General features: G+C 62.1%; 77 protein-coding genes, 1 tRNA gene, 4 pseudogenes and 1 other annotated feature (1 of these 83 running past the window's edge). Of the genes and pseudogenes, 39 read left to right on the top strand and 43 right to left on the bottom strand.

Annotated features, from left to right (window positions below; genetic code table 11):
• Positions 1-236 precede the first annotated feature (236 nt).
• The 3 genes from JNC62_RS14760 (at position 237) to JNC62_RS14750 (ending at position 2864) form a co-directional block, all read left to right on the top strand.
• Positions 237-1436: a hypothetical protein gene (locus JNC62_RS14760; protein WP_374839765.1), complete on the top strand. Its 1200-nt coding sequence runs from the start codon at positions 237-239 to the stop codon at positions 1434-1436.
• Complete coding sequence (locus JNC62_RS14755) at positions 1414-1980, top strand: L,D-transpeptidase (RefSeq protein ID WP_445482866.1); 567 nt, start codon at positions 1414-1416, stop codon at positions 1978-1980. The genes JNC62_RS14760 and JNC62_RS14755 overlap by 23 nt, the downstream gene beginning before the upstream one ends.
• 752 nt (positions 1981-2732) lie before the next feature.
• Entirely contained in the window at positions 2733-2864 is a 132-nt protein-coding gene (locus JNC62_RS14750) for a hypothetical protein (RefSeq protein WP_374839764.1), read from the top strand.
• A 181-nt stretch (positions 2865-3045) separates the two neighbouring features.
• On the opposite strand, the gene JNC62_RS14745 is transcribed toward JNC62_RS14750, so the two are convergent.
• Genes JNC62_RS14745 through JNC62_RS14730 form a run of 4 tightly spaced genes read right to left on the bottom strand, consistent with a single transcriptional unit; the run spans position 3046 to position 5984 of the window.
• On the bottom strand, positions 3046-3771 hold the full coding sequence (locus JNC62_RS14745; protein ID WP_374839763.1) for a HoxN/HupN/NixA family nickel/cobalt transporter: 726 nt from the start codon (positions 3769-3771) through the stop codon (positions 3046-3048).
• Positions 3772-3773: 2 nt separating this feature from the next.
• Positions 3774-4238: a YqaA family protein gene (locus tag JNC62_RS14740; RefSeq protein WP_374839762.1), complete on the bottom strand. Its 465-nt coding sequence runs from the start codon at positions 4236-4238 to the stop codon at positions 3774-3776.
• Positions 4201-5520: an MFS transporter gene (locus tag JNC62_RS14735; protein ID WP_374839761.1), complete on the bottom strand. Its 1320-nt coding sequence runs from the start codon at positions 5518-5520 to the stop codon at positions 4201-4203. The genes JNC62_RS14740 and JNC62_RS14735 overlap by 38 nt, the downstream gene beginning before the upstream one ends.
• The gene (locus JNC62_RS14730) at positions 5520-5984 is read right to left on the bottom strand and encodes a HoxN/HupN/NixA family nickel/cobalt transporter (protein ID WP_374839760.1); all 465 of its coding nucleotides are present in this window, start codon (positions 5982-5984) and stop codon (positions 5520-5522) included. Before JNC62_RS14730 ends, JNC62_RS14735 begins: the two co-directional genes overlap by 1 nt.
• On the opposite strand from JNC62_RS14730, the gene JNC62_RS14725 reads away from it, so the two are divergent.
• A complete protein-coding gene (locus tag JNC62_RS14725; RefSeq protein WP_374839776.1) occupies positions 5878-6255 on the top strand; it encodes a hypothetical protein in 378 nt (125 codons plus the stop codon). The two genes, JNC62_RS14730 and JNC62_RS14725, sit on opposite strands and share 107 nt — an antisense overlap.
• Positions 6256-6349: 94 nt before the next feature.
• Here the strand turns inward: JNC62_RS14725 and JNC62_RS14720 are convergent, their stop codons facing one another.
• The 4 genes and pseudogenes from JNC62_RS14720 to JNC62_RS14705 all read right to left on the bottom strand — a co-directional run bounded on the left by JNC62_RS14720 (position 6350) and on the right by JNC62_RS14705 (position 8824).
• A complete protein-coding gene (locus tag JNC62_RS14720; protein ID WP_374839759.1) occupies positions 6350-6625 on the bottom strand; it encodes a metal-sensing transcriptional repressor in 276 nt (91 codons plus the stop codon).
• A 187-nt stretch (positions 6626-6812) separates the two neighbouring features.
• Positions 6813-7193, bottom strand: a pseudogene (locus JNC62_RS14715) (MFS transporter); the annotation flags it as partial.
• A gap of 135 nt (positions 7194-7328) precedes the next feature.
• Positions 7329-8036, bottom strand: coding sequence for a flavin reductase family protein (locus JNC62_RS14710; protein WP_374839758.1), 708 nt, complete (start codon positions 8034-8036; stop codon positions 7329-7331).
• 2 nt (positions 8037-8038) lie between these two features.
• Positions 8039-8824 carry an aspartate/glutamate racemase family protein gene (locus JNC62_RS14705; RefSeq protein ID WP_374839757.1) on the bottom strand — a complete coding sequence of 262 codons (786 nt, stop codon included), beginning with the start codon at positions 8822-8824 and terminating at the stop codon, positions 8039-8041.
• Between the two features lie 317 nt (positions 8825-9141).
• On the opposite strand from JNC62_RS14705, the gene JNC62_RS14700 reads away from it, so the two are divergent.
• From JNC62_RS14700 to JNC62_RS14680, 5 genes are read left to right on the top strand one after another with little or no spacing between them, the layout of a single operon-like run.
• Positions 9142-10719, top strand: a complete 1578-nt coding sequence (locus JNC62_RS14700; protein WP_374839756.1) for a nickel ABC transporter substrate-binding protein — start codon at positions 9142-9144, stop codon at positions 10717-10719.
• Positions 10720-10731: 12 nt separating this feature from the next.
• Positions 10732-11667: an ABC transporter permease gene (locus JNC62_RS14695; protein ID WP_374839755.1), complete on the top strand. Its 936-nt coding sequence runs from the start codon at positions 10732-10734 to the stop codon at positions 11665-11667.
• Complete coding sequence (locus tag JNC62_RS14690) at positions 11658-12566, top strand: ABC transporter permease (protein ID WP_374839754.1); 909 nt, start codon at positions 11658-11660, stop codon at positions 12564-12566. Before JNC62_RS14695 ends, JNC62_RS14690 begins: the two co-directional genes overlap by 10 nt.
• On the top strand, positions 12559-13554 hold the full coding sequence (locus JNC62_RS14685) for an ABC transporter ATP-binding protein (RefSeq protein ID WP_374839753.1): 996 nt from the start codon (positions 12559-12561) through the stop codon (positions 13552-13554). The genes JNC62_RS14690 and JNC62_RS14685 overlap by 8 nt, the downstream gene beginning before the upstream one ends.
• Positions 13551-14591, top strand: a complete 1041-nt coding sequence (locus tag JNC62_RS14680) for an ABC transporter ATP-binding protein (protein WP_374839752.1) — start codon at positions 13551-13553, stop codon at positions 14589-14591. Before JNC62_RS14685 ends, JNC62_RS14680 begins: the two co-directional genes overlap by 4 nt.
• A gap of 638 nt (positions 14592-15229) precedes the next feature.
• Here the strand turns inward: JNC62_RS14680 and JNC62_RS14675 are convergent.
• The gene (locus JNC62_RS14675; RefSeq protein WP_374839751.1) at positions 15230-16027 is read right to left on the bottom strand and encodes a phytanoyl-CoA dioxygenase family protein; all 798 of its coding nucleotides are present in this window, start codon (positions 16025-16027) and stop codon (positions 15230-15232) included.
• An 83-nt stretch (positions 16028-16110) separates the two neighbouring features.
• Here JNC62_RS14675 and JNC62_RS14670 point away from each other — a divergent pair, with 83 nt between their 5' ends.
• Together JNC62_RS14670 and JNC62_RS14665 are read left to right on the top strand one after the other, a co-directional pair.
• The gene (locus JNC62_RS14670; RefSeq protein ID WP_374839750.1) at positions 16111-17004 is read left to right on the top strand and encodes a LysR family transcriptional regulator; all 894 of its coding nucleotides are present in this window, start codon (positions 16111-16113) and stop codon (positions 17002-17004) included.
• Positions 17005-17162: 158 nt separating this feature from the next.
• Positions 17163-17680, top strand: a pseudogene (locus JNC62_RS14665) (transposase); the annotation flags it as partial.
• Positions 17432-17548: a sequence feature (AL1L pseudoknot), on the top strand. It overlaps the preceding pseudogene by 117 nt.
• Before the next feature lie 5 nt (positions 17681-17685).
• Here JNC62_RS14665 and JNC62_RS14660 read toward each other — a convergent pair.
• Positions 17686-17868 carry an AAA family ATPase gene (locus tag JNC62_RS14660; RefSeq protein ID WP_374839774.1) on the bottom strand — a complete coding sequence of 61 codons (183 nt, stop codon included), beginning with the start codon at positions 17866-17868 and terminating at the stop codon, positions 17686-17688.
• Positions 17869-19764: 1896 nt separating this feature from the next.
• Between JNC62_RS14660 and thyA the strand changes: the two are divergent.
• From thyA to JNC62_RS14625, 7 genes and pseudogenes are all read left to right on the top strand, one after another.
• Positions 19765-20046: pseudogene (gene thyA / locus JNC62_RS14655) on the top strand (thymidylate synthase); the annotation flags it as partial.
• A gap of 28 nt (positions 20047-20074) precedes the next feature.
• Positions 20075-20671 (top strand): glutathione S-transferase family protein, encoded by a 597-nt coding sequence (locus JNC62_RS14650; RefSeq protein WP_374839749.1) that lies wholly within the window; start codon positions 20075-20077, stop codon positions 20669-20671.
• A complete protein-coding gene (locus tag JNC62_RS14645; RefSeq protein ID WP_374839748.1) occupies positions 20672-21193 on the top strand; it encodes a dihydrofolate reductase in 522 nt (173 codons plus the stop codon).
• A gap of 168 nt (positions 21194-21361) precedes the next feature.
• A complete protein-coding gene (hflK, locus tag JNC62_RS14640) occupies positions 21362-22465 on the top strand; it encodes an FtsH protease activity modulator HflK (protein ID WP_374839747.1) in 1104 nt (367 codons plus the stop codon).
• A complete protein-coding gene (gene hflC, locus JNC62_RS14635; RefSeq protein WP_374839746.1) occupies positions 22465-23376 on the top strand; it encodes a protease modulator HflC in 912 nt (303 codons plus the stop codon). Before hflK ends, hflC begins: the two co-directional genes overlap by 1 nt.
• A gap of 10 nt (positions 23377-23386) precedes the next feature.
• Positions 23387-23572, top strand: coding sequence for a DUF2065 domain-containing protein (locus JNC62_RS14630; RefSeq protein ID WP_374839745.1), 186 nt, complete (start codon positions 23387-23389; stop codon positions 23570-23572).
• A 168-nt stretch (positions 23573-23740) separates the two neighbouring features.
• A complete protein-coding gene (locus tag JNC62_RS14625) occupies positions 23741-25291 on the top strand; it encodes a DegQ family serine endoprotease (RefSeq protein ID WP_374839744.1) in 1551 nt (516 codons plus the stop codon).
• A 108-nt stretch (positions 25292-25399) separates the two neighbouring features.
• On the opposite strand, the gene JNC62_RS14620 is transcribed toward JNC62_RS14625, so the two are convergent.
• Positions 25400-25984: a GNAT family N-acetyltransferase gene (locus tag JNC62_RS14620; RefSeq protein ID WP_374839743.1), complete on the bottom strand. Its 585-nt coding sequence runs from the start codon at positions 25982-25984 to the stop codon at positions 25400-25402.
• Positions 25981-26883 (bottom strand): phosphoserine phosphatase SerB, encoded by a 903-nt coding sequence (gene serB, locus JNC62_RS14615; RefSeq protein ID WP_374839742.1) that lies wholly within the window; start codon positions 26881-26883, stop codon positions 25981-25983. The genes JNC62_RS14620 and serB overlap by 4 nt, the downstream gene beginning before the upstream one ends.
• On the opposite strand from serB, the gene miaA reads away from it, so the two are divergent.
• Positions 26882-27790 (top strand): tRNA (adenosine(37)-N6)-dimethylallyltransferase MiaA, encoded by a 909-nt coding sequence (miaA, locus tag JNC62_RS14610; protein WP_374839741.1) that lies wholly within the window; start codon positions 26882-26884, stop codon positions 27788-27790. The two genes, serB and miaA, sit on opposite strands and share 2 nt — an antisense overlap.
• Before the next feature lie 113 nt (positions 27791-27903).
• Here miaA and JNC62_RS14605 read toward each other — a convergent pair whose 3' ends face one another.
• Positions 27904-29970 carry an ATP-binding protein gene (locus tag JNC62_RS14605; protein WP_374839740.1) on the bottom strand — a complete coding sequence of 689 codons (2067 nt, stop codon included), beginning with the start codon at positions 29968-29970 and terminating at the stop codon, positions 27904-27906.
• Positions 29971-30311: 341 nt separating this feature from the next.
• On the opposite strand from JNC62_RS14605, the gene JNC62_RS14600 reads away from it, so the two are divergent.
• Both JNC62_RS14600 and ilvN read left to right on the top strand, forming a co-directional pair.
• Positions 30312-32090, top strand: a complete 1779-nt coding sequence (locus JNC62_RS14600) for an acetolactate synthase 3 large subunit (protein WP_374839739.1) — start codon at positions 30312-30314, stop codon at positions 32088-32090.
• A 22-nt stretch (positions 32091-32112) separates the two neighbouring features.
• Complete coding sequence (gene ilvN, locus JNC62_RS14595) at positions 32113-32685, top strand: acetolactate synthase small subunit (protein WP_374839738.1); 573 nt, start codon at positions 32113-32115, stop codon at positions 32683-32685.
• A 22-nt stretch (positions 32686-32707) separates the two neighbouring features.
• On the opposite strand, the gene JNC62_RS14590 is transcribed toward ilvN, so the two are convergent.
• Positions 32708-33550, bottom strand: a complete 843-nt coding sequence (locus JNC62_RS14590) for an aldo/keto reductase (protein WP_374839737.1) — start codon at positions 33548-33550, stop codon at positions 32708-32710.
• A gap of 119 nt (positions 33551-33669) precedes the next feature.
• On the opposite strand from JNC62_RS14590, the gene JNC62_RS14585 reads away from it, so the two are divergent.
• A complete protein-coding gene (locus JNC62_RS14585; RefSeq protein ID WP_374839736.1) occupies positions 33670-34263 on the top strand; it encodes a LysE family translocator in 594 nt (197 codons plus the stop codon).
• A gap of 18 nt (positions 34264-34281) precedes the next feature.
• On the opposite strand, the gene JNC62_RS14580 is transcribed toward JNC62_RS14585, so the two are convergent.
• The 4 genes from JNC62_RS14580 to JNC62_RS14565 all read right to left on the bottom strand — a co-directional run bounded on the left by JNC62_RS14580 (position 34282) and on the right by JNC62_RS14565 (position 37140).
• Positions 34282-35061, bottom strand: a complete 780-nt coding sequence (locus JNC62_RS14580) for an anti-sigma factor family protein (protein ID WP_374839735.1) — start codon at positions 35059-35061, stop codon at positions 34282-34284.
• On the bottom strand, positions 35058-35636 hold the full coding sequence (locus tag JNC62_RS14575) for an RNA polymerase sigma factor (protein ID WP_374839734.1): 579 nt from the start codon (positions 35634-35636) through the stop codon (positions 35058-35060). Before JNC62_RS14575 ends, JNC62_RS14580 begins: the two co-directional genes overlap by 4 nt.
• Complete coding sequence (locus JNC62_RS14570; protein WP_374839733.1) at positions 35620-35994, bottom strand: COG4315 family predicted lipoprotein; 375 nt, start codon at positions 35992-35994, stop codon at positions 35620-35622. Before JNC62_RS14570 ends, JNC62_RS14575 begins: the two co-directional genes overlap by 17 nt.
• A gap of 123 nt (positions 35995-36117) precedes the next feature.
• Positions 36118-37140, bottom strand: coding sequence for an AbrB family protein (locus JNC62_RS14565; RefSeq protein WP_374839773.1), 1023 nt, complete (start codon positions 37138-37140; stop codon positions 36118-36120).
• 255 nt (positions 37141-37395) lie between these two features.
• Between JNC62_RS14565 and JNC62_RS14560 the strand changes: the two genes are divergently transcribed.
• Positions 37396-38523 (top strand): ATP-dependent DNA helicase, encoded by a 1128-nt coding sequence (locus JNC62_RS14560; RefSeq protein WP_374839732.1) that lies wholly within the window; start codon positions 37396-37398, stop codon positions 38521-38523.
• Between the two features lie 46 nt (positions 38524-38569).
• Here JNC62_RS14560 and JNC62_RS14555 read toward each other — a convergent pair whose 3' ends face one another.
• Together JNC62_RS14555 and JNC62_RS14550 are read right to left on the bottom strand one after the other, a co-directional pair.
• On the bottom strand, positions 38570-39217 hold the full coding sequence (locus JNC62_RS14555; RefSeq protein ID WP_374839731.1) for a MerR family transcriptional regulator: 648 nt from the start codon (positions 39215-39217) through the stop codon (positions 38570-38572).
• Between the two features lie 227 nt (positions 39218-39444).
• Positions 39445-40635, bottom strand: a complete 1191-nt coding sequence (locus JNC62_RS14550; protein WP_374839730.1) for a hypothetical protein — start codon at positions 40633-40635, stop codon at positions 39445-39447.
• A 246-nt stretch (positions 40636-40881) separates the two neighbouring features.
• On the opposite strand from JNC62_RS14550, the gene JNC62_RS14545 reads away from it, so the two are divergent.
• A complete protein-coding gene (locus tag JNC62_RS14545; protein WP_374839729.1) occupies positions 40882-41634 on the top strand; it encodes a pyridoxine 5'-phosphate synthase in 753 nt (250 codons plus the stop codon).
• A 138-nt stretch (positions 41635-41772) separates the two neighbouring features.
• Here the strand turns inward: JNC62_RS14545 and JNC62_RS14540 are convergent, their stop codons facing one another.
• Positions 41773-42495: an aspartate/glutamate racemase family protein gene (locus tag JNC62_RS14540; RefSeq protein WP_374839728.1), complete on the bottom strand. Its 723-nt coding sequence runs from the start codon at positions 42493-42495 to the stop codon at positions 41773-41775.
• Positions 42496-42671: 176 nt separating this feature from the next.
• Here JNC62_RS14540 and JNC62_RS14535 point away from each other — a divergent pair, with 176 nt between their 5' ends.
• On the top strand, positions 42672-43136 hold the full coding sequence (locus JNC62_RS14535) for an Lrp/AsnC family transcriptional regulator (protein WP_374839772.1): 465 nt from the start codon (positions 42672-42674) through the stop codon (positions 43134-43136).
• A 118-nt stretch (positions 43137-43254) separates the two neighbouring features.
• Here the strand turns inward: JNC62_RS14535 and JNC62_RS14530 are convergent, their stop codons facing one another.
• Together JNC62_RS14530 and JNC62_RS14525 are read right to left on the bottom strand one after the other, a co-directional pair.
• Positions 43255-43464 carry a cold-shock protein gene (locus tag JNC62_RS14530; protein ID WP_192245584.1) on the bottom strand — a complete coding sequence of 70 codons (210 nt, stop codon included), beginning with the start codon at positions 43462-43464 and terminating at the stop codon, positions 43255-43257.
• Positions 43465-43726: 262 nt separating this feature from the next.
• Entirely contained in the window at positions 43727-44140 is a 414-nt protein-coding gene (locus JNC62_RS14525; protein ID WP_374839727.1) for a BRA0787 family protein, read from the bottom strand.
• A gap of 563 nt (positions 44141-44703) precedes the next feature.
• Between JNC62_RS14525 and JNC62_RS14520 the strand changes: the two genes are divergently transcribed.
• Entirely contained in the window at positions 44704-45393 is a 690-nt protein-coding gene (locus tag JNC62_RS14520) for a TetR/AcrR family transcriptional regulator C-terminal domain-containing protein (RefSeq protein ID WP_374839726.1), read from the top strand.
• Positions 45394-45438: 45 nt separating this feature from the next.
• Positions 45439-46458: a ketol-acid reductoisomerase gene (gene ilvC / locus JNC62_RS14515; protein ID WP_374839725.1), complete on the top strand. Its 1020-nt coding sequence runs from the start codon at positions 45439-45441 to the stop codon at positions 46456-46458.
• A 612-nt stretch (positions 46459-47070) separates the two neighbouring features.
• On the opposite strand, the gene JNC62_RS14510 is transcribed toward ilvC, so the two are convergent.
• Positions 47071-47871, bottom strand: coding sequence for a DUF2189 domain-containing protein (locus tag JNC62_RS14510; RefSeq protein ID WP_374839724.1), 801 nt, complete (start codon positions 47869-47871; stop codon positions 47071-47073).
• Positions 47872-48028: 157 nt separating this feature from the next.
• Between JNC62_RS14510 and JNC62_RS14505 the strand changes: the two genes are divergently transcribed.
• The 6 genes from JNC62_RS14505 to JNC62_RS14480 all read left to right on the top strand — a co-directional run bounded on the left by JNC62_RS14505 (position 48029) and on the right by JNC62_RS14480 (position 55424).
• Positions 48029-48583, top strand: coding sequence for an RBBP9/YdeN family alpha/beta hydrolase (locus tag JNC62_RS14505; protein WP_374839723.1), 555 nt, complete (start codon positions 48029-48031; stop codon positions 48581-48583).
• 179 nt (positions 48584-48762) lie between these two features.
• Complete coding sequence (locus JNC62_RS14500) at positions 48763-51285, top strand: sensor domain-containing protein (RefSeq protein ID WP_374839722.1); 2523 nt, start codon at positions 48763-48765, stop codon at positions 51283-51285.
• A gap of 142 nt (positions 51286-51427) precedes the next feature.
• The gene (locus tag JNC62_RS14495) at positions 51428-52648 is read left to right on the top strand and encodes an aminotransferase-like domain-containing protein (protein ID WP_374839721.1); all 1221 of its coding nucleotides are present in this window, start codon (positions 51428-51430) and stop codon (positions 52646-52648) included.
• 187 nt (positions 52649-52835) lie between these two features.
• The gene (locus JNC62_RS14490; protein WP_374839720.1) at positions 52836-53939 is read left to right on the top strand and encodes an endonuclease/exonuclease/phosphatase family protein; all 1104 of its coding nucleotides are present in this window, start codon (positions 52836-52838) and stop codon (positions 53937-53939) included.
• Positions 53940-54193: 254 nt separating this feature from the next.
• Positions 54194-55111, top strand: a complete 918-nt coding sequence (locus JNC62_RS14485) for a PhzF family protein (protein ID WP_374839719.1) — start codon at positions 54194-54196, stop codon at positions 55109-55111.
• Positions 55112-55348: 237 nt separating this feature from the next.
• Positions 55349-55424, top strand: a tRNA-Lys gene (locus JNC62_RS14480).
• Between the two features lie 295 nt (positions 55425-55719).
• Here the strand turns inward: JNC62_RS14480 and JNC62_RS14475 are convergent.
• Positions 55720-56051 (bottom strand): annotated as a pseudogene (locus JNC62_RS14475) (CmlA/FloR family chloramphenicol efflux MFS transporter); the annotation flags it as partial.
• A gap of 2 nt (positions 56052-56053) precedes the next feature.
• Positions 56054-57388, bottom strand: a complete 1335-nt coding sequence (locus JNC62_RS14470; protein WP_374839718.1) for a hypothetical protein — start codon at positions 57386-57388, stop codon at positions 56054-56056.
• A 174-nt stretch (positions 57389-57562) separates the two neighbouring features.
• Here JNC62_RS14470 and JNC62_RS14465 point away from each other — a divergent pair, with 174 nt between their 5' ends.
• Entirely contained in the window at positions 57563-57913 is a 351-nt protein-coding gene (locus JNC62_RS14465; RefSeq protein ID WP_374839717.1) for a helix-turn-helix domain-containing protein, read from the top strand.
• 40 nt (positions 57914-57953) lie between these two features.
• Here JNC62_RS14465 and JNC62_RS14460 read toward each other — a convergent pair whose 3' ends face one another.
• The 11 genes from JNC62_RS14460 to JNC62_RS14410 form a co-directional block, all read right to left on the bottom strand.
• Positions 57954-60860: an aminotransferase gene (locus JNC62_RS14460; RefSeq protein ID WP_374839716.1), complete on the bottom strand. Its 2907-nt coding sequence runs from the start codon at positions 60858-60860 to the stop codon at positions 57954-57956.
• Positions 60861-60888: 28 nt separating this feature from the next.
• Positions 60889-61617, bottom strand: a complete 729-nt coding sequence (locus JNC62_RS14455) for a GntR family transcriptional regulator (RefSeq protein WP_374839715.1) — start codon at positions 61615-61617, stop codon at positions 60889-60891.
• A gap of 203 nt (positions 61618-61820) precedes the next feature.
• On the bottom strand, positions 61821-62699 hold the full coding sequence (locus JNC62_RS14450; RefSeq protein ID WP_374839714.1) for a DMT family transporter: 879 nt from the start codon (positions 62697-62699) through the stop codon (positions 61821-61823).
• Positions 62689-63660, bottom strand: a complete 972-nt coding sequence (locus JNC62_RS14445) for an amino acid ABC transporter permease (RefSeq protein ID WP_374839713.1) — start codon at positions 63658-63660, stop codon at positions 62689-62691. Before JNC62_RS14445 ends, JNC62_RS14450 begins: the two co-directional genes overlap by 11 nt.
• 18 nt (positions 63661-63678) lie before the next feature.
• On the bottom strand, positions 63679-64959 hold the full coding sequence (locus JNC62_RS14440; protein ID WP_374839712.1) for an NAD(P)/FAD-dependent oxidoreductase: 1281 nt from the start codon (positions 64957-64959) through the stop codon (positions 63679-63681).
• A 143-nt stretch (positions 64960-65102) separates the two neighbouring features.
• Positions 65103-65930, bottom strand: a complete 828-nt coding sequence (locus tag JNC62_RS14435) for a transporter substrate-binding domain-containing protein (protein WP_374839711.1) — start codon at positions 65928-65930, stop codon at positions 65103-65105.
• Positions 65931-66196: 266 nt separating this feature from the next.
• Entirely contained in the window at positions 66197-67126 is a 930-nt protein-coding gene (locus JNC62_RS14430) for a 2-hydroxyacid dehydrogenase (protein WP_374839710.1), read from the bottom strand.
• 64 nt (positions 67127-67190) lie between these two features.
• Positions 67191-67919 carry an amino acid ABC transporter ATP-binding protein gene (locus tag JNC62_RS14425; RefSeq protein WP_374839771.1) on the bottom strand — a complete coding sequence of 243 codons (729 nt, stop codon included), beginning with the start codon at positions 67917-67919 and terminating at the stop codon, positions 67191-67193.
• An 8-nt stretch (positions 67920-67927) separates the two neighbouring features.
• Positions 67928-68590, bottom strand: a complete 663-nt coding sequence (locus JNC62_RS14420; protein ID WP_374839709.1) for an amino acid ABC transporter permease — start codon at positions 68588-68590, stop codon at positions 67928-67930.
• Positions 68591-68711: 121 nt separating this feature from the next.
• Complete coding sequence (locus JNC62_RS14415) at positions 68712-69461, bottom strand: ABC transporter substrate-binding protein (protein WP_374839708.1); 750 nt, start codon at positions 69459-69461, stop codon at positions 68712-68714.
• 115 nt (positions 69462-69576) lie between these two features.
• On the bottom strand, positions 69577-70923 hold the full coding sequence (locus JNC62_RS14410; protein ID WP_374839707.1) for an NAD(P)/FAD-dependent oxidoreductase: 1347 nt from the start codon (positions 70921-70923) through the stop codon (positions 69577-69579).
• 130 nt (positions 70924-71053) lie between these two features.
• Between JNC62_RS14410 and JNC62_RS14405 the strand changes: the two genes are divergently transcribed.
• Genes JNC62_RS14405 through JNC62_RS14395 form a run of 3 tightly spaced genes read left to right on the top strand, consistent with a single transcriptional unit; the run spans position 71054 to position 73719 of the window.
• A complete protein-coding gene (locus JNC62_RS14405) occupies positions 71054-71665 on the top strand; it encodes a cupin domain-containing protein (RefSeq protein WP_374839706.1) in 612 nt (203 codons plus the stop codon).
• 58 nt (positions 71666-71723) lie between these two features.
• Positions 71724-73019: an NAD(P)/FAD-dependent oxidoreductase gene (locus JNC62_RS14400; RefSeq protein WP_374839705.1), complete on the top strand. Its 1296-nt coding sequence runs from the start codon at positions 71724-71726 to the stop codon at positions 73017-73019.
• Positions 73020-73044: 25 nt separating this feature from the next.
• On the top strand, positions 73045-73719 hold the full coding sequence (locus JNC62_RS14395) for a cupin domain-containing protein (RefSeq protein ID WP_374839704.1): 675 nt from the start codon (positions 73045-73047) through the stop codon (positions 73717-73719).
• 138 nt (positions 73720-73857) lie between these two features.
• Here JNC62_RS14395 and JNC62_RS14390 read toward each other — a convergent pair whose 3' ends face one another.
• Together JNC62_RS14390 and JNC62_RS14385 are read right to left on the bottom strand one after the other, a co-directional pair.
• Positions 73858-75447, bottom strand: a complete 1590-nt coding sequence (locus JNC62_RS14390; protein ID WP_374839703.1) for an ABC transporter substrate-binding protein — start codon at positions 75445-75447, stop codon at positions 73858-73860.
• Between the two features lie 48 nt (positions 75448-75495).
• On the bottom strand, positions 75496-76437 hold the full coding sequence (locus tag JNC62_RS14385) for an alpha/beta hydrolase (RefSeq protein WP_374839702.1): 942 nt from the start codon (positions 76435-76437) through the stop codon (positions 75496-75498).
• 282 nt (positions 76438-76719) lie between these two features.
• On the opposite strand from JNC62_RS14385, the gene JNC62_RS14380 reads away from it, so the two are divergent.
• Positions 76720-77709 carry a GlxA family transcriptional regulator gene (locus JNC62_RS14380; protein WP_374839701.1) on the top strand — a complete coding sequence of 330 codons (990 nt, stop codon included), beginning with the start codon at positions 76720-76722 and terminating at the stop codon, positions 77707-77709.
• A 260-nt stretch (positions 77710-77969) separates the two neighbouring features.
• On the opposite strand, the gene JNC62_RS14375 is transcribed toward JNC62_RS14380, so the two are convergent.
• Together JNC62_RS14375 and JNC62_RS14370 are read right to left on the bottom strand one after the other, a co-directional pair.
• Positions 77970-78440, bottom strand: coding sequence for a hypothetical protein (locus JNC62_RS14375; protein ID WP_374839700.1), 471 nt, complete (start codon positions 78438-78440; stop codon positions 77970-77972).
• Positions 78437-78808, bottom strand: coding sequence for an EF-hand domain-containing protein (locus JNC62_RS14370; RefSeq protein WP_374839699.1), 372 nt, complete (start codon positions 78806-78808; stop codon positions 78437-78439). The genes JNC62_RS14375 and JNC62_RS14370 overlap by 4 nt, the downstream gene beginning before the upstream one ends.
• Positions 78809-79021: 213 nt before the next feature.
• Between JNC62_RS14370 and JNC62_RS14365 the strand changes: the two genes are divergently transcribed.
• Positions 79022-79603, top strand: coding sequence for a BA14K family protein (locus JNC62_RS14365; protein WP_374839770.1), 582 nt, complete (start codon positions 79022-79024; stop codon positions 79601-79603).
• 358 nt (positions 79604-79961) lie between these two features.
• Here the strand turns inward: JNC62_RS14365 and JNC62_RS14360 are convergent, their stop codons facing one another.
• Positions 79962-81164 carry an HPP family protein gene (locus tag JNC62_RS14360; RefSeq protein ID WP_374839698.1) on the bottom strand — a complete coding sequence of 401 codons (1203 nt, stop codon included), beginning with the start codon at positions 81162-81164 and terminating at the stop codon, positions 79962-79964.
• A 187-nt stretch (positions 81165-81351) separates the two neighbouring features.
• Positions 81352-81580: the 3' portion of an NAD-dependent epimerase/dehydratase family protein gene (locus JNC62_RS14355; protein ID WP_374839697.1), read on the bottom strand. The gene runs 668 nt beyond the window's last position; the window shows 229 of its 897 coding nt (coding positions 669-897); the start codon falls outside the window, past its right edge; it ends in the stop codon at positions 81352-81354.

Raw genomic sequence — 81580 nt, 5'->3', positions numbered from 1 at the left:
CTCACACCGCGCCATCTGGCGTATCCAAAACCGCCGAGGCTCTAATCGCCGCCGGATGAAAGTTCAGTGGCAGGTCAAGTCGGCAACATTTCTCTCGTCGGCTGCATGTCGCAGCCTCAGCTATGTCGGGTTACAAAAATATCTTCGTTTCGTATGAAGGCATCCTAGAGGACGTGGAGCCCTGCGAAACGTTAGAGCGTCCAGCATACGGCGCTCGTCAGGAAACTTCGGTACCGATGGACTCAAACGCCCTAGAGGCAGTCTCTCGCTACCCCGAACTCCTGAAACACCAACATTATCCCGTCGACCACACGGCCAGAAAGATAGTCCAGATTCTTAACTCTCAACTGCGCGGGACTGGCCTGATCCGAGGTCGTGCGGGCCGAATCGATCGACAAGTGTTTCGTAAGGCACTGGATATCACTAAGTCTGCGCTAACTTCTTATTTGCAAATCTTTTCTGACTACGAGGACGCCGTTGGCATAAAGGAAGCCAAGGTTGAGCTTCTGATCCCCGCTATGCGAACATGGTTGCAGGACGTCATGTCTGTTGGAACTCTGCAGCTCTGGGATAACAAAGTGAGTCGAGTTCAGCTTTATGAAGCATTCGGTTTGCCAAAATCCAAGACGAACCTGATCCGCTATCCCAGACTTGGAGAGTTAGTCGAGGAGTACGATGCGAAGGTCGCTTCAATAGGTTATCAGCCGCGTGAAGTCTTGGCGAAGGTGGAAGAACTCAAAGCGCTACTGAGCGATCAGCCGCCGCTCGATAAGTCGGGTCGTTCTATCAATAAGGCCGAAATCAAGCGTTTGCTCGGCATCGCGCAGAATCAGATCAATGCTCCACCATACGCACCAATAATCGCGGATGCGCAAAAAAAACTGATCGAGGCCCTGGAGCGCGATCCGTTGATCGCTTTCGCTGGCGGCAGAATGTTTCAGTTCAAGTCTTTGGTGGACGACGGCTGGCCTGCCTCTTATGCGGCACGTGTTGCAAAATCCTTCGAGCGGACATACCGCGCTAAGAGTAAACACGTTGTCAAAACCCACCATGTGCTGCTTCTTGAGCTCCTGTCTTTCCTCGCATCCAACGGATCTCAGATTTGTCGCTCCGTTTTCCACGGACTCGGGAATGGCGTGCCAGTAGCGTCTCTTATCAGTGAGTTTACTAGGGCACTGCAGGAATACCGTGATCACCTCCGCGCTTCATATGATCACGACGTCACCTGCAATCACAAAATTACGTCGACCAACTCCATCCTGAGGGCGTTCAACGCGGACTCGGTTTTACCTAAGGCGCTCCTTCATTCTTGGTGTAGGGGCGATCGCCGTCTCTGGCTTTGCATCGACCGAACCGCCGCCCGTTGTAACCATCGCGGAACCGCCGCCTGCGCCCAAGCCGGTGGTGCCGCCCATGTATTATGCGATGCCGAATGAGCGGTTTCCGATCCCGGAAGTGGATATCAGCCAGCTACCAGCTCAGTTCTGGCGAACCGAGGTGGACTATCCGACGAACGAGAAGCCAGGCACCCTCGTGGTCGATACGCCCGGCAAATATCTCTACCACGTCAAGGCAGATGGGCGCGCGATGCGCTATGGCATCGGCGTTGGGCGTGATGGATTTGCCTGGGCTGGGGAGGCCATCATGGCTTACAGGCGGGAATGGCCGCGCTGGACGCCGCCGGACTCTATGGTCGCAAGAAATTCCGAACTGGAGCCCTACAGCATCGCCAATGGCGGCATGGATCCCGGGATCAAAAATCCCCTTGGCGCTCGCGCCCTCTACATCCATGAAAACGGAAAGGACACGCTCTATCGCATCCACGGTTCTCCAGAAGCCTTCAGCATCGGAAAGGCCGTCTCCTCTGGATGCATCCGGCTCATCAATCAGGACGTGATACACCTTCACGACGAGGTTCGTGATGGCAGCCGGATCGTCGTCATCCCCGATCCGACAATGAAGCATTTGCTCGTGGGTTGAACGTTAAGCAGACCCGCACTGGACTTCATGGGCGGGTCTGCTCAAATTCGAAGCCGTGAATGCCAGCGGTCGGCTCGCCTTGGAGGGGAAGACGTCATCCGACAAGTCACCGCAACCCAGCCATTGCGCTGGCACGGCAATGTCGGCTCTTGGCGGGATCGTGGAAAGTTCGTAGGATTGGCTGCTCATCCGCCCATTTCTGTCTTAGGTGGTTCGAGCATGTTTCTCGCCGGAGTTGCCTGACATCCCATCACCGTTCAATCCTCCTCAAATCGATGCGGCAACTGAATCACGATAGTCAAACGCCGACAACGCCGAGTTTTTCAACAGTGTCGGCGCACACGCGACGTAACGACGCCGCGAACGATGTCCGCTTTCAGGAAGCACGCGAGACGGCTTCTGCGGCCGAGATGCCGGCGCAAAGCAGCCGAGGAGCGAGGTCGCCTTTCGGCCGAATGCGCACATTCAACAGAAAGACCAGAAAGCGATATAATTTTCCATCTTGATCCAGTTGGAGTACCGGTGATGATCCCGATCGTCGCGGCTTTGCTCTTGGGAGGCCACGCGTCACTCAACCTTATCGCGGCATCCGCGTGCAGGTGACGAACGCCAAGGACGCACTCGACCGATTCTGGAAACTTGCCTGCACGAGGCGAGCGTTGATCGCTTGATTGTCATGGCAGTCGAACACGATTGGGAAGCCGTCGTGGAATCAGCCCTCATCTCCATTCACATGGCTACGGGTTTGGTTGGTGGACGAGGCAGAGCCGGGATTGCCGGCTGGCTCCATTGTCGGCACCACCAAAGCGACCTTGCGCGGCAAGCCCGTGCAGACCTGCACGATCATCTTCCCGGAAGTCGACGGCGACGCATTCGGTCGGTAGTTCATGCGGCGCACGGATGCGGAACGGCTCGCCGAGGACGGCGCAGACGGCGGCACGTCCTTCCAACTTTACATCGTCTTGACGTCGGCGCTAAAAAGATCGTGCAGCATTCACCCGGCGAAGTCCGGCCAGCCCACCGTCGTCGCCAGTTCGATCCTTCCGCAAAACTGAAGTGCGATCTTTAGCCGGTCCCAAACTGCAATATGGCGACTGTAACCAGGATCAGGCCGCACAAGGCCTCGATCGTTCTCGGGACCACAACGAAGAGCTGCGGCCACCTGCTGATCAAATTCGCCACCGCTGATCGAAAAAGCGTGGCCGTCAGGGCAACAGAGGCCAAGGTCATGGCGACACCTATCATCATGACCACGGCGAACATCAGCCCAGCTTCGGGCACACCTCGCACGGATGCGAAGGTCATGACGAAAAGGGTAAGCGGGCAGGGTATGAGACCAGCCACCATACCGAACGCTATGTCACTCTTGTCACTGTGACGATGCCCACCGCGACCGAGCGAACGACAGATCATCCAGACGCCAATCAGTCCGAGCAAGGCGCGACTGACGTTTTCAAGGATCGGGGACGAGCCAGGTCCCCCCGACCCGAACATGATAGTCACCAGCGGCAGCGACAGAAGCACGATGACGACCGACATCGAAACATGGGTGAACGATAGGACGACCGCCGTCATAAGCGCCCGCGTAAGCTTAGTTGACGAGCCGGTCAAATAGGTTGCGAGGATCGCCTTACTGTGTCCGGGGGTCAGGGCGTGAACGGCTCCGAAAACGATCCCCATCGGCAAGAACGCTATCAGCGTCGTCCAGCCGCTTCCTAGTGCGAACGCTTTGATGTGTTCAGCCAGCGCGGAATAGATATCCCGCTGGAAGTCGACGATCCAGAGCCACATGGTCATATCCGGGCCAACGTACCAGCCGTCACAACATAGCGACTGACCTTGGCGACGGAAACGAGGAGAATGAACATAGGTAAGGGTTCTCGCAGGATACCCGCCAGCACCGTGATCGGATCGCCGACGACGGGAAACCAGCTCCCGAGCAGGGACCACTTGCCGTAGCGCCGATACCAGTCCCGTGCACGCTCAAGCTTCCGTTCCGAAACCGGAAACCAGGGGCGGCCGCGAAAACGTTCGATCCAGCGGCCGAGACACCAGTTGACGATCGATCCGAGCACGTTTCCCAAACTGGCAATGGCAACCAGAGCTGACACGGGAAGATCACCTTTCAGCAAAAGCAGGACCAGGACAGCTTCAGATTGAGCCGGCAGAAGTGTCGCTGCGGCAAACGCCGAGGCAAACAGGCCCAGATAGGCCGCCAGTTCAGTGCTCACGCGGCCATTTCGGGTGAAACTCGTCAATTACGACCGCATGGGTATGACCGAAACCATTCTGGTCTGTGCCTTCCGTCAAATGCGGATGGTTGTCAGGAAAGTCGGCGTGAACATGGGGTTGTTTATCATCGCCGACGGCCGGCCACAGACGCCACGCGGCAAGGAAGCCTGCGGCGGCCACCACGGCGAGGATGGTCGCCGTGATTGGAAGGCCGACCTTCGCGCCAAGCCATCCCGCCAACGGGTAGGTGATCAACCAGGCCGCGTGCGACAGCGCAAAATGGGCAGCGAACAAGGCCGGACGGTCTTCCGCGTGGGCGGACCGACGCAGGAGTCGCCCTGACGGCGTCTGGGCGATCGAATAGCCGATACCTATCACGAACCATAGCGGGAGCAGGGCCGCGAAGCTTTCAATCGTCGACGCCCCGATGAGGCCGAGGATGAGTAGGCCCGTACCTGCTAGCATGACGGGGCGATCGGCCAGTTTGTCGAGGAGCCGCGGTAGCATAAGCGCGGCGAGCATCGATCCGGCACCGAATGACGCCAGAGCCAATGCTGTGTCCTCCTGCGACAGGTGAAGGACAGATTGCACCAGCACCACCGTGTTGACGATGACCATGGAGCCCGCCGCCGAGACCGCGAGGCAGATCGCCAACAGCCCACGGAGCCGCGGGGTCGCCAAATATATCCGCAGGCCACGTGTTGTGCGTTCAAATATGCTGCGCCGTATCGTGGCAGTCGGGCTGGGAAGGACAACCGACACGACGAGTGCGGCTGAAGCCAAAAATCCTACCACCGTGCCTCCGAACAGCGAGTGAAAGGAAATCACCGTCAACAGCAGTGCGGCCAGAGCCGGACTTACCAAGCTTTCCAGGTCGTAGGCGAGCCGGGAAAGAGATAACGCGCGGGTGTAGTCCTTTTCATCCGGCAGCACGTCCGGAATGGTCGCTTGGAATGTGGGCGTAAAAGCCGCGGACGATGACTGCAGGACGAAAATCAGCACATACACCTGCCACACCTCGGTGACGAACGGCAGGAACAGCGCGACGGTTGCCCGGACCAGATCGAGCGCGACCAGCAGGCGTCTTCGTGGGAGGACCTCCGCGAAGGCTCCCGCTACCGGCGCGACGGTGACGTATGCAATCATCTTGATGGCGAGTGCCGTGCCGAGGACGGCTCCTGCCTCGCTTCCCGCGATGTCATAGGCCAACAGTCCGAGGGCGACTGTCGCAAGACCCGTGCCAACAAGAGCGATCACCTGTGCGGCGAAAAGGTGACGGTACGTTCGGTTGCCGAGAACTTCGAGCACTACTGCTGTCCTGTTTCAATCGTCGGTGACGGTGGATTCCCTACCTGGGCGGCAAGGCCGACGGCAATGATCATCAGGCTGGAGACGTAGGGAGCGCGGCGGGCCAGAACGTTGAACCAACTCCAGCGCCTGGTCGCGTGCCTGACGCTCAGGGCAGCAAGCGCGCCAACGGTCACCAACGTAATGGCCAACCCTATCGAGAAGCAGAGGACCAGAACGAAGCCAAGCGTGATTTCCTTCAGTTGAAGGCAGAGGAGCAATGCCGTTATCGCGGCGGGACAAGGAATGAGACCGCCCGTCAGTCCGAACAATGCGATTTGCCAGGTGGTGACATTGCGGTTGGCGGATGTCGTTGGCGTGGGCGAGTTCGTGCGCGTGCTGGAACCCGTCTGTTCCCACCCCCCGGAGTTCTTCGTGGATATGGTCGTGCCGGTCTCCGTCGACAAACGCGAGATCGTAGTCATGGGTATGGTCGCCGTGTCCGAGGCTGAGGCGAGCCATGAACTCGTGGGGCTCCGGAATCTCCGATGTGGATTCGAGATAGCCGCCCTTGTCGACGAATGCGATGGTTTGAAGCGAACCGTCGAGACGTTCCGTACTGACCGTAACATCCGCTGCCTTCCATTCATGCCCGCGCTGCGTGCGCAGCCGCCATACCGGCGGTACGCCGTGTTCGCAGACCTCCAAGGAGACCGCGCCATGGCCGGTATCGATGCGCCGCACGTCGTTGTGTGAATGCGATGGCTGCGTGAATGGCGCTCGGGATGAACAGCCAAGCATGCGCCGCCCCCTGTTGGATCACCTCTGAAAACTCGGGCATCGGACTACCTCAGAGGTACTTCGTGATTGTCTTGAACTCGTCGATCGACTGGCGCTGTTCGCGTCCGAGCCCGCCGACTGAGTCTTCGATGCAGTGATCGAGGTGATCTTGGATCAGCGTGCGCTTGGCGTTCGTAATCGCTTTTTCGACCGCATGCAGTTGCTGTGCGATATCAAGACATGGGCGACCACCCTCGATCATGGCGATCACGCTTTTCAGGTGTCCTTCTGCCCGCTTGAGCCGCTTGACGATGTCTGGGTGAGTGTCGTGTCGATGTTCCGTCATTCGTAAATTCCTATCCCCCTGGAGGGGATATTACAACGCGGAATCTTGCCCGAATCTCGCCTTGTGGATATGAGGAGGATGATGCTTCGCATGAGACAGAGATTGTTAGACGCGCTGGTCGCCTTTGTGGCGGCACTGGCCGTATTGGTATTATCGTTCTCATCTCCGGGAAACCACGCCCCGTCGCAATAACCGCGTGCTCGAGCGGCACGAAGACGCTCACGCTCCCTGCGGACGGGTTCATCGTACCCACAAAGGCGATCGCAAGGAGTGGCAGATAGTCGTTGGCGGCCGACATGGCGACGCCCGACGCGACCATCCAGTCGGCGGCGACAAGTAGCAGGCTGCGGAGATCGAACGCACCCCTATCAGGCCAACGCCGATCGTCATCAGCGCGGAGCCGAACAGCGACGCCGTGGCGACGACCCCGACCTCCAGGGGGGAAACCTAGACCGAGCAGGTAGAAGGGCAACAGGATCGCGACGAAAGCGTCCGCGAAATCACGCAAGGCGCGGGCGGCGAAGACATAGGTGGTCGGCTTGAGCCCTATGGAGGTCACGCATTCGATCGCGTTCTGCCGTCATGCGGGCGGCGCTAGGCCAGTCCAAAGATCATTCCGTAAAGAACGCGAGGACCACGCGCGAAACGCCGAGAGCTCGCAAACTGGCGCTTCGGCATAGTACCACTTACGGCTCCCGATCTTTCAACCCAAGTTCTGTCCGTCAGCCAAGGGAATGACGCCAGCGTCTAACGGACTGTTCGCCTCAGGGGGCGGCTCGCCGTAGCCCGCGGCAATATCATAGTGAACGAGTTCGTCGGGCTTATTCAGGACGAACTGGTTGTCGGCGACGATATAGTTGTTGGCATGCAGGCGGGCGATGGGCTGATACACTTCCGGAAGGACGTAGCGGCCGCATGCATCGAGACACTCGTCGCGGACATACATCTGCACGACTTCGCCGATGACTATGGTCCGCCGGCCGTAATCGAGGATTTGCGACACGTGACATTCCATGGCGCAGGGCGATTCCCGAATGCGCGGCGGTGTCACCTTGACGGACGGCACGCTGGTAAGCCCGGAGGCTTCGATCTCGTCGACGTTGCTGGGGAAGTTGATACCCGTAACGATCATCTCCTTGGCGATCGCCATGTCCACCATGTGAACGACAAACTCGCCCGACCGCCGTATGTTGGCTACCGTATCCTTCAGCGCGCCATCCGGGCGCGTCTGCATGCCAAGGATCAAAAGTGCGGGATCGTGCGAGAACACATTGAAGAAGCTCATGGGCGCAGCGTTCTTGCAGCCGTGCTCGTCGACGGTGGTGACGAGTGCAATCGGCCGGGGTCCGACGAAGCTGCAAAGCAATCGGTAGCGATCCTTTTCAGGCAGTTCGGCAAAGTCGAATTCCATGATTAACTCCGTACAGATGTTGCGGGCCCGGCGAGGCTTTGGCTGTTGTGGAGTCGCAGGCTGGTGGGGGCGTAGTCCGAAAGCTTCCCGGCATATGCTTTCGGTAACGGGAAAGCTAGGTCTCCAACCTTCGACGTGCGAAGGCCCATGCCGACAAGCGCCTCAGCGAATTTGACCGCGGCGGCGACGCAGTCGATGACGGGAACACCCAGCCGTTGTTGCAAACGCGCTGCGAGGCTCGCCATGCCCGCGCAGCCAAGCACGATCGCTCCAGCGTGATCCTCCATGAGGGCCTTCTCACACTCCGCCAATATTGCGGCATCGGCGTTCGAGCCCGGCTTTTCGAGGTCGAGTACGGGCACGTCGGTGGCGCGCACGCGCCGGCAGTGGTTTTGCATCCCGTAACTGCGGACGAGGTGCTCGGATATGATCCGGGTACGCTCGAGGGTCGTTACGATCGAGAAACTGGTCGCCACGAACGTGGCGGCATGCATAGCAGATTCGGCAATGCCCAGGACCGGTGAAGTTGTGATTTCGCGGGCGGCGAGCAGGCCCGGATCGCCGAAGCAGCCGATGATGTATGCGTCCGCTGGCTCTCCTCGCACGATCTCGTCGATTACGCCCACGACGCTCAAGGCCTCGTCGTAGTGCCCCTCTATCGAAGCGGGTCCCGAGCGGGATGTCGCCAGGACAATTTCGCTTCCAGTAGCCGCAACCGTGCGAGCAGCGCCACCCATAAGCTCCGTCATGGATGAGGTGGTGTTCGGATTTATCAGTTTGATCAGCATTCAGCTCCTCCAGTTGTGTACAATATATATTAATGTTGTCGATCGGAATCTGTATGCGGATTTGGCGTCGGCCCGGCGTCCATGGATTTGCGTTCGCTCGTGCCTGACGTGTTGCGTGCGGGGGCAATCGGCATTCCTAGTGCTTCGCAGCCTCCCTCCGGCGTCCTGCCCGACCCCTGTGTGCGATTCTGTCTGCGTAACAGAAAGCAATATTGACTATTAATCGTATACATGAAACGATCTTTATGTCTAGACAACATGGCGAGGAGGCCATTGTTTAGGACGGCGTGGAGTGCGCCAAAGAGGAGGAGAAACAGATGTCAGTGAAAAGACGTACGTTCCTACAAGGGGCGGCCGGAGCCGTCGGCTTGGCGATGGCGCAGGCCGCATTGTCGAAGCTCGCCTATGCGCAGGGTGCCGCAGGTACTTTGCGAATTGCGATTGCCAAACCTGCGGGCAACCTGGATCCGCAGAGCCACTATGCGATCTGGGCGATCCAGGACCTGATGTTCGAGCCGCTGGTGAAGTACGGAAAGGGTGGCCAGATCGAGCCCTGCCTGGCGACCGACTGGACGATCGAAGACGGCGGCAAGACCCTTCATCTCACGCTCCGCCAAGGCGTGAAATTCCAGGACGGCACCGTTTTCGATGCCGCCTCATGCCGGTGGAATCTCGAGCGCTGGATGGGCAGGGATCAGTTCAGCTGGATGAACTGTTCGAAGTACTTCGAATCCTTGGACGTGGTCGACGACTATCACATTACCCTGCATTTCAAGGAGCCGGTCCTCGCCCTGATGCAGGAGCTCTCCTACACACGGCCGCCGCGCTTCCTGAGCCCCAAGTCCGTCGACGCCGACGGCAAGTTCGTCCAGCCGGTCGGCACCGGACCATGGCGTCAGATCAGTGCCGACGACACGCAGAGCGTCTTCGAGCACTACGACGAGTACTGGGGTGACAAGCCGACCTATGAGCGGCTCGAGGCGAAGGTCGTTCCGGACCCTCGGTCACGTGTCGCGGCACTCCGCACCGGCGAAATTGACCTCGTTGGCGGGTTCTGGATCGCACCGCTTACCCCGGAGGAGGGCAAACAGCTCGAAGCGGCCGGCTTCAATGTCGTCGTCGACCCTGGCAACGTGACGCTCGTGATGGCCTTCAACCCCGACCGCGCGGAGGCGCTGAAGGACCAGCAGGTCCGCAAAGCGATCAGCATCGGGGTCGACCGTGCCGCCATTTCCCAGGCGCTCTACCACGGCTATGCGAAGCCTGCGGGATCGCTCTTCTCTAGCGCGCTGCCCTACGCCGGCACGCAGCACGATGCCCCCGTTCGGGACGTGGCTGAGGCATCGGCGCTGTTGGAAAAGGCGGGCTGGACGGGCAGTCCCATCCGCTCCAAGGACGGCAAGCCGCTCACCCTGGAGATGGTCGTCAGCCCCGATGCAGTGCCTGGTTCGCGCGTGATCGCCGAGGTGATCCAGTCGGAAATGAAGGAGATCGGCATCGACCTGATCGTCCGTTCAGTCGACCACGCCTCGAAGCACACCGACATGCTGGAGGGGAAGTACGATCTTGGCTTCTTCCTGACCTATGGCGCTCCTTATGATCCTTTCGGATCAGTCGTGGCGCTCTGTTTGTCGACCTTCAAGAACGACGTCGAAGGCAAGCTGGTGACAGACCCGGTCAACCTCGACCCGCTGATCAACGCGGCGACCGATGCGACAGGCGATCAAATCGAGCCGGCGATCCAGAAGGTCTATGACTGGCTGTATGACAACGACGCGATCGCGCCGCTTGTTTACGTCCCCAGCATTTGGGCGCATTCGAAGCGGGTCCAGGGCTTCACCAGCCCGGTCACCGAGTACGACATGCCGTACGAAAACATCGTGCTGGCTGAGTAGCGGGAGGCTGCCTTGATCCACTTCATCAGCAAGCGGCTGAAGCATTCCCTGGTCCTGTTGTTTCTCGCTTCCTTGGTCTGCTTCACGCTCGTGGTTTCGGCCCCGGGCAATGTTGCCGTCCTGATCGCCGAACTTCGCGGCGCGGTTGCGGTCCCGGGGTACGTCGAGCAAGTCGCCGAAGAAATCGGACTGAACAAGCCACTGCTGATGCGCTACGTGGATTGGCTTGGCGATGCAGTCCGCGGCGATTTCGGCATCTCCTACAGGACAGGCCAGGAGGTCAGCGCCGACCTGCCAAAGCGGATGTTTGTCACGGGCACCCTGATCGCCGGCAGCGCGGTGATTGCGACGCTGCTCAGCCTGGCGCTCGGCCTCCTGGGCGCTTTGTGGCCTTACAAGCTGCCAGACCGCGTTTCGCGCGGTCTGGCCCTCCTCGGCGCGTCGACACCGACATTCTTCGTCGGCGCGCTGCTGATCTACGGCTTCTCTGTCACCTTCCAACTCTTCCCGTCCTTCGGCTTCAATGGGCCGCAGAGCTGGGTACTTCCGTGGCTCAGCGCCGTGGCTCTGCCTGCAGCAGTGCTCAGCCGTGTGGTACGCGTAGGCTTGGAAGAGGCCATGGCCAGTCCCTACGTGCTGACAGCCAAAAGTAAGGGGCTTGGACGGATAACAATCCTGTTCCGAGAAGCGCTGCCAAACATTACTCCGGTCTTCATCAACGCGCTCGGCACCCAGGTAGGACTGATGACAGCAACAGCAATCATCGTTGAGCCACTGTTCGCCTGGCAGGGCGTTGGCGACTACTTCCTGGCGGGCGTGCGTTTCCGCGACTTCATGGTCGTGCAGGCGTGCCTGCTGATCTTCCTCACCTTCTTCATCGTGGTGAACCTGATCGTCGATCTGGCGGTCCTGATGACCGACCCTCGCATCCGGCGGCAGTGGAGCTGATCATGAACAAACTCAAGCCAATACTTGGCCAACTGAACAAGATGCCTCGGGTGGCACTGATCGTCATCGGCCTGTTCGTTGCCCTGGGGACCTTTGCACCGTGGCTCGCTCCGCAGGACCCCACTGCGCAAAACCTGCTGGCGGCCAGCCAGGGGCCGAGCGCGGCTCACTGGCTCGGCACCGATCACCTCGGACGCGATACCCTCAGCCGGTTAATCCTTGCCGCGAACACCTCATTGGTCAGCGTCGGCCTGGTGCTGATCAGCGCGATGACGATCGGCATCCTGATGGGGACGATCGCTGGTTATCACCGCGGCTGGGTCGATGACCTTCTGATGCGCGTGGTTGATGTCGGTCTGTCCATCCCAAGCCTAATCACGGCTCTTGCTGTTATCGGCATCGTCGGACCTGGCTACTGGACGATGGTGCTGGCGCTTTCGCTCGCTTGGTGGCCGATGAGTGGTCGTATCAGCCGTGCGGTCGCAGTCAGCATTATGAGCAAGCCGCATATCGAAGCACTGCGTGTTCTGGGTGCCAGCCCCTGGCGCATCTACTTTGGCCATCTGCTGCCCGGCACCATCGGTGCGGTCATGGTCTATGCGACCGCGGACGCGGGCATGGCCGCCATCGCCGTGGCAACGCTCAGCTTCCTGGGCCTGGGTATTCAGCCACCGATGCCGGAATGGGGGCAGATGCTGGTCGACGCACTGCCTTACCTTGAAACCGACCCACGCCAAGTCATCCTGCCAGGCTTGGCACTGACGGCTGCGGTCATTGGCTTCAATACCCTCGGTGAAGCCATGGCGCTCAATCGCGTCCCAAAACCACTGACGCGGCGAATGCTCGCCATGCGGCGGCTCGAAGTCGCGGGCTGGACCAAGGAGAACGTCGATGCATGATGAAGCACTGCTGAGTGTCAGCAATCTGACCGTCGATCTCCTCACCGCAAAGTCTGCCGTTCGTCCCGTCGACGGGGTTAGTTATTCCGTTCGGGAGGGAGAATGCCTCGCAATTGTCGGCGAAAGCGGCAGCGGCAAGACCGTCATGAACTTCGCGCCGCTTGGGCTGATGCCGACCGGCGTCACTACAGGGCTGTCCGGATCGGTTCGCTTTGACGGACGCGAATTGATCGGCCTGCCCGAAACAGAGCTCCGGCATGTCCGGGGTAACTCCATCGGGTTCATTTTCCAGGACCCGATGAGCGCGCTGAATCCCGTGCGGCGGGTCGGAAGGCAAATCGCCGAAATGGCGGAACTCCATCTTAACATGACGGCGCGCGCAGCGGAGGCGCGGGCGCTCGAGCTCGTGAAGCTCGTCGGAATTTCTGATCCGGTCGCGCGGCTACGCCAGTATCCGCACGAGCTCTCAGGCGGTCTAAGGCAACGCATCGTCATTGCTATCGCTCTGGCGGGTGAGCCCAAGCTTCTCATAGCTGACGAACCGACGACGGCCCTGGACGTCACCGTTCAAGCTCAGATACTGCGCCTGCTGAAGGACCTGCAGCGTCGACTCAACATGGCCATGGTGCTGATCACCCACGATATGGGGGTGGTCGCCGGTGCCGCGGACAACATCGTGGTCATGTATGCCGCCCGCGCCGCGGAACGGGGGCCGGTCGACAGGGTCCTGGTCGCCCCCCGCCATCCGTACACCAAGGGGCTTATCAACGCGATCCCGCGGCGAGCGGACCCAATCGGCTCGGAGTTCCGGGGACTTCCCGGCATTCCGCCGACGCTGGGCGCACCCATCGGGGGCTGCGCATTCGCGCCGCGCTGTGAACTCGCCGTCCCGGCTTGCACGGCAAGCCGTCCTCCACTGGTGCAGTCGGCCGACAATTCGGTCGTAGTCGCCTGTACGGTCGTCAATCAAGGAAGGACAGCAGCATGATGCACGGGCCTGTTCTAAAAGTCGAAAACCTGCAGACCCGGTTCAAGAGCGTTCAGCGGGGCAAGTTCGTCCACGCCGTCGACGATGTGTCGATCGAACTGTATCCGGGCGAATTCGTTGGTCTCGTCGGCGAGTCGGGCTGCGGGAAGTCTACGCTCGGCCGCACCATCGTCGGCCTGGAGAGGGCCAGTGCGGGGCGGGTCCTGCTCGACGGCGTTGACCTCAGAACGCTGTCCGGCTCAGCTCTGCGTGACAGCCGCCGGGCGCTTCAGTACGTGTTCCAGGACCCGTATTCGTCCCTGAACGACCGCCAGACGGTCGGGGAGGCCATCGACGAAGCCCTGCTGATCAGTGGGGTCAAGTCACCAGCCGATCGAAGCCGCCGGACCAAGCAACTCCTGGACCAGGTAGGACTGGCAGAAGCCGTCAAGGAGCGCCACACGCGTGAACTCTCGGGCGGCCAACGCCAGCGCGTCGCAATCGCTCGCTCCCTTGCCGTCAATCCACGCGTGTTGATCTGCGACGAACCGGTTAGCGCGCTCGATCTGTCGATCCGGGCTCAGGTGATGAATCTGTTCCTGCGGCTACAGAAGGACCTGGGCGTTGCCTGCCTGTTCATTGCCCATGACCTTGAGCTGGTCAGGCAAGCCGCGTCGCGCGTGTATGTCATGTATCTCGGCAAAATCGTGGAGCATGGACCGTCTCAGGAACTCTATGACCATCCGAGTCATCCGTATTCGCAGATGCTGCTAGCCTCGGTTCCCGAGGCAGACCCCATCCGCGAACGGCAGCGCAAGGCACCGCTGATGATTGGAGAGGTGCCGAGCCCTACCAACCCGCCGTCCGGCTGCAGGTTCCGGACGCGCTGTCCGATGGCGGTGGATGACTGCAAGCAACAGGTGCCACGAGCCTTCAAACTGTCCCCTGGACATGATGCAGCGTGCGTGTTCGCTAAGGACCTGCATCGCGGGAAGCGGTCGGCTCTACGAGAGGCGGAGGCGCATGCAGAGCGTGTTGGGACCCTTGTTCTTTCCTGACCAGGCCCCACGAAGCCATCCGCTGTGCCCCAAGTACGGCGCTGCTCGGGCAGAGCAGCGCCGTGGCGGGCCCCTTGGCGAGCACCGGATGGCTGCCTAACATCTCAGAGGGCTTGCGGCGAGATTGTCGGCCCTTTGGGCCGATTGGGCGCGGTACTTGTGCTGCGCTTCTCGACCGGCATGGCGATCACTGTGGTCGCAGTCGGAGCGGTCGCAGCTTCAGTGTGGCGCTGGCGAAAGTCATATTACCTGTGTCACAGTCCGCCCCGGCATAGGGTCACGCGAATTCGATCGCTCGTAACCACATTCGTCTTCCACGTTAAGAAAGCACACGCGCTCCACCTTCGGTTGCGGCCTGCATCTCAGTGCTGCGCTTGTGGCCTGCCAACAATCCAGACGTTCTGACGCATACCCACGGCGATCTTCCGCACGATCACGAGCATCTTGCCGATGCCGTGTGACTGTGGGGAGGATGAAATTCGCATGGTTATGTCATCGATGACAGACACCCAGTTTGGCCAAAGACATGATGCCGAGCTTCGGGGGCAAGCTCCGAGTCTGTGGGGTTTACAGACGCTGGGCAGCACGTCTTGGTGCCTGGCATCCCGTGCCAGGCACCTGCGCATGTTCGTGACGTTTCAACGTCGGAGGATGATGGGGAACCAATCCTCACGCAATCTGTCGCCTGGCTTCAATCCATGGCCGGGGAAAGGCGGGGAGGTACGGCCCGGCCGCTCTACATAACGAGCATCATCGCCCAGCAGCCTGAGTGAAAATGCCCGGCGGCGCGTGTGGGTCTGGTTGCCGCGAGCGCCGTGAAGGGTTTTGTAGTTGAAGGCCACCGCGTCGCCCGGCTCCATTTCCCACTCCATGATGGCCATCCCTTCGGCATCGGGGTCGGGCACGGGCATGTAAGCATCAGCATCGGGATAGAAATTGCTTTCTGACAGCCAGCGCGTCGGCAGGACTGGCTTCTCCCACCGATGCGATCCCGCCACGCAACGCAGGGAGGCCTCGCGGACGGGATCGAGCGGGGACCAAAAACTTATCGTCTGCTCACCCTCGACGAAATAATATGGGGAATCTTGATGCCAGGGGGTCGGCTTCGACGTACCCGGTTCTTTGACGAGCACATGTTCGTGAAAGACCTGCACGGTCTTCGACTGCATCAAATCTGCCGCGACCGATGCCGCCGGCGAGGCGCGGATTACTTCTTCGAACTCGGGAATGCGCTGCCAGTTGCAGTAGTCGTCGAAGAAGCGCCCTCCTTCGCCGGCCTTGAGGTTCTCGGCGGCGTATTCTCCCGGTTCGGCCATGTTGGTTTCGACTCCTTGTCGCAACGCCTCTACATGGTCTCGAAACAAGCCTTTGACGAGTACGACCCCGTCGCGCTGATAGCTGTCGATGTGTTCTTGGGTAATGAGTGGGTGAAGCATGGCGGTCTCCTTATTGACGGCAGGAGCATGCCGGGGCCAATTTTTAAGTTCCAATAATATATTGAAAACAGTAATATAGATTCATGTTATATCTTTCCTTGAGGCAGCTGGAATACGTGGTGGCGGTCGCCCGTGCCGGAAGTCTCACCGTTGCTGCCCAGCAAGTGAACGTCTCGCAACCGGCGCTATCGGTAGCCGTTACCCAGGTTGAGGAGCACCTGGAAAAGAAGCTGTTCCATCGCCGCAAGGGCACGCCAGTCACACTTACTGGATTCGGCCGCCTCTTCATGGCAGATGCGGAAGCTCTTCTGGCCGATGCGGCACGCCTCGAAAGTCCCGGGGGGCTCTGTCAGCGGCGACTGGAGCGTATCGTGTTGGGCGTTTTCGATGATCTTTCCCCAGGTTATCTCGCCCCTTTGTTAAGGTTGCTGCGAACACGGTTTCCGGAGATTGAGGTCAAGACGAGGGTCGCCACCTTCGAGGGCCTGGCCGAGGCCGTTCGGTCCGGCGACATCGACTTGGCTTTGACCTACGACTTGGGACTCGACGCAAGTTTTCACCGTGCTCTCTATGCGCAGGTATCACCGCAGGCTTGGCTTCATCCGGACGACCCGTTGGCAATGCGAGAGGAGGTCACCCTTGCCGATCTCGCCGACCGCCCCCTGATCCTGTCTGATCAGGGATTGTCGATCCGCCACATGCTCGGTCTTTTCCGGCCACTTGGCGTGATACCTCTTGTTGCACACCGAGCGGCCTCCACCGAGGTATTGCGCAGCCTGTCGGCGAATGGTGAGGGCGTAGGCATTAGCTACACCTGCCCCGTGGGCAAGACCAGCTACGACGGCAAGCCGCTTGTCCGCGTACCAATCGCCGACGTCCAGGCCCGGGAACCAATTGTGCTGGCCTACTGCGGTGAGCAGCCAGCACCGCTGCCAGAAATTCGTACCGCAATCCTCGAAATGGCCAATGTGACTTGAGAAAGGGATCGGTGGACTTTCTTTCAGACACTCATTAGAGCCGATCGCACGCTCCCTCGCGGCCATTGGAAAACTCCTTCTCAACGAACGAGGTAAACAGCCTTCTGGACCGCACCGGGTTTGCCGGAGGCTCCGACTTTTGAGAAAGTGGAGCCGATATGATCGAGACAACCAACAAATTTTCACCGGAAGTCCGCGCCCGAGCCGTGCGGATGGGTTTGGATCACCAACGCGAATATTCCTCGCGATGGGCAGCGGCTTCCTCGATCGCCGCCAAGATCAGCTGCTCGGCGCAGACGCTCAATGAATGGGTGAAGAAGGCGGAAGTGGACGATGGTTCCCGGCCCGACGTGGCCGAGAAGATGAAGGCACTGGAGCGGGAGAACCGCGAGCTTCGGCAGGCCAACGAGAAACTGCGCAAGGCGTCTGCTTATTTTGCGATGGCGGAGCTCGACCGCCCATTGAAGCGATGATCTCCTTCATCGACGAACACCGGTCGGTGTTCGGGGTCGAGCCGATCCCCAGACTGCTGCCGATTGCCCCCTCAACCTACTACGATAACGTTGCCAAGCGCCTGGACGTGGACCGGTTGTCGGTTCGCGCCCGCAGCGACATTGCATTGGAGATCGAGATACGCCGTGTGTTCGAGGCGAACTTCCGCGTCTACGGCGTTCGCCCGGCTCATGCGGTCGATGGGACCTCAGCCCTGAGCCAGGCGGCGACCGATGTGGTCACCAGTGGCAAGTTCAAAGTATTGCAGAGAGCCCGTGCGAATATGGTTTTGCCGACACCCGGGGGGCCTGTGAGAAGCGCGCAAGGGATGAGCTCCTCCCACGTCAGCTCCTTCTTCAGCCATCGGGGCAAATCGGACCTCAGGTCGTCAGCCCATTCCTGAATTTCGGGTCCGTAGCCTGCAAGATCTTCAACCCTTAGAGCGCCTGTTGCTGCGTCCCCTTTCGCAGGAGAGACTACATCGAAGCCCGTCGCGTCCCGAGAGTCGGTTGGTCGCTTCGTCCGCGATCCGCCTCTATTAGATTTTGACGCGCCCTTACCGTTTGCGCCTCGCGGCGCGTTGTAATTTCGTAGCCATTTATCCGGGCCGCAGCCCCCGGGAGAATAAGGCCACGATCGAACAGGTCGATAAAGATGTCCTCAAAGCCCGCAACGGCGCATGTGATGGAAACGACCGTCCCGAAACGTTTTAGCTCTCCGAGAATATCCTCCAGCGAAAGGCCGCTACGCTTGATTGCGTCACATAACAAAAACAGCGTGGCAATTTCGGCGGCATTCGGAGGTGATGCAGACTGCCGAACGAGCCGAATTAATTCCACGGAAGCCACGGTGGCTAGGCAGGCATACAATCATGCGCCTGGAAAATGCTGAGCCTGGAATTGGTATCGAAATTTTGGAGAAAGTCTCGGCTGCATTAGAGCAGGCGGGCATTGAGTTCCTGCCTCCCACAGAAAAATCGGGACCAGGAATTAGGTTTCGAGATAGATCGAATTTTTAAGCTGTTTCGTGACCCGATCTGTGTTTAATCCGTCGGATGGCTGTAGTCCGGGTTTCGGGAGCTAATGGTGAAACGATACCTTCTCGACGCACAGCTTCGTCATGTGATCATTGGATTTGCCGCATAGTCCCTTCAGACGAGGCACGGGGCATAGTCTGAACGGAAGAGGTGATCATGTGCGACGCAGGGGCAACTCCACTTCAATCAGCCAGCCACAGCAATTGCTTCCCTGCAAACGCGAACGCGAATTCGCTGAGCGGAATGGGGTAGCGCCGGTATGCGGCCGTAGATCCATGTGTGCGGCTCGCTGCCGCCGGGATCCAAAAGCGAACTTCAGTTCGACGCAGCTAGAGGAGCGGCATTCAATGCCGCTCCACATGAGGTACGCAACTTAGGCTTCTAAGTACCTAACTTTGGGTATCGCACCACCACCTCTGCCTATAGGGGAAGAAGCCACTCGTAACGCCGCAAGTAGCGCACTTCTCGCAGGTGCCATTCCAGGTCAAAGAAATTTGTCGCCCAGTGCACACGACGGCAGGGCAGTCTCGCTCGGTCGCTTAAGCTGGCTGCGCACATGAACTTCGTCGAAATAAATCAAAACCGCGATGGCGGGCTGGACACTTGGGCTCACCTCTAACGCGGAGAAACTGGTCTCAGGCGCAAACCTCTGCGGCCTTACTAGCGGGCGTCGCTCAATCCGGTTCGCGAAAAGGAATGGTGTCCACGAGAGGATTCGAACGCACGACCCCAAACTTCATACCACTTCGGTTTTCACCGCCCCTCCGCGTTCGCCGTCTGGACTGTCCCTTCACCGTGGGCCTTCTGGCTTGTAGGTGCTACCCATCCAGTCTCTACACCTTCACCGAATTTCTCCGAGCTTGGCTGGGGATTGACATGCTGAGTACCCGCCAGGCAGTGAAGCTTAAGAGCACCCAGGTTGCAGATGCTGCTCTACAGGCCCGCCATTCGGCGGGCCATGGCTTCGCATATGGTCGGCCTGACGGCCGGACATTTTTTTGATATTTGGTCTGAGCTGATCTGCTCGGCCAGTACAAGTAGCGATGGCCGGATCAGCCCAGACATACGGAATGCGCCTCCGGCGCATGCTCTTTTCTTGAGCTATCGCTCAAAGATGCCGAATCAGAACGCAACCGTCGGAATCCGATGATGTCGAATTGACTATTCAAAGTGGTCGGTGACAATAGTTGCTGACTCGATGTTGGTACCTAATGATGAAAAAAAACGATGATGTCGGAAAACCGTTCAACATCGCTTCTTACGCGCTGCTGACGATGATGGTGGCGCAGGCGACGGATCTCCGGCCCGGAGACTTCGTGCATACGCTGGGCGACGCGCATATCTACCATAACCACTTCGACCAGGTGGCGCTGCAATTGGAACGCAAGCCGAGACCGTTGCCCTTCATGAAGCTGAATCCGGCCGTGAAGGACCTGTTTTTGTTCAGCTACGAGGATTTCGAGCTGGTCGGCTATGAGGCCGACCCGAACATCAAGGCGCCGATCGCGGTCTAGCGCCGCCGGCGGTTTCAGGGAGGAAGCCATGCTGACGCTCGTCCACGCGCCCCAATCGCGTTCGTTCCGCATTCTCTGGCTGCTCGAGGAACTTGGAGCCGGCTACGACATCCGCGCCGTGTCGATCCGCCGGCGCGACGGCTCGGGCGGTAACGATCCCAACAATCCGCATCCGCACGGCCAGGTTCCGGCGCTGCTCCACGATGGAGCGGTCGTTACGGAAACGACCGCAATCGCTTTGTATCTGACCGATCTGTTCCCCGGCTGTGCGATGGGGCGCGACGCCGGCACGCACGAGCGTGGGCCGTATCTGTCCTGGCTCGCCTACTATGCCGGGGTCATAGAGCCCGCCGCAATCACCCACATGAACGGTTGGACCAGCGGAAATGCCGAGGCCGCGCGAATTCACAAGGCCATGTGCGACCACGTGATATCGACACTGGAAAGGCAGCCGTACCTGATTGGCGATCGGCCGTGCTCGGTCGATGTCATCCTGTCCAGTTCGTTGATGTGGATGCGCGCGCTCCTGCCGGAGAGCAACGCGGTTGATGACTATGTCGCGCGCATGGCGGCAAGGCCCGCGTTGGCCCGCGCGCAGGCGAAAGACGGAATGGAAGGCAAGTGAATGAATGAACCGAAGATCGTGCTCGTGGTGGCCGCGGCGCTGAACGGCGTGATCGGCCGCGATGGTGATCTGCCGTGGCGATTGCCTTCCGACCTCAAGCGCTTCAAGCAACTGACGATCGGCAAACCGGTCGTGATGGGGCGTCGAACCTACCAGTCTATCGGCAAGCCGCTGCCGGGGCGGCCGAACATCGTCGTCACGCGCGACACCGCTTTCCGCCCGGACGGCGTCATCGTTGCGCGCTCGATCGATGAGGCTCTGGTCTATGCGCGACGCGAGGCGCAGGCGCTCGGCGCCAATGAAATCTGCATCATCGGCGGCGGCGATATCTACCGCCAAACCATCGCGGTGGCGGATCTCGTGCATCTGACGCAGGTGCAGGCGGAGGTCGACGGAGACACCCGCTTCCCGACGGTCGATCCCGCGCTCTTCGAAATCGTGCACGAAGAGGAAATTCCGCAGGGCGACCAAGACAGTCATCGCATGCGGTTTGTCAGCTTCAGACGTCGATCGGCTGCCTGACAGGGTCCTAACCGCCTGTTCACGAACTATTTTGCCGCAATGGTGCCGAAGTTGAGCCATCTCCGTTGAAAGCGGCAGGGGGGATACATATAACGGGGGTCACGCCATGTGACGCTGCGGAACTTCGCGCGCGCATGGCAATGGGAGCGACCAGAGAAAGAGGTATTGATGCCCTGGAGCAATCAGAACGGCGGCGGCCCTTGGGGCGGCGGCGGCGGCAACAATCAGGGACCATGGGGGCAGGGACCGAACCGCCCCCGCGGCAGTGGCGGCCCGCCCGATCTCGAAGAGATCATCCGGCGCGGGCAGGATCAGCTGAAGAACGTGGTCCCCGGTGGCTTCAACGGCGGCATACTTGTCATCGCGGCGCTGCTGATCGGCGTCTTCTGGCTGATGAACGCGATCTACACGGTCCAGCCGGACGAGCGCGGCGTCGAGCTTCGCTTCGGCAAGCCCAAGGAAGAGATTTCCATGCCGGGCCTGCATTTCCATTTCTGGCCGTTTGAGCGGGTGGAGATGGTCACGATTACCGAGCAACAGCAGAATATCGGCCGCAAGGGCGCTTCCGTGAACGCCGACGACAGCGGCCTTATGCTCTCGGGCGACCAGAACATCGTCAATGTTCAGTTTTCGGTGCTCTATTCGGTGACCGATCCACAGGCCTATCTCTTCAACCTGGAGAATCCGTCCGGAACACTGCAGCAGGTCGCCGAGAGCGCGATGCGCGAGGTGGTCGGTCGCAGGCCGGCGCAGGACATCTTCCGTGACAACCGCCAGGCGATCGCCGAGGCGGTAAAGACGACGATCCAGTCGACGATGGATTCCTTTGGCTCGGGTATCTCTGTCAATACCGTTGCCATCGAGGATGCCGCGCCGCCCCGCGAAGTGGCCGACGCCTTTGACGAGGTGCAGCGCGCCGAGCAGGACGAGGACCGCTTCGTCGAAGAGGCCAACCAGTATGCGAACCAGAAGCTCGGTCTCGCCCGCGGTCAGGGCGCACAGATCCGGGAAGAGGCGGCCGCCTACAAGAACCGCGTCGTCAACGAGGCGGAAGGCGAAGCGCAGCGCTTCGTCTCGATCTACGAACAATACAAGCTTGCACCGGACGTGACCCGCAAGCGCCTGTTCCTGGAAACCATGGAGGGTGTCCTGAAGGGCTCCAAGACGGTCGTCATCGACGAAAAGCAGGGTGGGCAGGGTGTTGTCCCGTTCCTGCCGCTCAACGAGCTTGGCAAGACGACGCAGCAACATCAGGCCGGAGGCACACAGTGATGGGTAACCGTTTGTCAGCCATCCTTGTCGGCCTCGCCGTCATCCTCTTCCTGGCCTACTCGTCGGTCTTCGTCGTCAACGCGCGCCAGCAAGCGATCGTCGTTCGGTTCGGCGAAATCCAGTCGGTGAAGACGGAGCCAGGAATCTATTTCAAGCTGCCCTTCGCCTTCATGGACGCCGACAGCGTCCAGTACGTTTCCGACCAGGCGTTGCGTTTTGATCTCGACAACATCCGCGTGCAGGTCTCGGGTGGCAAGTTCTACGAGGTTGATGCCTTCGTGGTCTACCACATCAGCGATGCGCGCAGGTTCCGTGAGGCCGTTTCAGCCGACCGCGATAGCGCCGAAGCGCGTCTGCGCACCCGTCTCGATGCGGCGCTCCGCCGGGTCTATGGTCTGCGCGGTTTCGAGGCTGCGCTTTCGGAAGAACGCGCCTCGATGATGCGCGAAGTTCGCAACGAACTGACCCCTGATGCAGAAAACCTCGGCCTGACGATCACAGACGTTCGCATTCGCCGCACCGACCTGACGCAGGAAGTCTCCCAGCAGACCTTCGAGCGCATGAAGGCGGAGCGCCTTGCGGAAGCCGAACTGATCCGTGCCCGAGGCAACGAGCAGGGCCAGCGCCGCCGGGCGATCGCCGACCGCCAGGTCGTCGAGATCGTCGCCGAAGCCCGCCGGGAATCGGAAATCATCCGCGGTCAGGGTGATGCCGAGCGCAACCGGGTGTTCGGCGAGGCCTTTTCGAAGGATCCGGACTTCTTTGCCTTCTATCGCTCGATGGCGGCCTATCGCCAAAGCCTCGGGGTGTCGGACACGACGCTCGTGTTGTCACCGGATTCCGAGTTCTTCCGCTATTTCGGAAGCCTGACCGGTGAGAAGCCGTCGGCCGCGCCGCCGACAGGAAACTGAGTTCGCTTGAATGGCGGATTTCCTGACGGGAATTGCATTCTTTCTCGTGATCGAGGGGCTGGTGTACGCACTGGCCCCTTCGTCTTTGAAGCGGATGGCCGCGCTGCTGCCAGGCATTCCGGACGCGCAGCTCCGGTTCTTTGGTCTCGCCTCGGTGGCCGCCGGCGTCGGGCTGGTCTGGATGATCCGGGGATAGCGGCTGCAGGCGCGATCGGCGGAGATTTCGGCTCTTGCCGGAGGCGGGATGAAGAGGCAACAGTGACCATGCCGGTCAGGATGGCGTTCCGGCCGCCGATCCGGCATCCCAAATTCCGCCGCATCCGTGGCGAAGATGGTTTATAAAGAAATCAAGAGGACAGCGCAGATGGTAGCGAGCATCAGGTCACGACAAATCGGCGTGCGGGCGCTAGCGACGGGGCTTTCGATGCTCGTCGCGGGCACGGGTCTTGCGCCCGTGCGGGCGTATGCTCAGGCGCAGGCCGATATTCAGGTTCAGGGTGCCCAAATTCCGCTCCAGGCGCCGGAAGGACCGCAATCGGTTGCGGACCTGGCGGAGAAGCTGCTTGACGCCGTCGTCAACATTTCAACCTCGCAGAACGTGAAGGAAGAAGACCAGGCACCGATGCCGGAAGTGCCGGAGGGATCGCCGTTCCAGGACTTCTTCGACGAGTTCTTCAAGGGCCAGGAAGGAGAGGGCGGACCGCGCACCGTCAATTCGCTCGGGTCCGGCTTCGTCATCGACCCGGCGGGGTTCATCGTCACCAACAACCACGTGATCGAGGGCGCGGACGATATCGAGGTCAATTTCGCCGACGGCAAGAAGCTGAAGGCGAAGCTGGTGGGGGTCGATACCAAGACGGACCTGGCCTTGCTCAAGGTCGAACCGACGACGCCGCTCGTGGCCGTTCCCTTCGGCGATTCCCGGAAAATGCGCATCGGTGACTGGGTCATGGCGATCGGCAACCCGTTCGGCCTTGGCGGATCGGTGACGGTTGGCATCATTTCCGCCCGAGGCCGCAACATCAACGCCGGTCCCTATGACAATTTCATCCAGACGGATGCGGCGATCAACCGGGGCAACTCCGGTGGACCGCTCTTCAACATGAAGGGCGAGGTCATCGGCGTCAACACGGCGATCATCTCACCGTCCGGCGGATCGATCGGCATCGGCTTCTCGGTTCCGACGGAACTGGCCGAGAATGTCATCCTGCAGCTGAAGGAATTCGGGGAGACGCGGCGCGGCTGGCTCGGCGTTCGTATTCAGCCGGTGACGGACGACATTGCCGAAAGCCTCGGCATGAAGCAGGCCAAGGGCGCACTGGTCGCCGGCGTGATCAAGGGCGGTCCGGTCGATAACGGCATCATCAAGACCGGCGACGTGATCATCCGCTTCGACGGCAAGGACGTCGATGAGATGCGTGACCTGCCCCGCGTCGTGGCCGAAAGCCCGGTCGGCAAGGCCGTCGATGTCGTGGTTGTCCGTGACGGCCAGGAGGTGAACGTCAAGGTGACCCTTGGGCGCCTCGAGGACGGCGAGAAAATCGCTCAATCGGGCGTGGAAACGACCGAGCCGAACGGTCAGAAAGCTCCGGATCAGACCGCCGAGAAGCAGGCCGCTCCCGTCGTGCTCGGGATGACGCTGAGCCCGCTGGACGAGGCAACGCGCAAGTCCTACGGCGTTGCGGACACGGTGAAGGGAGTGGCAATCACTGCGGTCGATCCGAATTCGGCGGCTGCCGAACGACAGATTCAGCCCGGTGACGTGATCGTCGAGATCGGGCAGGAGGCGGTGAGCACGCCCGAGGATGTCACCAAGCGCATCGCGGCGCTCAAGTCTCAGGATCGGCGCAACGCCCTTCTGATGATTGCCGACAAGACCGGAGCGCTGCGCTTCGTTACGGTTCGGGTCGAGTGATCGTCTATTGATATCAAGTGGTTCTGAGTGAAGGCGGTGAAGGTGATTCACCGCCTTCATGATTTGATTCAGGTGAGCCGGTCGGTGCGCAACGGTCGTTCGCTTGGCCTACGTGCGGATGGCGATCGGCGTCCGCGCACGCCATTCGTCGGCGGTCATCGCATAGAGCACATGGCGGACGAGATGTGGGTGGCTGTCCGGCACGCGCGGATGGTCGAAATCGCGGGATGGATCGGGCTTCATGCCGATGCGAGACATGACCGCAGTCGAACGGGTGTTGCCCGATACGGCGAATGAAACGATTTCTGCGAGCCCCCCTTGCTCAAAGCCGAAGCCGAGCAGGGCGGTCGCAGCCTCGGACACGTAGCCCCGGCCCCAGAAGGGGCGCGCCAGGCGCCAGCCGATCTCGACCGTGCCGTTCGGCAGGAACGGTTCCAGGTCGGTTCGCGCCAGGCCGCAAAAGCCGATCGGCCTGTCGTCATCGCGCAAAGCCACGGCGAAGAAACCGAAGCCGGTCTCATTGATCGTGCGACGGATGCGGTCGAACAGTTCGTCGGATTGCGACCGGCTGCGGCGAAAAGGGAAAAACGCCATGACCTCCGGGTCGGAATTGATCTCGTGGAAGAGATCGCGGTCCGTATCGCCCCAGTTTCGGACCCTCAGGCGCGGCGTTTCGACGATCACGCCGCTCATCTGGCCATCCCCGGTATCACAAAGTCCGATTTGCGATAGCCCTGGATGTAGAGCAGCGCGGTCAGGTCGCCGTGGTCGATCCGCATCCTAGCCTCAGCGGCGACCGCCGGCTTGGCATGCAGCGCCACTCCCGAGCCCGACAGATGCAGCATTCCCAGATCATTCGCGCCGTCGCCGACGGCCATCGCGTCTTTCGTCGAAATTGCGAGGCGTTCGGCGATCTCGATGAGCGCGTCCACCTTTGCCTGCTTGCCAAGGATCGGTTCGGCGACTGCGCCGGTGAGGAGTCCGCCGTCCTCAAGCAGCGTGTTGGCGCGATTCTCATGAAAGCCGAGTCTTTCGGCGATGCGGCTGGTAAAGACGGTGAACCCGCCAGAAACGAGCGCGGTATAGTGACCCTTGGCCTTCATCGTTGCGACCAGTTCCGGACCGCCCGGGGTGAGGGTGATGCGTTTGGCGATGACCTCGTCGACGACCGAGAGCGGCAAGCCCTTCAGAAGCGCCACGCGCTCGCGCAGCGCCGGCTCGAAAGCGATCTCGCCGTTCATGGCCCGTGCGGTGATCTCGGACACGCGCTCCTTCAGGCCGACCTCGGCGGCGAGTTCGTCGATGCATTCCTGGCCGATCATCGTGGAATCCATGTCGGCGATCAGAAGCTTCTTGCGCCGGGCTTCGGCGTCCTGGATCACCAGGTCGATCGGTGCGCCGCCGATGACGGCTCGCAGTCTCTCGCCTGCTGCCGCCGCATCGGTTCCGTCACGCAACGCGATGTCGCAGGCGATGCCGTCGGCGAGCCAGTAAAGGCCCGAGGCGTTGACCGCGTCCGCCGCCCGCTCGCCGATCGATGGCGAGAGAACCGGATTTGACGGATTGGCGATAAGCGTGGCAACGAGAGCCATGATGAGAATTCCTGAAGCTGAGACTGAGGCGATCCTGATAACCGGCCCGACCGCGAGCGGCAAGTCTGCGCTTGCCGTGCGGCTCGCCCAAGCGCATGGCGGCGTGGTGGTCAATGCCGACAGCATGCAGGTCTACGACACGCTGAACCTGCTGACGGCGCGGCCGCAGCCGGATGAGATGGGCGGCATAGAGCACAGGCTGTATGGCCATGTACCGGCGGGGCAAGCCTATTCGAGCGGCGAGTGGCTGCGGCAGGCCGCCGGGGTGACGGCAGAACTGCGGGGCCGTGGCATGCTGCCGGTCTTCGTCGGTGGTACCGGGCTCTATTTCAAGGCGCTGACCGGCGGCCTTTCGGATATGCCACCCGTGCCGGCGGAGGTGCGAAGGGCGCTGCGGGCAAGGCTCGCCGAAGAGGGGCCGGAGGCGCTGCACGATTTGCTGCAGCAGCGTGACCCCGAGGCGGCCGCCGCAATCCGGCCGGCCGATGGCCAGCGCATCGTGCGCGCGCTGGAGATTTTCCAGGTCAGCGGCCGTTCCATCCGCGCGTTCCAGACGGCGGCGGGACCTGCGGTGATCGATCCGGCCCGCGCGAGGAAACTGGTCGTTCTGCCGGAACGGTCGCTGTTGCATCAGCGCATAGACCGACGGTTTGCCGCGATGATGCGGTCGGGGGCGGTGGAAGAGGTGAGGGCGCTTCTCGCGCTCGGCTTGCGGCCGGAAATGCCGGTGATGAAGGCAATCGGGGTACCGCAGATCGCGGCGTACCTGGCGGGAACGATGGGCGAGGCGGAGGTGATCGAACGCGCCGCGGCCGCCACCCGGCAATATGCCAAGCGGCAAATGACCTGGTTCCGCAACCAGATGGACGAAAGCTGGGTGCGGACGGACGGTCTTTCCCTGCCTTGATGGGATGGTCAAAACCGACAGAAGAACAGCGCCGGAAGCCTCGTCTTCCGGAGGCACAGCCGGTTTCGCGCCAACACATGCGGTAGGGCAGCGAACTGGCCGCCGTGAAGGGGCTACTTGCGAAGCAGGCCGCTCAGCGGCTTCTTCAGCAGTTGATCGCGGATCGAGCCTTCCCGGCGGATGTCGGTGTCGGTACTACCGAAAGCAGGACGGGGTGCCGGACCGGCAGTTCCGGTCGGCCGGGCCTCTGCGCGGTTTTCCGCGTTCAGTTCACGCCGCAGCGCTTCGAACCGATCATGCGCCGAAACGGGCGGAGATCCGGAGGGCGGACGAGGCAGCATGTCTGGGCTATAGGGCCGGATTTCGACGGCATCTGCTGATGCAGATCCATCGTCGGGCACGGCATGGTCGGCCTCGGCGTACGGGCCGGACGGTGAGCGGTCGGTTTCAAGCTGCCGGCGACCCGGGAAGCCTTCGGCCGCAAGGTAGGATTCCTGGAAGGCCGAAATATCCGGGCCGGAAGCGGACCGCATCCGGCCGATGATGGACCGCAGATCGACGGACTGGGGATTGTCTTCGCTCGCCTTGACGCTTGCACCATTGGCCTTCGGCAAACGATTTTCCTGGATGCGGGTGAATTTCATCCGCATCGGCACGGATACGGCCTCGCCGAAGGCAATGGCCTCGCCGTTGCCGATCGAGGAGATGAAACTGGTCGTCGACGTTGAGGAATTCGGAATGGCGGAGCGGATGATCTCCTGGTCGGCGTCGTTCGCAAGGCGCATGGCAAACACCGTCGAGCACTGCGACAGGATGGTCGGATCCAGTTCGCCGGGCCGCTGCGTGATGATGCCGAGCGACACGCCATACTTGCGGCCTTCCTTGGCGATGCGCGCGATTGCCTGGCGCGTCGGCAGGAAGCCCAGCGTCGGATCGGCCGGCACGTAGCGGTGCGCTTCCTCGCAAACCACCAGCATATGCACGGCGCCATTGCTCCAGAGGCCGATCTCGAAGGCCATGCGGCAAAGCACCGAGGCGACCGAGTTGACCACTTCCGATGGAATGCCGGCAAGTTGAAAGGTGGTGATCGGCTTGCCCTGGCCCGGAATGCGGAAAATGCGCGCAATCGTGTCCAGGATCGTGTCGGTGATCGTGTTGGTGGAGAACATGAAGTGAAAGCGCGGGTCGTTGATCGCCGACATGATCCTGGCTTTCAGCGAACGCAGATAAGGCTTCTCCGTGCGTCCCTCAAGCTTGCCGATGCGTTCGTCGATCAGCGCCAGGAGATCGGCAAGCCGGTAGGGAACCGGCGTGTCGACGGTGATCGAGCTCTTTTCCTGGCTGCGGCGCATCAGCCCGGGCTCGCTCGCACCGCGAAAGCCTTTCTTGGCCTCGGGGATGAGGTCGCGCAGGACATCCATTTCTTCCGGAACGGGTGGCCGGCCGCGGAAGATCACCTCGGAGAATTCCTCCAGGCGGAACAGCCAGAACGGCAGGTCGAGCGTGTCGGTCTCGATGACGACCGAATGATCGGGAAAGGCGGCTGCGAATTCGTTGTGCGGGTCGAGGATCAAGACGCGCAGTTTCGGGTCTGCCTGGATCGCCTTGTGCAGGAGCAGCGTGACGGCCGTCGACTTGCCGACGCCGGTCGTGCCGACGATCGCGAAATGCTTCGACAGCATCGACGGAATGTGAATCGTCGCGTCGAGGGTGTCGTCCTGCGTCAGCTTGCCGATCACGCAGACGTCATTGAGCCCGGTATCGTAGACCTTCGCCAGGTCCGAGGCGCGTATGCGATGGGCGATGGCGCCCAGATACGGATAGTTGCTTATGCCGCTGGAAAATTCCTCGCGGCCGTCCGGTCCCACGCGAACCTCGCCCAGAAGCTCCACCTCCACCCGGAACACGGTATCCCGGTTTTCGCCCCAGGCCTGCTGGTCGGTGGCCATCGCATAAACAAGCGCGACGATCCGGTTGTCTCCGACGGAAATCGAAATGAGGCGGCCAACGGACCACAGTTCCGTCAACGCGGTCTGGCCGGCCGCCGCGACCGCACTGATCGTCGCGCGCGATCCGCCACAGGCAACCACGCGTCCGAGCAGGCGATTGCCGGGGGCGTCATCATCTCGTCTGTCCTGTTCGCCGGCGACGATCGAGCTGTGAAAATCGGTGTTGCGCAACGCAGGCACTCCTTGCCTTTTGGCGGAGAATAATAGTCGTCGCTTAACAATGCGTTGCGGAGTGTGGCCGGCCGCGGATCGTCGATCAAGGGTTGCCGAACGGGCGCAGCCGCACGAAAGAGCCGAAGGCCGTTGACGGTCTGCGCTTTAGCGGTTATCAATCCGGCCCATGATCTCTATCGTCACAAAGATTCTCGTGGTGGGACGGCGCATGGGCAAGGTGGTGTAACCACCGGGCGAAAGCACCCATGCGCGATAAGCAGGCTCCGAAAGGGGCCTTTTTTTATGCCCGCGATTTCGCTAATCACACTTTCAAAACCGCAACGGACGGATACATTCGGATGAGTGGAACAGAAAACCAGATGACGGGCGCCGAAATCGTCCTCCAGGCCCTGAAGGACAACGGCGTCAAGCATATCTTCGGCTATCCCGGCGGCGCGGTGCTGCCGATCTATGACGAGATCTTCCAGCAGGACGAAATCCAGCACATCCTCGTGCGCCATGAGCAGGGCGCAGGACATGCTGCCGAAGGTTATGCGCGCTCGACCGGCAAGGTCGGCGTCATGCTCGTCACCTCCGGCCCCGGTGCGACCAACGCCGTCACGCCGCTGCAGGATGCCTTGATGGACTCGATCCCGCTCGTCTGCATCACCGGCCAGGTTCCGACGACGCTGATTGGCTCCGACGCCTTCCAGGAATGCGACACCGTCGGCATCACGCGGCCCTGCACCAAGCACAACTGGCTGGTCAAGGACGTGAACGATCTGGCGCGGATCATCCACGAAGCGTTCCGCGTCGCCCAGAGCGGCCGTCCGGGTCCGGTCGTCGTCGATGTACCGAAGGACATCCAGTTCGCCACCGGAACCTATGTTGCGCCGGCGATGGTTCCGGCGAAGCACAATTATCAGCCGAAGGTTCAGGGCGATCTCGCCCGCATCCGCGAAGCCATCGCCCTGTTGCAGGGCGCCCGGCGGCCGGTCATCTATTCCGGCGGCGGCGTCATCAATTCCGGGCCGGAAGCCGCCCATCTGCTGCGGGAGCTTGTCGAACTCACCGGCTTTCCGATCACCTCCACCCTGATGGGCCTCGGCGCCTATCCGGCCTCGGGCAAGAACTGGCTCGGCATGCTTGGCATGCACGGCACCTACGAGGCCAACATGGCGATGCACGACTGCGACGTCATGCTCTGCGTCGGCGCCCGCTTCGACGACCGCATCACCGGCCGCCTCAACGCATTCTCTCCGAACTCGAAGAAGATCCACATCGACATCGACCCGTCCTCGATCAACAAGAACGTGCGTGTCGACGTGCCGATCCTCGGCGATGTCGGCCGCGTCCTGGAGGACATGGTCCGGCTCTGGCGCGCCGGTGCGCAGACCGCCGGCAAGGAACAGCTCGCCGACTGGTGGGCGTCGATCGCCAAGTGGCGCGCGCGCAATTCGCTGGCCTACAAGCCGAGAGACGACGTCATCATGCCCCAATATGCGATCCAGCGTCTGTATGAGTTGACCAAGCACCGCGACACCTACATCACCACCGAGGTCGGCCAGCACCAGATGTGGGCGGCGCAGTTCTTCGGCTTCGAGCAGCCGAACCGGTGGATGACCTCCGGCGGCCTCGGTACGATGGGCTACGGACTGCCGGCCGCGTTCGGCGTGCAGATCGCCCATCCGGACGCGCTGGTCATCGATATCGCCGGTGACGCCTCGATCCAGATGTGCATCCAGGAGATGTCGGCGGCGATCCAGTACGAGGCGCCGATCAAGATCTTCATCCTCAACAACCAGTACATGGGCATGGTGCGCCAGTGGCAGCAGCTGCTGCATGGCAACCGGCTGTCGCATTCCTACACGGAAGCGATGCCGGACTTCGTCAAGCTCGCTGAGGCCTATGGCGCGGTCGGCCTGCGCTGTGAAAAACCCGGCGATCTGGACGGGGCGATCCAGGAGATGATCTCGGTCAAGAAGCCGGTGATCTTCGACTGCCGCGTCGCCAACCTCGCCAATTGCTTCCCGATGATCCCCTCAGGCAAGGCCCACAACGAGATGCTGTTGCCGGATGAAGCGACCGACGAGGCGGTGGCGAACGCCATCGACGCCCAGGGTCGTCAGCTGGTTTGATGAAAAGGCAGGAACACCGATCATGAGTGCACATCTTCAGCCGACCGGCTCGGCCTATTTCATCGCCGCGGAGACCCAGGTTTCGGAAAACCACACGCTTTCGGTGCTGGTCAGCAACGAGCCGGGCGTTCTTGCCCGGGTCATCGGCCTCTTCTCCGGCCGCGGCTACAACATCGAGAGCCTGACGGTGTCGGAGACCGAGCATCAGGCGCATCTGTCGCGCATCACCATCGTCACGCGCGGCACGCCGCACGTGCTCGAACAGATCAAGGCCCAGCTCGAGCGCATCGTGCCGGTCCACCGGGTGGTGGACCTGACGGTGCGGGCCAAGGATCTCGGTCACGAGCGTCCGCTTGAGCGGGAACTGGCCCTCGTGAAGGTCTCCGGTACCGGCGATCACCGCGTCGAGGCGCTGCGCCTGGCGGACGCCTTCCGGGCCTCGGTCATTGATGCCAACACCGAGCATTTCGTCTTCGAGATCACCGGCAAGGTGTCGAAGATCGACCAGTTCATCGCCATCATGAAGCCGCTCGGCCTCATCGAGGTCTGCCGCACCGGCATTGCCGCGATGAACCGCGGTCCGCAGGGGATGTAGGAATTTGGGGCCGGAAACGGCCCTAAATCATTTCCAGCGGGCGCTTTCGTGGCGGAGGCGGAAAGGCGGCGTCGAGTGCCGCCATATCTGCGGCCGTCAGCTTGAGGTCGGCGGCATTGCGGTTTTCTTCAACGCGCGCTGGTGATCGGGATTTCGGAATGGCGATGACGTTGTTGCGCGACAGGACGAAGGCGAGGGCGATCTGGGCGGCGGTGGCGCCATGACCGGCCGCAATCTGCGCAAGGGTCGGATGGCGCAGCAGCCGGCCCTCGTCGAGCGGTGAGTAGGCCATCGTCGGCATCCCACGGCGATCGCTCCAGGGAAGCAGATCGAACTCGATGCCGCGGCGGGCCAGATTGTAGAGCACCTGGTTCGTGGCGACGTGGCCGCCGCCCGGCACCGAAAGCAGTTCCTCCATGTCGTCCACGTCGAAGTTCGACACGCCCCAGGCGCCGATCTTGCCGTCCGCCTTGAGCCGGTCGAAGGCGGCAACCGTTTCCGCCAGCGGGTAGCCTCCCTGCCAGTGTAGCAGATAGAGGTCGATGCGGTCGGTGCCGAGCCGCCTCAGGCTCGCCTCGCAGGCGGCGATCGTGCCGTTGCGACTGGCGTTGGAGGGCAGCACCTTGCTGACGAGGAAGACTGTGTCGCGCCGCCCCCTGATCGCTTCGCCGACAACGGTCTCGGCGCCGCCCTCGGCATACATCTCGGCGGTGTCGATCAGCGTCATGCCGAGATCGATGCCGGTCTGAAGCGCGCGAACCTCGTCTGCGGCCGAGGCGCGGCTTTCGCCCATGTGCCAGGTTCCCTGGCCGAGGGCGGCGACGCGGCGACCATCGGGAAAGACTGCTTCCGGCAAGCTGTTCATCCGAGACTCCTAACGGCAATTCATCAACTCAACGAATGCCAGTATGACAAGATTTGTCTGGTGTTGCCATTCGCATGCCCTATCAAATGCCGTGCTCGAAACCGCGCCTGGAGGGCGACTTGCCGATCGAAATCTTTCTCGCACTCGTCGTCTTCGCCTTCACCACATCGATAACACCCGGTCCGAACAACATGATGCTGTTTGCCTCCGGCGTGAATTTCGGCTTCGTGCGCACTATCCCGCACATGATCGGCATCGGCGCGGGATTCCTGACGCTGCTTTTGGCGGTGGGGTTCGGGCTCGGAGCGATTCTGGAAACGGTGCCGCTGCTTTATGTGACCTTGAAATTCCTCGGTGGGGCTTATCTGGTCTGGATCGCCTGGAAGATCGCGACCTCCGACACGCTGAACGATGGCGAGGCCGGCGGACGGCCGATGACCTTCCTCGAGGCGGCCGCCTTCCAATTGGTCAATCCCAAGGCCTGGGTAATGGCGGTCTCGGCCATGGCGACCTACACGACGCAGGCCAATTATACGGCGAGCGTCCTTCTCGTCGGTGTCGCCTTCGCGCTCGTCAACGTTCCCAGCGTTTCGACCTGGGCCGGATTCGGTTCGGTCTTTCGGGAGTGGCTGTCGGTGCCGGCCAGACTCAAGGTCTTCAACGTGACGATGGCGCTGCTTCTGGTGGCAAGCCTCTGGCCGATGCTGCGCTAAGCTGGCCTGGCAGCGTTTTCACGCTTCCTCCATCTGGCGGTAGCATTCGTCGGCGACCGCGCGAAGCGCGTCGGCAGAGATCTCGCCCGTGACGGCATAACCGACCGGCCCGTCGATCCAGTAGAAGGTGCGAACGGGGCCTTCCGCATCCAGACGGAAGCTCGTTTCGCGGTTCTCCGCGTTGCGGCCGATCATCATCGTCAGCCGCTGGCCGTTGGCATTCTGGTACATCAGCAGCGCACCGGCCTTGCCGCCCACCGGCACGAGCCGCCCGCCGATGAGACTGTAACCGAGCACCGAGAGGTCCGGCAGACGCAGCCGATAGTCGAGGCGCTTGCCGAGCCAGGCGGCAAGATGCTCCTGCTGATCGGCACCCACCTCGACGGGATGACGGACCTCGCTTGTGTAGATCAGGAAGGCGGAGCGGGCTTCGCCGGCAAAGCCGGCGGTTGCGGCAACGGGTGCGGGAGACATGGCAATCTGCAGGCGGCCGGCTTCATAACCGCCGGCGAAGAGCAGCAAGGCAGCGGCCGCTGCCGCTGTCGGACGCAGCAGCCGCGTCAAGAACGCCGAAAACTTCGGCTGCAGCATCCGCCGGTCCTCGCCACGCGAAACAAAATCGGCCGAGAACGCGTCGCGAATGCGTTCGTTCTGCATGGTCCAGCTTGCGACCCGCTCGGCGTCCTGGGAGTGAAGGTCAAGCCAGCTCTCGACTTCGGCGCGACGCCCCGCGTCCAGCAGGCCGTCCACATAGGCGTGCAAGTCGTTTTCGCCAACCATGCTCTTTGCTTCGCTCATTTAGGTCTCCTGAGGGCGACGATGTTGTCCTTCGCCAGCCGCTCGGCGAGTTGATGCCGGGCCCGGGACAGCCGCGACATGACGGTTCCGATCGGGATTGTCAGGAGGTCAGCCGCCTCCTGATAGCTGTAGCCTTCGACCACGACCAGCATGAGCGTGGTCCGGTAATCCGGGGACAGCGTCTCCAGCGCGGCGCGGATGCGCGCACGCTCCAAAGGATCGCCGATCTGGTCCGGTTGGACCACCTGCTCGGCCTCCTCTATCGCAGCTGTCGGCCGGCGGATCGTCTGGCGATGCCGATTGCGATAGAGATTGGTCATGATGGTGAAGGCCCAACCACGCAGATTGGTGCCGCGCCATTGCCCGCGGCGGGTCAAAGCCGTCTCGACGCAATCCTGCAGCAGGTCTTCACCGTCGGCGTCGGAACGCGACAGACTGTGCGAGTAGCGCCGCAAGCCCGGTACGAGCGCGAGCAGGGCGCTCTCGAAGGTGGCCGGCGCCGCGGCGCCGGTCCCGATCTGCTCGCTGTTCTCGTCCGTGCCGAACCTGTTTGTGAAGTCAGGGCCTTGCGGCATTCCATTTGCCTCCCACACCGTCACCGGTGGTGTCGCCTTCCTTCTTGTCCTTGATCCAATAGTAGAGCGGCATGCCGTCCTTTGCCCACTGTTTCGTGCCGTCCTTGCGATCGATGACGGTGTAGGCACCCTCGGCTGCCGCATTGGCATCGGCCTTCAGCGGCGGCCAATTGACCGCACACTTTTCATAGCAATTCGACATGCCCTTGGCGTCTTCCATATAGATATAGAGCGTCATGCCGTTCTCTCCGGCGAGCACGTCGCCTTTCTCCGTCTTTACGGTCTTGACGGGAGCTGCGGCAAAAGCGGCCGTGGTGGCAACGGCGAAAGCGGCAATCGTGAGGGAGAGGGTTTTCATCGCGCTGGTTTCCTGTGTCGCGTGGATCTGGCCCGTCACTGCGGGAACAGCCATGAGACACCGGGGGGGCGCGTGATATTCCCGCTCCGGTGGAGAAAAGGCAATCGCCTACGCTCGCGCGAGCTAGGCGCGGTCGGCGACGAAGCGGGCGATGATTGGCCCGACCAGCGTGATGATCACAAGCCGCGCCGTCTGCAGCGCCATGACGAAGGAGATGTCGACATTGCTGGAGGCGGCGATGACGGCGATCGAATCCAGCCCACCCGGGCTTGTCGCCAGGTAAGCGGTCATCGGATCGATGCCGAGCATCCAGACGAGCAGCACGGCCAGCAGGCCGGAGAAGGCCAGCAGCGCGACGATGGAGAGGATCGTCGGCACAAATGCGCAGCGGGCGTGGCGAAGGATCTGACGCGTGAAGCCGAGGCCGATGTTCCAGCCGAGCAGGGCAAAGGAGATCGCCAGCAGCCATTGCGGCAGTTCGACGGCAAGCGCACCGGTGAGACTGAGCGCCGAGCCGACGGCGAAAGGTGCCAGGAACGCTCCGGCCGGGATTCGCAGACGACGACCGGCAAAGCCGCAGATGATGCCGACCGCAAGCGTCAGCGCGAAGTTTTGCGCGTCGAACGGGCCGAAAATTGTGTCCGATCGGTCGGAGATTGACTGATGCCCGCCGAAATGCGCGATCATGGTCGCGAGTGTCGCGACGAACGCCACCCGCATGTACTGCATGAAGGCGACAAGGCGGACATCGGCGCCATAGGCCCCTGCCATTAGGAGCATCGTCGAGGCGGCGCCGGCCGAGGAACCCCAGATGGCGGTTGTTCCGGGCAGGACACCTGCGCGGGTGATCATCCAGCCGCACAGCGTGCTCATGAAAATGACCGAAAGAACGATCGCCAGAAACAGCGGCCAGCGCACGGCGAAGGTGTCGACGAGGCTCGGCGACACCATGCCGGCGATCATCATGGCGAGCACGATCTGGACGACGAAGAAGAAGATGCCCGGCAAACGGATCGTCCCGCCGTTCATGCCGACGATCATGCCGACCAGCAACGGTCCCATCAACAACCCCGCCGGAACCTCGACAGCGTACAAGAAGGCGGTCAACGGCAAGGACAGGACAAGCAGCAGGAGCCACTGCGCCATTGCGGAAAGACGCCCGAAGCCGGAGGCCTCGATCGTCTCGGAAGGAGAGGGGGCGCTCACGGCGCGCATTCCGGGCGGCGGCTCATACGGCGTACATATGGCGAAGCCGGATGTCGCGCCAGCGCTATTTCTTGCCGTTTAGAAGCCCGCGTGGCGCACGCGGGAGATCGGGATAGGCTGCGCCAACGCTGATCTTTCGCCGGGAGGCGCTGTTTTCCTTGCATCGAGCGTCCGAATCCTGCCAAGTCCCCCACCATGGAATTCGCACCGCAACAGGACGAGGCGCTCAAGGCGGTCTCGCGATGGCTGAAGGAAGGCCGCTCGCCGCTGTTCCGGCTGTTCGGCTATGCCGGAACCGGAAAGACCACGCTTGCAAGGCATTTTGCCGAGCACGTGGACGGCGAGGTGCTGTTTGCCGCCTTCACCGGAAAGGCGGCACAGGTGCTTCGCTCAAAGGGAGCGAGCAACGCCCGCACGATCCACTCGCTGATCTACCGGCCGCGTGGCGAGGAGGAGGTCGAAGACGAGGAAACCGGCAAGACCTCGATTGCGCCGATGTTCTCCATCAACCGCCAGAGCCCGGTCGCAAAGGCCGCCCTGATCATCGTCGACGAGTGCTCGATGGTGGACGAGGCCCTTGGCAAGGACCTGATGAGTTTCGGCACGCCGATTCTCGTTCTCGGCGATCCCGGCCAGCTGCCGCCGGTCTCGGGAGGCGGTTTCTTTACAAACGAAGAACCCGACTATCTGCTCACCGACATCCATCGCCAGGCGCGCGACAACCCGATCATCCAGCTTGCCATGCAGGTGCGCGAAGGTAGGGAGATCATGCACGGTGACTGGGGCACGGCGAAGGTGATCCCCAAGAGCGAGGTGACGCAGTCGCTGGTTCTCGATGCGGATCAGGTGCTGGTCGGCACCAACAAGACGCGCCGGCGCTACAATACGCGATTGCGGGAATTGAAGGGATTTACGACGGACTACCCGCAATCGGGCGACAAGCTGGTCTGCCTGCGCAACGATCCGGCCAAGGGCCTGCTCAACGGCTCGCTGTGGCAGGTCATGACCTCGTCGAAGGAGACGGTGAAACCGGGCATCAACCTGATGATCCGTCCCGAGGACGACGACATGGACAGGGGCGCGGCGAAGATCAAGCTCCTGAAGGCCGCCTTCGAGAACGTCGAGGGCGAGATCCCCTGGTCGACGCGCAAACGCTACGACGAGTTCGACTACGGCTATGCCCTGACCGTGCACAAGGCGCAGGGCTCGCAATGGAACAACGTGGTGCTGTTCGATGAGAGCTGGGCGTTCCGCGACACGCGCGAGCGCTGGCTCTATACCGCGATCACCCGCGCCGCCGAGACCCTGACCATCGTTCGCTAGAGGTGCCTGCGGCGAGCAGCCGCTGCACATTCTTGCGCGTCACGCGTCAATTGCCGATGATGCCGAGCATGACGGCCTTGGCGACGGCTTGAAAGCGATTGTTGCCGTCGAACTTGCGAATGATGTCCCTCTCCATGACCTGCACCTGGCCGGCCTCGATCTCCAGCGCGCGGGCAATGCGGGTGGTCGGATACCCTTCGGCCATCAGGGTCAGGCAGCGCAGCTCGACGTCGGACAACTCTTCATGCTCGCCCGTGTCGTTCGATTCGTTCTCCTGCCCGGTGCCGAAATCGAGCAGTTCGCCGATCTGCTGCATCTGGCGGCGAATGGCGGATTGCTGCGCTGTCAGTTCGCGCTTGCGTGCGATCATCGCGTCGCGGAAAATCCTGTCGGCCTCTTGTTGACATCCGGCACCGCAAAGCGCCTCAAGCATTTCCTGAATGGCTGCCACCGGCATGCCGGTCTCGCGACAGGTGTTTACCAGCGCCATCTGCTGGATCTCGTTCGGACCATAGACGCGCATCGGGCCGACACGTGCGGCGGTCAGCAGGCCTTTTTCCTCGTAGAAATGCAGCGTGCGATGGGTGACTCCGAAGGCGTTCGCCATATCGGCGATCGCAAGCCGGCCCTCCGGGAGATCGTCCGGAAGGGGGGCGGCGGGCAGAAAGCGGATCGTACGCCCACCTGCCGCCATGCTTTTCCGTGACTCACGCGAGATCATGAAGACCACCTTGGCTGAAATGCCGGCATCGATATTCCCGTCTGTCTGCAGGATCGAGGCAGCGCTTGCTGCCAGAGCACTCAGCAGTCCTCGATCCGATGTCGATTTTCATCCCGTTCGCGAGGGCAGCTGTCGCCGCTGCCGTGCCCAACATTGCGGGATGCGACAAGACTAGACGCTGCGCGCGAGGTTTCAAACCCCTATATCTTGGGGTGCATGCGACTGCGCGTCTGGTTGTCGGCGCGTGCGGAATCGGACGTTGCTCCGTACTCTTGGCGCAGATTGCCGATACGACTTGCAGGGGCGAGGGGAGCCGTCGAGCTATCAAGGTGTGGCGACGGGGGGCAGGAATCAGCGACGCCACCCGAGGCGCGCAGCCGGTCCGTTTCGCGCAGGCATGTCATCAAGCTGGTCACTGTGCCCAATTGAGCCGCATGCTGATAGATCCGACCATTCGCGGAAAGAATTCGGCCGGCATAAGAGACGGCCTCATAAGTCGCTCCGACTTTGTCATCGAGCTCCCTGGCAGGAAAATGCTCCGCGTGGATCGTTGCGCCGCTCTCGTCATGCACCAGGCGCGCAAAAACGGCGTCGTTCTTGCTGCCGGCCTCGAGACGAAGGGTGTAGAAAAGCGGGCCTGGCTGACCGTGCGCGAGTTCCGGCGCCAGGCGAACCGTCCGGTAGTAGCCTGCCGCATTTGCGATCGCCGCGGCGAAGCGGCGGCAGTTGCCGCCCCCATCCGGGCAGGATTCGATCCGCAGGCTCGGTAATGTCGTGCCGTGGTCAGGAGATGCTTCGATCGAAAAGCTGGCACCTGCCATTGAGGTGAGTGCGGTCTTTGGGGCGGTTGCCGGGGCGAGGACGAACAAGGGCAACAGGGTCAGAAGCGCCAGATGCGACGAGACCGGCGCGGGTTGTCTGCCGTGCCACCAGGGCCGTCGTTTCCGCGTGCGCTCCGACGCGACGTTGACCGGTGCCGGCTTCGCGGCCCCCCCGCTGCCCGCCGCCATCATTTCATACTCGGGAACATAGCTGCCCCTCGGAATGCGAATGCGAAGCGGTGCGTTCGCTCCTTCGCCCGCATAGTATTCTTCGAGCAGTTTTCTGAGCTTCCCCGCCTGGACGCGCACGATCGGGTCGCTGCCCGAATCGAAACCGGTCGGGCGTCCGAAGACGTCGATGCCAATCGTATACCCCTTGAGTTGGCCGGCCTTGCCCGCCAATTGGCGTTCGACCACATACTCCAGAAAAGCGCGCAGCCGTCCGGACCGTGAAAACACCCGGCTTGCAAGGATGTCTTTCACGCAGGCTTGGACCGTCTCGGCGGACACTTCGGAGCCTTTCACCGCGACATCGCCGCTGCGACCATGTTGCTGCTCATTCGTCGTCATTCATTAAAGGGGTGATAGGTGTTTGTCTTTGCACCGAACCTATCGGTGAAACTTCCGGGCACGCAAGTTGTTGTCTGGTCCCCAATGATCGAAAAGCAACTCGGTGTTGCTGCTGTGCTGCGGTGAACGCGAGCGGCGAACAAGGCGGGTCATCATCGTCGCAAGCGCCCGACCCCGCAAAAGCCTGATTGAACGATAGGAAACAACAGGCTAGACCTTGCCTCGGAGAACGAGAAAGGTGCTGCCATGGCTGCGAAACTGTCGGTCAATCTGAACGCGATCGCGATGTTGCGCAACCGGCGCGACCTGCCGTGGCCGAGCGTCACGGGTCTGGGTCGCATCGCTCTTGAAGCCGGCGCCAGCGGGCTCACGGTGCACCCGCGGCCCGACCAGCGCCACATACGATTTTCTGATCTCGGTCCGATCCGGACCCTGATCGATGGCGCCTTCCCCGGCGCCGAGTTCAATATGGAGGGCTTTCCGGAGGAGGGCTTTCTGCGGCTGGTCGAAGAGCATCGACCGGAACAGGTCACGCTGGTGCCGGATGATCCGTCGCAGGCGACCTCCGATCACGGCTGGGACTTCCAAAAGGATCGCGCGCTGTTGGAGAAGGTCGTCGGCCGCATCAAGCAGCTTGGGCTGCGGGTGTCGCTGTTTGCCGATGGCGATCCGGATCGCGAGGCATTGAAGATTGCCAGAGAGGTCGGCGCCGATCGAATAGAGCTCTACACCGGGCCCTATGGCGGCTGCTATGACGACCCGGCGCAGGCGGCGAGCCTGGCGGAGACGTTGGGCCAGACCGCAGAGATTGCCCTCGATCTCGGCCTCGACGTCAACGCCGGCCACGACCTGACCGTCGCCAACCTGCCCGCGCTGGTTACGCGCATCCCCGCACTGGCCGAGGTCTCGATCGGGCACGGCCTGACCGCGGACGCGCTGGTGTACGGGATGGCGGAAACGGTGCGCCGCTTCCGCCGCGCTTGCGGCCAGGACGCCTGAGCGGCCTGACTGACTAATTGCCTGCAGAGTGCGTTCCGATCAAATCGCGCAACGCGGTGGCTAATTGGGTTGCGGCCTCGCGTAGACGACCGCGAATCTCGGCGTGGCCGTCTTTCAGTCGTTGGCCAGAACCAGGCATCAGGCCGCCAATGTCGGGTGCGTATGCATCGCTTCCCCGAGGGCAAAGTCGACCGCCGCATTTGCGTGGATCGCGGTGGAGTCGAAGCCGGGGAGGGGAAGGGCGTCCGGATCCAGGATAAGACAGATCTCGGTGCAGCCCAGGATGACACTGTCGGCTCCGTCGGTTTTTGCCTTTTCGATGATGCCGAACAGCCGGTCTCTTGATTCATTCAGGATCCTGCCGGCACAAAGCTCCTGAAATATAACGTCGTGAACTGCCTCACGATCGTCGGCTTCCGGCACGATGGCGCTGAGACCGTTGCGTGCCATCTGCTCCGTGTAGAAGCCGTGCTCCATCGTGTAGCGGGTGGCCAGCAACAGGGGCCGCTGCTTGCCGGCAGCCTTCAGCGCTTTCGCCGTTTCATCGATGATGTTGATGACCGGGACGGTCACGGCGGATTGAACGGTGCCGGCGACCAGATGCATCGTGTTCGTGCAGATCAGCGCGCAGCTTGCCCCGGCGTTCTCCAGGTGCTTGGCAACGCGACCGAGGCGTTCCCCGGCGAGGTCCCAGCGGCCCGCCTTCTGCAGGTCGACGATGCCCTGGAAATCGACGGAATGGAGGACGATCTCGGCGGAGTGCAGTGCGCCGCGCCGTTCGCGTACGGCCTCGTTGATAATGCGGTAGTAGACCGCCGTGCTCTCAAAACTCATGCCGCCGATGAGACCGATCGTCTTCATATGTCCTGCTCCCCGCTGCCAAATCGTATTGAAGCGCAATATGCACCGGGCGCGACGGCAATTGTTCGCGAAATGCGGCGGCGAACTTCATGAATGCGCGTAATTTTTATTGCAGATAGGATGTTTTGCGCGAAATATTCGCGCAACTCTCGTACTCAGTCGGAGCTGAACCCATGATTCTCGATGAGCGTGATACGAAGATCTTGTCGCTGCTGCAGGCGGATGCCGGTGTTCCGGTCGCGGAACTGGCCGAGCGGGTGAACCTGTCGCTGTCGGCTTGCGCCCGGCGTATTCAAAGGCTTGAGGAGAGCGGACACATCACCGGACGCGTCGCCGTTCTCGACCGTGAAAAGATGGGTGTGCCGACGACGGTTTTTGCGCTGATCAAGACGGCGCACCATAGCGACGAGTGGATCGAGCTCTTTCGCAAGGCCATCAGCGGTATTGCCGAGATAGTCGAGGCGCACCGGCTGACCGGCAACTACGACTACATCCTGAAGATCGTCCTGCCGCGGGTGGAACACTACGACGTCATCTACAAGGAAATTGTGCGAAAGGTCGAACTGTTCGACGTGTCGGCGTCGATCTCCATGGAAGTGCTCAAAAGCGGAAATGCTGTTCCCGTCGCTTACGCGAGGTAGCATTACCATCCGCGGGCCGAAAAAACAGGCAACAAAAAAGGCCGGGAACCCGGCCTTTCGTCTCTCCTGCCGCTGCCAGTACATCCTTGGTCAACGGCGGAAATCACCTCAAGGGTGATTATGCTGCTTCCAGCTGGTCGGCCGACATCTTGCCCGACTTGCGGTCGCGGACGAGCTCGTAGCTGACCTTCTGGCCGTCGTTCAGGCCTGCGAGGCCCGCACGCTGAACGGCAGAGATGTGCACGAATACATCCGGCTCGCCGCTATCGGGAGCGATGAAACCGTAACCCTTGGTGGTGTTGAACCATTTGACAGTACCAGTTGCCATGACGAAACCTTTCCTCGGCAAATCATAATCGGATAACCGGCCAAACCGACCGATGATCCAGCTTGGTCGAATTTGAAGGGGAAGTTCGTCAACATGCGCCGGGAGCGCGAAGCAAAAGTCGTCGTTCAAATCTCGATCGCCGTCACATAGGCGATCTGGTGGAAAAGGTCAAGATCAGCAAAGCGGTCTTCAGCCATGGGCGTGCACTTCCTTTTTGAACCTGCGTCGCGGCCGATGAGAAGGGGGGCGCACCGCCGCGACATCATGCGCGACGGTGCGCCAAAAACGTTCCGGCCGTCAATGAAGTGGCGGCGCGGCGCTCACGCGTCACGAAGACTGTCTCGGTCAATCCCTCCTGAAGACGGCGTTTGCGGATCAAGACACCCATCACGCGCGCGGCGGTGGAGAACGTCATGGCATCGAGCGGGCCCTCGCCGTCCCAGGGTTTGGTCAGTCGCTCGGTCACGATTTCCTTGACGGTCTTGGGAACGATGTCGGTGCAGTCGCGCAGGGCGTCGAAAACCGTGCTGATCGGGACCAGCATGCCGTCGTGCATAACGGATGGCTCGGCCTCGCCAACCTTCCAGTCGTCGAAGGCGTCGATTGCATCGCGAAACAGGTGTTGCAGGGTGATGGAAGCGTGTCCTTCGTGAAGGTCAGGCAGGAAATTCATCATTTTCTGTCTCCTTGGCGTCGGTGGTGGCTGCGTACTCCTGCAGCGGCATGCCGCACGATTTCGCGAACTCGCAATCGCACTGCAGCCTCACCAATTCTATCGAGTTGAAATGTCTTGGGAAGAGGAAAATGATGCGCGAACATGCGCTGTTGCGCGGCAGATTGGCAATTTTGTTTCAATTCAAACGGTTGAGGTGGTCTGTGCATGTTGTGATTCATACGCTTCTTTCGATGATGTTCCGGTCGGAATCGATGTTCACGTTCCAGAATCAACCCTGCTGCGGAGATCGCACAAGCAGTCGGGTGATGGCTCCAAGCCTTGCATGGCGTTCCACGTCGCCGGCGGCGTCACTGCGAATGGCGGCCAAACCGGCGGCATGCTTCGCTGGGCGACATACCTTCCATCGAATCCACCATATTCATGCCGCCGCAGTGTGCGACTGCTCCGATCGGCCGGTCGCTCTGGCCGGCAACGGCGCGAGCCAAAATTGCTGTTGACCGCTCGGGCCGGGATGGCCTAGAACGGTGCCGAACCGTACCGTACGGTACGCAAGGAGACGGCACGTGCAGACAGCCAGGGAGAGTGCAGGAGCGACGGAGCGGGTCGGCTTGACCGACCGCCAGAATGCCGTGCTCGAAAGCGCGCTCAATCTGCTCGTCGAGGGCGGCGAGAAGGCGGTGACCACCGCCGGCGTGGCTCGCGCCGCCAATTGCTCCAAGGAAAGCCTCTACAAATGGTTCGGCGACCGCGACGGTCTGCTGTCGGCAATGATCTCATACCAGGCGGGCAAGGTCCGCACCGTCGAGGTCGATGCGGCGGCGCTGACGGCCGACGGCCTGCACCGGCATCTTGCCGTCTTTGCGCACGATCTGCTCGATGTGCTGTCCGGCGATGTGTCGCTGGCGCTGAACCGTCTGGCGATCGGCCAGACGGTGGGCAAGACGAATCGGGGCGGGACTGGTCGCAGCGACGCGCCGACACTCGGGCGTCTGCTGGAGGAGCGTGGCCGGCGCCAGATCGGGCGTCGGGCGGCGATATTGCTGGAGGCCGGTCGCAGGGCAGGGCTGCTGGCCTTTGACGATGCCGACGAGGCCTACGGCACGCTGTATGGGCTGATCGTGACCGACGCGCATTTGCGGATGCTGCTCGGTGAGGATCCGAAGGCTCTGAAAAAGGAATTCGCCGGGCGGGCGGAACGGGCGGTGACGTCCTTCCTTGCGCTTTACGGCGTGGAAGCAACGGCGGACGCATAGGGCGTTCGCTCGAGGTAAACGGACAAGCAAGGGAAGGAAACATCGATGCGCGTCTATTACGATCGTGATGCCGATCTCAACCTCATCAAGGCCAAGAATGTTGCCATCGTCGGCTACGGCTCGCAGGGCCGCGCCCACGCGATGAACCTGAAGGATTCGGGCGCCAAGAACGTCGCGATCGCGCTGAAGGCCGGTTCGCCGACGATCAAGAAGGCCGAGGCCGACGGCTTCAAGGTGATGACGGTTGCCGAAGCCGCCAAGTGGGCCGACCTCCTGATGATGGCGACCCCGGACGAGCTGCAGGCCGACATCTACAAGGCCGACATCGCCGGCAACATCCGTGACGGCGCGGCAATCGCGTTTGCCCACGGCCTCAACGTCCATTTCGGCCTGATCGAGCCGAAGGCCTCGGTCGACGTCGTCATGATCGCGCCGAAGGGCCCGGGCCACACGGTTCGCGGCGAATACCAGAAGGGCGGCGGCGTTCCCTGCCTCGTCGCCGTTCACCAGAACGCTTCCGGCAACGCCCTTGACCTGGCGCTCTCCTACGCCTGCGGCGTTGGCGGCGGCCGTTCGGGCATCATCGAGACCAACTTCAAGGAAGAGTGCGAAACCGACCTGTTCGGCGAGCAGGTCGTCCTCTGCGGCGGTCTCGTCGAGCTGATCCGCGCCGGCTTCGAGACGCTGGTGGAAGCCGGCTACGCGCCGGAAATGGCCTATTTCGAGTGCCTGCACGAAGTGAAGTTGATCGTCGACCTGATCTATGAAGGCGGCATCGCCAACATGAACTACTCGATCTCCAACACCGCCGAGTGGGGCGAGTACGTCACCGGCCCGCGCATCATCACCGACGAGACCAAGGCCGAGATGAAGCGCGTCCTGAAGGACATCCAGACCGGCAAGTTCACCTCCGAGTGGATGCAGGAATGGAAGGCCGGCGGCGCACGCTTCAAGGGCATTCGCCGCAACAATGATGCCCACCAGATCGAGGAAGTCGGCGCCAAGCTGCGCGGCATGATGCCCTGGATCGGCAAGAACAAGCTGGTCGACAAGGCCGTCAACTAAGCACTCGATCGGGCGCCGCTTCGCCCTGTCGCAGCGGTTGGGGCGAGTGCGAACGGCGGCGCCTTCGACGCTGCTCAATGACGAAGAGGCCGGGACACGTTCCCGGCTTCTTCTTTTCCGGTGCGGATCGTCGTCGCGGTGACACGGTCGAAAATCGGCTCGTCGCACCATCACCTGCGCCGGCGGTTCGATCAAGCACCGTGATCGACGCGCAGGGCTATCTCTCGGATCTGCCGGGAAAAATGGCCGTTGCAATCATTGCGCGAAGGGAACACTATTTACCCAATGTCGTTTCACGATCGGGGAGGATAGTGTGATGGCAACGTTTTTCTACCATTTCGCCTGGTTCGATGTGGTGATCCTGAGTGCAATCGTCGCGCTCGTGCTGGCAAGTGCCTATGGCGGGGAAGGCAAGGCCTGAAACGGGCCGCCGTCGGACCGTTCTTGAACGGCGCCGGCGGCGCTCGACTTCCCTTCGGCGACAATCGCCCCGCGTGCGCCGGCGCGCAGGGCTTGAATGGTCGCGGCGAGCGGATCCTGCCGTCGGTATCGACGACGGCAACCGCCGTCGTCGCTCCAGATAGCAGTTATGGCCTCAGGTCTGGCCGGCCATCACGTCTCGGCCACGACCAGCTTGCGATACAGATGCCAGGTGGCGTGGCCGAGGATCGGCATCATGACCGCGAGACCGGCGAAGACCGGGATCGTGCCGATAACCAGGCAAATGGCCACGATCAGCCCCCAGAAGGCGACCGGGATCGGGTTGGTCATGGTCGCGCGCAGCGATGTTTCGATGGCTGAAACCGCACCGACGTCGCGATCGAGCAGCAGCGGAAAGGCGACGACCGTCGTGGCGAGGACGATAACGGCAAAACAGAAGCCGATGAGATTGCCGAGGACGATCAGCGTCCATCCGGCGGTGGTGCCGAAGATCTGGGACAAAAACACCGAGAGCGAGTCCGGCGGTTGCGGGCTGAAGAGGCTTGCGTAGAGATATTGCGCAACGAGGATCCAGGTGATGAACAGCGCGAAAAGAAAGGCGCCGACGGCCAGTATCGCCGGCAGGGCAGGAGAATCCCGGACCTCGAGCGCGTGCTGCCAGGAACTGTCGAGACCGGCTTCCCGGCGGCGGCTGACCTCATACAGGCCTAAAGCAAGGACGGGCCCGAGCAGCGCGAACCCGGCCATCAGCGGAAAGATGATCGGCAGGAGATTGGCCCCGGAACTCCAGGTGATGAGGGCCACGCCGGATATGGGAAATATCAGGCATAGAAAAACGTAGTGCGACGGCTTTTCGCGAAAGTCGTCCAACCCCAACCAGAACGCATCCCAGACCTCGCCGATGCCGATCTTGCGGACCTTGGGTTGGGTGGCTCCATGGTGTGCGCCCGACATCACATGAAATGTTGCCATACTCAGTCCTCCTTGCCGGTTGAGCCGTCAGGGCCGCCGTGGGGAAGCCATGCGTCGCCACACGGAGGTCTTTTAGGTGTCGCTAAACCATAACATCGTTGCACCGAGTTGTCCTGCCCCTTGACTCCGGGGCATTGCGAACGCACATCGCTGCATTATGAAAGCGTCTGAAGCAGATATTCTCATCGTGCCCGGCTACACGAACTCCGGGCCTGATCACTGGCAAAGCCGGTGGCAGGCGAGGCTTTCCACCGCGCGCCGCGTCGAACAGGCGGAGTGGGCCAAGCCGGTGAGGGAAGACTGGGTGCGCCGCGTCGTCGAAGAAGTCGAGGCGGCCGAGAAGCCGGTGGTGATCGTCGCCCATTCGCTCGGCGTCGCAACCGCGATCCACGCCGTGCCGGCGGTGGGCCACAAGATCGTCGGCGCGTTTCTGGTCGCGCCTCCCGACGTGGCCAATCCCGCCATTCGACCAAAGCACCTTATGACATTCGGCCCCTATCCGCGCGATCCGCTTCCATTTCCTTCGCTGATGGTGGCGAGCCGCAACGACGCGTTCGGCAGCTTCGAGCACGCGGAAGACATAGCGAATGCCTGGGGATCGTTGCTCGTCGACGCGGGCCAGTCGGGACACATCAACACCGAATCCGGTCATGGCCCCTGGCCGGAAGGCGGCATGGTGTTTGCGCAGTTCCTCGGCCGCCTGAAGGTTTGAGGCCTGTCGTCGCCGCAAACACGCGTGCGGGCGACTACAAATCCGAGTTGGCCACCGGCATTAATCGGAACTTCATCCAATTCTCAGAAGCTGACGCATGTATTCCGCATGCAGGCGCAGAGCACATGGGTTTATTGGCTGGTCAAGAGTTGAATTCGTGCAAGAGCGATGCGCTGGGCATGTTGGCCCGACTGTCGCCGTTTGGCCTCGGAAGCGTCGATCGATCGCTCAAATTCACCGCGGCCAATCCGGCCCTGCTGGAGATGCTCCGCGTCGCCAACCTCGCGGATCTGCCCTCACTTGTTCAGATTGCGCATGGCGACGACAGCCGCATCCTTGCCGAGGCGCTGGCCGCGGCGGATGCCGGACAAGTCTCGTCTGGGCCGCTGGAGCTTCGTCTCCGGCGCAATGACGACACATCGTTCTGGTCCCTGCTGTCGATTGTCCGTCACGGCGACGGCGAGGATATTCTACTCGGCCTGCACATCGTCGATATCGATGCGCGCAAGCGCCGTGAGCTCGATCTGGCCGATAGCGAAAGCCGATGGAACCATGCGCTTGAGAGCTCGGGCCAGGGGGTGTGGGACCACGACTTCGCGAAGGGCGAGATGTTCTATTCCCGCCAGTGGAAAGCGATTCGCGGACTGGCGCCGGACGAAGCGGTCGACGGAACGCTCGAAGCCTGGATCGAGAGTGTTCACCCCGATGACCGCGAGCGGGTGATCGCCGAAATCAGCAGGCAGGAAAGCGCCGAGGCGGTCTTCAACGTCTTTTCATATCGCGAGCGCCATCGGAACGGCCAGTGGATCTGGATCGAAAGTCGGGGGGCGGTGGTCGAGTACGGATCGGACGGCAGACCGTCGCGGATTGCCGGAACAGACACCGATATCACCGAGCGAAAGACCGCCGAAGAGCGACTTGCACAACTGTCGCGACGGCTGGAACTGGCGCTTGATATCTCGCGCATCGGTGTGTTCGAGGTCGATCTCGACACGCAAACCGTCAGTTGGGACGAACGCGTGCGGGAGATGTACGGCAAGGGGGGCAAACCTGTCGGCCGCACGGATTGGGAGGATTCGGTCCACCCGGACGATCGGCAATCGGCGCTCGCCGTCGTGGCGCGGTCGGTTGCGGATGGTGCGCCATACAGTCATGCCTTCCGGATCGTGCGGGGCGAAGGCGAGATACGCTACATCCGCGCCCGGGGTGCGCCATTCGTGGACGTCAACGGTGTGTCGCGGCTGATCGGCGCAAACTGGGATGTTACCGAAGACGTTTTGCTGCAGCAGGAGCTGCAACGCGCCAAGGATCTCGCCGAAGCCCGCAGCGCCGCGCTGGAGGAGGCGAGGGCGCGGATCGAGTACACCGCGCTGCACGACCATCTGACCGGCCTGCCGAACCGGCGCTATCTCGATTCGGCGCTGGAGGAGCGCGCGCAAGCCGCCGCGCAGACCGGAACGCGCCTGTCGGTCCTTCACATCGACCTCGATCGCTTCAAGGAGATCAACGACACGCTCGGTCACACGGCCGGTGACCAAATGTTATCGCACGCCGCCGGCGTCCTGACCTCGCAGATGGGCCCCGATGACTTCGTTGCCCGGATTGGCGGGGACGAGTTCGTCTTTCTGGCGTGTGGATCGCCCAAGCGCCATCTTGCGGAACTCGCCGATCGCATCGTGGCGGCCATGTGCAAACCGGTGATGTTCCAGGGGCATGTCTGCCGCGTCGGGGCCAGCATCGGCATTGCCAGTGCTGCCGGCCGCTCGATCGATGGCAAGCAACTGCTTGTCGATGCCGATCTCGCCCTCTACCGGGCCAAGAACAACGGCCGCGGCCGCCATGAGTTCTTCACGCGCGAGTTTCAGGCGCAGATCGAGACCAGCCGGAAAAATGCCGACGAGATCATCGCGGCACTCGAGCAACATCGGTTCGTTCCCTATTACCAGCCGCAGTTCTGCGCCCGCACACTGGATCTGGTCGGTGTCGAGACGTTGGCGCGCTGGGATCACCCCGAGCGCGGCATTCTGACACCTGATGCGTTCCTTCCGGTCGCCGAGGAAATCAACGCCGTCGCGGCGATCGATCGGCAGATCCTTGAGCGGGCCATTCGTGATCTCCAGGCATGGGATGGCGCCGGACTTGCGATTCCAAAGCTGTCCGTCAATGTTTCGTCCCGTCGGCTGCATGATCCCGAATTGGGCGTTTCCTTGCGGTCAATTCCGATCGAGCCCGGCCGTCTTTCGTTCGAGCTGCTGGAGTCGATCTTTCTGGATGAATGCGATCGCACCGTGCTCGACAACCTTGGGGAAATCCGCAAGCGCGGCATCGACATCGAGATTGACGACTTCGGCACCGGACACGCTTCGATCGTCGGGCTGATACGGCTCTTGCCCCGTCGGTTGAAGATCGATCGCCAGCTCGTCAAGCCGATCGTTCACTCGCAGGCACAGCGCCGGCTCGTCGGCACGATCATTGAGATCGGCCGCTCCCTGGATATCGCCGTCACGGCCGAGGGCGCCGAGACAATCGCCCATGTGCAGATGTTGCGCGACATGGGATGCGACACCCTGCAGGGCTACGCGCTGGCCCGGCCGATGCCGGCCACGGCCGTTCCTGATTTTGTGCGCGCGCAGTGCTGGCGCGAGGGTTTCGCCACCGCACGCGACCTTCACGAACGGTTGAAGCGGACACTCGGCGGCTGAACGGGAGGGCGCGAGTGCCCTTGCCGCAGGCCTGCCGCAGTGATACGGCCTCGATGGAGAGCGCCGCTATAGGTCAGTATCATTGACTTAATTTGACCGGTGTGATTCTCTCCCTCATTACGAAATTCCGAGGAAGGTCCCCATGTTGCACTGGGAAGATATCTTTGCCACGCGTTCGTCCCGGATGAAGGCGTCGGAAATCCGCGAACTTCTGAAACTCCTGGACCGCCCGGACATCATCTCTTTTGCTGGCGGCATCCCCGACCCGGCGCTGTTTCCGGACCAGGACTTCAAGGCGGCATACGCCGACATCTTCTCCGGTAGTGCCGTGAACGCGGCGCTGCAGTACTCGGTCAGCGAGGGCTACAAGCCGCTGCGCGAGTGGATCGCAGGCCAGATGCGGAAGCTCGATGTCTCCTGTTCCGCCGACAACGTCTTCATCGTCTCGGGTTCGCAGCAGGGGCTGGACTACCTCGGCAAACTCTTTCTTTCTCCCGGCGACACGGCCCTTGTCACTTGGCCGACCTATCTCGGCGCGCTCCAGGCCTTCAACGCCTATGAGCCGAATTACGACCAGCTGACGCTGAACGGCAACCGCACACCGGAGGGCTACCGCCAGACGGCGAAGGAGGCCGGCGGCAAGGTCAAGTTTGCCTATCTTTCGGCCGATTTCTCCAACCCGACCGGCGAGACCGTCGACCGGGCGGGCCGCGAGAAGCTGATCGATCTCGCCGAGGAGCTGGATATCGCGATCATCGAGGACGCCGCCTACCAATCGCTGCGCTACGACGGCGAGGCGATCCCGCCGATCCTGGCGCTGGAACTGGCGCGCAAGGGCGGGGACATCAACGCCACGCGCACCATCTATTGCGGCAGCTTCTCCAAGACGCTTGCGCCGGGCCTGCGCGTCGGCTTCGTCGTCGCCAATGCAGACGTCATTCGCAAGCTCGTGCTGATGAAGCAGGCAGCCGACCTGCACTCCTCGACGATCAACCAGATGGCGATCGCTCACGTCGCCGAGCGCGGTTTCGAGGCCCAGGTCAAGAAGATCAAGGCCGCCTACAGCAAGCGGCGCGACGCAATGCTGGCGGCACTTGCCAGGTACATGCCTGCCGGCGTCAACTGGACGCGCCCGGAGGGGGGCATGTTCATCTGGGTGACGCTGCCCGAGGGAATGGACGGCGCGAACCTGCTGGCCAAGGCGATCGAGAGGAAGAAGGTCGCCTTCGTTCCGGGCAAGGCGTTCCACGCCGACGGCAGCGGTGCCAACACCCTCCGCATTTCCTTCTCCTGTGCCGACGAGAAGACGATCGACGAGGGCATTTCCCGCCTAGGCGCGCTGATCAGCGAGGAGTTGGCCTAAGCGCCAAATTGCATCGGAGACGTTGACTTCAACGGCAGCTCCGCGGGCGTCAAGAGCCCGGGGGGCGCGCGCCGGGAAGCCCGCCCGGCGCGGCGGCCGCGGAACAGCTCCAGCGGGCGGATGTCTGTAGGCTTTCCATTCGGCTGGCTGCGTATACACTCCGCTTCACTGCAACGGTTGTATCTTCATGTCTCTTCGCCTGGCCACCTTCAATGTGGAAAACCTCATGTCCCGGTTCGAGTCCGTCGGGTTTCGCAACCAGACGCGCCAGGATCGGGTGCTGCGCCTCTTCAAGATTCGCAGCGAGGCGGAGTACCAGCGGCTGGAGGAAGCGCGCACGATCGCTCTGACCGACGACGCCCGCCAGCAATCCGCGCTGGCGATCGCCGATGCCGACGCCGACATCCTCTGCCTGCAGGAGGTCGACAACATGGAGGCCTTGCAGGCCTTTGAGTATGGCTATCTCTTCAAGATGGTCGGCAACGGCTATCGGCAGCGCTATCTGATCGAGGGGAATGACAAGCGCGGCATCGACGTGGCGGTGCTGATGCGCGAGGAAACCCTTGACGGCCAGAAAATCGAATGCGTCGACGTGCGCAGCCACGCCGCTTTGACCTATCGTGACCTCGATCTCTATGGCCCCGAGCTTGCGCCGCTCATGCCGGACGATCGCATCTTCAAGCGCGATTGCCTGGAACTCGACCTCAGGATCGGCGGGCGGCCGCTGACCCTCTACGTCGTGCATTTCAAGTCGATGGGGCCGGGCAACGGCGGCCTCGACGGACGATCGGCCACCATGCCTGTGCGCACGGCCGAGGCGAGGGCGGTGCGTCGCATCATCGAGGACCGGTTCGGCGCGGGCAACACGGCCAACAAGCACTTTGCCATTTGCGGCGACATGAACGACTACCAGGAAAAACTCCTCGTCGAGGGCGACCGCCGCAATGGCTACACGTTCCGGCGGGTCGAGGAGGAACGGAGCGGCATCGATGCCTTTACCCGGGACGGCTTCGTCGAGAATCCGATGCTGCGCCGGGCCGAGGACGATCGCTGGACGCTTTTCCACAACATGGGACCGGATGACCGGCATCTTTGCCAGCTCGACTACATCCTGCTCTCGCCGGCGCTGTCGCGCCGCAACCACACAAGGGTTCCTGAGATCATTCGCGCCGGGCAGCCATACCGGACGACCTTTCCTCCGGGGCAGGCGGTCGAGCGCTATCCACGCATCGGCTGGGACCGGCCGAAGGCTTCCGACCATTGCCCGGTCGTCATGACGCTCGACATCTGACCCTCCGAAACGCCCAAGAGGCTTGGCTGAAATGCAGGAAGGGGGGCGCTGTCTTGCCGCAGTGTATTGCGCGCCCGAGCGCGCCGTATGCCGTGTTCCGTTTAGCCCCGGCGGCAGGCCGCGATAAATGCAACACGACGCGCAGCCGCTGATCTGCGCTGGTTCTCCGCGCCGGGACATCGGTGATTTGCCCTTGCCGCGAGCGGAAAGCTCGTGCAGTTTGCCGGGCACTATGAACTTCGCAGGAGCAATTGGTGTCGCGCCGATACGCCATTTATGACGTCTTCACCGACCGGCGGCTTGCAGGCAACCCGCTGGCCGTCGTGTTCGATGCCGATGGGCTGGACGGTGCTCAGTTGCAGGCGATCGCCAGCGAGTTCAACCTGTCCGAAACGGTTTTCGTGCAGCGGGCGGTCAATCCGGCCCATACTGCGAAGCTGCGCATCTTCACGCCCGGCTACGAACTGCCTTTTGCCGGTCATCCAACGGTCGGCGCCGCCATCGCGATCGCGGAGATGCAGAACGGCGGCGACGCCAGGCCGCTCGATTTCGTCAGTGTCCTGGAGGAGAAGATCGGCCCGGTACGCTGCGCGGTGAAGATCCCGGCAACCGGAGCCTCCTTCGCCGAGTTCGACCTGCCGCGCAAGTCCGTGCACCTCGACGCCGTCCTGGAGCGCCAGAGCATCGCCGAAGCGTTCGGACTGAAACCGACGCAGATCGGCTTCGAGAACCATGTTCCGTCGCTGTGGAGCGCCGGCGTCGCGTTCGTGATGGTACCGGTCCACGATCTTCTCGCCGCGTCGGCGGCTGAGTTTGATCCGGTGGTATGGCAGCGCTGCGTTCCGTTCGCCGAGGGGCGGCTCGCGTCAGCCTATCTCTATTGCCGCGGCGGGGTCAATCACCTTGCCCGATTCCACGCGCGCATGTTTGCCCCCGAGATGGGAATATCGGAAGACCCGGCAACCGGGGCGGCCGTGGCCGCGCTGTCCGGTGCGATCCACTTCTTCGACCAGATGGTCGACGGCCATCATCCGATCCTCGTCGAACAGGGGGTCGAGATGGGCCGCCCCTCGCTGATCCATCTGCATCTCGACATTGCCGCAGGGCAGATCGCCGGAGCGCGCATCGGCGGACAGGCAATTCGCACCGCCTCCGGTATTTTGGACGTGTAGGGCGGGGTTCCCCGCGGGCGCGGCCCAACGGCTGGCCGGGCCGGTTTCAGCGCCAATTCAATCTCTTGCCAGGTCGCCGCGCCGCGTCATGCCATGCCATCCGCAGCGAAAAACACGCCGCCGGCAGGCGTCGTCAAAAAAATGGTGCTGTGCGAAGGAAAAATTCAGCGAGTGGCTAGACAAGCCCGGCCAAGCCCATTATACGCCGCACCAGACCGCAGCGACGCGGTCCTGGACGGGTGATTAGCTCAGTTGGTAGAGCAGCTGACTCTTAATCAGCGGGTCCACGGTTCGAGCCCGTGATCACCCACCAGACTTTCCTTGATGGAAACAGTCAGTTATGCTGACAAGTTAAGTGGCAGGCAAGGCCCAGCCTGCCCAAAATCACCAGCAAGTCACTGGATTTTGTTGCCAGCTTTTCGTCGTGGTTTCGGACGCTCGTCAGCAATGTGTGGGTAATCCGCAGCATCGTTGATGCAGCTGTGTCGCCGTCGCTTCAAAAGAGGCTGGCATGGAGGATTCGAATCATTTGCTCTCCACCCGGCCAGCCATTCCGGAAGGCGAATTGAATGAACAGCCACGAGGGGCGATCCCCAGGCTGCAAGCGATCACGCCCGTGCGTACCCTCGGTGACTCAACCATCCTCGTACGATCAGGACGATGGCCATGATCGAAGAGAAGACGACAAGTGGCCACGCGGTGTCGCCCGCCGATGCTCACGACGAGGCTCTGCACGCAGAAATGCAGCGCCACCGCCGATCCGGCGATGTTCCCGAACTTTTCCAGGGCCGCCCCCGTTCGCGCGGAGGATGCCGGAGTTTCCCCACCGCGCAACAAATCGCTTGGCGAACCGTGTCGTGACGATCATCAAGAACGCCGCCGTCGCAAAGGCCAAACTGAATTCCAGCTCCGAGAGCGCTTGGCCTAGTCGCGTGCGCGGGTCTAGGCCGGAATGTAGGCGATGAAGAGTGAATCGTCTATCGCTGCTATAAGCAACGGTAGCACTCGCGACAGCACGGCGGAAAGCTTCGCCCGGTAGGTCCGATTCCTTTTTCGTGAGGCGTCCACGCGCGCAATTGTCTCTGGAGCCGGGGTGAGACGAAGTTCCATTCTCTCCGGCTGTGTCGCGGTCTGCGCCGCCGTATTCTCAGCAAGCGGCGCTTCAGCCATAGCCGGCATCTGATGAGTAACCTTCGGCACTGCAGCTGATGGCAATTTGATATTGTTCTTCTGGATGTAGTCCCTCATCGCAGGGCCGATAACGACGTCCTTCTTCCTCTCCAGGATTGAGAGAAACATGCGCTCCCTGCCCAGCCGCCTCTGATACTCGGCAAACTTGATCCAGAGGGCCGCGCTGCGCTGGAACCGCCCGCAAACAGCTTTCCATTGGGGCATCAGTTCATCATGAAGGCCGGCCTCTTCGAGCAGAGCCGCAGCCGCCATCCAAAGACGCGGGTTCTCCTCCATGGCGAGCGGACAGGACCGGACTATTTTGACCCCGAGCGCCAGCTTCTTCTTTTTCAGGCACCGATTGATCAGCCCCTCATAGTATAGGGGGCTGTTGCGGCAACGGACCGACACTTCTCGCGCAAACGCTTTGTCCATCCCATTCTCGATGGAGCGCTTCATGAAGTCTTTCAATGTCCCGGAAAACTTTAGCGCACCACCTACGTTATGCCCGACAAAACGAATGGGCACGTGAATGACGTTGTCACCCCCAACGCGGTGTGCGTGGCGGGCGTCCCCATCGTCATAGGGATCATAGACGACGATAACTTGGGACGCCGTTCTGCACTCGACCGCGCCGTCTGCGAACGGGCCGCTCCAGTCTTGATCGCGGCTGACCGGGAACCGGCGCTCCCACGGTACGATGGACGGATCCATGGTGGATTGCGGCTGCAAAGCTATGACAACCGACCCCGGGACGAGCGATGAAAAGGCAAGGCTTGCATAGCCGCCCATGCTGCCACCGGCAAACACCACTTTCCGAAAACTGTCGAAGAACCTGATTTGCTTCAGGAAGGTGAAGAACTCGAGGACATCGTCGGTCCGGTACCAGCTCACATTGATTGGCTTCACGCCAAGCAGCGCATATCCGTTCTCGATATAGTACTTGGCGCCGAAAGGCGTACGCAGCTGATCGGGCCTGTGATAGGCGCCGCCCGCCCCTTCAAATGCAACGATGAGAATGTCGGGATTTGTGGTGCCAGGCACGTAGTCAAAAAAACAGTTCTCCAGCCTTGCCTGAAAAAACTCTCCCAGATCCTTGTACTGCATGCCTGCTTTCGCTCCCCGTTCTCCGCCCTCCATTACTTGACGCCGGCCCAAACAGCCGTGCAACCATAGAGGCTAAAAACCAATCGTCGGCTTGGGGCGAGAAGTCAACCATGCCCAGCGGCATGTGGTCATGAGCGGGCGCGGCAGTTTGTACAGAAGAGATTGCTGGACCCCATGCTGGACTGCGAAGCTGTGCGGCGCGAGCTCGGCACCTCGCGCACGCGCCTCTACAACCTTTTCGAGCCTTTCGGCGGCGTGATGCACTATATTCAGCACCGTCGACTGATGGCCGCCCATGCCGCGCTGACCGATCCAAGCGACCGGCGGCTGATATTCGAGATCGCCGCGACGTATGGGTTCAGCGACGGCGCGGAGTTCAGCCGGGCCTTCAAGCGGGCGTTCAGCTTTAGCCCCAGCGAGGTGCGAAACCGCGGCTGCGGCCTGCCGTGCCGCCGGACCGCGAGCCGCCAGCACTGTCCCGAGCAAGAGCGCTTGGGCTCGCTTCTGCGGCGCCTCCAGGGATAGGCGGGGCAGCCGTGCCAATGCTGATTGGGGAGCCTGCGCCCTACCACCCCTCTTCCAGCACCCGTTCCAGCATGTCGGCGAAGAAATCCGCGCTTTGCCGCGACAAGCAGAGCGGTGGCTTGATCTTCAGTACGTTGAGGTGATCGCCGGTCGGTTGCATGATGACGCCGAGGTCGAGGAGCCGGTTGCAGATGGCCGCCGTCTCCTGTGTGGCCGGTTCCAGCGTGTCGCGGTTGCGAACGAATTCGAGGCCGAGATAGAGGCCCATGCCATGCACCGCGCCGACGATCGGGAAGCGCTGGCCGAGCGCCTCCAGACGGCGCCTGAGGTGATCACCGACGGCGCGGGCGTTCTCCTGCAGCTTCTCGTCGCGCATCGCGTCGAGGACGGCCATGCCGACGGTGCAGGACACCGGGCTGCCGCCGGCGGAGGAGAAGAAATAGCCTTCCTTCTCCAGAGAATCGGCGATGGCGCGTGAGGTGATGACGGCGCCGAGCGGATGCCCGTTGCCCATGCCCTTGGCGATGGTGATGATGTCGGGCACCACGCCCTGTTCCTCGAAACCCCAGAAATAGTGGCCGAGCCGGCCATAGCCGACCTGCACCTCGTCGGCGATCGTTACCCCGCCGCGCTGGCGCACCAGCCGGTAGACCTCCTTGAGGTAACCCTTTGGCAGCGGAATGCCGCCGGCATTGCCGTAAACGCTCTCGGCGATGAAGCCGCCGAGCCGTTCGCCCCTGGCCTCGATCTTCGCCAGCGCCGCCTCGACATCGGCGATGTAGCCGGCCGCCGAATCCGGGCCGCGATGCGCCCCGCGATAGGTGTTGGGCGCCGTCACGGCGTGCACCCACTCTGGCCGCGTGCTCAAGGCCTGCGGGTTGTCGGCGATCGAGGTGGAGACGGCGTCGCTCGCCACGGTCCAGCCATGATAGGCCTCGAGCAGGCTGATGATGTTGCGGGCACCGGAATGTGCCCAGGCGAGCCGCAGCGCCAGGTCGTTGGCCTCGGAGCCGGAATTGACCAGAAACACCGTGTCCAGGCCGTCGGGGGCGAGATCGGCCAGGCGCTTGGAGAATTCGGCAATCCCGGCGTAGTGGAAGCGCGAATTGGTGTTCAGCAGCGACCACTGCCGGCCGACGGCGGCGGCGAGCTTTTCGTGGCCATGGCCGAGGATCGCGACATTGTTGACCATGTCGAGATAGCTGCGCCCGTCCATTGCATACATCTGCTCGCGATAGCCGCGCTCGATCTGCGGCGGCCGCCGGTAATAGTTCTTCTGTGGTCTGGCGAAATGCGCCTGCCGGATTTCCAGCAACGCGTCGCTTTCCAATGCGGGGGCGTCGAAATCGCCGCCAAACAGCACCGACGGCGACGGGCAGAGGAGGGACCAGGCACTCGCCTGATGCGGAATCACGAATGGCGGCGGGGTGAGGCCCTTTTCGCGGCAGAACTGCACCCGCAGCCGGCCGGAAGCTGTAACATGGCCGATCACGTCGCCGGCGCCGATCCGGTCTTCGGCATTCGTCCGCTCCATGCCGTCGATCAGCAGCGAGACGTGGTCGCCGTCGATGCGCAGACTGCCGGCTTCGACCGAGACGACGCCGGCAAACGGCGCGACCACACGCGAACCGGCCGGAACCTGCGCCTCGATGCAAAGGGCAAACGTCTCTGGGGCGGTCGCCGCATGGTGCCGGGTGCGCGACAGGCGGTATTCGCCATAGCGGCTGATCGCGGCGCCGGTTTCGGCGGCTGCCTCCTTAAGCACTCGCTGCTCGATGCCCTCGTCGGCCCAATTTCCGCCCACAAACAGCGGGCTCAGCGTATCCAGTCGCACCGTTCGGAAGGAGAGGGGCGAGACCTCCGGCAAGATCGGCTGCATCGCCGGCAGCTGCCGGTCGTCAGCCTTGCCGACGGCCTCCAGCACCGCCGCCTGCATGACGGCGACCGGCAGACTGATCGCCACCTCGAAGATCGTCCGTTCATGCGCGATATTGCCGGCGGCGTAGGCGTTGTCCGGCTCGAGCGACAGTTGATTTTCGCCGCTGGCCACCAGCACGCAAGCCCGCTGGACGACGAGCGGCCAGAGCGCCTTGAGTTCGGCCTCGTTGAGCGGATGTTCGGCATGGAAGGCGCAGACGGCCGGAAGGATCACGAACGGATCTGCGGCATGGTGCAGCAAGGCTGAACAGCAGACGGCAAGATCCGCCACCAGCCAGCCGCGCATCAGGTCGCCGAAATCGATGACGCCGCGCGGGATCGGATTGCCGTCGGCATCCGGCGTGGCAACGACATTGTCGTCGGTAATGTCGTGATGGATCGCCTGGATGCGCAGCCCGGCACGGAGCGGAGCAATATGGCGTTCGGCCTCCTCCAGCGCAGCGGCAATGCGCGCCACCGCCCGCTGGTCCGGCAAGGCGGACAAGAGTGCCGCGGCGACCGGCCGTGCCTGCCGCAGGTCCCACTGGATCTGCCGGTCGAGGCCGCCATGATCGAAGCCCTCCAGCCCTTTCGCCACCCGGCCGCACACCTGGCCGAGTGCCGCCACGGTGATCGCCGGCAGGAACTTGCGCCGGGTCAGCGGCTCACCATCGAGGTAATCCAGCAGGCGCACCTGGCAGGGTTGGCCGTTGATGTCGATCGACAGGATGCTTTCGCCGGAGTTGGCCTCGATCGCCCGCGGCACCAGGGGCATGGAGGCCAGTCCGGCCAGGTGCTTCATCGCAGCATTCTGCGCCTCGAGTTCAATGCGCCGGTATTCAGCGTGACAGATCTTCAGGACATAGCGCTTGCCGGCGGCATCAATGCGGAAATTCCGGTCCTGCTGGCTGCCCAGTTCGACGATATCGCCGTCGAGACCAAAGTGCTCGCGAAAGATCGCCTGCGCGTCCGAGATGGAGACATTCGGCCTCGGCAGTTCTGCGCGCGCTACAGCGCCGTTTTGCAACATATCGTTTCTCCGGTGGCTTTTCGTCTGGTCACCTGCGTGCCAGGCTGAATGCGAAGTGGCTGCCGCGATGATAGTCGAGGGCGTGCACGACGGGCAAACCGGCGGCGTTGAAACACGTCTCACGGATCAGCAGCGCCGGTCCGAAGTCGCGAAGATCATTGCGCTGCACCACTTCCTCCGGGAGCATGACCGCGGAAACGGTTGCAGCCGACATGCGCGGCCTGTTCCTGTGATCGTCGAGCACGTCGAGTAGAGACCCGCTCCAATCAATATCATGGTGCGTCGAGACAATGCTGCAGGGAATGTAGTCGATGCAGTAGAGGATCGGCTGATCCCTGTGCAGCCGCAACCGCTCCAGGCGGATGACCCGCTCGCCCTGCTTCATCCGCAACTGTTCGGCCGTCGCCGGATCGGGAACTTCTTCCGCGATCGACAGGATCTTGTTGACCATGGCGTAACCGTAGTGACGGGCCATGTCGGTCGCGCTTTCGAAAACCGTGATGGGCCTGTCCACCCGGACGACGGACATGGCGGAGACAAAGTGGCCGCGTCCATGTTCCACATAGGTGACGCCATCCTGCTCCAGAAGCTTGAGCGCCTCGCGCAATGCCGGACGGGAAATCTTGAAGCGCTGGGTGAGTTGCGCCTCACTTGGCAGCTTGTCGCCCGGCTGCAGTTTTTCCTCGCGAATGAGGTCTGTGATGCCGTCGCGAACCTGGATGACCAGAGTGCGTGTATCGCGAAGGGGCGCGTCCAATTCGTGACCTCGAAGACTGCTTGATCCGCCCAATTTGCTGTCTCACAATTCTGGGAACGTCAAGCGTCGAGCTTCGACGCAATTCCCCGTCGCCCCACGCGATGTCGCATCTCGGCGATTGCCATTTTCATTTTGAGCGACCGTTGTCCTCCCACATTGATCGACGCAACCGACCCTGCCGGGGCGTGAAGATGTCCCGGATTTCATTTGAGGACGAGCCAGCCGGAGAGCACGATGACAGCCGCCCCGGCGAGCGTGTGCAACTCGACCGGTGCAGCGAAGATCAGCGCTCCGTAGAGACAGCCCCAGACGATCTGGCTGTACTGGAACGGTGCGACGACCGACGCGTCGCCGGTGCGGAAGGCGCGGACGAGCAGCATGTGCCCGGCCAGGAGAAAGGCCGCGGCGGCGACGACCATGGCGATGTCGCCGGGACCGGGCGGCGCAACGCCGCCTGCAACCGCCGCGACCGCGAGCGCCAGCGCCGTCTGCACGACGAGCAGGGTCGAGACCAGGGCCCCGTCTGACTCCGCCGACTTGGCGCGGCGCAGGAGTAGCAGCGACAGCGCGAAAACCAGCGCCGAGCCCGCCGCCGCCGCGTGGCCCATGCTGAGCGCCACGACGCCGGGGCGCAGCGCGATTGCGACCCCGGCAAAGCCGATCACCACGCCGCTCCAGGCCAGCATCGACAGCCGCTCGCCGAGCAGCAGGAAGGCCAGGATCGCCACCAGCACCGGCGTCAGGAAGGCAAGCAGATAGGCCTCGGCAAGCGGCAGCACCGCAAACGCATAGTGGATCAACAGCGTATCCACAGCGAGCAGCAGCGCCCGCAGCATGGCAAGCCGTGGATAGCGCGGCATGAGCGCGGCGCCCCGGCCGGTCGCCGCCGCCTGCAGGAGCAGCAGCACCAGTGCCGCGAGCGTCACCATGAACGTGACCTGCGGCACGGGGAAGTGCTGCGTCAGAAGTTTGACAAGCACGTCCGTTCCCGAGAACACGGCGAAGGCGAGCAGGCAGAGCACTGCGCCGCGAAGGTTCGGGCGCGCCGCGAGCCCCGCGACGATCCCTGCATCAGCGGACATTGAACCGCCCGAACCGGGCCTCGATCAGCGACTGCGCATACTCGAGCACGATCGACAGCATCCAGTAGATCATCGAGGCGGTGATCAGCATCTCGATGTGGCGGAACTCGGTCTGCCCCTGGGTGCGCGCCAGGTACATCAGTTCCCACACGCCGACGACGGAGACGAGCGACGAATCCTTGAGCATGGCGATGAACTGGTTGCCGGTCGGCGGGATGATGACCCGCATCGCCTGCGGCAGGATGACGAGCGCCATCGTCTGGCTCGGGCTGAGGCCGAGCGCCGTCGCCCCCTCCGTCTGGCCGCGGTTGATGCTTTCGATGCCGGCGCGGAAGATCTCCGTCATGTAGGCGCCGTAGCACAGCGACAGCGCCAGGATGCCGGCCGGAACCGCGTCGATCACGTAACCGACCTGCGGCAGGCCCAGGTAGATGATGTAGATCTGCATCAAGAGCGGCAGGCCGCGGAAGAGCGAGGTGTAGAAGGTGGCAAGCCCGTAGATGACGCCGTTCTTCGACAGCTTGGCGATCGCGCCGGCGAGTGCGATCACGGTGGCGATGACGATCGAGATCGCCGAGATATAGAGCGTCGTGACCACGCCTTGCGAGACCAGGAAGCCGATCTTCTTGGCGATGAAGGTGAAGGACAGGTCGAAGGAATAGAAGAACAGCATCAGGAGCACGAAGAGCTCCAGCCAGACGGCGGCGATCTGCTGCCGGCGCGACAGCTGGCGCAGCGCCTTCCAGTTCGCCGCGGCGATCAGCGCGATCATCACCGAGCCCACCAGCCGGGCGAGCGCCGGGTTCTCAGACAGCCATCCGGAGGTGGCGGGCACGAGATGGCCGATCCAGGCGGGGCTGACGCCGAGCTGGTAGATCACAAGCGTGACAAGCGCGAGCACGAGGAAAATCCCGGCGCGCTGCGCGGCGTCCGGATAGGAGAGTATCAATCGGCCGATCATTCGGTGTCCCCCGCCGGTTCAGGCAGCGCGCTCGCGCCACCAATCCTGTGCCTGCAGTTTCCAATAGGTGAGTTGGGCGACCGCCAGCCCTGCCAGCCCGCCGGCCCAGACGAGGCCGAACGGCTTGAACAGCTTGTAGCGATCGCTTTCGCCGAGAATGGCCTCGGCAATCAGCTTGCCGCCCATCGCCGTGGTGTTGAGGCCGTGCCCGCCGAAGGCGGTGCAGTGCCAGACGCCGGGCTGCATCTGGCCGATCTGGGGCATCAGGTGGCGAGCGTAGGACATCAGCCCGGACCAGGCGAGCTCCGTCTTCAGGCCGGAAAGCTGCGGATAGGTGCCGGTCATCTCGGCGCGCAGCTCGGCGACCAGCGAAGCGGTCGAGGCGGCGCGCGTGGTGATGCGCCCGCCCCACAGCAGCCGCTTGCCGCCGTCGATGACGCGGTAGTAGTCACCGGCGCGGCGGTTGTCGCCGATGGCGTCGGTGGTCTGGATCGCCGAACGGATCAGCTCCGGCGCCTCCTCGCTGACCATCACGTAGGTGGCGATCGGCAGGAAGGCGCGCTTCAGCCGCCGGTTCAGCCCGCCGGTATACCCGCCGGTGGTGAACACCACCTGCCGCGTCTTGACCCGGCCGCCTGCGGTGGTGACGACCTTTTCCGCGCCGTCGAGCTCGCAGCGCTCGGCGGGCGAATGTTCAAAAATGCGCCCGCCGAGCCGTTCGATCTCGCCTGCCACGCCGCGCAGGTAGTTGAGCGGGTGCATGTGGAAGGCGCGGCCGTCGCGCAAACCCTGGAAATAACGCTTCGACTTCAGCACCGAGCGGATGCGGTCGGTGTCGAAATATTCGAGTTCGTAGCCGTAGGTGTTCGCCATCGCCTCGGCATGCCGCTTCAGCGTGTCGCCGCCGTCGTAGCGCAGCACGCTGGAAATGCCGGGCTGCGGCGCCGCGGCCTCGATGCCAATCTCGCGGATCGTGTCGCGGACGAAGTCGACGCCCTCGATCGACAGCCGGTGGATGCTGCGCGCCGCCTCGGCGCCGGCCATGCGGGCGATCTCGTCGCCGCCGGTGGCAAAGCCGGGGCTGACGAAGCCGCCGTTGCGCCCCGAGGCGCCGAAGCCGACGCTTTCGGCCTCCAGCAGCACGACCGATTGGCCGGCGCGGCAAAGCTGCAGCGCCGTCGTCAGGCCCGCCAGTCCGCCGCCGACGATGACGGTGTCGCACTCGATCGTGCCGGAGAGCGCCGGCCGCGCCCGGGCGTCGCTGATGGTTCGCTTGTAGTAGGTGTCGGGATAGGCCATGGGTCGCATTCACTGGTTGGCGGGACTGGCGAACGGGCGGCCGGACGCCGCCCGTGATCGTGCTTGATGCAGGTCTGCCGAAAATGTGCAGCGGCTTGGGGACTGGGACAGGCAGATCGCTTTAAACGATCTGCCCTGGCGCGTCAGTCGGCGCTGTAGTCCTTGCCGTACCACTTGGTTGTGAGGGCAGCCAGCGTGCCATCCGCCTTCATCGCGTCGATGATCTCGCCAACCTTCTTCGTCCAGTCCGGATCGACCTTCTCGGCGATCACCACCAGCGGCTCGCGAAAGGCGTACTCGCCCTCGAGCGTGCGCAACGGATAGCCGTTCTTGATGGCGTTCAGCGCCGTCTGCTCCGGTGCGATGACCGCGTCGAGGCGGACGCCGCTGCCGAGCCGCAGGTCGTCGAACGGCAGCATGGAATCAGCGAAGGTGCGCACCTCGCCGGGCTCGAGCTTGTACTCGATCGGCGGCAGGCCCGGCGCGTCGATCTCCAGGCGCCGGTTGATGAAGTCTTCCGAGGTGGTGGCGGTCTCGACGCCGATCACCTTGCCGTTGAGGTCTTCGACCGACTTGGCCTCGCTGTCCTTGTGCACGACGTAGACATAGGGGCTGTAGTAGTAGATGCCGGCGAAGTCAATCACCTGGGCGCGCGCCTTGGTGGGTGTCACCGAGCCGACGCCGAGGTCGTAACGGCCCTGCCAGCGGCCGCCGGTCAGGGTCGCCCAGTCCGGGGTCTCGAAGCTGATCTCGACGCCGAGGCGCTTGGCGATTTCCCTGGAGACGTCGATGTCGAAGCCGACCAGCTGGTTGCTGTCATCGAGAAAGCTCTGCGGCGGCCAGCCGCTGTTGGTGGCGACGACCAGCGCCTTCTTTTCCATGACCCGGTCGAGCGTTTCTCCAGCCTGGGCGGCGGTCGCGAACGCCAGGGCGGCGACGGCGATGGCAAGCTGTGCTAGCAGTTTCCTCACAAGATCCTCCTCGTTTGTCGGTCAGTCTTCACGTTCCCAAATTATGTAAGATGTCTGACAACACAACTTAGCGGAAGAGGTCACTCACGTGTCAAGTTGTGCGATCACCTGCCCGCCATGAAACGATCTGATCAGGTCATGCGCGTTTGTGATGGCGGGCTGTGGGGGAAAGAACGCCCCACCTCGCGCGTATCGGCCTGCTGCCGATCGAATGGCTCCTCTGAGGCGTGGGGCGGAAAGCGAATCCGAGGGATGGCGAGTACGCTTCAGTAGCCACGCACTCGATCGATCTCGCCGGTCAATGGCTCGCCCCTGGCGAGCCGACGGAAATTGTCGACCAGCACTTCTGCGGCGCCGTGACTGTCCGTCACGCAGGCGATGTGTGGGGTCAGGATCACCTTGGGGTGCGACCAGAGCGGGTGGGCAGGGGGCAGGGGCTCTGGAACCGTAACGTCGAGGAATGCCGAGGCCAGGTGCCCGCTATCAAGCGCCGCAATCAGGGCATCCTGATCCGTCTGCGGGCCGCGGCCTGCCAGAACCACACTTGCCCCGGCCGGTAGCCGCGCAAAGAAATCGGCATTCAGCAGCCCCTCGGTCTCGGTGGTCAACGGCAGCAGGCAGACCAGGATATCAGTCTGCGCCACGAAGGCGTCAAGCCCCGCGTCGCCATGGTAGCAACGCACGCCTGCGATATGCTTTTCGCTTCGGCTCCAGCCCGCGAGAGGAAAGCCGAACAGAGCAAGGGCCGCCAACGCCGCCTGCCCGAGATAGCCGAGCCCCATGACGCCGACCCTGCGGCGAGTGGCGCTCGGCTGGGGCAGAGGCTGCCACATTGCCTTCTGTTGCTGGTCCAAATAGGCCGGCAATTGCCGGAAAACCGAAAGCACCGCCAGCGTGATGTATTCCTGCATCATGCGCGCAAGCCCCGGCTCGGTCATCCGGACGATGCGCAGACCGGCCGGAAGATCCGACTGCAGGAATTGCTCAACCCCGGCGCCGCTCGAGAAGATGATCTCGAGTGCAGGAAAGCGCGTCTCCAATTGCGCAGGCGGCTGCCAGCACAGAAGATGACGCACCCGTGCAGCGGATCCGTCATCGATGTCACCCGAGAGAAACTCCACCTCCGGCAGCGCGCGTGCAAAGACCTCGCGGATCTGCTCGGTACGGGCCGGATCCAAGTAGCAGTAGAATGCCATATTTCCTTACCCTCGGGACAGCCAAGGCACGCACCATTGAAAGGCGCCGTTGATGTTTGTCGGATCAGTGATTGAGAACGCGGCGGAGGAAGTCCTGCGTCCGCGGATGTTGGGGCGCGACCAGCACGTCCTTTGCCTTGCCCTGTTCGACGATCACCCCGCCGTCGAGGAAGAGCACCCGATCGGCGACGTCGCGGGCAAAGCCCATCTCGTGCGTCACCACCAGCATCGTCAGGCCTTCGTCCGCTAGACTGCGCATGACATCAAGCACATCGCCGACCAGCTCGGGGTCCAGCGCCGAGGTGGGTTCGTCGAAGAGGATTGCCTGGGGGCGCATCGCCAAGGCACGGGCGATCGCCACACGCTGCATCTGTCCGCCGGAAAGCTGGCCCGGATAGTGATTGATCCGGTCGCCGAGCCCGACGCGCTGCAGCAGATGTTCGCCATACTGGCGGGCCTCTGCCGGCTTTTCGCCCTTCACGTGCACGGGTCCCTCGATGACGTTCTCGAGCGCCGTCCGGTGCGGGAAAAGATTGAAGCGCTGGAAGACCATTGCCATGCGCGTGCGGATGTTCCGGATCGAGCGGTGGCGGGCATCGACGCGCTGCCCTTCGATCAGGATCTCGCCGCCCTGATAGGTTTCCAGCCCATTGAGGCAGCGCAGCATCGTCGACTTTCCCGAACCCGACGGGCCGATCAGGCAGACGACCTCGCCCTTCTGCACGTCGGCGGTGATCCCCTTGAGGACCTGGAGCTGGCCGTAGGATTTCGTGACGGCTTTAATTTCAATCATCGACATGGTCAGTGCCCTTTTCCTTTGCCGAAGAGCTTTTCGAGACGCCCGACGGTCAGCATCAGCGGCAGGCTGAGGCAGAGATAGAAAATCGCGACCAGCGTATAGACACTCATGTTCTTGAACGTCGAAGACGCGAGAAGCTGGCCCTGCAAAGTCAGTTCCGCAACCGTGATGGCTGATGCCTGCGAACTGTCTTTCAGCAGCATGACCATGATGTTGCCATAGGGGGGCAAAATCACGCGTACGGCTTGAGGCAGAATGACGCGGCGCATGGTCTGCAACCAACCCATGCCGATCGAAAGCGCGGCTTCGGTCTGTCCATGGTCGATCGCCTCGATGCCGGCGCGGAAATTTTCGGCCTGATAGGCCGAATACGCAATGCCAAGGCCGATGATCCCCGCCTGCAGCGCCGAGAGCGCGATGCCGAACTCCGGCAAGACGAAATAGATGTAGAAAAGCTGCACGAGGATCGGAATGCCGCGGATGACGTTGACAATCGTCGCCGCAGCGGCTGCCAGCCAGGCAATTCCGGACACCCGCATCAGCGCCCAGACAAGACCCAGCAAGGTGGAGAGTGCCAGCGAGCCGACAGTGACAAGAAGGGTGAATTTCACCCCTTGCAGCAGCACCGGGAAGAACTCACGGGCGTCCATGAGGAAGTTTTGCATCTGCGATAACTCTAATTTTGCGGGCAAGCTTGACGTCAGGCTTGTTGCGGCCGGACGTTATCCGGAGGGCGCACCAGCAGCCACAGGCACGAGGGAGCAGCCCCTCGTGCCTGGACCGGGATTACTTCAACCCGTATTTTGCGAGGATTTCCTTCAGCGTGCCGTCCGATTTGATGCGTGCGATGGCCTCGTTGATCTTGGGCATGCGCTCGTCGCCCTTGCGCAGAGCAATCCCGAACTCGCCACCAGCGGCGGACTGATAGCCCTCAGCCATCTTCACCTTTGGGAACTGGCCCTGAGAAATGTAATAGGCAGCCATCGGAGCGTCGGCGATGCCAGCATCGATCCGTCCGGCGTTGACGTCGGCGATGATGTCCGGAATGCCCTTGTAGATCTTTACTTCCTTGAAAAGGCCGCTCTTTTGGAACAAATCGACAAAGGTGGTGCCGACTTGCACGCCGATCGTCTTGCCCTTGAGGTCTTCATAGCTCTTGTAAGCGGTTTCATCCGACACGGGCACGAAAGCGCCCTCGCCATAGCCGTAGACCGGATCTGAGAAGTCGACGACTTTCGCACGCTCTTCCGTGATGAACATCGCAGAAGCGATCATGTCGATCTTGTTTGACGTGAGCGAAGGCACAAGCGCCGAGAACTGTACCGCCTCGAATTCCGGCTTGATGTTGACATCGTCCTGGATCGCCTTGACCACATCGATGAGAACGCCATCCATCAGTTTGGTTTCGGTGTTGACGAAGGTGAAGGGCAGGCCGGTCGGCGACGAGCCGATTCGGGCGACCTCCTGGGCCGTTGCGGGCGCCGTACCACCTACGAGTGCCGCAAGTGCGAGGCCGAAAACGATGTTGAGACGCATGCCATTCTCCTTCCTAAATGCTGCGATGTGGCTGCTGATTGCACTGCCATCATGATGTCGAATTTAACAAAGTGAAAATCTTCGTCAATGATTTTCACCATTATACGTTTTTCGTTCACAGGGTGGTGCCGCGAGGGCTTTCGGCCCTTCTTGCTGCCTGTTCTTTGGATGCGATTGCCGCCACCTTGCGGTCCCTGCGCGCGAGACCAGCGAAAACCACCGGCATGAACCAGGCCTTACCACGCCAGGTGGGGACGAGCCGCGGCGGGCGGAAGTCGAAAGCACTTTCGCTGGCGGGCAAGTCCAGAATCTTCTGCGCGACCTTCAGGCCGAGCCACGGCGCCCAAACCATGCCGGAGCCGCAAAAGCCCGTTGCGTAATGAACGGCGCCCCGTTGGAAGATCCGGGGAACCATATCCCAGTTCATCGCCACGTACCCAAACCAGCTGTGAGAAATCCCGACACCGTCGAGTTGAGGGAAGACCCGGCGCATTTCGGCGTAATTCGCCTCGGTGGCCCTGGCCGAATCATCCCCGCTTGTGGTGTCCCGGCCGCCGAACAAAATCCGCCGGCCATCCGGCGAGGGGCGAAAGTAATAGGTCATCGCCCGCGTATCCGTGAGCATTTTCAGGCCCGGAACGAGGGATCGGACACGCTCTTGTCCGAGGTCCTCGGTTGCGATGATTCGCGAACGCAGCGGCACCAACCGCTGACGCAGCCAGCGGTCCGAGTGGTCGGTGTAGCCATTCGTGCAGACCAGGACATCACGCGCTCGCGTGCTGCCGCGTTCAGTGATTACTGTATGTTGTCCAGTGCCTTGGTCGATCTTCTTTACGCGGCATTCCGCATGGATGAGCACCCCTTCCGCCAGAGCGAGCCGGACAAGTTCCGCGTGGAATTTCGCAGGATGAAGTCCGCCGATGTCCATGCGAACGCTGCCTCCAGCGTAGAGATCGGTGGCGATATGCCGGTGAACCTCGCTGGCGGGGACGGCATAGGATTCAATCCCGGTTTGGCGTTGAAGCGCCTCGGCGCTCCGTGCCATCACGTCATACTCGGCATCGGTCATCGCGCCGTAAAAGCGCCCGACAAGCTGGAAATCCGCGTCGATCCCCTCGTTGGCGAGGAAGTCGATCATGAAGCGCCGAGCATCGTGGCCCTCGGCCGCGATTTTTGCCGCCCTCTCGGCGCCGAATTTGCGCACAAGCGCCTTTTCATCGGGGCGGATGTTGCCGCTGGTGAAGCCACCATTACGGCTCGAGGCGCCAAATCCCAGTCGTTCGCGCTCAAAGACTTGAACCTTTCGCCCCGCCCGGGCGAGGTGGAGCGCAGCACAAAGGCCCGCGTATCCGGCACCGACGATCGCGACATCGCAGTGCGGCTCTATCTCACGCGATTTTACGCTGCGAGGCGGGGCCGCTTCCCACCAGTAAGGTGTATCTTTGTGACGAGCTCCTGACATTTCTCCCCCGGACTTGGATGGAATTCATTTTTAGATTATTGAATACGAGCAGATTGTGAAGCAGAATACTGAAGACTAATCAACCCTGATTCAATCCAGCTCGCAGCGAGCGCCAACAAAGGACCCCCAAGTGAGCAAGGCAGAGAACTTCCGGGCTTCGCCGACCACCGAATCGGATGCCAAGGATGAGTCAGGCGATATTGGGGCCCGCATTCGCCGCCGCAGGCAGGCGCTGGGGCTGACGCTTGAGCGCCTGTCCGAAGCCTCCGGGCTGTCGACAGGAGCGCTGTCACAAATCGAGCGCGGGCTGGTTTCGCCAACAGTGCGCACGCTCTACACAATCGCGGATGTCCTATCGATGAGCCCGGCCCAACTCATCGACCCTCAGGGTTTTGCCACCGCCGTTCGGGCAAATCCCTACGTGCTACGTGCGGGCGAACAGACGGAAGTTCTGAATGCTGGCGGCGTCATCAAGCATCGGGCCTCGCCAGAACTGATCGAGACGATCAAATCCTTTGTCGTGCGCATCGTCCCCGGCGGCAGTTCGGGCGAGGAATCTTACACCCATGCCGGCGAGGAACTCGGCTATGTCATTTCCGGCAGCTTCACGCTGCAGATCGACGACACGCTCTACCTTCTGTCGGCCGGAGATGGGTTCGCGCTCCCCTCGACCATCCGGCACAGATTTTTCAACAACGGTGACAGTGACGCCGTCGTCATTTGGGTGAACAAACCGGAATAGGCAGTTCCGCCCTGGGACGGACGGTCGGGGCAAGCAATCACGACGGAGTGCAATGGAAATGACAAGCAGCCCCGAGAGTTTCTCGCGCTCGCTGTGGTGGAACCAGGCCGGTGAAATCAAACAGGACCACGCGAAGCTGCGCGGCGCGCATGAGGCCGATGTCGTCATCATCGGCGGCGGTTTCACGGGGCTTGCGAGCGCTTTGTTCCTTGCCGAGCGCGGAAAGAAGGTCGCCGTGCTGGAGGCGCGCCATATCGGCTTTGGCGCTTCCGGCCGCAACGGCGGCCAGGTCATTCCTGGCCTCAAGCATGACCCCGAAGACCTTTTGGCGGCCTATGGTCCTCAACATGGCAAGCGCATGATCGACCTGGTTGGCGGCGTTTCTGATCTCGTCTTCGATCTGGTGCGCAAGCACGACATCAGATGTGCGCCGACCCGCGCCGGGTGGATCCAGGCTGCCCATTCCGAGCTTGCGACCGCCGCGGTCTACAGGCGCGCGCGGCAGTGGCAGGCGCAGGGTGTCGAGGTCGAGATCCTTGACCGCAAGCGCGTGGCCGACCTTTCCGGAACGGAGCGCTATTTCGGTGGCTGGCGCGACCCCCGTGCCGGCGCGCTGCAGCCGCTGGACTATGCCCGCGGCCTTGCGCGCGCAGCCGTGTCCCTCGGTGTCGAAATCTTCGAGAATTCCCCCGTCTTGGGGCTGAAGCGAGAGGGCGAGGGGTGGGTTGCCAAGACCGCCTTTGGCAAGGTCGGCGCGCGTGACGCGTTGGTTGCGACCAACGGATATACCGGAAACCTGGTGCCGGGACTGGCTCAAAGCATTCTTCCCGTGCAGAGTATGCTCATCGCGACCAAGCCGCTTTCAGACAAGCAGCGCAATGAGGTGATGCCGGGGGGCGTCGTGCTGTCGGAAACCCGCAAGCTCGCTTTCTACATGCGCCAGTCCGAGGATGGACGCTTTCTCATCGGTGGCCGTGGAGCGGTCGGGATGAAGGAAAAGCCGGCCCTGATGGAGGCGCTTAAAGCGGGAATGGTGCGGCTCTTCCCGCAGCTCGAGGGGATCGGCCTCGACTATACCTGGTCCGGCCATGTCGCGCTGACGATGGACGGCCTGCCCCATCTGCATAATCCGGCGTCGGGTCTGCATGTCATGCTCGGCTACAACGGCCGAGGCGTCGCCATGGCGACGGCGTTCGGCAAAATGTATGCCGAGCACGTCGCCGAAGGCCGTCCCATGGTCTATCCGGCGACCGAAATACCCCGCCTTGCCTGGCACGCCATCCGCAAGCCGGTGATGGATCTCGGTATCCGCTGGTACTGGATCAAGGACAGGCTTGGTTTCGCCTCCAAGTAAAATACCAACTCAAGGAGAACCCAAGTTGTTGAGAAACATAATCAATCTCGGCACGGAGCCTTCCTGCGCAGCTGACCTCGGAGAGGCCTTTCGCGCGATCGGCTCAGCCACGCCAGCCAACGAACCTCTTGGTTTCGGACGCGCGCTTTTGTCCGGCGCTGGAGCGGATGCGGAAAGCCTCTTTTCGTCCATCGTCCTGCTGCGTGAGGGCGCACTGACACTCAAGGACGCTGACGGAACCGAGATTGGCCTTCGCAAGGGCGATGCTGCAAGTTTGCCAGCAGGGCGGCTTTCCTGGCGTGCGGAAGCCGCGGACTGCGTGATCGTCTTGCTTCGGCAGGACAATCCGCCGTTGGCGCTTTCGCGGCTTGATCTTGACCACCCGATGTCGGCCGGCGGTGCGCCGAATGCTGCACTATTGACCACGCCTGCGCCACAGACCTCTCGACACGAGTTCCATGACCAGGGAGCGCTGTCCTGGGGTATCTGGGCCACCACTCCCTACGCACGCCATCCGATCACCTATTCCTTTACGGAACTGATGATGTTGCGCCGGGGCGAGGTCATTTTGGCCAACCCCGAGGAAGGAAGCGTCACCTTCCGGGCCGGCGATATCTTCATCGTTCGTCCCGGCGCCATCGCGGGCTGGGACAACCCGAGCGATCTCGACAAGTTCTGGCTCAGCCGGACGATGGACTAAACGGCGCCCGGCGCAGGAGCCGAGCGGCAGCGTGAGCGACGTCATCGGTTTGCGATGACGTCGCTTGCCCAGCAAGGGGCGTGATGCGGCTCCGCCGTCATCGTCTCCGATGAAGACGGCGCCCGAGGCGTTGACCGCCTATTCCGTCAGCCAGCACGACGCGAGGGCCAGTCCTCCCATGAGCTCGCCGGCAGGATGCGGCGTAAATCCGCCGACCTTCTCGGAGACCGCGTCGATCCAGTCGTTGAAGACCGGAATGATCGCGCCACCTTCGTCCCGGACGATCATCGCCATGTCGCGGTACATCGCCCGACGCTTGCCCTCATCGAGTTCGGCGCGCGCGGCGATGAGGAGCTTGTCGAAGTCCGGACGGAAGAAGCGGGTCTCGTTCCAGTCGGCGGTCGAGAGATAGGCGGTCGAGTATTGCTGGTCCTGCGTCGGCCGTCCGGTCCAGTAGGAGGCCGAGAACGGCGCCTTGTTCCAGACGCTCGACCAGTAACCGTCGCCCGGCTCACGGCGGATCTCGATCGGGATGCCGGCCTTGGCGGCGCTTTGCTGGAAGAGTTGGGCCGCATCCACAGCACCGGGAAAGGCGACGTCTGAGGTCCGCAGCAGGATCGGATCGCTGTGGCCGGACTTCTTGAAGTGAAAGGCCGCCTTGTCGGGGTCGTAGGCGCGCTGCTCGATGTCGTCCGAAAACAGCGGATAGGCCGCGTTGATCGGAATGTCGTTGCCCAGCGACCCGTAGCCGTTGAGGATCTTGTCCACCATCTCCTGGCGGTCGATGGCATATTTCAGTGCCAGCCGCAGGTCATTGTTGTCGAAGGGGGCGGTGTTGCACTGCGCTGCAAGGACGTAGTGAGCGCTTCCCGCGACGTTCTGGATCGTGACCCCCGGGATGCGCTTGATGAGTTCGACGACCTTCGGTTCGACGCGGTTCATCAGGTGAATCTGCCCGCCCTGCAGGGACGCCATGCGGGCGGTCGCGTCGTTGATGACGACGATCTCGACGTGCTCGGCATGGCCGCGGCTGGCGAGGTCCCAATAGCCGTCATAGCGCTCGGCGACCTCGCGCACGCCCGGCTCGTGGGCAACGACCCTGTAGGGGCCCGTCCCGATGCCGGCGAGCGGATCGTCCTTGCCGCCGTTCGGCTGGATGACCAGATGAAAGTCCGACATGACGAAGGGGAGGTCGGCATTGGCCTCCTTCAGCGTGATGACGACATTGCCGCCATCCACCTTGAGCGTGTCGATGCCGCGCAGCACGCCGAGCGCGCCCGACTTGCTGTCGGGACCGGCGTGGCGCTCGATGGTGGCGAGCACGTCATTGGCGTCGAGCTTCTTGCCGTTGTGGAAGGTCACGCCCTTGCGAATCTTGAAGGTCCAGGTCTTGGCGTCGGGTGAGGAGCCGTATTCCTCTGCAAGCCAGGGGATCAGCGAGCCGTCGGAGGCAACGTCGGTCAGCTTTTCACCCCAGCAGCGCGCGAAGACGCCCCTGACCTGGTTGTTGATGCCGGCGGGATTGAGGTCGTCGGTGGAATCGCCGCCGACCAGGCCCGCCTTCAGCAACCCGCCCTTGACCGGTCCGGCGGCCCTTGCCGCAGTGCCGAGCAGCGAATTTGCAAATGCGGCGCTCAGACCCAAGGCCGCGGCGCGACCGAGGAAATCGCGGCGTGTCATCCGGCCACGGACGGCCTGATGGCTGAGAAACTCTATTTCACTCGACATGACGTTCCCTCCCTGTGATTTTGACGGTGTGCGCGCGGGGCGCCGAATTCAGTAGTTCCACTCTCCCTGGCCGAGCCCGCGTACGGCCTCGACGATGCGTGTAAAGCTCTCGCGGGCGCGCTTTACCGAGTGTCGCGCCCGCAGGTAGCCGTGGACCAGTCCCTCCTCGTTGAACCAGGCCGCCTTGCCGCCCGCCGCCCGCACGCGATCGCGATATTCGCGACCGTCATCGGAGAGCGGATCGCACTCCGCCGAGATGATCACGGTCGGCGGCAGGCCGGAGAAGTCAGCATCGACGAACGGGGCGTAGGTGAGATCCTTCGACACGTCCTTTCCGCCGGTGCGCACGTCCTTGTAGAAGGCCATGTCCCGCACGGTGAGCAGCGGCGCCTCCGCGTGGGTGATGTAGGATCCCTTCGTCTGGTCGCCGCCGAAGCCGGGATAGATCAGTACCTGGCCGATCGGCGCGCGGGCGTGGCCACGCACGGTGTGGGATACGGCCGCGGCGAGAACCCCGCCGGCGCTGTCGCCGCAAAGCAGGATCGGCCGGTCATAATGACCGGCAGCCCATTCGAACGCGGCGCGGCAGTCGTCATAGGCCGCCGGATGGACATGCTCCGGGGCGAGCCGGTAGTCGACCGAGACGACCTCATAGCCGGTGCGCGCGCAGATCTCGGCGCAGACGTCGTCATGGCTTTCCAGCCCGCCGACAACAAAACCGCCGCCATGGAAATAGAGCACCAGCACGGCCCGATCCGGTGCATCGCGTCGATAGGTCCGGATCGGAATCGCGTGCGTCGGCGTTTCGATCCTGGAATCCTCGGCCGCCACGTTCTCCGGGTAGCCGGCATGGAATTCGCGGCACATCCGATCATAGGTGCGGCGCTGCTCGGCAATGGAATGGTCTACGGCATCCGGCGGATAATAGGAGTTGGTTCGATCAATGAAGGCCCAGGTTTCGGTGTCGATCAGCTTCGAATAGTCAGTCATCCAATCCGCCTTTCCAAAATGAGCCGCGTATCACGATAGAGGTGCGACACGCGCCGTGCTGTGTTTCCAAGCGCGGGCTACGGTCATTGCGCCGCGTGTGCGCCCCATGTTCCGATTTGCCCGCGCCGCCCGGTCCAATGCCTGAACCGGCATCGGCCAGCGGTCGATCCCACAAATCAAGGTGCCCCTCCCAAGGTCCTCGCTCGGCTTGCTGATGGATGCTATATGCGCAGCGACCTTGCGCACGCCGCATAATCCGCATGAAACGATACATAGTCCGCAATGCACTCAATATTCTCGCCATCAACGAACAGGCTGAAAATCACGCTTCTGGTCTTTCCAGAGTTCTCGCTCCTGTCCCTTGCCGCCACGCTGGAACCGTTGCGCGCCGCAAATCGGGCCTCTGGCCATGAGCACTACACCTGGAGGCTCGTCAGCGAGGACGGAAATCCGGTGGTTAGTTCAAGCGGCCTGCTGCTTCCGGTGCAGGGTCGATTCGAACTGGACGACGAGGTTGATGCGTTGATCGTCCTGGCTGCGTTCAACGTCGCCAGGCACACGACGGCGCGTGTGCTCACCGGAGTCCGCAAATCTGCACAGCGTGGTGTTGCAATCGGCGGCGTCGAATCCGGTTCCTGGGTTCTCGCACAGGCCGGCATCCTGGATGGTCGACAGGCGACGACGCACTGGGAGGATCTGGATGATTTTGCCGCGCGTCATCCTCGGGTAGACGTGCGACCGGACCGTTTCGTGGTCGATGGAAACCGGTTCACGACCGGCGGCGCTTCACCGGCGCTGGACATGATGCTGCATCTCATTCGGGCACGGCAGGGCTATTCGCTCGCCATGGAGGTCGCGTCGATCTTCATCTATGAGGAGGTTCGTGCCGCGGGCGATCCGCAGCCGATGGTCTCCCTCGGGAGGCTGGACTGGAGTGAGCCGCGCGTTTCCTCGGCAATAAGAATGATGGAAAAGCGCATCGAACAGCCGGTTTCGATCCCCGCGATCGCCGACCTTCTCGGGGTAAGCGAGCGCACGCTGGAGATGCTGTTCCTCCAGACAGTCGGTCTTTCCCCACGCGACTACTATCTGAATTTGCGCATGAAGGAAGGGCGGCGACTGGTTCTCGACACACGCAAGTCGATCACGACGATCGCCATCCTAACGGGTTTCAGTTCCGCATCGACATTTGCCCGCCGCTTCCGGGCGACCTTTGGTGAAAGCCCGAGACAGGCTCGGAAGCGATTGAATGCCAGAAAATCTGGCTTGTAAGTTGATGGAATCCACGCCCGTTGCCACTCGCTGGACGCGCGGATCGCCTGCCTTGCGCTCGCCAAGATTTTCCAGGTGCTCTCGGCAAATCGCGTATAGGCTCCGCAAGCCGCACCGGACGGCTGTTCCGCCCCGAAGGCGATGCGATCTGGCGTCCTTGGTTTAGAATGGCGTGTATAAGCGGCGCGAGATGTCGACCTGGAACGCCGAATCTGCTGTGTTCATTTCATTCAAGGGAGATGAAGCTGATGTCGCCGGTCCTATTCGCCGCAGCGTTCGCAGCGGTCACAGCGCAGCCTACCGTTGACGAACTGCAGACTGATTTTGAGACAGCGCTGCCGTGCCGGCACGAGGTCGACGGCCGTCAAGTCTGGAAGGGCCAACGGGCGTTTTTCATCGCGTCCTATTCGCAGCGGATCGACCAGGCTGCGGATGGATCCGAGGCTGCGGATGCCGTTCTGCGTGACGACAACGAACCCGATGTCATCGCGGAGTTCGAGGCAGCTTGCGCCGACTAGCGCGCGTCGCGATCTATCGATTTCGCGGGTACGCTTGCGGTCATTGTTCTTGCGCAGGTCTTGTTCCGAAACCGGTTTCCACTTTCGGGCGACATACTCCAGCGGTGGCGCCTCCACGGCTTCGCCCCTGTACGTGCATGGGCAATGGGCCGGCATTGCTTTCGTGCCGGTCCCGGCCTGGATCGTTTTCTTGATCGGCTCTCCTGCGGTCACTGATCCTGCATGAAAGCCCGCATCTCGTCCAATGTCACCTTGCCGTCCTTGTTTGCATCCACGGTGTCAAAAATGCGCTTGTGGACGGCCATCACTTCCTCGAACGACAGGGCACCGTCTCCGTTGGTGTCGGCCACCGCGAACATGATCTTCATCATCTGACCGCGCATCGGGCCCATTCCCATCCTGCCCATCATGCCGCGCCACCGGCCCTCCATCATGGCGTCGGGCATCATTTGCGACGCGTCCGGCTCCGCAGCCTGGCTTTGTGCGGTGCTGTCGTCCGATTGGGCGAGGGCCGAGTTGATGGGGCTGATCGAAAGGACCATGGCAGCCGTTGCCATGCATGCCAATTTTGCCGAGGCCATTTTCCACTCTCCTGTCGGTTTCGGAATTGGGCGGCGTTAGCGAAGCATCTTGCACCTAAAAACTAGCACAAACCCGACACCGACGACCTTGCGTTCGGTCAGAACCGTTTCGAAGCCCTGCGTCTCGGCATTCACAATGCCGTTACCAAACCAGCGGGGCGGCACAATAAACGGCGTGATGCGTTATGCTGTAAAGAGAAAGTGGTGATGCAAATGAAGATCCTTGCAGTCATTGGCCTTTCGCTGACAGTGGCGGTGTCGGGTATCGCGCCGGCGCAGGCTTTCCCTTCTATTCAAGACCCTGGGCTGCGGGCTTCTGACGTTCAACAGGTCAGGTACAAATGGCGCCGCGGCTGGAACCGGGGCCATATGGGACGATACGTTAATCGGGGCGACAATGACGGTGGCCGAGGATACTGGGTCGGTGGTCGTGGTGGCCGTGGTTGGTATGGCGGTCGCGGTCGGTATGGTGGTCACTACGGTGGTCACTACGGTGGTCACTACGGTGGCTACTACGGTCATTATAATAATAATCACTACAACGATGATGACTTCGGTGCAGTCTTCGGCGGGCTTGCGGCAGGTGCGATCATCGGTGGGCTGTTAGCTCAACCGTATTACGGATCGTACTATTCGCCCGGATACTATGCACCGAGGTATTACGGCGCGCCGCGGTACTACGGTACGGATAGTCACACCAGTTGGTGCTACTCTCGCTATCGCTCGTATCGCGCCTATGACAACACCTTCCAGCCTTATTACGGGCCGCGCCGACAGTGCATTTCGCCCTATTGAAGTGGGACGCTGAAGGTTATTTGAAATAGAGCATGCGATAACGCAAAGGGACAAATCCCCGAACCGCAGTTTCGGCGCGTTTCAGTGCAAAATTCTTGTCCGCAAGTGGGGCTTGTTTTTGACGCATTCCACCCCTATATGTTGATCATCAATCTAGCTGAGCGTGATCTTAATTTGCAATGCTCGCGAGATTACGTCAATTCCAGTCCTTGACCACGGATGTACTGGCAGGGAAGGCGAAGTGACTGAGAAGGTCGGTGCGATTTCGCCCCGGCCTTTTTCATTTTCGGCTTCGGGCATCGCTGGGTCGGGGTGTCGCCCAGGGCAAGGCCAAGATGGAGGGGCCGGTTCGCGCGGGTCAGGCGACGTTGGCCCGGTTCGGTCCGTCTCCGGAACGCGACGTCCCGTCGAGCCCGCGCTGGAACAGCGCAGCGATCAGATCGGACTGCGTGACGATTCCGACGACCTGATTGCGCTCGTCGACCACCGGCATGTGGTGGAGGCCCAGATCCGCCATCGGCGGAACGAGCTTCGCGATCATGGTTTCCGGCGTCGCCGACTGGACGCGCCTGGTCATGATGTCGGCAACGACGCGCGGCTTCGTGCGTCCGCCAAGCACGAGCCGAACCTTGTCTCCGAACGTCAGGCGCAGGCTGCCGTGGCTGCCCAGGACCGAGCGTTGCATGAAGTCGGTCTGGGTGATGATTCCGACGAGGCCGTCGGCCTTCGATACCACCGGTAACGCCTTGATCCGGTGCGCCAGCAACAGCGCCCAGGCGTCGCGAAGCGTGTCATCGGGTGAAACCGTGGCAACGTCGCGCGACATCACGTCCGAACAGGTGATCTCGCCGGAAAGACGATGATAGGCGCGGATTTGCGCCTGATGCAGGAACGCGTCGAGCACATCCGGGCTCACGTCAAGCACCTCGTCATATTGGGCAAGGACCGCCTGCAGGTCGACCGGCGCGACACCGATGCGCTGTGTGGGAACGGGATCGGCCGTCTGATGCGGATTTGCTGACGCTGCGGGTGCCAGATGAGGATACCGGCGACCGGTCGCGTTGTTGAAAAGCAGCGCGACCGCCAGAAGTAGCGCAGAGTTGATGCCGACGGGCGTCAGAGCGAACCAGTATCCCGCCTCATGCGTTACCGGGCCGCCGAGCACGGCGGTGAGCGCGACCGCGCCACTCGGCGGGTGCAGGCAGCCGAGCAGCATCATGACGGCGATCGACAACGCCACGGCAATGGCCGCGGCCAGGATCGGGTCGGCAATGACAAGGGCGCAGGTAACGCCGATCATAGCCGAAACCATATTGCCGCCGAGTATCGACCAGGGCTGGGCCAGGGGACTTGCAGGCGCCGCAAAAAGCAGCACCGCGGAAGCGCCCATCGGCGCGATCAGCAGCGGCAGGCTGATGCTGGAGCCGAGAGCCATGGTGCTGACGAAGCCTGTCAGGAGAATGCCGGTCAGCGCGCCCAGCGACGCGCGAAGCCTTTCGGTATGGCTGACAGGAGCAAGGGAGGGTATCAGTCGCTTCAGGAAGGTGATGGGCTTCGACATGAAAACTCGTGCGGACGCGCGGGTGCCTGGAGATGGTACGTCTCGTTAGCACGGCCCCCTTGGAACACGCACGCAAAGATGGCCTAAAAAAACCGGCCAGGCTGAAAAATGTGCATATGGCAAATCTTGTCCCCAACCGGACCCCGCCAACAGCGAAGGCGCCCGGGAGGCTGGCTTGCGGCTCGCGTCAACTTTGCTTCACATATTGCCGCCAGCTGTGCTTCGGCTGGAAACCGAGCACCGCCCTTGCCTTGCGGTTGGAGAGCAGCGTCTCGTACTCATCGAGCTTATGTTTCAGCGGCACATCCGGATAGAAGCGGTCGATCAACTCCTGCGTGGGCAGGTCGGACGAGGTATCATCGTTGGCGGCGTTGAAGACCTGGAAGCCAAGCCCGTCCTTTTCGATCGCCAGTGCG

Source organism: Mycoplana ramosa (assembly GCF_041930185.1).
In the GTDB taxonomy this organism is placed as follows: domain Bacteria; phylum Pseudomonadota; class Alphaproteobacteria; order Rhizobiales; family Rhizobiaceae; genus Mycoplana; species Mycoplana ramosa.
Note: the sequence above shows the minus strand (reverse complement) of the source record. Positions and strands in the feature narration are given on the sequence as shown.

Excerpts from the sequence above, each read along its gene's own strand:
- JNC62_RS14420 (WP_374839709.1), bottom strand. The coding sequence starts at position 68,590 with ATGCAAAACTTCCTCATGGACGCCCGTGAGTTCTTCCCGGTGCTGCTG.
- JNC62_RS14600 (WP_374839739.1), top strand. The coding sequence starts at position 30,312 with ATGAGTGGAACAGAAAACCAGATGACGGGCGCCGAAATCGTCCTCCAG.
- JNC62_RS14760 (WP_374839765.1), top strand. The coding sequence starts at position 237 with ATGGACTCAAACGCCCTAGAGGCAGTCTCTCGCTACCCCGAACTCCTG.
- JNC62_RS14550 (WP_374839730.1), bottom strand. The coding sequence starts at position 40,635 with ATGACGACGAATGAGCAGCAACATGGTCGCAGCGGCGATGTCGCGGTG.
- JNC62_RS14370 (WP_374839699.1), bottom strand. The coding sequence starts at position 78,808 with ATGGCCTCGGCAAAATTGGCATGCATGGCAACGGCTGCCATGGTCCTT.
- JNC62_RS14710 (WP_374839758.1), bottom strand. The coding sequence starts at position 8,036 with ATGGAATTCGACTTTGCCGAACTGCCTGAAAAGGATCGCTACCGATTG.
- JNC62_RS14400 (WP_374839705.1), top strand. The coding sequence starts at position 71,724 with ATGACAAGCAGCCCCGAGAGTTTCTCGCGCTCGCTGTGGTGGAACCAG.
- ilvN (WP_374839738.1), top strand. The coding sequence starts at position 32,113 with ATGAGTGCACATCTTCAGCCGACCGGCTCGGCCTATTTCATCGCCGCG.
- JNC62_RS14495 (WP_374839721.1), top strand. The coding sequence starts at position 51,428 with ATGTTGCACTGGGAAGATATCTTTGCCACGCGTTCGTCCCGGATGAAG.
- JNC62_RS14720 (WP_374839759.1), bottom strand. The coding sequence starts at position 6,625 with ATGACGGAACATCGACACGACACTCACCCAGACATCGTCAAGCGGCTC.
- JNC62_RS14365 (WP_374839770.1), top strand. The coding sequence starts at position 79,022 with ATGAAGATCCTTGCAGTCATTGGCCTTTCGCTGACAGTGGCGGTGTCG.
- JNC62_RS14540 (WP_374839728.1), bottom strand. The coding sequence starts at position 42,495 with ATGAAGACGATCGGTCTCATCGGCGGCATGAGTTTTGAGAGCACGGCG.
- JNC62_RS14685 (WP_374839753.1), top strand. The coding sequence starts at position 12,559 with ATGCATGATGAAGCACTGCTGAGTGTCAGCAATCTGACCGTCGATCTC.
- JNC62_RS14530 (WP_192245584.1), bottom strand. The coding sequence starts at position 43,464 with ATGGCAACTGGTACTGTCAAATGGTTCAACACCACCAAGGGTTACGGT.
- JNC62_RS14500 (WP_374839722.1), top strand. The coding sequence starts at position 48,763 with ATGTTGGCCCGACTGTCGCCGTTTGGCCTCGGAAGCGTCGATCGATCG.
- JNC62_RS14415 (WP_374839708.1), bottom strand. The coding sequence starts at position 69,461 with ATGCGTCTCAACATCGTTTTCGGCCTCGCACTTGCGGCACTCGTAGGT.
- JNC62_RS14580 (WP_374839735.1), bottom strand. The coding sequence starts at position 35,061 with ATGAGCGAAGCAAAGAGCATGGTTGGCGAAAACGACTTGCACGCCTAT.
- JNC62_RS14630 (WP_374839745.1), top strand. The coding sequence starts at position 23,387 with ATGGCGGATTTCCTGACGGGAATTGCATTCTTTCTCGTGATCGAGGGG.
- JNC62_RS14755 (WP_445482866.1), top strand. The coding sequence starts at position 1,414 with ATGTATTATGCGATGCCGAATGAGCGGTTTCCGATCCCGGAAGTGGAT.
- JNC62_RS14445 (WP_374839713.1), bottom strand. The coding sequence starts at position 63,660 with ATGATCGGCCGATTGATACTCTCCTATCCGGACGCCGCGCAGCGCGCC.
- JNC62_RS14645 (WP_374839748.1), top strand. The coding sequence starts at position 20,672 with ATGAATGAACCGAAGATCGTGCTCGTGGTGGCCGCGGCGCTGAACGGC.
- JNC62_RS14570 (WP_374839733.1), bottom strand. The coding sequence starts at position 35,994 with ATGAAAACCCTCTCCCTCACGATTGCCGCTTTCGCCGTTGCCACCACG.
- JNC62_RS14705 (WP_374839757.1), bottom strand. The coding sequence starts at position 8,824 with ATGCTGATCAAACTGATAAATCCGAACACCACCTCATCCATGACGGAG.
- JNC62_RS14360 (WP_374839698.1), bottom strand. The coding sequence starts at position 81,164 with ATGTCGAAGCCCATCACCTTCCTGAAGCGACTGATACCCTCCCTTGCT.
- JNC62_RS14460 (WP_374839716.1), bottom strand. The coding sequence starts at position 60,860 with ATGTTGCAAAACGGCGCTGTAGCGCGCGCAGAACTGCCGAGGCCGAAT.
- JNC62_RS14565 (WP_374839773.1), bottom strand. The coding sequence starts at position 37,140 with ATGGCGCAGTGGCTCCTGCTGCTTGTCCTGTCCTTGCCGTTGACCGCC.
- JNC62_RS14440 (WP_374839712.1), bottom strand. The coding sequence starts at position 64,959 with ATGGCCTATCCCGACACCTACTACAAGCGAACCATCAGCGACGCCCGG.
- JNC62_RS14555 (WP_374839731.1), bottom strand. The coding sequence starts at position 39,217 with ATGGCGGCAGGTGGGCGTACGATCCGCTTTCTGCCCGCCGCCCCCCTT.
- JNC62_RS14620 (WP_374839743.1), bottom strand. The coding sequence starts at position 25,984 with ATGAGCGGCGTGATCGTCGAAACGCCGCGCCTGAGGGTCCGAAACTGG.
- miaA (WP_374839741.1), top strand. The coding sequence starts at position 26,882 with ATGATGAGAATTCCTGAAGCTGAGACTGAGGCGATCCTGATAACCGGC.
- JNC62_RS14385 (WP_374839702.1), bottom strand. The coding sequence starts at position 76,437 with ATGACTGACTATTCGAAGCTGATCGACACCGAAACCTGGGCCTTCATT.
- ilvC (WP_374839725.1), top strand. The coding sequence starts at position 45,439 with ATGCGCGTCTATTACGATCGTGATGCCGATCTCAACCTCATCAAGGCC.
- JNC62_RS14745 (WP_374839763.1), bottom strand. The coding sequence starts at position 3,771 with ATGTGGCTCTGGATCGTCGACTTCCAGCGGGATATCTATTCCGCGCTG.
- JNC62_RS14525 (WP_374839727.1), bottom strand. The coding sequence starts at position 44,140 with ATGATGAATTTCCTGCCTGACCTTCACGAAGGACACGCTTCCATCACC.
- JNC62_RS14470 (WP_374839718.1), bottom strand. The coding sequence starts at position 57,388 with ATGCAGTACAAGGATCTGGGAGAGTTTTTTCAGGCAAGGCTGGAGAAC.
- JNC62_RS14380 (WP_374839701.1), top strand. The coding sequence starts at position 76,720 with ATGCACTCAATATTCTCGCCATCAACGAACAGGCTGAAAATCACGCTT.
- JNC62_RS14510 (WP_374839724.1), bottom strand. The coding sequence starts at position 47,871 with ATGGCAACATTTCATGTGATGTCGGGCGCACACCATGGAGCCACCCAA.
- JNC62_RS14680 (WP_374839752.1), top strand. The coding sequence starts at position 13,551 with ATGATGCACGGGCCTGTTCTAAAAGTCGAAAACCTGCAGACCCGGTTC.
- JNC62_RS14430 (WP_374839710.1), bottom strand. The coding sequence starts at position 67,126 with ATGGCATTCTACTGCTACTTGGATCCGGCCCGTACCGAGCAGATCCGC.
- JNC62_RS14675 (WP_374839751.1), bottom strand. The coding sequence starts at position 16,027 with ATGCTTCACCCACTCATTACCCAAGAACACATCGACAGCTATCAGCGC.
- JNC62_RS14670 (WP_374839750.1), top strand. The coding sequence starts at position 16,111 with ATGTTATATCTTTCCTTGAGGCAGCTGGAATACGTGGTGGCGGTCGCC.
- JNC62_RS14450 (WP_374839714.1), bottom strand. The coding sequence starts at position 62,699 with ATGTCCGCTGATGCAGGGATCGTCGCGGGGCTCGCGGCGCGCCCGAAC.
- JNC62_RS14390 (WP_374839703.1), bottom strand. The coding sequence starts at position 75,447 with ATGTCGAGTGAAATAGAGTTTCTCAGCCATCAGGCCGTCCGTGGCCGG.
- JNC62_RS14575 (WP_374839734.1), bottom strand. The coding sequence starts at position 35,636 with ATGCCGCAAGGCCCTGACTTCACAAACAGGTTCGGCACGGACGAGAAC.
- JNC62_RS14490 (WP_374839720.1), top strand. The coding sequence starts at position 52,836 with ATGTCTCTTCGCCTGGCCACCTTCAATGTGGAAAACCTCATGTCCCGG.
- JNC62_RS14465 (WP_374839717.1), top strand. The coding sequence starts at position 57,563 with ATGCTGGACTGCGAAGCTGTGCGGCGCGAGCTCGGCACCTCGCGCACG.
- serB (WP_374839742.1), bottom strand. The coding sequence starts at position 26,883 with ATGGCTCTCGTTGCCACGCTTATCGCCAATCCGTCAAATCCGGTTCTC.
- JNC62_RS14730 (WP_374839760.1), bottom strand. The coding sequence starts at position 5,984 with ATGACTACGATCTCGCGTTTGTCGACGGAGACCGGCACGACCATATCC.
- JNC62_RS14700 (WP_374839756.1), top strand. The coding sequence starts at position 9,142 with ATGTCAGTGAAAAGACGTACGTTCCTACAAGGGGCGGCCGGAGCCGTC.
- JNC62_RS14650 (WP_374839749.1), top strand. The coding sequence starts at position 20,075 with ATGCTGACGCTCGTCCACGCGCCCCAATCGCGTTCGTTCCGCATTCTC.
- JNC62_RS14545 (WP_374839729.1), top strand. The coding sequence starts at position 40,882 with ATGGCTGCGAAACTGTCGGTCAATCTGAACGCGATCGCGATGTTGCGC.
- JNC62_RS14560 (WP_374839732.1), top strand. The coding sequence starts at position 37,396 with ATGGAATTCGCACCGCAACAGGACGAGGCGCTCAAGGCGGTCTCGCGA.
- hflK (WP_374839747.1), top strand. The coding sequence starts at position 21,362 with ATGCCCTGGAGCAATCAGAACGGCGGCGGCCCTTGGGGCGGCGGCGGC.
- JNC62_RS14425 (WP_374839771.1), bottom strand. The coding sequence starts at position 67,919 with ATGATTGAAATTAAAGCCGTCACGAAATCCTACGGCCAGCTCCAGGTC.
- JNC62_RS14410 (WP_374839707.1), bottom strand. The coding sequence starts at position 70,923 with ATGTCAGGAGCTCGTCACAAAGATACACCTTACTGGTGGGAAGCGGCC.
- JNC62_RS14590 (WP_374839737.1), bottom strand. The coding sequence starts at position 33,550 with ATGAACAGCTTGCCGGAAGCAGTCTTTCCCGATGGTCGCCGCGTCGCC.
- hflC (WP_374839746.1), top strand. The coding sequence starts at position 22,465 with ATGGGTAACCGTTTGTCAGCCATCCTTGTCGGCCTCGCCGTCATCCTC.
- JNC62_RS14505 (WP_374839723.1), top strand. The coding sequence starts at position 48,029 with ATGAAAGCGTCTGAAGCAGATATTCTCATCGTGCCCGGCTACACGAAC.
- JNC62_RS14625 (WP_374839744.1), top strand. The coding sequence starts at position 23,741 with ATGGTAGCGAGCATCAGGTCACGACAAATCGGCGTGCGGGCGCTAGCG.